This is a genomic window from Streptomyces sp. NPDC087859 (assembly GCF_044742595.1).
In the GTDB taxonomy this organism is placed as follows: Bacteria; Actinomycetota; Actinomycetes; order Streptomycetales; family Streptomycetaceae; genus Streptomyces; species Streptomyces canus_F.
Map to the genome: position 1 here is coordinate 621,742 of NZ_JBIUUU010000002.1, position 109,354 is coordinate 731,095.

The following is a 109,354-nucleotide window of genomic DNA, read 5'->3' on the forward strand; positions in this document are numbered from 1 at the left end:
CCTCGCCCACGACCATCCGGGTCGCCACCACCCGGTCCGCGCCGAGCAGTTCACCGATCGGCTCGACCACCTCCGCGCCCGACGTGGACACGATCACGACGTCGCGGCCGGCGGTGTGGTGCTCCTCGATGAGGGAGGCGGCCTCGTCGTAGATGATCGGGTCGATCAGGTCGTGAAGGGTCTCGGCCACGATCTCCTTCACCTGTTGGACGTTCCAGCCGCGCACGAGTGCCGAGAGGTACTCGCGGGTCCGTTCCATCTGGTCGTGGTCCATACCGCCCACGAGGAAGACGAACTGGGCATACGCGGTACGCAAGGCGGCCCTGCGGTTGATCAGTCCGCCTTGGTAGAACGACTTGCTGAAGGTGAGCGTGCTCGACTTCGCAATGACCGTCTTGTCCAGGTCAAAGAAGGCCGCTGTGCGGGGCAAGGAGTGGTTTTCCACGACCCTGAGCATAGGCGCAGCCCATTCGGCGTAAGGTGGGGCGCGTGGGTTTGCCTGAGAAGGCTCTCGGGTACACCATGGAAGTCACGGATCGTTCGCGACCGTGCTAACCCGGCCCGGCTCCTCCCCCCCCGAGTCGGCCGTGGAGACGACCCCCACTCTCCCCCCCGGTGGGGGTCGTCGCACGTCCGGGTGCGTTTTCTCCCCTCTTTCTGTGTCCCTGTACGGCTCTACGGCCGTGTCGAGGCGGCTGCGGCCGCCTCTTTCGCATGCCCATGATCCGTCACCGTGCGTAGTCGTCGCACTGCGCTGCGGAAGTCGCACACATGGCAGTGCGGGGAGCATCGGTATGGGTGACGGCGATATTCACAACGACTGAGTTGTCCACAGTTATCGACCAAGATCCACAAGATTTCCGGCATCGCTGCACCGTGATTCCAGCGCGGCCCGCCGACACCGACTCGATGGCTGGTTCCGGTTAGTCGGCCGCGTTTGGCCGGTTCGTATCGGCCGTTCATATGAAGGCCGGTCGCCGGTTCTTCACACGTTTGGGAATCGCGGGGCCCTGGAGGCTCTCGCGAGATGCAGCGAAGGGGGATGAATAACGTGGCCGCAGCCGTCACACACGATCCGCCGCCCACCGCCGGAGGGCGACAGGGCGGACCGTTGATCGTCACCGAGGACCCGGTGCTCCTCGACGACCTGCTGCGCCTGTGCGCGGCGGCCGGCGCCACACCCGAGGTGCACCCGGGGGTGCCGGAACCGAGAGGGCGCTGGGAGGCCGCACCGCTCGTCCTGGTGGGCGACGACGCCGCGCGGCGCGTGCGCGGAGCCGCCCGCAGAGGCGGAGTGGTCCTCGTCGGACGGGACCAGGACGACTCCGGCGTCTGGCGCCGGGCCGTCGAGATCGGCGCCGACCACGTCCTGATGCTGCCCGACGGGGAGCAGTGGCTGGTCGACCGGATCGCCGACGTCGCCGAGGGAGTCGGCCGGCCCGCCCTCACCGTCGGCGTCATCGGCGGCCGAGGCGGGTCCGGGGCATCCACGCTCGCGTGCGCGCTCGCCGTCACCTCCGCGCGGGAGGGACTGCGGACCCTGCTCGTGGACGCCGATCCGCTGGGCGGCGGACTCGACGTACTCCTCGGCGGCGAGACCGCCGAGGGGCTGCGCTGGCCCGCGTTCGTGGCCTCGCGCGGCCGGGTCGGCGGCGGTGCCCTGGAGGAGTCGCTGCCTCAGCTGCACTCCCTGCGGGTCCTCAGCTGGGACCGCGGCGACTGCGTCGCCGTCCCTCCGCAGGCCGTCCGCGCGGTGCTCGGCGCGGCCCGCCGCCGGGGCGGCACGGTCGTCGTCGATCTGCCGCGCCGCGTCGACGACGGCATCGCCGAGACCCTCGCCCAGCTCGACCTCGGCATCCTCGTGGTCCCCGCCGAACTCCGCGCCGTCGCGGCGGCCGGACGGGTGGCCTCCGCCGTCGGGATGGTCGTACGCGATCTGCGCGTGGCGGTCCGCGGGCCCCACGCGCCCGGGCTCGACGACCGGGAGGTGGCGCGACTACTCGGACTGCCGCTGGTGGGCGAGGTGCCCCTGGAGGCGGGGCTGCTGCGGCCCCACGAGAGCAGGACACCGCCGGGAGCCGGACGGGGGCCGCTGGCGCGGTTCTGCAAGGAGTTCTGGGAGCGGGCGTTGGTGGAGGCGGCATGAGTACCTACTCCGACGAGAGGGGCCGGGCGTCGTTCGGCCCCGGGCGGGCCGAGGGCTCGCGTGTGGCCACGGCCGGTGCGGCGCCCCCGGTGGGGCGGTCGGGTGGGGCGGACATGTCCCCGCGCCTGCTCGACGGCGTACGGCAGTGGCTCGCCGAGAGCGGGGCAGAACCGACGCCCGCGCGGGTGGCACAGGCGCTGCGGGAACAGGGGCGGGTGCTCGGTGACGCCGAAGTCCTCGGGGCGGCCGAGCGGTTGCGCTCGGAGCTGGTCGGCAGCGGCCCGCTGGAACCGCTGCTCGCCGACCCCCGGGTGACCGATGTGCTGGTGTCGGCACCGGACCGGGTCTGGGTGGACCGGGGCGGCGGACTCGAACTCACCACGGTCGCCTTCCCCGACGCCGCCGCCGTACGACGGCTCGCGCAGCGCCTGGCCGCGGTGGCCGGACGTCGGCTGGACGACGCGCGGCCCTGGGCCGACGCCCGGCTGCCCGACGGGACGCGGCTGCACGCGGTGCTGCCGCCGGTGGCCGTCGGCTGCACCTGTCTGTCGCTGCGGGTCGTACGGCCGCGCGCGTTCACCCTCGACGAGCTGATGGCGGCGGGCACCGTGCCGCCGGACGGGGACCGGGTACTGCGGGCGCTGATCGAAGCACGGCTGTCGTTCCTGATCAGCGGTGGGACCGGCAGTGGCAAGACAACGCTGCTGAGCGCCCTGTTGGGGCTCGTCGGGCCGGGCGAACGGATCGTGCTGGCCGAGGACTCCGCGGAACTGCGGCCGGACCACCCGCACGTCGTACGCCTGGAGAGCAGACCCGCCAACCAGGAGGGCGCGGGCCTGGTCTCGCTCGAGGACCTGGTGCGGCAGGCACTGCGGATGCGCCCGGACCGGCTGGTGGTGGGCGAGGTGCGCGGGCCTGAAGTGGTGCATCTGCTGGCCGCGTTGAACACGGGCCATGAGGGCGGCTGCGGAACGGTCCATGCCAACGCGGCGGCCGATGTCCCGGCCCGCCTCGAGGCGCTCGGCACGGCGGCCGGGCTCGACCGGGCCGCGCTCCACAGCCAGTTGGCGGCCGCGCTCTCCGTCGTCCTGCACCTCGCCCGCGACCGGAACGGGCGGCGCCGGATCGCCGAGGTGCATGTGCTGGAGCGGGATCCGTCGGGGCTGGTGCGGACGGTGCCGGCGCTGCGGTGGGGCGCGGAGGCGTTCGTGTACGAGCGGGGGTGGGAGCGGCTGCGGGGGCTGCTCGGCACCGCGGGGGCCGACAGGGGGCGTGGCGATGAGTGAGGTGTCGACGGGGGCGGCGCTGGTGTGTGCCGGAGCGGCGGTCTGGCTGTCGGCCGGGTGGCGCTCCGGGGCGCGGCGGGCGGAGTTGCTGCTCGCGGGGGCCGGTGGGGCGGTCGGGACCGGGCCGCCGGTCTGGCGGCGCCTGGCCGGTGGAGTACGGCGGCTGGGGAGCGAGTGGTGGTCGGTGGCGGCCGGACTGGTGCCGGCCGTGCTGGGGGCCTCGGTGCTGCCGCTGGTCGTGGGGGTGGCCGGGGTGCCGTTGCTGCGGCGGCTGCGGTTGGCGCGCGAGGCGCGGCGGGCCCGGGATCGCCGAGGGGACGCGGTCATCGCCTTGTGCGGGGCGCTCGCCGGAGAGGTGCGGGCCGGACGGCAGCCGGGTGAGGCCCTGTTGTGTGCCGCGCGCGACTGCGAGGGGCTGGGCGAGGCGCAGCCGGCGGTGCTGGCGGCCGCGCGGTTCGGCGGGGACGTGCCGGGTGCGCTCGCGGGCGCCGCACGGCAGCCGGGTGCCGAGGGGCTGCTGGGCCTCGCGGCGTGCTGGCGGGTCGCGGTGGACCGGGGGGCGGGGCTCGCGGCCGGACTCGAACGGCTCGAAGCGGCGTTGCGCGCGGAGCGGGACCAACGCGCCGACCTGCGTGCGCAGTTGGCGGGCGCCCGCTCCACGACGGTGATGCTCGCCGGGCTCCCCGCCCTCGGACTGCTCCTCGGCACGGCCCTCGGCTCCGACCCGCTGCACGTCCTGCTGCACACCGGGCCCGGCCTGGGCTGCCTGGTGATCGGCGGCCTGCTGGAGGGGGCGGGGATGTGGTGGGCGGCGCGGATCGTGCGGGGAGCGGAAGCGGTGTGAGGGCGGAATCGGCGTGGGGCTCGGAAAGGCGGGCGCGGTGAGTGCGGACGTTGTCCACAGGCTGGGGGTGATCGCGGGAGCCGTGACGGTGCTCGCGTGGCTCGCCCGGTGGGCGGAGGGGACGCGGCGGGAGCGGAGGCTTCGGCGGCGGCTGACCCGGCTGGTGGCCCGGGAGACAGTGCCGGTCGGGCCTCGGGGGGAGGCGCGGAAGGTCGTGCGGCGCTGGTTGCCCTCGCTGGGCGCGGTGGCCGGCGGGTGGGTGCTGGTCGGCGGGGCCGCCGGTGTCGTGGTGGGGCTGGTCGTCGCGGTGGGGCTGTGGTGGTGGCGGGGCCGACAGGGCGCCGAGGACACGGGGGAGGCGTACGACGTGGCAGAGGCGGCACGGCAACTCCCGCTCGCCGCCGATCTGCTGGCGGCCTGTATCGCGGCCGGCGCGGGTCCGGTGATCGCGGCACGGGCGGTGGGCGAGGCGCTGGGCGGGCCGGTCGGGGAAGGGCTCGCGCGGGGCGCGGCGGAGGTACGGCTGGGAGGCCCGCCGGGGGAGGCCTGGCGTCGGCTGGCGTCGATGCCGGGTGCCGGTCCGCTGGCGCGGTTGCTGGAACGGGCCGATGTGTCCGGGCTCCCGGCTGCCGTACCGGTCGCACGGCTCGCGGCGGAGGCCCGCGCCGAGTGGGCGCGCACCGCGACGGCACGGGCCCGGCGGGCGGCGGTCATGGTGACCGCGCCGGTGGGGCTGTGCTTCCTGCCCGCGTTCATCGCGGTCGGTGTGCTGCCCGTGGTGATCGGCCTGGCCGACGGGGTGCTGGGAGGGGGTGGTCGATGACGGGGCGGGCCCGGAACGACGGCAAGTGATCGAGCGACAGCAGTCAACAGAAGCGACCTGTACGGGGGTTGAGATGTACAAGGCGGTGCGGGCACGGATGCGTGCCCTGGTGTGCGGGGCGCGTGCGGCGCGGCGGGATGCGGGGATGGTCACGTCCGAGTACGCGATGGGGATCATCGCGGCGGTGGCGTTCGCGGCCGTCCTCTACAAGGTGGTGACCAGCGGAGCGGTCAGCGCGGAGCTGCAGGGCATCGTGAAGCAGGCACTCGATGCGCGGATGTGAACGAGGTCGCGCGGACCGGGGGTTCGTGACGGCGGAGTCGGCCGTGGTCCTGCCCGTGTTGGTGATGTTCGCGACGGCGCTGGTGTGGGGGCTGCTCGTGGTGGCCGCGCAGATCCAGTGCGTGGACGCGGCGCGTACGGGGGCCCGGGCGGCGGCGCGGCAGGACCCGGCCGACGCGGTCGTCGAGGTGGCCCGCGAGGCGGCGCCGCGCGGTGCGCGGGTCACGGTCAGCCGGGAGGAGGAGCAGGTCCGGGTGGTGGTCGTGGCGAGGCCGCCGATGCTGGGACGGCTGCCCTTCGACGTGCGGGAGGAGGCGGTGGCGTCGGTGGAGGGAGCGGGCCCATGAGAAGGGGCTTCCCGCGGTGCCGGAGGTCTGCCTCGTGGCCGGTGACCTGGGCGGAGGGGCTCGCGCGGCGACGGGGCCCCGCCCGCGACCGCGGCTCCGCCACCGTCTGGAGCGTCGGTGCGATCGCCGTGCTGTGCGTGGTGTTCGGGGTCGTGCTCGCCCTGGGGCAGGCCGTCGTGGTCCGGCACCGGGCGGCCGGGGGCGCGGATCTCGCCGCGCTCGCGGCGGCGGACCACTGGGCGGAGGGCGGCGAGGGGGCCTGCGCCCGGGCGGAGCGGGTGGCCCGGGCCCAGGGCGCCCGGCTCGTGCGGTGCGTGATCGTGGGCGAGACCTCGGACGTGACGGCGACGGCGGGCCGGGGGCCGTTCGCGGCGGAGGTCAGGGCACGGGCGGGACCGGCGGACCTGTCCCTTCCGGTATCGGCGGAGCCGTCGTCACCTGCGGAGCTGCCTCCTTCGGGACCGGCTGAGCCGCCCCCTCCGGCACCGGATCCTGTCGAGCCGGTTCCGGCGGCTCCCCCGCCGCCCCGGGCTTCTCCTCCGGCGCCCCCCGCAACAGCACCGTGAGCAACCGCACAGCCCCCCTCTTGTGCAGCGGATCGTTCCCGTTGCCGCATTTGGGGGACTGGATGCAGGACGGGCAGCCGGCGTCGCACTCGCAGGCGGCGATGGCCTGGCGGGTGGCGGTGAGCCAGGCGCGGGCGGTGTGGAAGGCCCGCTCGGCGAATCCCGCGCCGCCGGGGTGGCCGTCGTAGACGAAGACCGTGGGGAGCAAGGTGTCGGGGTGCAGCGGGATCGAGACGCCGCCGATGTCCCAGCGGTCGCACGTCGCGAACAGCGGCAGCATGCCGATCGAGGCGTGTTCCGCGGCGTGCAGGGCGCCGCCGAGGATCTCCGGGTTGATGCGGGCCTCGTCCAACTGGTCCTCGGTGACCGTCCACCACACCGCGCGTGTGCGGAGCGTACGAGGAGGGAGGTCGAGTTTGGTCTCGCCGAGGACCTCGCCGGTGATGAGACGTCTGCGGAGGAAGGACACGACCTGGTTGGTGACCTCGACCGAGCCGTAGCACAACCGGCCCTCGCCCCAGGGGACTTCGACATCCGTCTCCAGGACGGAGACGGCCGTCGTGTCGCGGGCCACCGTCGAGTACGTCGGGTTCGCCTCCTCGACCAGGGCGACCGAGTCCTCCAGGTCCAGGGACCGGACGAGGTAGGTGCGGCCCTGGTGGAGGTGGACCGCGCCCTCGTGGACGGTCGTGTGCGCGGCGCCCGCGTCGACCGTGCCCAGGAGGCGGCCCGTGCCGGACTCCACGATCTGGACCGGGTTGCCGCCCCCGCCGCGGATGTCGGTGAGGTCGGCGGCCCGTTCCCGGCGGGTCCAGTGCCAGGCCTTCGTACGGCGACGCAGGAGTTTCGCGGCCTCCAACTGCGGCAGCAGGGCCGCGGTCTCCGGGCCGAACAGCGCCAAGTCGTCCTCGGTCAGCGGCATTTCCGCGGCCGCCGCGCACAAGTGCGGTGCCAGGACGTACGGGTTGTCGGGGTCCAGAACCGTCGACTCCACCGGCTGGTCGAACAGGGCCTCGGGGTGGTGGACGAGGAAGGTGTCCAGGGGGTCGTCGCGGGCGACCAGGACGGCGAGGGCGCCCTGACCGGAACGGCCCGCGCGGCCGGCCTGCTGCCACAGGGACGCGCGCGTGCCGGGGTAACCGGCGATGATCACGGCGTCCAGGCCGGAGACGTCGATGCCGAGTTCGAGCGCGGTCGTCGCGGCCAGGCCCAGCAACTCTCCCGAGTGGAGGGCCTGTTCCAGGGCGCGGCGCTCCTCGGGGAGATAGCCGCCGCGGTAGGCCGCCACGCGTCGGGCCAGGGAGCGGTCGATCTCGGCCAGCCGCTCCTGGGCGATGACCGCGATGAGCTCGGCGCCGCGCCGGGAGCGTACGAAGGCGACCGAGCGGACGCCCTGCACGGTCAGATCCGTGAGCAGGTCGGCCGTTTCGGCGGTGGCGGTACGGCGGACCGGGGCGCCCTTCTCGCCCTGCATCTCGGTGAGCGGGGGCTCCCAGAGGGCGAACACCAGTTCACCGCGCGGCGAGGCGTCGTCGGCCACCTCGACCACCGGGAGGCCGGTGAGGCGGCGGGCGGCGACCGAGGGCTCGGCGGCGGTCGCGGAGGCCAGCAGGAAGACGGGAGAGGCGCCGTAGCGGGCGCAGAGACGGCGCAGCCGGCGCAGCACCTGGGCGACGTGGGAGCCGAAGACGCCGCGGTAGGTGTGGACCTCGTCGATGACGACGTACTTGAGCGACTTCAGGAAGGAGGACCAGCGGGGGTGGGACGGGAGGATGCCGCGGTGCAGCATGTCCGGGTTGGTCAGCACGTAGTTGGCGTACTGGCGGATCCACTCGCGTTCCTCGAACGGGGTGTCACCGTCGTAGACCGCGGGTCGAACTGAATTGCCCAGCGGTTGTGAAAGTTCCTTCACAGAACGCCACTGGTCCGCCGCCAGCGCCTTCGTGGGAGCGAGGTACAGCGCCGTGGCCCCGCGGCCGTTCGGGGCCTCCGAGCCGTCCAGGAGGGCCGTCAGGACGGGCGTGAGGTAGGCCAGGGACTTGCCGGAGGCGGTGCCGGTCGCGACCACCACCGACTCGCCGTCGAGGGCGTGCTCGGCCGCCTGTGCCTGGTGGGCCCAGGGGTGTTCGACACCGGCGGCCTGCACCGCGGCGATGACCTCCGAACGAATCCGGTCAGGCCAGACGGCATGGCGACCCTCGCGCGGGGGCAAGTGCTCCGTATGAGTGATGCGCGCAGCCCGACTCGGCCCGGAGGCGAGCCGGTGCAGGACCGTGCCCGGTTCCGGCCGGGAGACGGGTTCCGCCGAGGGTCGATCGGTTCGGTGATTCTTGGCCATCGGCACCGAGTGTGTCACTGGCGTGACGGACAATGGGACCAAGGCGTCGTGCACGCCTGCCGTAAGTGATTGAATGCCATCGCGGCTGGCGAACCGTCCTGGGGGCTTCAAGCCGAGGTGTCCCGCGGGACGACCGCTCGAGTAGCAAGGTGCTGGAGGATCCGTGGACCTGTCCCTGTCGACCCGTACCGTCGGCGATCGCACGGTCGTCGAGGTCGGTGGCGAAATCGACGTATATACCGCGCCCAAGCTGCGCGAGCAGCTGGTCGAGCTGGTGAACGACGGGAGTTTCCACCTCGTCGTCGACATGGAGGGCGTGGACTTCCTCGACTCCACCGGGCTCGGCGTACTGGTCGGCGGACTGAAGCGGGTGCGTGCCCATGAGGGCTCGCTGCGCCTGGTCTGCAACCAGGAGCGCATTCTCAAGATCTTCCGCATCACCGGTCTGACCAAGGTGTTCCCGATCCACACCTCGGTCGACGAAGCGGTGGCGGCCACCGACTGAACCACCGGCCCGGGGCGCGGAAAAAGGACCGCTCCCGGGACGGCAGTAGTACATGGGGGTCCCGGCTTTCGGCAGCCCGGTCCCCCGACAGCACGCCCGTAGTTCCGAGGGGGATGCATGGCCACCGTTGAACTCCGCTTCAGCGCGCTGCCCGAGCACGTCCGCACCGCCCGTCTGGTGGCGGCGGCGGTGGCGCGCAGGGCCGGGGTGGACGAGGCCGTTCTCGACGAGGTCAGGCTCGCCGTCGGCGAGGCCTGCTCCCGTGCCGTCGGACTGCACCACAACAGCGGCATCACCGAACCGGTGAAGGTGCTGCTCATCGAGGAGGAGAAGCAGTTCTCCATCGAGGTGGGCGACGAGGCGCCGCGCTCGGCCCCGGGTGACCGGGCGCCCGGCGGGGCCGCCGAGGACGTGGACGTGGAGACCGATGAGGACGAGATGGGCCTCGCGGTCATCAGCGGCCTCGTGGACGACGTGGAGGTCACCGCAGGGGAGCACGGCGGGTCGATCCGTATGACTTGGCCGACCACTCCGCCGGCCGCGACGCTTCCCTGATCTCACCGTCGTAGAAGACCTCGAGGGCCCTGCTCAGCAGGGCCCTTTCTTCTTTTCTCCGAATTCGTGAAAGAATTCACGATCAATCGCCCGATAATTCGATCAAGCGTCAATGCCTTTGGGGCATTAGCTCGTTCGGGTTCTGTGTGGTGACTCGATCATTTGCTGAAGAGCGTGTGAAGGCTAATTCCGTTTACCGCGCACTGTTTTGATCAGGTTCCGCTACCTACAATCCGTCCACATCTTGAGCTCAGCACAGGCGTCAAGGAGGACGAATGGCGGGGCTTTCTACCCCTCATCAGTTGGACCATCCCACTTCCCTCGCAGCCGCGGTCCTGACCGACGACAACCGGATCATCATCTGGGTGATCGCCGCCGTCGCACTGGCCGCGCTCGTGGTCGCGGGCATCCTGGTACGCCAGGTGCTCGCGGCGGGCGAGGGCACCGACAGCATGAAAGAGATCGCGAAAGCGATCCAGGAAGGTGCGAACGCCTATCTGGCCCGGCAGATGCGCACGCTCGGCGTTTTCGCCGTGGTCGTGTTCTTCCTGCTCATGCTGCTGCCCGCGGACGACTGGAATCAGCGCGCCGGTCGATCCGTGTTCTTCTTGATCGGCGCGGCGTTCTCGGCGGCCACCGGCTATATCGGCATGTGGCTCGCCGTGCGCAGCAATGTGCGCGTCGCCGCGGCGGCACGGGAAGCGACCCCTGCGGAAGGTGAGCCGGAAAAGGATCTCACCGCCGTCTCGCACAAGGCAATGAAGATCGCTTTCCGCACGGGCGGCGTCGTCGGCATGTTCACGGTGGGGCTCGGTCTGCTGGGCGCCTCCTGTGTCGTGCTGGTGTACGCGGCCGACGCACCGAAGGTGCTCGAGGGCTTCGGCCTCGGGGCCGCGCTGATCGCCATGTTCATGCGTGTCGGCGGCGGCATCTTCACCAAGGCCGCCGACGTCGGCGCCGACCTGGTCGGCAAGGTCGAGCAGGGCATTCCGGAGGACGACCCGCGCAATGCCGCGACCATCGCCGACAACGTGGGCGACAACGTCGGCGACTGCGCGGGCATGGCGGCCGACCTCTTCGAGTCGTACGCCGTGACCCTGGTCGCCGCGCTGATCCTCGGTTCGGCGGCCTTCGGCGACGCCGGGCTCGCCTTCCCGCTGATCGTGCCCGCGATCGGTGTGATCACCGCGATGATCGGCATCTTCGCGGTCGCCCCGCGCAGTTCCGACCGCAGCGGGATGTCCGCGATCAACCGCGGGTTCTTCATCTCCGCGGTGATCTCGCTCGTACTGGTGGCGGTCGCCGTCTTCGTCTATCTGCCGTCGTCGTACGCCGACTTCAGGGGCGAGGGCGTCACCGACAGCGGCATCCTCGGCAAGGACGGCGACCCGCGGGTCCTCGCCCTCGTCGCGGTGGCGATCGGCATCGTGCTCGCCGCCGTCATCCAGCAGCTGACCGGCTACTTCACCGAGACCACCCGGCGTCCCGTCCGGGACATCGGGAAGTCCTCGCTCACCGGCCCGGCCACCGTCGTCCTCGCCGGTATCTCGATCGGTCTCGAATCGGCCGTCTACACCGCCCTGTTGATCGGCCTCGGCGTCTACGGGGCCTTCCTGCTCGGCGGTACGTCGATCATGCTGGCGCTGTTCGCGGTGGCACTGGCCGGCACCGGTCTGCTCACCACGGTCGGTGTGATCGTCGCCATGGACACCTTCGGGCCGGTCTCCGACAACGCGCAGGGCATCGCCGAGATGTCGGGTGACGTCGAGGGCGCGGGCGCGCAGGTGCTCACCGACCTGGACGCGGTCGGCAACACCACCAAGGCCATCACCAAGGGCATCGCCATCGCCACCGCCGTCCTGGCGGCGTCGGCGCTCTTCGGGTCCTACCGTGACGCGATCACGACCGGCGCGCAGGACGTCGGCGAGAAGCTGTCCGGCGAGGGTGCGCCCATGAGCCTGATGATGGACATCTCGCAGCCCAACAACCTCGTCGGTCTCATCGCGGGCGCGGCGGTCGTCTTCCTCTTCTCGGGGCTCGCGATCAACGCCGTGTCGCGGTCGGCGGGCTCCGTGGTCTACGAGGTGCGGCGGCAGTTCCGCGAGCATCCCGGGATCATGGACTACAGCGAGAAGCCGGAGTACGGCAAGGTCGTCGACATCTGCACCAGGGACGCCTTGCGGGAGCTCACCACGCCCGGACTGCTCGCGGTGCTGGCGCCCATCTTCATCGGGTTCACGCTCGGTGTCGGGGCCCTGGGCTCGTTCCTGGCGGGCGCGATCGGGGCCGGCACGCTCATGGCGGTGTTCCTCGCCAACTCCGGCGGCGCCTGGGACAACGCCAAGAAGCTCGTCGAGGACGGTCACCACGGCGGCAAGGGCAGCGAGGCCCACGCCGCGACGGTGATCGGTGACACCGTCGGCGACCCCTTCAAGGACACCGCCGGTCCCGCGATCAACCCCCTGCTGAAGGTGATGAACCTCGTGGCGCTGCTCATCGCGCCGGCGGTCATCAAGTTCAGCTACGGCGAGGACAAGAGCATCGGCGTACGGATCACCATCGCCGTCCTCTCGTTCCTCGTGATCGTCGGCGCCGTCTACGTCTCCAAGCGGCGCGGGATCGCCGTAGGGGACGACGAGGGTGCCAAGAGGTCGGTCAAGTCGGCCGATCCCGCGGTGGTTTCGTAGGCGGTCATACGGGACGCCTGCTCAAGGGGCGGGCGGGGGGCGCGTACGGCCGCGCCCCCCGCCCGTTCTGTGTGTTCACGCCCTCCTCGTGAGCCTTCTCTCACTTGGTGCAAATGGCTTTAATGCATCACTTAACGGACACCCCATCTGTGGATGTCCTCCAGATGCCGTGTATGTTCCGGGGCCGAGGAGCCATGGAAGGGACCGATCCGGTGAACAAGAAGCTCGCGGCCGCGTTGTCCGGCGGTGCGGTACTGGCGATGGCGCTGTCGGCATGCAGCAGCGGTGACGACAACAGCGAGAAGCTGGACGCCTGGGCCAAGGAGGTCTGCAGCGCGGTGCAGCCGCAGGCCAAGAAGATCGAGGCCGCCAATACGGCGATCCAGAAGCAGACCTCGGACAACAGCACTCCGGAGGACGTCCAGAAGACGGACTCCCAGGCCTTCCAGGACATGGCCGAGGCCTACAAGGCGATCGGGGCCGCCGTGCAGAAGGCCGGCGCGCCGGACACCGGGGACGCCAAGAACGCCGAGAAGAAGCAGCAGGACGCCGTCAAGGAGCTCAACAGCCTCGGCGCGTCCTACGCCTCCCTGCAGAAGCAGGTCGACGACCTCAACACCAAGGACCAGGCGAAGTTCGCCGACGGCCTCAAGGACATCGCGACCGCGCTCGACAAGCTGAGCACCAGCGGCAACGACGCCCTCAGGACGCTCGAGGAGGGCGACGTCGGCAAGGCCATGGCGCAGCAGGAGAGCTGCAAGAGCGCGTCGGCCGCACCTTCGGCCGCGCCGTCGGCCACCACCGGCTGACATCCACCCGTGCGTGACCCCGGCGCCGTAGGCATCGCCCGCGGCGCCGGTTCACAATGGGGTGGTGAGTAACGCCAGCCTTGCCCCTCTGCCCTCCGTCGACCGCCCCGACGTCGCCGCGCGTCTGCGGGACGCCCTTCTGGGCGCCTCCTTCACCGCCGACGGGCTGCTCGAACTGCTCGGTGGCCCCGCGTACGCGGCGCTCGCCCGCAGCGAGACCGTGCCCGCCCTGCGGGCGACCCGTGGGGACACGCCGCTGGAGGTGCTCGTACGGCTCTTCCTGTTGCAGCAGCCAGTGCTCCACGCGCGCGTGGCGGGCGTGCTGCCCGTGGACGCGTGTCTGGAGAGCGGGTGGCTGGTGCGCGCCGGCTCGGACGAGGTCGCCGCGGCCGTCGACGTACGGCCGTACGGCGGACCCGACGGCGAGGACTGGTTCATCGTGTCCGACCTGGGGTGCGCCGTCGGCGGGGCCGGAGGCATCGGCAGCCGGGCCGAGGGCGTCGTCCTGGGCGTCGGCGGCGCCTCCACGACCCTCGCGGGCATCACCGTCCGCAGGACCGTCTCCGCCGCTCTCGACCTCGGCACCGGCTCCGGTATCCAGGCACTGCACGCCGCACGGCACGCCACGCGCGTGACGGCGACCGATCTGAACCCGCGCGCGCTGCACATCACCGGGCTCACGCTGGCGCTGTCCGGCGCCCCGGCGGCCGAGCTGCGGGAGGGCTCGCTGTTCGAGCCGGTGAAGGACGGGGAGACGTACGACCTGATCGTCTCGAACCCGCCGTTCGTGATCTCGCCGGGTGCGCGGCTGACGTACCGGGACGGCGGGATGGGCGGGGACGATCTGTGCCGGTCGCTCGTTCAGCAGGCGGGGGAGCGGCTGAACGAGGGCGGGTTCGCGCAGTTCCTCGCCAACTGGCAGCACGTGGAGGGGGAGGACTGGCAGGACCGGCTGCGGTCGTGGGTGCCGCGCGGGTGCGACGCGTGGATCGTGCAGCGCGAGGTGCAGGACGTCACGCAGTACGCCGAGCTGTGGCTCAGGGACGCCGGTGACCATCGGGGCGACCCGGCCGAGTACCAGGCCCTGTACGACGCCTGGTTGGACGAGTTCGAGGCGCGCAAGGTGAAGTCCGTCGGGTTCGGCTGGATCACCCTGCGCAGGACGGGGGCCGCCGTGCCCTCGGTCGTCGCCGAGGAGTGGCCGCACCCCGTCGAGCAGCCGCTCGGCGACACGGTCAGGGCGCACTTCGAGCGCCTCGACTACCTGCGGGACCATGATGACGCCGCCCTGCTGGAGGGCCACTTCAGGCTCGCCTCCGAGATCGTCCAGGAGCAGGTCGGGCTGCCCGGTGCCGAGGACCCGGAGCATGTCGTGCTGCGGCAGAACCGCGGGATGCGCCGGGCCACCAAGGTGGACACGGTCGGCGCGGGCTTCGCCGGAGTGTGCGACGGCTCGCTGAGCGCGGGGCGGATCCTGGACGCCATCGCGCAACTGGTGGGCGAGGACCCGGTGTTGCTGCGGGACCGTACGCCGGCGCAGATCCGGCTGCTGGTGGAGCAGGGGTTCCTGGAGCCGGCGTGAGGCTCGATCCGTGTGACCTCTGAGGCGGGCGGGTACCCCTGAGGCCCATGTGTCTGATCTGGTGGGATTGCTCCTGAAAAGGTCTCCTGTCAGTGGCAGGTGCGAAGCTACCTTCGAGAGACAGAGTGCACGCGTCCTCGGGGGAGGCGCGCTGTCTCGGGTCTCGGGGGGAGGCGTGATGGCGGGGGATACGCCGGATCAAGGCGAAGGCAGGGTCATCAACGGGCGGTACCGGCTGCTGCGGTCGCTCGGCGCGGGCGGCATGGGCCGGGTCTGGCTCGCGTACGACGAGGAGTTGGCCTGCGAAGTCGCGATGAAGGAGATCGCGCTTCCGGAGGTGCCGATGGACGCGGCCGAGCCCGCCCAGCGCATCGCGCGGGCCCGCAGCGAGGCCCGGCACGCGGCGCGGCTGCGCGGCCATCCGCACGTGGCGACGGTGCACGACGTCGTGGTCCACGAGGGACTGCCGTGGATCGTCATGGAGTACGTGCCGGACGCGGTCGACCTCCAGGCGGTGGTACGGCGTTCAGGGCCGCTGCTGCCCGCCCAGGCGGCCCGCGTCGGGCTCGCCGTGCTCGACGCGCTGACCGCGGGGCACCGGATCGGCATCCTCCACAGGGATGTGAAACCGGCCAACATCCTGCTGGCGTCGGACGCTTCGGGCGACCCGTTCGCGCGCGTGCTGCTCACCGACTACGGCATCGCGCTGCAACCCGAGTCCCGCGAACCCCGGCTCACCGCCACGGCGGGCATCCTCGGCACACCGGGCTACCTCGCTCCGGAACGCGCGCGTGGAGAGCCGCCGACGCCGGCCGCGGATCTTTTCTCGCTGGGCGCGACGCTGTACTCGGCCGTGGAGGGACGCGGCCCCTTCGACCGGCACGGTGACTACGCCACCCTCACGGCACTGCTGGGGGAGGAGCCGACGCCCGCGGTGCGGGCCGGTGAACTGGCGCCTGTGCTCCAGGGGTTGCTCGTCAAGGACCCGGTGCGCAGGTCGTCGCCGGAGACGGTGGCGCGGGGGCTGGAGCGGGTGGTGCAGGGGGCCTCGCCCGCGTGGCCCGCGGCGACCGGTGCGGCGCCGGGGGGATTCGGGCCGCCACCCGCCGGGTTCGGGGCGGCGACACCCCAGACACCGGGTGCGTCACCGACGCCGAGCACTCCGCAGACACCGCACACCCCGGGCGGCGTACCCCAGGGGGTGGGCGGTGCGGCGGGGGCGGTGACCCCGGGAGCCGGGGGCTTCGGTCCCGGCGCACCGGCCACGCCTGCCGGGGCGCCCCCTTCGCAGTACGACCCGTGGCGGCAGCCCTCCGTATCGCAGCAGTCGCCCGAGGCCGGCAACCCCTACACGCAAGGGCCCTACGCGAGCGGCGGCGCGCAGTCGCCCTCCGCGGGCGGTGGCGGTCCCGCACCCTACGGCCCGTACACCGGCGGCGGTTCGACGCCGTACGGCGGTCCCACCCCGCCGTACGCGGGCGGCACCCACGGCGCCGGCTGGGGCGCGGGCGGGCCGGGTGCGCCTGGCGGCGGACCACCGCCCCCGCCTTCCAAGAAGCGGCTCGCCGTCGTCGCGCTCGTCGTGGCCGCCGTGCTCGTCGTCGCCGGCGGCACCTGGCTGACCGTCTCGCTGACCGGCGACGACGGCGACGACACCGCCACCCCGAAGAAGCCGCCCACCTCCAGCGTGCCCAAGTCCTCGGCACCGCCCACCGGACCGGTGCTGCCGTACGGCGATGTCGTCGGACTCAGCCAGCCGCTGGAGACCGGCGACTGTGTGCAGGCGGTCTGGTCGGGGACGCCGTTCAAGTCCGTGCCGAACCTGGGCAAGGTGAGCTGCTCCGAGGACTGGCCCGACGGTCAGGTCGTGGCGGTCGACACGGCCACCGACGCCGCGGACGCGGCCGCCGAGGGCGCCGAGCGCTGTGCGAACCAGACGCGCGCGGTCGTCGACGCCCTGCCGGACGCGGCCGGCTACGCCGTCGTACCGACGAAGGAGGGCTTCACGGTGGCCAACAGCGGTACGGCATGTCTCGTACTCGGACGCCATGCCGCGATAGGCGGTGAGGTCGGCCGGTTCCGCGACGAGGGCGCCAACCTGTGGGTCGGTCAGATGAGTGTCGGCGACTGCTGGATCTACGAGGAAGGCGACGACGGCTACAACGCGCCGCTCACCGATTGCGTGCAACCCCACACCGACCAGGTCGTGGGCGTCGTCCAGGCGCCCGACGGCATGAACTACGAGAAGGGCGCCGACAACGCCACCAAGCTCTGCGGCAACAAATTCGAGTCGACCTGGGCGCCGGGATCGGAACGGGCCGTGTTCGGCTGGGTGGCCGACGAGGACGACTGGAACCAGGGCTTCAAGAAGGCCGTGTGCACCGTGGGACGGACCGACAACGAGAAGACGACCGGAAAGATACCCGCGCCCGGATCGGTCTGAGCACCCGGCCGTGAACGGGGGCGCCGGGGCGGCCCCCGGCGGCGTCGGTCCCGCGTTCACCTCAGGTTCGCCTGGCCGCCGCCCGCGCGTGTCAACCTCCCGGGGCTGGACACACGCAGCCGGGGCAAAAGGGGGCAGGGGCGTCATGGAGAGGGGACCGGCGATCTTCGCCGGGGCGGTGTTCGCCCTGTTCGGGGGCGGGCTGCTGATGTGGACCGCGGCCCGGGTACGACAGCGCGAACCCGTCGCACACGGTGTGAACCCGGTCGCATCGGCGACCCTCGCGAGCCTCGCCGCTCTGGTGGCGCTGGGCCTGGGCGCGTGGTGCCTCACCCATATCTGAGGATCATGGAAAAGCCGAGGTCCCGGTAATTGGGAGGTCTCCCTCCGGTAAGGCTCGAAATAGCCGGTGGGCACTCCGGGCGGCAGGAATGGCGGTAGTCGGGTTACCGTTCGAGTGGCCGTTGCGGGCTTTTCCCGTTTGACACGGGGGCGGGATGTACCGTCACACTCCGCAGCGTCACCATGACCCGACCCCGGGATGAAGGCGCCTGGGGAGGCCCCAAGCGTCGACCGGAGAGAAGAGCGAAGTTGTCCCCGACCAGCGAGACCGCAAAGGGCGGCCGCCGACTCGTCATCGTCGAGTCGCCTGCCAAGGCGAAGACGATCAAGGGCTATCTCGGCCCTGGATATGTCGTCGAGGCGAGCGTCGGGCACATCCGCGACCTCCCCAACGGCGCCGCGGAGGTGCCGGAGCAGTACACCGGCGAGGTCCGCCGGCTCGGCGTGGACGTCGAGCACGACTTCGAGCCGATCTATGTCGTCAACGCCGACAAGAGGGCTCAGGTCAAGAAGCTCAAGGATCTGCTGAAGGACTCCGACGAGCTCTTCCTCGCCACCGATGAGGACCGCGAGGGCGAGGCCATCGCGTGGCACCTCCAGGAAGTGCTCAAACCCAAGGTCCCGGTCAAGCGGATGGTCTTCCACGAGATCACCAAGGCCGCGATCCAGGCCGCCGTGGCCAACCCGCGCGAGCTCAACCAGAAGCTGGTCGACGCCCAGGAGACCCGCCGCATCCTCGACCGCCTCTACGGCTACGAGGTCTCGCCGGTCCTGTGGAAGAAGGTCATGCCCCGTCTGTCGGCGGGCCGTGTCCAGTCCGTCGCCACCCGGCTCGTGGTGGAGCGGGAGCGCGAGCGCATCGCGTTCCGGTCCGCCGAGTACTGGGACCTGACGGGCACCTTCGCGACCGGCCGCGCGGGGGACTCGAGCGACCCGTCGACCCTCGTCGCCCGCCTCCAGAGCGTCGACGGCAAGCGCGTCGCCCAGGGCCGTGACTTCGACTCCCTGGGACAGCTCAAGGGCGCCAACACGCTCCACCTCGACGAGGCCAACGCCCGTGCGCTGGCCGCCGCCCTGGAGCAGACGCAGTTCGCCGTCCGGTCCGTCGAGTCCAAGCCGTACCGCCGCTCGCCGTACGCCCCGTTCCGTACGACGACGCTCCAGCAGGAGGCTTCGCGCAAGCTCGGCTTCGGAGCGAAGGCGACCATGCAGGTCGCGCAGAAGCTGTACGAGAACGGCTTCATCACCTATATGCGTACGGACTCCACGACGCTCAGCGAGACCGCCGTCACCGCGGCCCGTGCGCAGGTCACCCAGCTGTACGGCGCCGACTACCTGCCGTCGGCCCCGCGGACGTACGCCGGAAAGGTCAAGAACGCGCAGGAGGCGCACGAGGCGATCCGCCCCTCGGGTGATCGTTTCCGCACGCCTGCCGAGACCGGACTGACCGGCGACCAGTTCAAGCTCTACGAGCTGATCTGGAAGCGGACCGTCGCCTCGCAGATGAAGGACGCGGTCGGCAACTCCGTGACCGTGAAGATCGCCGGCACCGCCGCCGACGGCCGGGACGTCGAGTTCAGCGCCTCCGGCAAGACGATCACCTTCCACGGCTTCCTGAAGGCGTACGTCGAGGGCGCGGACGACCCGAACGCCGAGCTGGACGACCGCGAGCGCCGGCTGCCCCAGGTCAGCGAGGGCGACCGGCTCAGCGCCGAGGAGATCACGGTCGACGGGCATGCCACCAAGCCCCCGGCCCGCTACACCGAGGCCAGCCTGGTCAAGGAACTCGAAGAGCGCGAGATCGGCCGTCCGTCGACGTACGCCTCGATCATCGGCACGATCCTCGACCGCGGCTATGTCTTCAAGAAGGGCACGGCACTCGTCCCGTCCTTCCTCTCCTTCGCCGTCGTCAACCTCCTGGAGAAGCACTTCGGGCGGCTCGTCGACTACGACTTCACCGCCAAGATGGAGGACGACCTCGACCGCATCGCGCGGGGCGAGGCCCAGTCCGTGCCGTGGCTGAAGCGGTTCTACTTCGGCGAGGGCACCGAAGGCGGCGCGGCCGTCGCCGGCAACGGTGACGGGGATCACCTCGGCGGTCTCAAGGAGCTCGTGACCGACCTCGGCGCGATCGACGCACGCGAGGTGTCGTCGTTCCCGGTGGGCGACGGCATCGTGCTGCGGGTCGGCCGCTACGGCCCGTACATCGAGCGCGGCGAGAAGGACTCCGAGGGCCACCAGCGCGCGGACGTGCCGGAGGACCTCGCCCCGGACGAGCTGTCCGTCGAGCTCGCGGAGGAGCTGCTCGCCAAGCCGAGCGGTGACTTCGAGCTCGGCGCCGACCCGGAGTCGGGCCACCAGATCATCGCGCGGGACGGCCGCTACGGCCCGTACGTCACCGAGGTGCTCCCCGAGGGCACTCCGAAGACCGGCAAGAACGCCGTGAAGCCGCGTACGGCCTCGCTGTTCAAGTCGATGTCGCTGGACACGGTGACGCTCGCCGACGCCCTGAAGCTGATGTCGCTGCCGCGGGTCGTCGGCAAGGACGCCGAGGGCGTGGAGATCACCGCGCAGAACGGCCGCTACGGCCCGTACCTGAAGAAGGGCACGGACTCGCGGTCCCTCACCGCCGAGGACCAGCTCTTCACGATCACCCTCGACGAGGCGCTGGCGATCTACGCCCAGCCCAAGCAGCGTGGCCGGGCCGCCGCCAAGCCGCCGCTGAAGGAGCTGGGCGCGGACCCGGTCAGCGAGAAGCCGGTCGTGGTCAAGGACGGCCGTTTCGGGCCGTACGTGACCGACGGGGAGACCAACGCGACCCTGCGCTCCGGCGACAGCGTCGAGGAGATCACCCCGGAGCGCGGCTTCGAGCTGCTCGCCGAGAAGCGTGCGAAGGCTCCCGCCAAGAAGACGGCGAAGAAGGCGCCCGCGAAGAAGGCCCCGGCCAAGAAGGCGACGGCCGCCAAGACCGCGGCCAAGAAGACGACCACGGCCGCCAAGAAGACGACGGCGAAGAAGACCACCACCAAGAAGGCGGCGGCTTCGAAGGCCGCGTCGGAAGACTGAGTCGCGCCGCGGACCTTCACCTCGGGTTCGCAAAACGAACGCCCCGGCATCGGTTTGGTGTCGGGGCGTGCGCACGTTCGGACGGGCGCCGCAGGCTGTCGGTGCTGCCCGATAGGCTGAAAGCATGACGCGAGCCGAGCAGCCAACGGCCCACCACCCGGCCCCCGACGACGCCCTTGCCGCGGACTCCCGCGAGCGCGCCGTCCGCGCCCTGTTGCGCCGACCGCAGCTCAGGAGGCTGTGGAGCGCGCAGCTTGTGGGGGGTGTCGGCGACGTACTCGCCCTCCTGGTGCTGGTCGTCCTGGCCCTCCAGGCGGCGATCGCCGAGGGTTCCTTCGGTGGCGGCTACCGGGGCGTGGCGTTCGCAGTGGCGACCGTCTTCGGGGTGCGCATTCTGGCCACGCTGCTCTTCGGGGCGGTGCTGCTCGGCCCGTTGACGTCGCTCACCTCACCGGAGGGGCCGCTCGACCGCCGCTGGACGATGGTCGGCGCGGACGCCGTGCGCACGCTGGCGCTGATCGTCGCGCCCCTGTGGATCGACTGGACGCCGGACAACGCACTGGCGGTCCTCCTGGTGACCGCCTTCGTGACCGGAGTCGCCGAGCGCTTCTGGACGGTGTGCCGCGAGAGCGCGGCGCCCGCCCTGCTGCCGGCCCCGCCGCCGGAGGGTGCGACCGTACGGCCGCTGCCGGACCACATGGACGCGCTGCGGCGCCTGTCGCTGCGTACGGGCTTCGTGGCGATCCCGCTCGCCGCCGCCGCACTCGTCGCGGCCTCGCTGGTCAACAACCTTCTGGGCGCCGGGATCGACTGGTTCGCCCAGCACCAGGCGGCCCTCGCCTCGTATGTCGCGGCCGGTCTGTTCGCCGCGTCCCTGTCCGTGCTGACCTTCCTCGAACTGCCCGGCACCCGCACGCCACGCGCGCGTTCCCCGCTGGAGGGCATGCGCCGCCCCAAGACGGGCTCCGGCGTCGACAAGGGCCGCACCGGCGTGCTTCCGCTGCTGGTGCTGGCCTCCGCGGCCGTCGCCGGGGCGGTCGCCGCCGCCGTCGCCGTGGCCGTGCTGCACGCCAAGGACCTGGGCGGCGGCCCGGTGACGTACGGCCTGCTGGTCCTGGCCCTGACCGGCGGGGTCGTCGTCGGCATCCGTACGGCGCCCAAGGTGCTGGTCTCGCTCTCGCGGCGCCGGCTGCTCGCGCTGGCGATCGCCTTCACCGGCGTCGCGCTGCTGGCCGCCGGCCTCGTCCCCGACGTCACCACCGTCATCCTGATCGTCGCGCTGGCCGGGGCCGGCGCGGGCGTGGCCGCCAACACCGGGCACACGCTCATCGACCAGGAGGCCGAGGACTACCGGCGCGGGCGCACGACCGAGCATCTGCACGCGGTCGTACGGGTCTTCGTCGCGCTCGGCGCGGTGATCGCCCCGCTGGTGGCCGCACTGATCGGGCCGCACCGGCTGGAGAGCGGCAAGTTCGTCTTCGCGCACGGCGGCGCCGCGTTCACGCTGATGCTGATCGGCGCCCTGCTGCTGCCGGTGGCCGCGCTGGTGCTCGCCAAGGTCGACGACCGTTCCGGTGTGCCGCTGCGGCACGATCTGCGGGACGCGCTGCTCGGCGGCGACGACCCCGTGACGGCGCCCGCGGCCTCCGGTTTCTTCATCGCCCTGGAGGGCGGCGACGGAGCCGGCAAGTCCACCCAGGCCGAGGCGCTCGCCGACTGGATAAGGGCCAAGGGCCACGAGGTGGTGGTGACGCGCGAACCGGGGGCGACACCGGTCGGCAAGCGGCTGCGGTCGATCCTGCTCGACGTGTCCAGCGCCGGACTCTCGCACCGCGCGGAGGCGCTGCTGTACGCGGCCGACCGCGCGGAGCACGTGGACACCGTGGTGCGGCCCGCGCTGGAGCGGGGCGCGGTCGTGATCTCGGACCGGTACGTCGACTCGTCCGTCGCCTACCAGGGGGCGGGCCGCGACCTGTCGCCGACGGAGGTCGCCCGCATCAACCGCTGGGCGACCGACGGACTGGTGCCGAACCTGACCGTGCTCCTCGACGTGTCCCCGGAGATCGCCCGCGAGCGGTTCACCGAGGCGCCGGACCGGCTGGAGTCGGAGCCGGCGGAGTTCCACGCGCGCGTGCGCTCCGGGTTCCTGACACTGGCCGCCGCCGACCCCGGGCGCTATCTCGTCGTCGACGCGGGCCAGGAGCCCGAGGCCGTCACGACCGTCGTACGCCATCGGCTCGACCAGCTTCTGCCGCTCTCCGAGCAGGAGATCCGCGAGCAGGAGGAGGCCCGGCGCAAGGCCGAGGAGGAAGCGCGCCGCAAGGCCGAGGAAGAGGCCGCGCGCAAGGCCGAGGAGGAGCGCCTGGAGCGCGAGCGCCAGGAGCAGCTGGAGCGGCTGCGCGCCGAGGAGGAGGAGCGCAAGCGGCGCGAGCTGGAGGAGGCGCAGCGCCGCGAGGCCGAACGGCAGGCGGAGGAGGCCCGGTTGCGGGCCGAGGAAGCGCGCAAGCGTGCCGAGGAGGAGCGGGCTCGGCTCCTCGCCGAGGAGAAGGCGCGGGCCGAGGAGGAGGCGCGGCGCAAGGTCGAGGAGGACCGGCGTCGCAGGCAGGCCGAGGAAGAGGCGCGGCTGCGGGCCGAGGCCGAGGCGCGGCGTGTGGAGAAGCAGCGCAAGGCCGAGGAGGCGCTGCTGCGGGCGGAGGAGGCACGACGGCTCGCCGAGCAGGCCGCGGCCGCCGCCGAGGCGGGACCGAAGAAGCCGGCACCGCCCGCGGTCGCCCCTCCGGAGGCGGTGACCGTGCCCACGCCGGTGGTGACGCCGACGAACGCGTCGGGCGGGCCGGTGGAGGAGACGGCCGTGCTGCGGCCGGTGCGCGACGAGAAGGCCGAAGGGGCCGCCGACAACGAGGTGACGGCCGAGCTGCCGAAGCCTCCGGCCGGCGCCGCGGACGAGACGGCTGTGCTGCCTCCCGTCGTGCCGGGTGCGGCCGACGAGACGGCTGTGCTGCCGCCGGTGGTGCCGGGTGCCGCGGACGAGACCGCCGTGCTGCCGCCGGTGCCGGGTGAGGCTCCTGAGCATCGGGTGCCGCCGGGGTACTTCCGGGAGGACCAGGCGGGGCCGGACGGGACCGAGGACCGTACGCGGGAGATGCCTCAGGTCGACGAGACCGGGGCGCCGCGACGGCGGGCCCGGTCGGACTGGGCCGAGGAGACACCGCTGGACGACCTGCCGTCGCTGGCGGACGAGCTGCTGGGCCCGCGTGAGGACGACGAGTTCGGCGACGAGCGTGGGGGCCGGGGCAGGGGACGCCGGGGCTGAGGCAGCTCCCTCGGTCACCTGACGGAGCCCTGTTGTCAGTGCCGGCCCGCACAATGGACCCAGCACCCCCGACCGTGACGAAAGGGCGGCACCACCCATGACCGTCTGGGACGACCTCGTCGGCCAGGAGAAGGTGAGCGAGCAGCTCGGAGCCGCCGCTCGGGACGCCGACGCGCTCGTCACCGCGGCCACCACGGGCACCCCGCCGCCCGAGGCGTCGAAGATGACGCACGCGTGGTTGTTCACGGGCCCGCCCGGAGCCGGCCGGACGCAGACCGCGCGGGCCTTCGCCGCCGCGCTGCAGTGCGTGAGCCCCGACCGCGCGCTCGGCGGGATCCCCGGGTGCGGGTTCTGCGACGGATGTCATACGGCCCTCATCGGCACGCACGCGGACGTCACCACCGTCGCCGCCGTCGGCACGCAGATCCTCGCCGACGACATGCGGGACACCGTCCGCAAGTCGTACACCTCACCGGCGACCGGCCGCTGGCAGGTGATCCTCGTCGAGGACGCCGAGCGGCTGAACGAGAAGTCGGCCAACGCGGTGCTGAAGGCCGTCGAGGAGCCCGCCCCGCGTACCGTCTGGCTGCTGTGCGCCCCGTCCGTCGAGGACGTGCTGCCCACCATCCGCTCCCGCTGCCGCCACCTCAATCTGCGGACACCCTCCGTCGACGCGGTCGCCGACCTTCTCGTACGACGGGAAGGCATCGAGCCCTCCGTGGCCGCGACCGTCGCACGGGCCACGCAGGGGCACGTCGACCGGGCCCGCCGCCTGGCCACCGACCCCGCCGCGCGCGAGCGCAGGGCCGCCGTCCTCAAACTGCCGCTGCGCGTCGAGGACGTCGGCGGCTGCCTCAAGGCCGCCCAGGAGCTCGTGGACGCGGCCGCCGAGGACGCCAAGGCGCTCGCCGAGGAGATGGACGGCAAGGAGACCGAGGAGCTGAAGACCGCCATGGGCGCGTCCCAGGGTGGTCGGATGCCGCGCGGTACGGCGGGGGTGATGAAGGACCTGGAGGACAAGCAGAAGCGGCGCCGGACCCGTACCCAGCGCGACAGTCTCGACCTCGCCCTGACGGACCTCACCGGCTTCTACCGCGATGTCCTCGCCCTCCAGCTCGGCTCCCGGGTGGCCATCGCCAACGAGGACGCCGAGGAGGCTCTTCAGCGCCTGGCCCGCGGCAGCTCCCCGGAGGCGACGCTGCGCCGCATCGAGGCGATCGCCGGCTGCCGGGACGCCCTCGACCGCAATGTGGCGCCGCTGCTCGCCGTGGAGGCGATGACGATGGCGCTCAGAGAGGGCTGAGGCACCGCCCCGCGGTACTGCCCACGATCAACAGGAGGTTGACCAGGTACCCCGTACGAGCCGCAAGGTGCACGGAAGGCAACCGAGCGGCTGCGCAGAGTTACTCTCGGTTGATGCACATCAGGCGCAGTCCTCGCCCGGCCCACCCGATGGCCCCGCCGCGTCACCGGCGTTCGCGGACCGGCGGTGCCCTTCTCGCCGTCGCCGCGCTGGTCGTGTCGGCCTGCTCCGCGGGGAGCGGTTCCGCCGGCTCGACAGCGGAGGCGGCGGCGCTGGCCGCGCTGCCGAAGGCCACGCCGGCCGCTCTCTCGCCGTACTACGGGCAGAAGCTGAGCTGGCGCAGCTGCGGGGTGCCCGGTTTCGAGTGCGCCACGATGAAGGCACCGCTCGACTACGACAAGCCGGACGACGGTGACGTCCGCCTCGCCGTCGCCCGCAAGAAGGCGACCGGCTCCGGCAAGGCGCTCGGCTCGCTGCTGGTGAACCCGGGCGGGCCGGGCGGCTCGGCGATCGGCTACCTCCAGGCCTACGCCGGGATCGGCTACCCCGCCGAGGTCCGTGCCCGGTACGACATGGTCGCCGTCGACCCGCGCGGCGTCGCCCGCAGCGCGCCCGTCGAGTGCCTGGACGGGCGCGACATGGACGCGTACACGCAGACCGACACGACACCCGACGACGAGGAGGAGACCGAGGAACTCGTCGCCGCCTTCCAGAAGTTCGCGGAGGGCTGCGGCGCCGACTCGCCCGAGCTGTTGCGGCATGTGTCCACCGTCGAGGCGGCGCGGGACATGGACATCCTGCGGGCGGCGCTGGGCGACGAGAAACTGACGTACGTCGGGGCGTCGTACGGAACGTTCCTCGGGGCGACGTACGCGGGCCTCTTCCCGAACCGGGTGGGCCGACTGGTCCTGGACGGCGCGTTGGATCCGTCGCTGCCCGCGCGGCGTACGAGCCTCGACCAGACGGCGGGGTTCGAGACGGCGTTCCAGTCCTTCGCGCGGGACTGTGTGCAGCAGTCGGACTGTCCGCTGGGCACGAAGGCGGGCGAGGTCGGCACCAACCTCAAGGCGTTCTTCGAGAAGCTCGACGCCCGGCCGATCCCCACGGGAGACGTGGACGGCCGCAAGCTCGGTGAGTCCCTCGCCACCACCGGGGTCATCGCGGCGATGTACGACGAGGGCGCCTGGGCGCAGCTGCGCGAAGCGCTGACCTCGGCGATGGAGGAGAACGACGGCGCGGGGCTGCTGGTCCTCTCCGACAGCTACTACGAGCGGGACGCCGACGCCCGCTACTCGAACCTGATGTTCGCCAACGCGGCGGTGAACTGCCTGGACCTCCCCGCGGCGTTCAACTCACCGGACCAGGTGCGGGACGCGTTGCCGGAGTTCGAGAAGGCGTCCCCCGTCTTCGGTGAGGGTCTGGCCTGGGCCTCACTGAACTGCGCGTACTGGCCGGTCGGGGCGACGGGTGAGCCGCATCGCATCACCGCGAAGGGCGCCGCCCCGATCGTGGTCGTCGGCACCACCCGCGACCCGGCCACCCCGTACCGCTGGGCCCGCGCCCTGGCCGCCCAGCTCTCTTCCGCCCGCCTCCTCACCTACGAGGGCGACGGTCACACCGCCTACGGTCGCGGCAGCGTCTGCATCGACTCCACCATCAACGCGTACCTCCTCCGGGGGACCCCGCCGACCAAGGGAAAGCGCTGCTCATAGACCCTCCGCAGGTGAGTCCACCGGCCCCGGAACCCCCGCCTCCGGGGCGGGTACGGAGCACCCTCGGAAACTGTGTAGACTTACCGACGTTGCTGATCGCACCATGGTGTGGACGGCGCGCCGCCTTAGCTCAGATGGCCAGAGCAACGCACTCGTAATGCGTAGGTCTCGGGTTCGAATCCCGAAGGCGGCTCTTCCTGAGACCAGGTCAGATCCATTCTGACCTGGTCTTTTCTGTTGTCCTGTTGCGAACTGCCCATGCGGGGCAGCTGGTTCGTCGGCTCCCGGCAGGCATTGTTGCAGTGCCGCCCACGCCACCCAAGCCGCCCGAGACACAGGTCTCCGGTAGGCGGCCGAGGCTTTTGGGCGATATACAGTCATTTGGGTACCCGAGCTTGCCGTCAGGCCTGATTCTGTGGAGTCCTCCCGATGACGTCGATGAGCCGCCTGCCATGACACCCCACCCGGCGCGGGGGCGGATCACGGCGCTGGACGCCTACGACATCCGGTTTCCCACGTCGCGTCGGCTCGACGGGTCGGACGCGATGAACCCCGATCCGGACTATTCGGCGGCGTATGTGATCATCCGGACCGATGCCGGGGACGGGCTGGAGGGGCACGGGTTCTGCTTCACCATCGGCCGGGGCAACGAGGTCGAGGTGGCGGCGATCAAGGCGCTGCGCCCGCATGTGGTGGGGCTGCCGGTGGGGGAGGTCCTGTCCGATCTCGGGGAGTTCTCCCGCTCGCTCGTCGGTGACAGTCAGCTGCGCTGGCTGGGGCCCGAGAAGGGCGTGGTGCACATGGCCATCGGGGCCGTGGTGAACGCCGTATGGGATCTGTACGCGAAGCGGGAGCGGAAGCCGCTGTGGAAGCTGCTGGCCGACCTGGCGCCCGAGCAGGTGGTCGCGTTGATCGACTTCCGCTATCTGGAGGACGCGCTGACCTCCGATGAGGCGCTGGGGATTCTGCGGCGGGCGCGGGGCGGAATCGGGGAACGGGAGGCGCGGCTGCTCGCCGAGGGGTATCCGGCGTATGCCACGTCCCCCGGCTGGCTCGGTTATCCGGACAGCAAGGTCGCCCGGCTGGCCCGGGAGGCCGTGGACAGCGGGTTCCGGCAGATCAAGCTCAAGGTCGGCGCCGACCTGGCCGACGATGTGCGGCGGTGCCGTACGGCCCGAGCGGCGATCGGCCCCGGGGTGCGGATGGCGCTGGACGCCAATCAGCGCTGGGGGATCGAGGAGGCGGTCGGGTGGGTCCGGCGGCTGGCGGAGTTCGACCCGTACTGGATCGAGGAGCCGACCAGCCCGGACGACATCCTCGGTCTCGCGAGGATCCGCCGGGACGTGGCGCCGGTGCCGGTGGCGACCGGCGAACATGTGCACAACCGCGTGATGTTCAAGCAGCTGCTCCAGGCGGACGCGATCGACTTTCTGCAGCTGGACGCCTGCCGGGTCGGGGGAGTCAACGAGAACCTGGCGATCCTCCTGCTCGCCGCGAAGTTCGGGGTCCCCGTGTGTCCGCACGCGGGCGGGGTGGGCCTGTGCGAGCTTGTGCAGCATCTGGCGATGTTCGACTGGCTGGCGGTCTCCGGCACCGTTCAGGACCGGGTCATCGAGTACGTGGATCATCTGCACGAGCACTTCCTCGACCCGGCCGTGATCGTGCGGGGGCGGTACGCGGCCCCGACCGCCCCCGGCTTCAGCTCGGAGATGCGGCCCGAGTCGCTCGCCGCGTACGCGTTCCCCGGCGGCGCCGCCTGGCAGGTCCCGTACGGACCGCCCCCGGCCGAGGGCGGTCCCGCGTGAACACCGGGGAGGAGTTCCGGGGGCTGACCGCGGTCGTCACGGGCGGCGCGTCCGGGATCGGTCTGGCCACCGCCGAGACCCTGGCGGCGAGGGGGTGCCGGGTGGCGGTGCTCGACCGCGTTCCGGGGCCCGCGTGGCTGCACCCGGTACAGGCCGATGTCGGGGACGCCGTAGCCGTGACCGACGCGGTGCGCCGGGTTGCGGACCTGTTCGGAGGCCTGGACGTGCTGGTCAACAACGCCGGGATCGGCGCCCGGGGCACCGTAGAGGACAACCCGGACGACGAATGGCGCCACGTGCTGGACGTCAATGTGCTCGGCATCGTCCGCACCAGCCGGGCGGCACTGCCGTATCTGCGCCGGTCCCCCAGCGCGGCCATCGTCAACACCTGCTCGGTCGTGGCGCTGGCCGGGCTGCCGCAGCGGGCGCTGTACGCGGCGAGCAAGGGCGCGGTGCTCGCGCTGACCCTGGCGATGGCCGCCGACCACATCGGCGAGGGCATCCGGGTCAACTGCGTCACCCCGGGCACCGTGGACACCCCCTGGGTGCGCCGGCTGCTCGAACACTCCGATGACCCGGAGGCCGAACGCGCCGCCCTCATCGCCCGCCAGCCCGCCGGCCGCCTGGTCACCGCCCAGGAAGTCGCGGACGCCATCGCGTATCTCGCCGGGCCGCTGGCCGGCGCCACCACCGGGACGGCACTCGCCGTGGACGGAGGGATACAGGGCATCCGCCGACATCCGGACTCCTTCCACTGACATGACCCTCTACCTACTGGCACGACCCTCCACTGACACGACCTTCCACCGACCGACCGACCGACCGACTGACCGTCCGACCGGCCACTGACCACCAACTCGGAGCCGAGCACCATGAAGCGACGCATCGCCGCCGTCGGAACAGCCCTCGCACTCTGCTGCGGGCCGGCCGTCACCGCCTGCGGTGGGGGCACGAGCAGCACCACCGACACCGCTTCGGGCCAGGTGGGAGTGGTCCTGCCGCTACTTACCTCGCCGTTCTGGGAGTCGTACGACTCCTACATCCCCGAGCAGGCCGCCGCTCAGGACGTCCGGGTGCTGCAGACGGTGAACTCCGACTCCGATCCGGGCAAACAGATCACCGACATCCAGAATCTGCTCGCCCAGGACGTGAAGGGCCTGGTCGTCTCCCCGCTGGACTCCGCGGCGATCGTCGCCGGGCTGAATGCCGCGCAGCGCAAGGACGTGCCGGTGGTCGCCGTCGACGTGGCGCCGGACAAGGGCAAGGTCGCGATGGTGGTCAGGGCCGACAACCGTGCCTTCGGGGAGAAGGCCTGCCGGCAGATCGGCGACGCGGTGAAGACGGGCAAGGTCGTACAGATCCAGGGCGACCTGGCATCGGTCAACGGGCGGGACCGGTCGGAGTCGTTCAGCGCGTGCGTCAAGAAGAACTACCCGCGCATCAAGGTGCTGGACCTTCCCGCCGGCTGGAAGGCGGAGAGGGCGGCGGCCGGTCTGGAGGCGCTGTACACCGCCAACCCCGACATCAAGGGCATCTATATGCAGTCCGGCGGCGTGTACCTGGCTCCCACGCTGAGCACGCTCCGGCGGCACGACGCGCTGGTGGCGGCCGGTAGCCCGGGGCACATCGTGATCGTCTCCAACGACGGCATCTCGCAGGAGCTGGACGCGATCCGCAAGGGCCAGATCGATGCGACGGTCTCCCAGCCGGCCGACCAGTACGCCAAGTACGGCATGTACTACATCAAGCGGGCGATGGCGGGCGAGACCTTCCGCCCGGGCCCGACCGACCACGACAGCACCGTCGTCCGGCTGCCCGGCGGAATCCTGGAGGACCAGCTCCCGGCACCGCTGGTGACCAAGGAAAACGTCGACGACGCGTCCCTGTGGGGCAACCGGATCGGCAAGAGCTCCTGACCCCCGGCAGATCGGCTGCCCGGGCCCTCAGGAAAGCGAGACCGCGATGAACCGGATGCCACCGACCGACCCCCGCGCCGAGGGCACCGGCCGCCGCGCCGTGGCCGAGGCCCACGGGATCCACAAGCGCTACGGGCCCACCGTGGCCCTGGACGATGCGCGGATCACCGTCCGGACCGGTGAGTCGCACGCCCTGGTCGGCCGTAACGGGGCCGGCAAGTCGACCCTGGTGGCCATCCTGACCGGCATGCAGCGGCCGGACCGCGGCGTCGTCCTGTTCGACGGCGAACCCGCGCCCGCCCCGGCGGACCGCGAGGCGTGGCAGCGGCGGGTCGCCTGCGTCTACCAGCAGTCGACGATCATCCCGGATCTCACGGTCGCCGAGAACCTGTACGTCAACCGGCAGCCCACGGTCCGCGGCCAGGTGATCAGCTGGCGGCGGATGCGCGCGGCGGCCCGCGAGCTGCTGGGCGAGTGGGGCGTGGAGGTCGACGAGAACGTGCCGGCCGGCAGGCTCACCGTCGAGGACGCCAAGATGGTGGAGATCGCCAGGTCCATCTCCCGCGGCACCCGGTTCATCATTCTGGACGAGCCGACCGCCCAGCTGGACAGCCGGGCCATCGACCGCCTGTTCACCCATGTCCGGCGGTTGCAGCGGGCCGGGATCACCTTCCTCTACATCTCCCACCATCTGGAGGAGGTCTACGCCGTCTGCCAGGCCGTCACCGTCTTCCGCGACGCCCGCTGGATCACCACGGCGCCCGTGGGCGAGCTGGGCAGGACCGAACTCGTCGAGGCGATGACCGGAGGGCGGGGCACGGCCGTGGTCCCCGGCTCCGGCACGGTCCGGTCGCAGGCGCCGGACGCGCCCGTGGCCGTACGGGTGGACCGGCTGAGCGGCCCGCATTTCACGGACGTCAGCTTCACCGTCCGGTCCGGGGAGACGGTGGGGCTGGCCGGGCTCGCGGGCTCCGGGAGCCATCAGGTCGCCGAGGCGCTGGCCGGGCTGTACCGGCCGGACAGCGGGCGGATCGAGGTCCTCGGCCGGCCGACGCGGCCGGGCAGCGTCCCTTCGGCGCTCGCGGCGGGCGTGGGGTGTGTGCCGCGCGACCGGCACCATGAAGGGCTCGTACCGGAACTGTCGGTGGCCGAGAACGCCTCGCTGAGCATCATGGACCGGCTGGGGCGCCTCGGCGTGATCTCGCGCCCGGCCCGGGATGCCTTCGCCCGCCGGACGATCACCGGTCTCGACATCACGACGGACGGCCCGCACCAGCCGGTCAAGGACCTCTCGGGCGGCAACCAGCAGAAGGTCGTCATGGGCCGGGCGCTGGCCACCGACCCGGCGGTACTGGTGCTCATCAACCCGACCGCGGGTGTCGACGTGCAGTCCAAGCGGGCGCTGCTGGCGGTCGTCGACCGGGCCAGGGCCGCTGGACGCGCGGCACTCGTCGTCTCGGACGAGCCGGCGGACCTGCGGAGCTGCGACCGCGTCCTGGTGATGTTCAACGGCTCTCTCGCCGCCGAGTACGCCGTCGGCTGGACCGACGAAGAACTGGTGGCCTCGATCGAAGGGGTCGGCACCGGCCATGAATGACACCACGCCGGACGGCCCGACCGACGGCCCTGCGAAAGGCGGCCCGACGAAAAGCGCCCCGACGACCGGCGGCGGGCCGGACACCGCGGTCCGCCGCCCCGTCCGGACGATCGCCCTGGGCCGGATCCGCGACCTCGCGCTGCTGCCCGCGGTGCTCCTGCTGCTGGTCATCGGCGCGGTCGGCAACGAGAGCTTCCTGGAGCGGGACAACCTGCTGAACGTGCTCAGCGCCTCCTCGGCGCTCGGACTGCTGGTGCTCGCCGAGGCGATGATCCTGATCAGCGGCAAGATGGACCTCTCGCTGGAGTCGATCGCGGGACTCGCCCCGGCCCTCGGCTTCATGGCCGTGATCCCGGCCGTCTCGGCGGGGTTCGGCAGCGAACTGCCCACCTGGTGCGGCCTGCTGATCATTCCGCTCACGGGGGCGCTGATCGGGGCCGTGAACGGTCTGCTGATCGTCAAGCTCCAGCTCAACGGCTTCATCGTGACCCTGGCGATGAACATCGTGCTGCGCGGAGTCCTGGTCGGCATGGTGTCCGGCAAGACCCTGTTCGACGCCCCAGCCGCGTTCCTGGCGCTCGGCTCCGACACCTGGCTCGGCGTCCCCGTCTCCGTGTGGGTGACCGGAGCCTGTTTCGCCGGCGCCGGGTGGGTGCTGCGCCACCACCGGCTGGGACGCGCGGTGTACGCGGTGGGCGGCAACGCCCCCGCGGCGCGGGCGGCCGGTATCCGGGTCGAACGGGTGGCCTGGGGAGTCCTGGTCATCGGCGGGACCCTGGCCGCGGTGGCCGGCCTCGTGATCGCCGGGCGGGTCGGGGCGATCAACGCCAATCAGGGACAGGGCCTGATCTTCACCGTGTTCGCGGCCGCCGTCATCGGCGGCATCAGTCTGAGCGGCGGCAAGGGATCCCTGGCCGGGGCGCTGCTGGGGGTCCTGCTGCTGGGCATGCTGGAGAACCTGCTCACGCTGGCGCAGGTGTCGTCCTTCTGGATCCAGGCCATCTACGGCGCGATCATCCTGGTGGCGCTGATGATCGCCCGGCTCATCACCGGCGAGGGCCAGGAGTAGCGCGGTCCGGGAGCGGTCCGGAAGGAGCAGTGCCGGGGGCTACGCCATAGAATGGCCCATATGCCACCCTCCAGATGGGACGGCTGACATGAAGGTCCCCGAGGAGGTCACACCGGACGGAACGCATGGACCGTTCGAGATGGCGAATGTGGCTGCCGCGGTGATCGACGCGAAAGGCACGGTCATCGGCTGGACGGGGGCCGCCGAGCGGCTCCTGGGATACCGCGCGGCGGAGGTCCTCGACCGCTCCGCCGCCACTTTGCTGGCCCGGTCCGAGGACGCGTCACGAGCGGCCGAGGTCGCCGAGGAGTGCGGGAGCCGGGAGAGCTGGGTCGGCCTGGTGGGCGCCCGCCACCGTGACGGCCGCCGCCTCGAGGTCGGGCTGCGGGTGACCGCGATGTCCGACACCGACGACCGCAAGGCCTGGCTCGTATCGGCGATCGACGTGTCGAAGGCCCCGACCTGGGCGGTCAGCGGGGAGGTGCTGGAGGCCTTTCTCACCCGCTCCCCGCTCGGCATGGCCATGCTCAGCCCGGACCTGCGGTACGTGTGGATGAACGACACCCTGGAGCGCTACGGCGGTGTGCCGCGCGAGGAGCGGTTCGGGCACCGGATGTCGGACTCGCTGCCGGGGCTGAACACCGAGGCGCTCGAAGCGAAGATGCGGCAGGTGCTGGAGACCGGCGTGCCGGTCATCGACTACGAGTACCGGGGCTGGACCTGGGCGGATCCGCACCAGGAACATGCCTACTCCACGTCCTTCTTTCGGCTCGACGCCCCGGACGGCAACCCGCTGGGCGTCTGCTACATGGGCATGGACGTCACCGACCGATGGCGGGCCCGCGAACGGCTGGCCCTGCTCAGTGAGGCCAGCGCCTGCATCGGCGGCACGCTGAACGTGATGCGGACCGCCCAGGAGCTGGCCGACTTCTCGGTACCGCGGCTCGCCGACTTCGTGACCGTCGATCTGCTGGAAGCGGTGCTGCAGGGCGACGAGCCCGGTTCGGGGCCGGCCGGCAGCGCGTTTCTGGTGCGGCGTGCCGGACAGCAGTCCATCCACGAGGGCTGCCCGGAGTCGGTGGTCACCACCGGCGACTTGATCGACGCACCCGAGTCCTCGCCGTACTTCGCGACCATGGTCAGCGGCAGGGCGGTGCTGGAACCCTCCCTCGCCCCGGCCACCGCCCCGTGGATCGCGCAGGACCCGGCACGGGCCAAGAGCATCGCGGAGTTCGGGATGCACTCGGTGATGTGGGTGCCGTTGTCCGCGCGCGGCACCGTGCTGGGAGTGGCGACCTTCATCCGCACGGAGCATCCGCGGCCCTTCGAGGAGGACGATCTGCTCCTCGCCGAGGAGCTGGTCGGCCGGGCCGCGGTGTGGGTGGAGAACGCCCGCCGCTACACCCGTGAACATGCCGCGGCGCTGGCCCTCCAGCGGAGTCTGCTCCCACAGGGGCTGAACGGCGGGACCGCCATGGAGGTGGCCTCGCGCTATCTGCCGGCCGACGCCCGGGGCGGGGTGAGCGGCGACTGGTTCGATGTGATCCAGCTGTCCGGCGCCCGGGTCGCCCTGGTCGTCGGTGACGTCGTCGGGCACGGCCTCAACGCCGCGGCGACCATGGGCAGACTGCGTACCGCCGTACAGACGCTCGCCGACATGGACCTGCCGCCCGACGAGCTGCTGGCCCACCTGGACGACCTGGTGATCCGCCTGACGGAGGAGAAGGGCGGCGACGACGAGCCCATCGCCACGGCGGTACTGGGCGCCACCTGCCTCTACGCCATCTACGACCCGGTCACCCAGCTGTGCACCATGGCCCGGGCGGGGCATCCGCCGCCCGCCGTGGTCACCCCCGGCGGCAAGGTCTTCTTCCCGGATCTTCCGGCGGGCCCTCCGCTGGGTCTCGGCTCGCTGCCCTTCGAGTCCGCCGAGATCTCCCTGCCCGAGGGGAGCCTGATCGCCCTCTACACCGACGGCCTCATCGAGAGCAGCGACCAGGACATCGACGTCGGGCTGTCCCGCCTCAGCGATGTGCTGGCGCAGTCCGGCCTGCCGCTGGAGGAGCTGTGCTCGGCGGTCGTGAGCAATCTGCTGACCGGTCCGCAGACCGACGACGTGGCCCTCCTGCTGGCCCGGCCGCATGCGCTGGGCACCGACCGGGTCGCCTCGTGGGACCTGCCGACGGATCCGGCGATCGTCGCGAGCGCCAGGAAGCTGGTCGTGCGCCAGCTGCTCGGATGGCAGCTGGACGACCTGGCGATGACCACGGAACTGGTGGTCAGCGAGTTGGTCACCAACGCCATCCGGCACGGCACCGGGCCCGTCAGACTGCGGATGGTCCGGCACGACAAGTTGATCTGCGAGGTGTCCGACGCCAGCAACACCTCGCCCCGGATGGGCCATGCGCGGACGACCGACGAGGGCGGCAGGGGGCTGTTCCTGGTCGCTCAGATGACCCGGCGCTGGGGGACCCGCTACACCCGGTCCGGAAAGATCATCTGGGCGGAGCAGGACCTCCCGGGGCGGGCGGACGACCAGGGAGGGCGCTGACGGTTCACCCGCGGGAGCGGAGGTGATGTGCGTGACGAGCGGATACTCCGGTACGCCCCTCGCCCGGAAGATCGGCATCAAGGACGGACAGCGGGTGGGGCTGCGGCACGCGCCCGAGGCGTGGGACATTCCCGGGCTGCCCGAGGGGTGCGAGGTCGTGGAGGGCGGGCCGGGCGGGGTCGATGTCGGCGTCGCCTTCTACCGGGAGCGACGGGAACTGGCGGCCGAGGCGGCCCGGCTCGTGGACGACCTCGCCGACGACGCCATGCTGTGGATCGCCTGGCCCCGGAAGGCGGCCGGGCATGTCAGCGACATCGGCGAGAACGGTCTGCGGGAGATCTTCCTCCCGCTCGGTGTCGTCGACGTGAAGGTGGCGGCGCTGGGGGAGGACTGGTCGGGGCTGAAGTTCGTACGCCGGAAGGAGAACCGGCGCGCGGATCACGCTGCGAACCCGCGTACATGAGACGTCCTTACCGTGAACGGCTAGCATCGCGGCGGTACTTGCGAGCCGGGATGAGGTGAGGGCATGGGGGAGGCGCTACGCGTCGCCGTCGCCGTCGTGACCATGGGGAATCGGCCGGAGGAGGTCGACGCCCTGCTGGAGTCCGTGGCCAAGCAGGATGTGGCGCCCGCCCGGATCGTGATCGTCGGGAACGGCTGCCGGCTGCCGGAGTTCGCCGAGCGGCTGTCGCTGCCCGGTGAAGTCACCGTCGTGGAGCTGGAGGAGAACCTCGGCTGTCCCGGCGGGCGCAACGTCGGGCTCGCGCGGCTGCGGGAGTTCGGGGACGTCGACGTGGTCGTCGAGCTGGACGACGACGGGCTGCTCGTCGACGCCGATGTGCTGCGGCGCGTGCGGGAGTTGTTCGCCGCCGACGGGCAACTCGGCGTCGTGGGCTTCCGGATCGCCGACGAGCTCGGGGAGACCCAGCAGCGGCACGTGCCCCGGGTCGGCGCCTCCGATCCGCTGCGGGGCGGATATGTGACCGGCTTCCTCGGCGGCGGGCACGGCTTCCGCATGGCGATGCTCGACGAGATCGGGGACTGGCCGGCCCGGTTCTTCTTCGCGCACGAGGAGACCGACCTGGCATGGCGGGCCGCCGACGCGGGCTGGCGGATCCTCTACGCGCCCGAACTGCTGCTCCAGCACCCGAAGACCTCGCCCGCCCGGCACGCCGTCTACTACCGCGTGAACGCCCGCAACCGCGTCTGGCTGGCCCGGCGCCGGCTGCCGCTCGCGCTCATCCCGGTCCATCTCGGGGTCTGGGTGCTGCTCACGCTCGTACGGAACCGGTCGACGGCCGGGCTGCGCGCCTGGTTCGGCGGGTTCGCGGAAGGGATACGGGAGCCGGCGGGGGAGCGGCGGCCCATGCGCTGGCGCACGGTCTGGCGGCTCACACGGCTGGGACGTCCGCCCGTCATCTGAGAAGGGACGAGGGCCCCGGTCGCTCACCTCCGGCGACCGGGGCCCTCTCGCGTCCCCGGATCCGGCCACGACGGCGACACTCCCCCGAGCAACGCGTCGTACGCGCGCACCCTCGGGCCAGATCCGATGAAGTGATCACATCAGGCGGCACCAACAGATCGCTAACATGTGGCCAGTGGTCCTCTGCGGGGTCGCCGGCCGATTGGCGCGAAATCGCCCGGCGGCGGCCTCGGACGGCCGGTACGGTAGCGGATTCCGGCCGGATCGCCGGTCGGCGGTACGTGGCGGGAAACCGCCGCACAGAGGGCGGAATCCCGCCAGAAGCGGTGGGTTTTCGAGTGCGGAGCGCGGCCGGGTGCGGCGCGTGGGAAGGCAGTGGTTCGGTGTGAAGCCGTGCGAGCTGCGGTTCGGACTGCTGGGGCCGCCGGTTCTCTACGACGCCGGCACGACCCGGGTGGTGGGCAGCCCCAAGGTGCGCACGCTGCTGGCCGCGCTGCTTCTCGAGGCGGGCCGTACCGTCTCGGTCGACGCCCTCAAGGACGCGCTGTGGGGCGGGGCCCCGCCCGCCTCCGCCCACGCCTCGCTGCACAACCACGTCACCCGGCTGCGACGACTGCTCGACGACCCCGAGCGGCTGCGGGCCGTACCGCCCGGCTATCTGCTCCGGGTCGAGCAGGGCGAACTGGACGTCCATGTCTTCGACACCCACGTCGCCGAGGCGCGCGCCGCGCACGCCGGGCGGGACTGGGCGCGGACGGTGCGCGCGTGCGCCGAGGGACTCGCGCTGTGGCGCGGCTCGCCGCTCAGCGGTCTCCCGGCCGAGCTGGGCGGATACGCCTTCGCGCAGCGGCTGCGGGAGGCGCGGCTGCTGCTTCTGGAGTGGCGCTACGACGCCGAGCTCGCCGTCGGTGACCGGCTCGACGGTCTGGTCCTGGAACTGACGTCCCTGGCCGCCGAACATCCGCTGCGCGAGGCCTTCCACCGCCAGCTGATGCTGGCCCTCCATCGGACGGGGCGGCAGGCGGAGGCGCTGGCCGTCCACCGGGATCTGCGGACGCGGCTGGTCGAGGAGCTCGGCGTGGAGCCGGGGGCGGGGGTGCGGGAGGCGCATGTCGAGGTGTTGCGGGAGGCGACGGGGGCGTCCGCCGGGAGTGAGGGGAGCGACGGGAGCGGAGGGGGAGGAGGCGAGGGTGCGGCTGGTGCGGCCGGGGGCGTGCCGGTCGTCGGTGAGGACGGCGGGGCCGAGGACACGGCGACCGCATCCGGAACCGCCGACGCCGAGTCCGGAGCCGTCGACGCCGAGCCCGGGGGGATGCCCACCGGCCCGCCCCGCCCTGCCCAACTCCCGCCGCCGCCGGCCCACTTCACCGGCCGCACAGCCGTCCTCGACGCCGTACGGCAGACCCTGTCCGACGCGCCCACCGCCGTCGCCGTCATCAGCGGCATGGCCGGTGTGGGCAAGAGCGCACTCGCCCTGCACGTCGCCCACGGCCTGCGGGAACGCTTCCCCGACGGCCAGCTGTACGTCAACCTGCACGGCGCCACCCCCGGCATGACCCCCCTCACGCCGTCCCAGGCGCTCACCGCACTCCTGTGCGACCTGGGCGCCGACCCCCGTGCCATCCCCGAACACCCGGACGCGGCAGCCGCGTTGTTGCGCTCCCTGCTCGCCCCGACACGCACGCTCATGGTGCTGGACGACGCCGCGACCGCCGCGCAGGTACGGCAGTTGCTGCCGGCCGGCACCGGCTGCGCGGTGATCGTCACCAGCCGCTCCCCGCTGACCGCCCTCGACGGCGCCCGCCGATTCCCGCTCGCCCCGCTGTCGGCGGAGGACAGCGCCGCGCTGCTCCGGACGGTGTCCGGCCGCGAGGGCGACGACGGCACCGGCAGCGGCGAGGACGCCGACCGCATCGACGCCGGCCATCCCCTCGTCGAACTCACCGGCCGCCTCCCGCTCGCCCTGCGCATCGTCGCCGCCCGCCTGGCCGCGCGACGCGCCCTCACCCCCGATGTGCTGGCCGACCAACTGGCCGCCACCGAGGACAGGTTGCGGCACCTGGAGTACGACGACCTGTCCGTACGCCGCTCCCTGGCCGTCGCCCACGACGCGCTCGCCGCCTCCGGCCGGCGCACCGACCGCGACGCCGCCCTCGCGCTGCGCCGCCTCGGCGCCCTCGACCTGCCCACGTACGGCGCGCCCCTCATCGCCCGGCTCCTCGGCACCGAGACCGACCGTGCCGAGGCCGCGCTCGACCGACTCGTCGACGTGGCGCTCCTGGACGAGACGGCGTACGGCCGCTACGCCCCGCACGACCTGGTCCGCGACTTCGCCCGCGAACTGGCGGACACCCGGCACGCCCCGGACGTCGCCCGCACCGCGGTGCGCTGGTACACGGCCGTCGTCGAACGCACCCTCACCGCGATTGTCGAGCCCGGCCTCGACCAGGACGACCGCCGCCGCCCCACCGCCGCGCAGCCGCCCGAGCACACGGCACACGTGCTGTCCGTGCCCGCCTTCGCCTCCTCCGAGGAGGCCTTCGCCTGGGCCACGGCGGAGCTGGAGAACATCGTCGCCCTGGTCGAGCGGTACGCGGACGCCCCCGACGACCGCACCGCCGCCCATGTCGCCACCCTCCTGCGGCTCTTCTTCCCCTACCTCCAACGCGGCGGCCGGGTCTCCGAGATGGAGGCGCTCGGGCAGGCCGCGCTCCGGCTGGCGCGGCGCTTCGGGGACGAGGTCGCCGAGGCGTACGCGCTGATCGACCTCGCCGGCCTGTACTTCCTCACCGGCCGGCACGGCGAGTCCCTCGCCCGCACCGACGACTCCCTCGCCCTGTGGCGGCGACTCGGCGTGCTCTCCAGGATCCGGCGCTGCCTCGGCAACCGGGGCCTGCTGCTGGAGAACCTCGGCCGGTACGAGGAGTCCGGGGAGGCGCTGCGCCAGAGCCTCGAGCTGTCACGGCAGTTGGACGACCCCTGGGGCGAGGCCGTGACCTACGGCCACCTCGGCAATCTGTACGAGCACACCGACCCCCGCGCCGCCATCGAGCAGCACCGGCGCTCGCTCGCCATCGGCGCCGAGATCGGCAACGTCATCGTGCAGCACTCCGCGCACTGCAACATCGGCTACGCCCATCTCACCCTGGGCGAACCGGCCGCCGCCGTACCGCACTTCGAGGAGAGCCGGCGCATCCTCGGCGGCCACGGTGACTGGCACGGTGAGTCCCAGTCTCGGCTGGGTCTGGTGCGGGCGCTGCGGCTGCTGGGCCTCATGGACCGGGCCGAGAGCGAGTGCGCCGAGCTGCTGAGCCGTGCGGACGCCCGCGCCGACGGCTATGTGGGCGGTCTCGCCCGCCACCAGTACGGGCTGGTGCTGCGGGAGCGGGGACGCGTCGAGGAGGCGCGCGCGCAGTGGCATACGGCCCTCGCCGCACTGGACGGGACGGACAAGAAGGCGGTCGTGGACGAGCTGCACGAACTGCTCGGCGACGGCTGATCACTCGGCGTCCGCACAGCTGGCCGGTCACTTGGCGTCGGCATAGCACTCCACCACGGACGTCGAGAACGGGAACCGCACCGGCGTCTGTCCGAACGTCAGCCGGGCCGCCAGGTCCGCGGCCTCCCGGATCGCCGCCACGACCGTCTCCGTCTCCTCCTCGGGACAGTGCACGATCACCTCGTCGTGCTGGAAGAAGACCAGCTCGGCCGCCATGTCCGCACAGGTCTGCCGCAGCGCGGCGAGCAGCAGCAGGGTCCAGTCGGCGGCGCTGCCCTGGACGACGAAGTTACGGGCGAAGCGGCCCCGGGCGCGGGCGTTGCGGGAGGCGTACCCCGGTACCCAGCCGTCGTCGGAGGGGGTCTCGGGTGCGTCCTCCTGCGGGATGCCCGCCTCCTCGGCGGCGTCGCCCGCGCCCGCCGCCGGTGGGCAGGTCCGGCCCAGCCAGGTCCGCACGAGCCGCCCCTCCTCGCCCGCGCGGGCCGCGTCGTCGACGTACGCCACCGCCTTGGGGAAGCGGCGTCTGAGCGCGGCGAGGTTCTTGAGGCCGTCGCCGGAGGTCTGGCCGTAGACCGCGCCGAGGACGGCGAGCTTGGCCTGGTCGCGGTCGCCGGAGAAGGCGCGGTCGGAGACGGACTGGTAGAGGTCGGTCTCCCGGCCCGCCACCTCCATCAGCCCGGGGTCACGGGAGATCGCCGCCAGCACCCGCGGCTCCATCTGGTCGGCGTCGGCGACGACGAGCCGCCAGCCCGGGTCGGCGACGACGGCCCGGCGGATGACCTTGGGGATCTGGAGCGCGCCCCCGCCGTTGGTCACCCAGCGGCCGGTGACCGTGCCGTGGCACAGGAACTCGGGCCGGAACCGCCCCTCGCGCACCCAGTCCTGGAGCCAGGACCAGCCGTGGGCGACCCAGATCCGGTACAGCTTCTTGTACTCGATCAGGGGCTTCACGGCCGGGTGGTCGATCGACTCCAGCTCCCAGCGGCGGGTGGAGTTCACCTTGATGCCGGCCTGGGCGAACGCCTTGACGACATCGGCGGGCAGGTCGGGCCGGACCCGGCGCCCGAAGGCCGTGGACACCTCGTCGGCGAGTTCGGCGAGGCGCCGGGGCTCACCGCCGCCGGCGTACCGCTCGCCGAGCATCTCGTGCAGCACCTGACGGTGGACGTCGGCGCTCCACGGCAGCCCCGCGCGGTTCATCTCGGCGGCCACCAGCATCCCGGCCGACTCGGCGGTGATCAGCAGCCGCATCCGGTCGGGATGGGCGGTGGCGTCCTGGCGGCGCTGCTGGTCGGCGTAGACCTCCAGGAGGTCGGCGAGCGGCAGGTGGACGGCCTGCGGCTCGAAGAGGGAGGACTGCGAGCCGGGTTCGGCCGACCGCAGTGGCGGGTCGGGGGGTACGGGACCGCCGTGCAGCCGGGCCAGGGCGGCGGCGGCCGAGCGCGGCTCGCCGTACCTCCCGGCGTGGCCCAGCAGCAGGGTCTCGGCGTCCTCGATGTCGTAGCACCGCTCGACTCGCACCCCCGCGGCGAGCAGTCGCGGGTACACCTCGGCCGTGGACCGCCACACCCACCGCGCCACCTCGGGCCGCCCCCGCACGGCCCCCGCGAGGTCGCCCTCCCGCCGCACCGGTCCGGCGGGCAGCCCGTCGGACCCGAGGGGGGCGATCTCCACGCCACCGTCCTCGGCCGGAGCGAGAGCCCAGCGGTCGGTCATGGAGCGAGTCTCGCAGGAGGGTCTGACAACGGCTCTTCGCTCGCCGCCGGGCGGCGGCGCCCCGGACCAGGGGGATCAGGCCCGCTCTTCCTGGATCCTCGCCAGCGCCGTCGTCACGTTCTCCTCGGCCGCTTCCTTCGTGATGCCGAGGCCCGACAGCACGCCCTCGCCGTTCTCGAACTCCAGCAGGGCCAGCAGGATGTGCTCGGTGCCGACGTAGTTGTGGCCCAGGCGGAGGGCCTCGCGGAAGGTGAGTTCCAGGACCTTCTTGGCGTCGGAGCCGTAGGGGACGAGCTCCGGGGCCTCCTCGGCGGCCGGTGGCAGTGCGGCGGTGGCGGCCTGGCGTACGACGTCGAGGAGGACGCCCTGTGCGGTGATCGCCTTGGCGGCCAGGGCGTCCGGTTCGGCCAGCAGGCCGAGGACCAGGTGCTCGGGGCGGCCCTCGGCGTTGCGGGCGGCGACGGCCTCGTTGTGCGCGGCCATCACCGTGTTGCGGGCACGCGTGGTGAAGCGGCTGAAGTCCTGGTTGGCGCCGGGCTCGGCGCCCTCCCTCGGCACGAACCGCTTCTGCGCGGCCTGCCGCGTGACGCCCATGCTCTTGCCGATGTCCGTCCAGGAGGCGCCCGAGCGGCGGGCCTGGTCCACGAAGTGGCCGATCAGATGGTCGGCCACGTCACCGAGGTGGTCGGCTGCGATCACCGCGTCCTCGAGCTGGTCGAGTGGCTGATCGTGGACCTTCTTGATGGCCGCGATGAGGTCGTCGAGGCGTACGGATGACGTGATGTTGGGGTTCGTCGTCATGTGTCAACCGTAGGTTGACAGTTGAAGGGTGTCAACCCGCGGTTGACGATCTGGGCCGTCCACGCGTGCGTGCCCCTACTTCGGCGACGCGGCCACCAATCGCACCGCCAGCCCCGTGAACACCGTCCCGCTGAAGATGTTGAGCCCCCGCGCCACCCGGCGACTGCGCCGCAACAGCGTGGAGAGCTTCCCGGAGAGCAGCCCGATCGAGCCGTCCACCGCGAAGCCCATGACCGTGATCGTGAGCCCGAGGACCAGGAACTGCTCCCACACGTGCCCCCTCCCGGGCGCCACGAACTGGGGCAGGAACGCCACGTTGAAGAGGATCACCTTGGGGTTGAGGAGGTTGGTCACGGCCCCCTGCCAGAAGGCCCGCCGCATCCCCGGCCCGGTCACGGTCCCCTCGCCGATCGGGGAACGGTCCCGGAACGCCTTCACCGCGAGGTACAGCAGATAGGCAGCGCCCGCCCAGCGCAGCACGTGGTACAGCGTCGGCAGGGCCAGGAACAGTGCCGACAGTCCGAGCGCCGCGGCCACCGTGTGCACGAACATCGCACAGGCCACCCCGAACGCCGCCATCACCCCCGCCGCGGGGCCGCCGCGTCCGCCCATCGCCACGATGAACATCATGTCGGGGCCGGGAGTCACACAGAGCGCGAAAGCGGCCACGAGGAAGGCCGCGTAGAGAGACATGTCCACCATGGCGCCATGCTCGAAGCCCGCACGGGCGGCGGCACCCGATTTTCGGGGAGTGAGACGATCGCTCCGTGACCAGCAGCAGCACCCCCGGTACCGTCGACCGAGCCTTCGAGGCGGCCCTCTACACGGACGCCGACTCCGCCCTCGACACGGCCGCCTCCCTCCTCGCCGCCGACAAGAGCGCCGACGTCGAACTCGACCGCAGGGGCCGGGAGTTCGTGGCGGCGGCCTGGCGGCGGGGCTGGCAGCCCGCCGACGTCGTACGGATCGTGCGCCGGGAGCTGGACGACGTACACGTACGCCTGGCATCGGTGCTGATCCACGCGCAGGCGCCCGACGACCGCGCGCGCGGCCCACGCTGGCGGGCCCAGCTCGAGGAGCTGACGGCCGACGCCCCGGCACAGGACCGTTTCTCCCGCGCCACCGCGGTCCTGGAGCTGTACCGTCTGCTGCTCCGCCTGCCCGCCCTGGAGTCCCTCGACGAACCGGCCGGCCGCACCGCGCACCCCGAGTCCCGGATGCTCACCCGCATCCGCGCGCTGCTCGCGAAGGCGGAGGGGACGGACTACCCGGAGGAGGCGGAGGCGCTCAGCGCCAAGGCACAGGAGCTGATGGCCCGGCACAGCGTCGACGAGGCGCTCCTGGACGCGCAGGCGCCCACGCACGACACCCCCGGCGCCTGCCGGATCGGGGTCGAACCGCCGTACGAGCAGGCCAAGGCGGTGCTGCTGGACGCGGTGGCGACGGCGAACCACTGCCGGGCGGTGTGGAACGAACCGCTCGCCTTCTCCACGGTCGTCGGCTTCGAACCCGATCTGGAGGTCGTGGAGCTGCTCTACACCTCCCTGCTCGTCCAGGCCACGACGGCGATGACCAGGGCGGAGGCGGCCCAGCGGGCGGGCGGCCGGAAGCGCACCAAGACCTTCCGGCAGTCCTTCCTCGCGGCCTACGCCCACCGCGTGGGGGTCCGCCTGCGTGCCGCGGCCGAGACCCAGGTGAGCGACGACCTGCTCCCGGTGCTCGCCACCCGCGAGGTCGCGGTCACCGGCCGCCTCGACCGGATGTTCCCGGAGACGACCACGACCCGGCTGCGCGGTGTCAGTGACGAGGCGGGCTGGGTCGAGGGCTCGGAGGCGGCGGACCGTGCGCAGGTGAAGTCCCGCCGACGGCTCGGCTGAGGCCTAGTCGCCGGACGCCTGGAACCCGCTCACCGAGGCGTCCGGGGTCTTGCCGTCGCTCTTGACCGCGACATCGCCGTACGACCACGTGAAGTCGTACGTCTCGGAGGAGCCGGGCAGGCTGAACTTCCCCTTCGACACGGCGAGGCTCTTGCCACCGCCCGCCTCGCCCATGACGTAGGTGAGCGTGAAGGAGGTCACGGCGCCCTTCGCGAGGGTCGTCTTCGTGGCCTTGGCGGACGGGTCCGGCTCGACGGCGACCGTGCCGAGGGTGACGGAGGGCAGGCCGTCGAGGGTGCACTTGGCGCCGCTGTCGTTGGTGATCGTGACGGGCACGTTACCGGTGTCCCCGACGGCGGGGGCCTCGTTGGCGGGCCCGACCTCCACCGTCATCGCGCCGACCGCGCAGGCGGTGACGCCCTTGGGGCTGCTCGTGGCGGCCTTGTCCTTGGTGTCCCCGTCGTCGGAGCAGGCGGTCAGCGTGAGGGCCGCGGTGAGGACGGCGGCGGCGAGGGGGAGGGCGCGCATGAGGGGTCCTTGAGTGCTCGGGTGCTGCGTGAACGCGTGCGTGGATCATCACGCACGAAGCCGGGAGTCCGTGACGAGGGTCAGCCCAGGCTCGCCGTCGGCAGCCCGGACGGCAGTTGGCCGCCCTCCGACTTCGTGTACGTCTCCGTGCCCAGACCGCCCTCCCATGTCACCTTGAGGCCGGTCTTGCTCACGGAGTCGACCATGCCGGTCTGCCGGTCCTTGCTGCCGTCCGTGCACGTGAGGCGGATCATCCGCATGCCGTCCTCCTCGCCCGCGGTCCCGCTGCAGATGGTCCCGCCGGTCGCGAAGAGCCCGGCCTCCGTGCCATTGACCATCAGCACCACGGCCTTGCCCTTGGTGGTGGCGAGCCAGCTGCCCGCGAGGTCGTCCGAGGCGGAAGCGGAGGCCGACGAGGAGGCCGATCCGCCGGTCCCGCCTCCCGTGTCCGCGGTCGCCGTCGACGAGGCGCCGGAGCTCGGCGACGAGTTGTCGTCGGAGCCGCCGTCCCCGCTGCACGCGGTCAGCGCGAGTACGCCCGCCAGGGTCGCGGCGGCCGCCGCGACCCGCATCCGCCGGTGTGACGTGGTGCGCGAGAAGATCGCCGAAGTCACTGGAGGCTCCTAGCTGTAGCGGTCGACGCAACGACCGCAGCAAGCTACCAGGAGGACTTGCGGACCCCTGGCAGGTACCCGGCGTGCGCCTGCTCCCGGAGGCCGACGCGGGAGAGGCCGAAGGCGCGGTAGTAGCCGCGCGGCCGCCCGTCCACCTGGTCCCGGTTGCGTACGCGCGTGGCGCTGGCGTCCCGTGGCTGCCGGTTCAGCTCCTGCCGGGCGGCGATCCGTTCGGCGTCCGTCGAGGACGGGCGCCGGATGATCTCCTTCAGCTCGGCGCGGCGCTCGGCGTACCGGGCGACGATCTCCTGCCGCTTCTCGTTCTTCGCGATCTTGCTCTTCTTCGCCATGGCGGTTTCCCCTCAGACCCGCACCCCGCGCGCGCGGATCCGCGCCACGGCTGCCTCGATGCCGATCGTGTCGACGGTCTTGATCCCCTTCGTGCTCAGCCGCAGCCGGACGTTGCGGCCCTCGCTGGGCAGCCAGTAGCGCTTGGACTGGATGTTGGGGTCGAAGCGGCGCGAAGTGCGCCGGTGGGAGTGGGAGATGCGGTTGCCGAAGCCGGGCTGGGCGCCGGTCAGCATGCAGTGGGCGGACATGGGTGATGCACCTCTCTCGAAGCGGTTATGTAAATGGAATTCATTTTCAGTAAGATAGCAGCATGGCTCGCAACGAACTCCGCCCGGTCATCAAGCTCCGGTCCACGGCGGGGACCGGCTTCACCTATGTCACCCGCAAGAACCGCCGCAACGACCCGGACCGTATGACGCTCCGCAAGTACGACCCGGTCGCCCGCCGTCACGTCGACTTCCGAGAGGAGCGCTGACCACCGCCATGCGCAACGGAATCCACCCCTCCTACGGCCCGGTCGTCTTCCGGGACCGCGCCGCGAACCACACCTTCCTGACCCGCTCGACGATGACGAGCGAGAAGACGATCGAGTGGGAGGACGGACACACCTACCCGGTCGTCGACGTCGAGATCTCCAACGTCAGCCACCCCTTCTACACCGGCACCGCGCGCGTGCTGGACACCGCCGGACGCGTGGAGCGCTTCGAGCGCCGGTACGGAAAGAAGGGCTGATGCTCTCCGTCGTGATCGTCGGCGGGCTGCACGCCGACGCCCGCAAGGCGGCCGTCGAGCGGCTGCTCGCCGACGTGCCGGGCAGCGTCGTCCTCCACCACGACCTGGCGACGGCCGCGGCGGGCACGGTCGTACGGACCATCCGTGACACCTCCGGGATCCTCGCCGCGGGGGAGGCGCCCCTGGTCAACGACTGCGCGTGCTGTGCGCTGCGCGAGGACCTGGTGCCGGAGCTGCTTCGGCTGGCCGACGACGGTCTCACGCGGCTCGCGGTCGTCGAGCTGTGGGACTCGGTGGAGCCCAAGGCCATGGCCGAGGTCGTCACGGCCGGCGGGCTCACCGTCACCGGCGTCATCACCGCCGTCGACCCGGCGCTGGTCCTGCCGTACCTGGGCAACGGCGACGACCTCGCCGAGCGCGGCCTCGCCGCCGCCGCAACCGACCAGCGCACGGTCGCCGACACCTTCGCCCGGCAGCTGGAGTACGCCCCCGTCCTCGCCGTGGCCGACTCGGAGGAGGCCGACGACGAGGACCGCGAACTGCTCGCGCAACTGCATCCGACGGCCCGCCAGGTCCCGATCGGCCACGGCGACCCGGCGGGCCCGGAGCGCGGTGCGCGAGCCGACGCGCAGCCGTCCGCACGCTCGCCCTTGGCGGCGGCGGCCCTCGCCGGATTCGACGTGGAGGCCGCGGCCGCCGCCCAGCACCCCGCCTGTGCCCTCCTCCCCGCCGAGGCGGACGCCCACGGCGTCTCCACGCTGGTCTGGCACCGGTGCCGCCCCTTCCACCCGGAGCGGCTGTACGAGGCGCTGGAGGACATCACCTGTGCGGCCGCCCGCAGCCGCGGCCGGTTCTGGCTCGCCGACAAGCCGGATGTGCTGCTGCACTGGGACGCCGCCGGCGGAGCCCTGTGCGTGGAGAGCGCGGGCCCCTGGCTCGCCTCGCTGCCGGACGCGGCCTGGGAGATGGTCCCGCCGGTGCGCCGGGCCGCCGCGGCGATGGACTGGCACCCCGAGCACGGCGACTGCTGCCAGCACCTGGTGTTCACGTCGCCCGCCCTCGACCGCGACGGCCTCGAACGGCTGCTGGAGCACTGCCTGCTCACCGACACCGAGTACGCCGCGGGCCGCGACGCCTGGAAGCGGCTGCCGCCCGCCTTCGACACCCTCCTGGAGGTCTGACCCGCATGCCCCGCAAGCCCGAGCGCAAGCCCGCCAAGAACCGTCCCAACCCGCTGGACCAGGCGAAGATCACCTACATCGACTACAAGGACACCGATCTGCTGCGGAAGTTCATCTCCGACCGCGGCAAGATCCGCAGCCGCCGGGTCACCCGCGTCACGTCCCAGCAGCAGCGCAGGCTGGCCCGCGCCATCAAGAACGCCCGGGAGATGGCACTGTTGCCGTACGGCAACCGCTGATCGAACGCCCCCTCCGAGGCCCCGGCGTGGACACGGTTCACGCCGGGGCCGAACTTTGCCCCCGCACGATTGGGTGAAGGTTGGAACACAACAGGCGCGGTACGCGTCTATTCCTCATACACGAGGGGGTTCGGCCCAGATGCCGAGGTGCCGGGGGAACGTGACCGGCGCCCCGTACGTCACATCTGTAATCACAGGACCACCCCGCGTGCACGTGCATCTGCTCATGCATCTGCACGTGAACAGAGCTATGATCCGGACCAGTTGACCACTGCATCAATTGGCCCCAAGGCCACCGCACCACCGGGGAGCGACCTGTGGACCACGACGTGTACAACGACGTGTACAACGGCATGGCAGCCACGGAGCTGAACGGGGTGGCCTGGCAGAAGAGCCGGCACAGCAACTCGCAGGGTTCCTGCGTCGAGTTCGCGCGGCTCCCCGACGGGGGTGTGGCCGTGCGCAACTCACGGTTCCCCGACGGTCCGGCGCTCGTCTACACGCGCGCCGAGATAGAGGCGATGCTGCTCGGGGTGAAGGACGGCGAGTTCGACCACCTCGTAGTGGGCTGACGTTCCGGGGCCGACGCCTCGTCACCGTGCGGAGGACTCAGGGCGATCGCCGCCTCACGCCCCGTGACGCGCGTAGAACCTCGGCGTCGAAAAACGCCGCGGGGCCTCACTCGGCCGACTGCAGGCGGAACAGCGCCCAGACGACCTTGCCGTTGAGCGTGCCGGCGAGCGGATGCCAACCCCAGCCGTCCGCGAAGGAGTCGACGAGGAACAGGCCCCGCCCGGACTCCGCCGAGAAGTCGTCCGAGTCGCGCGCGACCGGACTGTCATGGCTGGGATCGCGCACCGCGCACACGAGCCGCTCCGTCCAGCGCATCAGATGCAGTCGCACGGGCGGAATCTGTTCGGGTGCGTGTCCGTTGCTCGTCGGCAGACCGTGTCGCAGGGCGTTGGTGACCAGTTCGGAGACCACCAGACAGACGTCGTCGAAGCGGTCGCCTATGTCCCACTGGTCCAGCGTTCTGCGGGTGAACTGCCGTGCCTCGCGCACCGCTTCGTAACGGGCGGGCAGAGCACAGGAGGCGGCGTTGGACACGGCCGCGGGATCCAGCGGCGGAAGGCCCTGCCGTAACGGCTCGAGCATGGTCGATCCATTCGTCCCCATGCGAGGCACTCCCGGAGGTTCGCGGTCGTTGCGATGCAGCGGTTGCGCGGGACCATGGTTTCGGATGAGGAGTGCAGATGCAAGGTGCAGATGCACGTGCACGTGACCGAATTGGACGTTCCCGTACCGCTTGTTGGGCATTTTTTCCGCCAACTTCCTTACTTCTCTTGCCTTCTCCTCCCCTCCTGCTGTGTGGAATCTTTGGCTTCTTTCCATCTCTGTAATCGGACGAGTACAGCTCGAAGTGTTTTAGTGGCAGACTTCGGCTCCTGAAGACGGCTGGGGAGGCTGGCGAACGTGAGCGCGGGAGAGCCCGGATCGGTGGTGCGGCGCATGCTGCTCGGCTCGCAACTCAGGCGACTGCGTGAGGCACGCGGAATCACCCGCGAGGCCGCGGGCTACTCCATCCGCGCCTCGGAGTCGAAGATCAGCCGGATGGAGTTGGGCCGGGTGAGCTTCAAGACAAGGGACGTGGAGGATCTGCTGACCTTGTACGGCATCACGGACGAGCAGGAGCGCGCCTCCCTTCTCTCCCTCGCCCGCGAGGCCAACGTCGCGGGCTGGTGGCACAGTTACTCCGACGTCCTGCCGAGCTGGTTCCCCACCTATGTCGGCCTGGAGGGCGCCGCCACCCTGATCCGGGTGTACGAGGTGCAGTTCGTGCACGGCCTGCTGCAGACCGAGGCCTACGCCCGCGCGGTCGTGCGGCGCGGCATGAAGGGTGCCAGCGAGGCCGACGTGGAGAAGCGGGTGGCGCTGCGCCTGGAACGCCAGAAGTACCTCGCCGAAGCGGGCGGCCCCGAGTTCCACATCGTCCTGGACGAGGCGGCGCTGCGCCGGCCCTACGGCGACCGCGAGGTGATGCGGGGCCAGCTCCAGCATCTGATCGAGGTCTCCACGCGCCCCAACGTACGGCTGCAGGTCATGCCGTTCGGCTTCGGCGGCCACTCCGGCGAGTCCGGCGCCTTCACCCTCCTCAGCTTCCCCGAGTCCGACCTCTCGGACGTGGTCTATCTGGAGCAGCTCACCAGCGCCCTGTACCTGGACAAGCGCGAGGACGTCGCCCAGTACGAGAAGGCGCTCAAGGAGCTCCAGCAGGACAGCCCGGGGCCGGACGAGAGCCGGGACCTTCTACGAGGTCTCCTCCAGCTCTCCTGAGATCTTCGCCGACTCTCCGAGGGTTTTCCCCAGAACCTCGCTCTGCGTCCCCAACTCGCTTGCGGCACAAGTACGATGACGCGTGATCAGACCGTGACGTCGATCGCGCGTCGCGTGTGTCTGCTAGCTAGCGATTTGGGGATCACATGTCGTCGTACTTCACTGATCTGGCCCAGCAGTACATCGACGGTGAGTGGCGCCCGGGCACCGGATCCTGGGACATCATCGACTTCAATCCGTACGACGGCGAGAAGCTGGCGTCGATCACCATAGCCACGGTCGACGAGGTCGACGAGGCGTACCAGGCGGCGGCCCGCGCCCAGAAGCAGTGGGCCGACACCAACCCCTACGCCCGCCGCGGGGTCTTCGAGAAGGCGCTCGGCCTGATCAATGAGCGCGAGCAGGAGATCACCGACGTGATCATCGCCGAGCTCGGCGGCACACGCGTCAAGGCCGGTTTCGAGCTCCACCTCGCCAAGGAGTTCCTGCGCGAGGCGATCCACCTGTCGCTGCGCCCCGAGGGCCGCATCATCCCGTCGCCTATCGACGGCAAGGAGAACCGCGTCTACCGGGTGCCGGTAGGCGTGGTGGGCGTGATCAGCCCCTTCAACTTCCCGTTCCTGCTGTCGATCAAGTCGGTGGCCCCGGCGCTGGCGCTCGGCAACGGCGTCGTGCTGAAGCCGCACCAGAACACCCCGATCACCGGCGGCACCCTGGTCGCGAAGATCTTCGAGGACGCGGGCCTGCCCAAGGGTCTCCTCAACGTCGTCGTCACCGACATCGCGGAGATCGGCGACGCCTTCATCGAGCACCCCGTCCCGAAGGTCATCTCCTTCACCGGCTCCGACAAGGTCGGCCGCCACGTCGCCACCGTCACCGCCTCGCACTTCAAGCGTTCGGTTCTCGAACTCGGCGGCAACAGCGCCATCGTGGTGCTCGACGACGCCGACATCGACTACGCCGTCGACGCCGCGGTCTTCAGCCGGTACGTCCACCAGGGCCAGGTCTGCATGGCCGCCAACCGGGTGCTCGTGGACCGCTCGATCGCCGACGAGTTCACCGAGAAGTTCGTCGCGAAGGTCAAGAGCCTCAAGGTGGGCGACCCGCGCGACCCTGAGACGGTGATCGGCCCGGTCATCAACTCCTCCCAGGCGGACGCCCTCGCGAGCACCGTCGAGCAGGCGATAGCCGAGGGCGCGACGGCCCTGGTGCGCGGTGAGGCGACCGACAACCTGGTCTCCCCGTCGGTCCTCACGGACATCCCGGCCGGCTCCGCCCTCCTCCACCAGGAGGTCTTCGGCCCGGTCGCCTTCCTCATCCCGGTCGACGGCGAGGAGGAGGCCGTCCGCGTCGTCAACGACACCCCGTACGGCCTCAGCGGCGCCGTCCACACCGCCAACATCGAGCGCGGCGTCAACTTCGCCAAGCGCATCGACACCGGCATGTTCCACGTCAACGACGGCACCGTCCACGACGAGCCGATCGTCCCCTTCGGCGGCGAGAAGAGCTCCGGTGTCGGCCGCCTCAACGGCGAGACGATGCTGGACGCCTTCACCACGTTGAAGTGGATCTCGGTGCAGCACGGGCGGAGCAGGTTCCCGTTCTGACGAACCACCCACCGAAGAGCACCGAGCCGAACCGAGCCGACGCCCGGTCCCCGCGGGGGCCGGGCGTCGGCTTCGGCATTCCGCCTTCTCCATTGAGGACAGAACCTGACCGCAAGGGTCCGTAACTTCGTAGGTGTCAGGCAGAGCCAGCTGACCCCGATGAACGACGAAAGGCGGCCGGTCATGGTCACTCACGTGCGAGCCGAGGCCCACGGCGACGAGCGCGGCGCACTGCTCTCCTTCCTCGCCGAACAGCGCGGCGGCATCCGCCGGGCCCTGCTCGGGCTCACCGACGAACAGGCGTCCGGCAGGCCCAGCGCGAGCGAACTGTCCCTGGCGGGCCTGCTCAAGCACGTGGCCGAGGTCGAGCAGGGCTGGGTGGCACGGGCCAAGGGCGAGGCGCCGGCGGTGAAGCGGGACGAGTCGAACTGGCACGAGTGTTTCGTGCTGGTCGACGGCGAGACCGTGGAGCAGCAGCTGGCGTACTGGGAAGAGGTCGCCGACGAGACGGAGGCGTTCATCCGCGCGGTGCCGAGCCTCGACGACACCTTCCCGCTCCCGAACGACCCCTGGTTCCCGCCGGACGAGTCGGTCTCCCTGCGCTGGCTGGTTCTGCACCTGATCCGCGAGACGGCCCGCCACGCGGGCCACGCCGACATCATCCGCGAGTCCCTCGACGGGAAGACGGCCTTCGAGCTGGTGGGACTGGCCCGGAGCTGAGGCCATAACCTGGACGGCATGTCAACGATCCGTCTCCTCGTGCTGGCCGCGGTGCGCCAGCACGGGCGGGCCCACGGCTATCAGGTGCGCAACGACCTGGAGTACTGGGGCGCGCACGAGTGGTCCAACGCCAAGCCCGGCTCGATTTACCACGCCCTGAAGCAGATGGCCAAGCAGGGACTGCTGTACGCGCACGAGATCGCACCGTCCACCGCGGGCGGACCGCCCCGCACGGAGTACGAGATCACCGAGGCCGGCACCGAGCAGTACCTCGGTCTGGTGCGCGAGGCGCTGACCTCGTACGACCAGAAGATGGACATGAAGTCCGCGGCCATCGGCTGCATGGTCGACCTCCCGCGCGCCGAGGCGGTGGCCCTCCTCAAGGAGCGCACCCGGAGGATCGAGGAGTGGCGCGCGGCCGTCACCGAGCACTACATCCCGGAAGAGGGCCCGGAACAGCTCGGCCACATCGGCGAGATCATGAACCTGTGGGTGCACACGGCCGACGCGGAGGCCGAGTGGACCCAGGGGCTGATCTCCCGGATCGAGGGTGGCGCCTACACCTTCGCGGAGGAGGGCGAACGGTTCGTCGGAGTGCTCGCCGAGGACCAGGAGAACCCTTACGCGACAGGGGAGCGGCATCCGGAGGACGCCCGCTAATCAAGTTTGACTAACCGATGCCGGGGTATTAACTTTGAGCTGGTAGTCAAGTTTGACTAGCGAAGGAGTCCCAGTGGCCGACGCGGCGATCACCGTCGAAGGGGCACGCAAGAAGTACGGCGGAGGCACCACCGCACAGAACGCACTGGACGGCCTCGACCTGGAGGTCGGGCGAGGCACGGTGCACGGAGTGCTCGGGCCGAACGGCGCGGGCAAGACGACCCTGGTCCGCATCCTGTCCACCCTGCTCCGGCCGGACGCGGGCCGTATCGAGGTCGCCGGCCATGACGTCGTACGGCAGGCGCACGAGGTGCGCTTCCGCATCGGCCTGCTCGGCCAGCACGCGGCGCTCGACGAGGAACTCGGCGGCCGGCAGAACCTTGAGATGTTCGGCCGCCTCTACCACCTGGGCGCCCGCCGGGCACGCGCGCGTGCCGACGAGCTCCTGGAGCGCTTCGACCTGGCCGGCACCGGCCGCAAACCGGTCCGCGCCTACAGCGGAGGCATGCGCCGCCGCCTGGACCTCGCGGCCTCCCTGATCACCGAGCCGGAGGTGCTCTTCCTGGACGAACCCACCACCGGCCTCGACCCGCGCGGCCGCGCCGAGGTGTGGTCCGCGGTCCGCACCCTGGTCGGCGGCGGTACCACGGTCCTGCTGACCACGCAGTACCTGGACGAGGCCGACCAGCTCGCCGACCGCATCTCGGTCGTCGACGCCGGCCGGGTGATCGCCGACGGCACACCGGACGAACTGAAGGCCCTGACGGGCGGCGACCGCATCGACGTCGTCCTGCGCGACGAGGGCCAACTGGGCGCGGCGGTGGCCCTGTTGCCGCTGCCCGGGGCGGGCGTCTCGGTCGACCCCGACCGCCGGCTGCTCAGCGCCCCGGTCACCGACCGTATGGCGGCGCTCTCCGGGGTCGTACGGGCGCTGGAGGAGGCCGGGATCGAGGCGGAGGACGTGGCACTGCGGCGGCCGACGCTCGACGAGGTGTTCCTGCACCTCACGGACGGGGACCGCCGAACGAAGGAGGCCGCATGAGTACGTACGCGCTGACCGATTCCTGGACCATGACCCGGCGTGAACTCGCCCACTGGGCACGGCAGCCGGTGCGGGTCCTGGTCGGGCTGGTCTTCCCCGTGATGCTGCTGCTGATGTTCGCGTATCTGGTCGGCGGCGGCCGGGGCGTGAACGGTGACTACGTCGACTACCTGGTCCCCGGCATGCTCGCGCTCACCATGGCCTTCGGCCTGGAGGGCACGATGCTCTCCGTCACCCAGGACCTCAACAAGGGCGTCATCGACCGGTTCCGTTCGATGCCCATGGCCAACGGGGCGGTGCTGGTGGGGCGTTCGGTGGCCGACATGCTCCAGTCGGCGCTGGGCCTGGCGGTGATGATCGGCGTGGCCTGCGCGCTCGGCTGGCGTGCGCACGGCGGGGTGTCCGGCTTCCTCGGCGCCGTCGGCCTCCTGCTGCTGTTCCGCTTCGCCATGCTCTGGATCGGCATCCACCTGGCGATGGTCGCGGGTAAACCGGAGATGGTGCAGGCCGTGCAGATCCTGGTCTGGCCGGTGGGCTTCCTGTCCAACGCCTTCGCCACGCCCGAGTCCATGCCGGGCTGGCTGGGCACGGTCGTGGAGTGGAACCCGATGTCCCAGACGGCCACGGCGGTACGGGAGTTGTTCGGCGGCCCCGGCGGTGAGCCGGGGCATGTGTGGGCGGCCGTGGTGTGGCCGGTGGCGCTGGTGGCGGTGTTCTTTCCGCTGGCGGTACGGCGGTTCGGGGCGCTGAGCAAGTAGTCCGGGCTGTCGGGGCCGTCGGCGGGCCGCCCGGAAAGTCGTCGTGAGGAAGTGGGAACCCCGGCGCGGCGAGCGGTGTACCAGAGATGTCGGTGCATCGCGGACCGGGATCGGGGGACGTCATGGAGCGGGTCAGGGGAAGGGCGGCGGTCGTGGTGGCCGTCGTGCTGGGCTTGCTGGCCGTCATGGCGGCATGTACCCGGACGGACCCGGGCGGGCGGGTCTCCGCCTCTCAGGCAGCGATGCCCGCCCGCATCCCGTCGGGGGCCGGACTGCCCGGAGGCGCGGTCGATGTCGGGTTCGCCGCGGACGGCAGCGGGTTCGCGCTGCTCGCCGAGTGCGGGAAGACCCGGTGCGTGCAGAGAGTCGCCGTGCTGGAGAAGGGCGCCGGGGCCTGGCGGCTGGGGACCTCGCCGCTTCCGGACGTGACGGGCGACCTCGGCATCACCGCCGGACTCGTCGTCCTCGGACCCGGCCGCGCGCTGATCACCGAGGGCAAGTGGCCGCCACCGGAGCGCACGTGGTTCACCGGTGACGCCGGGAACAGCTGGCGAGAGGCGACCAACGAGCCGACGGGCACCACGACGACGGTCCCCGAGGGCGGGGTCCTGGTCGAGAACTGCTCACGGCCCGACGAGGAGGGCAACGGATGCGCCCGGTCCCGTCTGGTGGCGGTGATGCCCGACACGGGGGAGTACCGGATTCTGGCCGACCAGCCTCCGCTGAAAGGGGTCGTGATCCCGGCGGGTCACATCGGTGCGCGGCTCTTCACCTACGGCCGCGACCCGCGCTCGGGCAACCCCGCACTTGCCGTCAGCGAGGACCGGGGCAAGAGCTGGCGTACGTCCGCGATGCCCGCCGGGCCGAAGGGTTGGAGCATGACCGTGGTGACCGACGGCTCGGTGCTCTACGCCGCCCACCACGGTCAGCTGCCCGACGAGGACGACGTGAAGAACGGCCTGCTCGCGATCGACCGCAGCACCGACGGCGGCCACACCTGGGAGCAGGTCTGGAAGCACCGCAAGGGAGCCGAGCCCCGCTCGATCCTCGGTGCCCCGATCGCCGCCGCCGACGGCGGCCTCACGGTCCACGGCGAGGACGGCGTCTGGCGCAGTACCGATGACGGCCGTTCCTTCAGCCGCAGCTCCGGAGGCCGGGGACCGCAGGGCTGGGTGACCACGACCCCGCTCGGCTATCTGTGGGGCGACAGCTTCGGCGCCGGGAGGTACCGCATATCCGCCGACGGGGTCCACTGGAGGACCTTCGACCTGGGCGACGGCACCTGACCGGCTCAGTGGTGGAACCCGGTCGCCGCCTCCTTGTCCCGGGTCAGCGGATGCGACTGGCGGCGAAGCTCCGGCAGCAGCCGGCGCAGGTCCTCCACGAACAGCTCGGCGAGATCGGCGGAGAAGCCGTTGCGGCACACCACCCGCAGCACGGACAGGTCCTCCCGGTTCGGCGGGAAGGTGTACGCCGGGACCAGCCAGCCGCTCTCCCGCAGCCGCCGGGACACGTCGAAGACGTCGTACGCCGTCACGTCCTGGCCGGTCGTGAAGGCGAAGACCGGCAGCTGGTCGCCCCGGGTCAGCAGCCGGAAGTCGCCGAGCGCCTCCACGCGTTCGGCGAGGCTCAGGGCCACGTCCCGGGTGGACTGCTGCACGGCCCGGTAGCCCTCGCGGCCCAGCCGCAGGAAGGTGTAGTACTGGGCGACGACCTGGGCGCCGGGCCGGGAGAAGTTGAGGGCGAAGGTCGGCATGTCGCCGCCCAGGTAGTTGACGCGGAAGACGAGTTCCTCGGGCAGGGCCTCCTTGTCGCGCCACAGTGCCCAGCCGACGCCCGGGTAGACGAGCCCGTACTTGTGCCCCGAGGTGTTGATGGAGGCGACCCTCGGCAGCCGGAAGTCCCAGATCAGTTCCGGGTCGAGGAAGGGGGCGACCATGGCGCCGGACGCGCCGTCGACATGCACGGGGATGTCGAGGCCGGTCCGTTCCTGGAGTTCGTCGAGGGCGGCGCAGAGCTCGGTGATCGGTTCGTAGGAGCCGTCGAAGGTGGAGCCGAGGATGCCGACGACACCGATGGTGTTCTCGTCGCACAGTGCGGCGGCGGCCTGCGGGTCGAGGTGGAAGCGGTCGCCCTCCATGGGGACGAGACGGGGCTCCACCTCCCAGAAGTTGCAGAACTTGTCCCAGCAGACCTGGACGTTGATCCCCATGACGAGATTGGGCCGGGCGCCGGGCGCGGGGTTCCGCTTGCTCCACCGCCGTTTGAGCGCCATCCCGGCGAGCATGCACGCCTCGCTGGAGCCGGTCGTCGAACAGCCCACGGCCGCCGACGGGTCGGGGGCGTTCCACAGGTCGGCGAGCATCGCCACACAGCGCCGCTCCAGTTCGGCGGTGCGCGGGTACTCATCCTTGTCGATCATGTTCTTGTCCCGGCACTCGCCCATCAGGACCCCGGCCTGCGGTTCCATCCAGGTGGTGACGAAGGTGGCGAGGTTGAGCCGGGAGTTGCCGTCCAGCATCAGTTCGTCGTGGACGAGCTGGTACGCGGTCGAGGGCGGCAGGGGAGCGTCCGGGAGCCGGTGCTTGGGCGGGGCCTCGGTCATACCGGCGACCGGGTTCGCCTCTCCGAAGAAGGGGTTGACGGACAAGGGACGCTCGTCGGGTGTTCCGGGGCCTTCGTGCAGCGGCATCGATCGACTCCTCGGGGGTGGGATTCAGCGGACCGGCGTTCCGTCTGCGCGCAGTTGCATCTGGGGGCGGCCGGTCACCAGCAGCCAGGCGGGCAGTGAGGCGATGCACAGCAGGGCGATGATCGCCGGAGAGGCCACCAGCACGGCGGCCGTGAACAGGCTCACCCAGCCCTGCCGGGTGATGGCCAGGAGCATGCCCAGCACTCCGGCGGCGACACCGAGCGCGGGAGGGACACCGGGCACCAGGGCATGGGCACACAGCCCGAAGGCGGCGCCCACGAACACGGCCGGGAAGATCCGCCCGCCGCGGAAGCCGCAGGACGCGGCGACGAGCAGCGCGGCCAGCTTCACCACCGTCATCGTGGCGAACTCCCCGGCCGACCAGCCGTCGGGGTCGGCCGCGATCTCCTCGACCTCGTCGAGCCCCTTGAAGAGGGTGAGGTGACCGCCGAGCGCCCCCAGCAGCCCGAGCACGAGCCCGCCGACGGGCAACGCGAGCATCGGATGGCGCAGCCGCGCGAAGCAGCCGTGGACGTAGGGGAAGGCGCGGACGGCGCACATGCCGAGCAGCGCGGCGGCGGACGCGATCACCAGCACCGCCAGCAGATCGCCCCAGCCGGGGTGCCCGAACGGGGGCAGATGCAGATCGAAGGTCGGATGGGCCACCAGCGTGGTCGTCACGGCTCCCGCGGCGGCGGCGACGAGCGGCGCGAAGACGTTGTCCCACAGCGCCCCCTTGAGCCGGCGTCCCGCCAGCGCCTCGGAGATGAGGAGCGCCGCCGCGACCGGGGTGCCGAAGAGCGCGCCGATCGTCGCCGCCTCCGCCAGCGCCACCCACAGCCCGCCCGGCAGCCGGGGGAGCAGTCGGCGGCCCAGCCAGAAGGCGAGCCCGACGTTCACGGCGATGATCGGGTTCTCGGGTCCGAGGCTGGGTCCGCCCGCGAGCATCAGCGCGGTCGCCAGCAGCAGCCCGGGCAGCACGGCGGGCGGCAGGACGGGAGCGTCCAGGCCCGTGGTGGCCGGGTCGGGCCCGGCGTGCCCCGGCACCTTCCAGATCACGAGGCCGACCGCCACACCGGTGGCGGTGAGCATGACGATCGTCCACAGCACGGAGTACCGGCCGATCCCCAGGGCATCGGGCAGGTTCCGCCACAGCACGTGCTGGAGCGCCTCGGCCGCGGCGCTCACTCCGAGAAGGAGCAGACTCGCGCCCACGCCCACGACGAGAGCGGGGAGGATCAAGGGCAGGAGCGCGCGGGCCGGGGTTGCCGTTGCCTGCCGCGCGGTGTCCTGGGCCACGGGCTCACGATAAACGGACAAAACCGGCATGACACCTGGAGGTCCGGCCCCGGGACCCGAGGCGGAACGGGCTTGCACCTCACGTGGCGTGAGGCCGCAGGGTGGAGGACGTACCGAGAAGGGAGCGGAAGAAGTGAGCTATTCCGTGGGACAGGTCGCCGGTTTCGCCGGAGTGACGGTGCGCACACTGCACCACTACGACGGCATCGGACTGCTCGTACCCAGCGAGCGCAGCCACGCGGGCCACCGGCGCTACAGCGACGCCGACCTCGACCGGCTGCAGCAGATCCTGTTCTACCGGGAGCTCGGCTTCCCGCTCGACGAGGTCGCCGCCCTGCTCGACGATCCGGCCGCGGACCCGCGCGCCCACCTGCGCCGCCAGCACGAGCTGCTGACCGCCCGGATCGAGAGGCTGCGGAAGATGGCGGCGGCCGTGGAGCAGGCCATGGAGGCACGGAAGATGGGCATCAACCTCACACCCGAGGAGCGGTTCGAGGTCTTCGGCGACAAGGACCCCGAGCAGTACGCCGAGGAGGCGGAGGAGCGCTGGGGCGGCACGGAGGCGTACGCCGAGTCACAGCGCCGCGCAGCGGGTTACACCAAGGACGACTGGAAACGCATGCAGGCCGAAGTGGCCGACTGGAGCGAGCGCTACAGCGGCCTGATGGCAGCCGGTGACCCGCCGGCGTCCGAGACGGCCATGGACATGGCCGAGGAGCACCGGCGGCACATCTGCGGCTGGTTCTACGAGTGCCCGTACGACATGCACCGGTCCCTGGGCGAGATGTATGTGTCCGACGAGCGCTTCAAGGCGTTCTACGACTCCATGCGCCCCGGTCTCGCCGAGCACCTGAGGGCCGCGATCGACGCGAACGCGGCCCGGCACACCTCCTGAGGTCCCGACCCGGGAGGAAGGGCCTACTCCCGGGTCAGGATCACGGCCGTCCCGTACGCGCACACCTCGGTGCCGACGTCCGCCGCCTCGGTCACGTCGAAGCGGAACGCCAGCACCCCGTTCGCACCACGCGCGCGTGCCTGCTCGACGAGGCGTTCCATGGCCTGGTTGCGGGTCTGCACGAGCGTCTTGGTGAGCCCCTTGAGCTCACCGCCGACCATCGACTTCAGTCCCGCCCCGATCTGGCTCCCGAGATGCCGGGAGCGGACCGTCAACCCGAACACCTCACCCAGTACCTCCTGCACCCGGTAGCCGGGTGCGTCGTTCGTGGTCACGACCAGCACGTCCGGCTGGGGTCCCTGACCGCCGCCGTAGTCTTCGATACCCATGCCCCACAGCTTTGTCCCAGCGGGCGCACAGTGCATCCTGGGAGACCGCATGGAACCTGGGTTGTGACGGCTGCGTTGATACTTTTGGGCAGCCAGCCCCAGCCCGTCTCCCAGTACCAGGAGCCACAGACCCGTGACCACGCTCGCGCTCGCCCCCGAGTGGCTCAGTCCGAACTATCTGATCGAGACGTTCAGCCTGCCAGGCATCCTGCTGATCGTCTTCGCCGAGTCGGGTCTGTTCGCGTTCCTGCCCGGTGACTCGCTGCTGTTCACGGCGGGTCTCTTCGTGGCCCAGGGCGAGTACATCAGCCAGCCGCTGTGGCTGGTCTGCTTCCTGATCGTGGTGGCGGCCGTCGTCGGTGACCAGGTCGGCTACATGATCGGAAAGTTCTTCGGGCCCAAGCTCTTCAACCGTCCCAACTCCAAGCTCTTCAAGCAGGAGAACCTGGACAAGGCCCACGAGTTCATGGAGAAGTACGGCCCGAAGGCGATCGTCCTGGCCCGCTTCGTGCCGATCGTGCGCACCTTCGCCCCCATCGTGGCGGGCGCCGGCCGGATGAAGTACCGCACGTTCCTCACGTACAACGTCATCGGTGGTGTCGCCTGGGGCACCGGCGTCACCCTCGCGGGTTACTGGCTCGGCCAGATCGACATCATCCACAAGAACGTCGAGGCGATCCTCGTCCTCATCGTCTTCGTCTCGGTCGTCCCGATCATCATCGAGTACCTCCGCGAGCGCTCCAAGAAGAAGAAGGCGGCAGCCGAGGCCCCGGCCCCCCAGGCCTACCAGCCCCCGCCCATGGACGACGCGACGACCCAGCTCCGCCGCATCCCGTCGGACGACGAGCAGCACCAGCAGCAGTACGGCAACCAGAACGACCAGGGCTACGGCCAGCAGGGCCAGCAGGGCCAGCAGGGCCGGCAGCAGTACGGCTACGACCAGTACTACGCCCCGCAGCCCCAGCAACAGCAGCAGCCGTACGCCCAGCAGTACCCCCAGGGATACGGCGACCAGCAGCAGTACGACGGCCGGCAGAACCAGCAGTACCCGCCCAACCAGGGCTACTGAAGCGCCCGTTCAGGGGCGCACACCCAGCTCTCGGGCGCTCAGAACCCACGCGTCCGCTTCGCCGCCCTGCGCCCCGAAGCAGCCCCACCCGGCACCCTCAGGAACAACCGCGAGATCTCCGACCCGAGGTTGACCCCGATGGCGATGGCCATGGCGAGTGACGCCGCCGTGGCCAACGACACCAGTCCCTTGTCCACCTCGTTCTGCGCGATGGCCAACAGCCCGAAGTACGTGGCGGAACCGGGCAGCAGAGGCCCGATCGCAGCGGTCGTGTAGGGCAGCGCGGAAGCAAACCGGTACCGCGACATCATCTGCCCGAACAGCCCCACCAGGCCCGCCGCCACCGCCGTGGAGGCAACCGGCGAGATGTCACCGGCGTAGCGCAGCGCGCCGTACACCGACCAGGCGACCCCGCCGTTCAGGGTCACCGCCAGCACGGTCGACCGCTCCTGCTGGAGCAGCACGGCGAAGGTCAGCGACAGCATCATCGACGCCGCGATCTGCCACAGCGGCCGCTCGGGGATGCTCACCGCGACCTCGGGATTCAGCTCGGCACCCACCTGCACCCCGAAGTACAGGACCAGCAGCACGCCCGTCACGATGCCGACGAAGAAGTACATGACCTCCAGCAGCCGCGCCGACGCGGTGATGTAGAAGCCGGTCAGCCCGTCCTGCACGCCCGCCACCAGCGCCCGCCCCGGCAGCAGCGCGAACAGCCCACCGGTGATGACCGCGGAGGCCTTCACGTCGATGTCGGCCAGCGTCAGCGCGATCCCTATGGCGGCCGGCGGCATCGCGGCCACCGTGAACTGGTAGAACTCCGGCAGCCCGCGCCCCGCGCACAGCCACGCCAGCCGGTCGCCGAGCATCGCGCCCAGCGCGGCCGCGACGAACACGATCAGATCACCGCCGACGAGCACCGAGGCCGCACCGGCGAGCAGCCCGCTCGCCCCGGTCAGCACCCAGCCCGGGTACGGGTGCCGGTTGCGGCGGATCTCGGCGAGCCGCCGGTAGGCCTCCTCCAGGGAGATCGCCGTCTCGGGGTCGCTGAGGTCGTCCACCAGGTGGAAGACGGCCGCGAGCCGCGTGTAGTCGGTGCCGCGCCGCCGTACCGTCCGGGACGCCGTGACCGGATCGTCGACCAGCGACGGCTGGTACGAGATCGACAGCAGCGTGAAGGTGACGTTCGGCTCGCAGCGGTCGAGGCCGTACGACCGGCAGACGGCGAACATCGCCGCCTCCACGTCCTCCGCGCCCTCACCGCCCGCGAGCAGCAGCTCGCCGATACGCAGCGTCATGTCGAGCACGCGCGGGACGGCCGGCCCCTCGTCCTCGGCCTTCGGCGCCGACTCCGGAGCGGGCCGCTCGGCCACCGGCATCCGCAGCATCGTGCGCATCCGGTCCTGCCAGGGCACGTCCTTGGTCAGACTGACCACCGGTATGCCGGTCGCCGGGGTGAACGCCGGCGCCTGCTTGGCGCTGTAGGTGCGCGGCGTGTTGAACGCCGACCCCTCGGGCTCGACCGAGGGCACCTGCGGGACGTCCAGACCGACGGGGACGGCGAACTCGCTCGTCGTCTCCGGTTCCGTGCCGCCTCTGGGCACCGCGAGCCCCTGGGGGATCGCGAACTCGGACGTGATCTCGGGGTCGTAGACACCCCTCGCCTCGTCCGACTGCGGTTTGCGGTCCTCCGCTTCCGTCACTCACAGCTCCTGTGTACGCACCTCCGGTTCGCACCAGTATGCGCACAGACAAACAAACGGCCGCACGGCCCCAGGGGAACCGCGCGGCCTGACACGCCATGGCGCTCGTACCGCAACCATCAATTGCGCAACCACAACGGCGAGCAACCAAGTCCGCGAGAGCGGCGCCGGTTTAGGCGCAAAAAGGGGCCTCAGTGGCCGCCGGACTCCTTGAAGCGCTTGTACGACCGCTCGATCTCGACCTCGGCGTCGACGCGGCCGACCCAGTTGGCGCCCTCGACGGACTTGCCGGGCTCCAGGTCCTTGTAGACCTCGAAGAAGTGCTGGATCTCCAGGCGGTCGAACTCGGAGACGTGGTGGATGTCACGCAGGTGCTCCTGGCGCGGATCCGTCGCCGGCACGCACAGCAGCTTGTCGTCGCCGCCGGCCTCGTCCGTCATCCGGAACATGCCGATCGCGCGGCACTTGATGAGGCAGCCCGGGAACGTCGGCTCGTCAAGAATGACCAGCGCGTCCAGCGGGTCGCCGTCCTCGCCGAGAGTGTTCTCGACGAAGCCGTAGTCGGTCGGGTAGGCGGTCGAGGTGAAGAGTCGACGGTCCAGGCGGATCCGACCGGTCTCGTGGTCCACCTCGTACTTGTTCCGCGAACCCTTCGGAATCTCGATCGTGACGTCGAACTCCACCGGTGGCTCCTCCATGATCAACACATAGTTCTGGTGGTTAAGTGTCCCTCACGCAGGTGTGTGATCGCGAAAGGGGCTGGTGGTCGTGCCTGAACTGAGGCCTTGGCGGGCCGCGAAACCGCATGTGGCGCGGTTCGCGAACGCCGTGCGACCCCGTCTGGCACAGGCCGCGACCGCCGCGAAACCACGGGTCACGCGACTCGGCCGAACCATGTCGGTGCAGGTCACAAAGGTGCGGACCTGGCAGTACACGGCCGGAGCCGCCACCGCGGGACTGGCGCTGACCGCCGTCGTGGTGACGGCCGCCGGCCCCTGGGACTCCTCCGGTCAGCGTACGGCCGAGCGGGACCGGGCCGCCGCCCTGGAGCACACGGGTGGCGCAGATCACGATCGCGATTCCGGTACGACGCAAGCGGCGCCCGAGCCCGCCCCCAGCGCCGCCTCCGTCCTCACCGGCCTCGGCGGCGCCGGCAGCACGGTGAAGTCGGCGCCGACCGGACCGGCCCTCGCGGACGTGCTGGGCCCGCTCCTGAAGGACGCGGCACTCGGCACCAGCCGTGCGGCCGAGGTCGTCGACATCGCCACCGGCAAGCGGCTCTACGGCACCGGTGGGGGCACCGCCCTCACCCCCGCCTCCACGACGAAGATCGCCACCGCGGTGGCGGCCCTGTCCTCCATGGGCGCCGACCACCGCCTCACCACGCGCGCGGACCTCGAGCCCGACACCCAGGAACTCGTCCTCGTCGGCGGCGGCGACCCCACCCTGACGGCCCGCAAGGACGCCGAGGGTTCGGCGAGCCTGCGCGACCTGGCCGCCGAGGCCGCCGAAGCGCTGAAGAAGGACGGCGTACGGAAGGTCACCCTCTCGTACGACACGACCCTGTACGCGGGCTCCGGGATCCACCCGATCGGCGCCGACAACGACAACCTCGCCCCGGTCAGCGCCCTGATGGCCGACGAGGGCCGCACGGACGACAGCACCAGCGGCACGGCGGTCCGCGTGGAGAACCCCGCGCAGGACGCGGCCCGCAAGTTCGCCGGATTCCTGGAGGAGGCCGGGATCAGGACCACGTCCCCCGGTCCCTCCAAGGCGACGGACCGCGCGAAGACGCTCGCCGAGGTCTCCTCCCCGCCCCTGTCCGCCCTGGTCGAGCGCATGCTGACCAACAGCGACAACGACATCGCGGAGGCCCTGGCCCGCCAGACGGCCGTGGCGGCGAAGGTACGCGCCGACTTCGCGGGCGGTGGCGAGGCGATCCGGGCGCAGCTGAAGAAGCTCGAACTCCCGGTCTCCGGCGCCTCCTTCAAGGACGGCAGCGGCCTGAACCGCGAGGACAGACTGACGGCGGATCTGCTGACGGCTCTCCTGGTGAAGGCGGGCGACCCGGCCCACCCCGAACTCCGCCCCGTCCTCACCGGCCTTCCGGTCGCGGGCTTCACCGGCACCCTGAGCACCCGTTACACGGGCGGCGCGGCCGGCGTCGTACGGGCCAAGACGGGCACGCTGACCGGCGTGAACACTCTCGCGGGAACCGTGGTCGACCAGGAGGGCCGCCTCCTGGCGTTCGCCTTCCTCGCGTCGGACACGACGAACAAGGACGCGGCACAGTCGGCGCTGGACCGGACCGCCACCGCGCTGGCGGCGTGCGGCTGCCGTTGACCGAGGGCGCCGCCACCGCCGTACAGCCGTCTCCGTCGGCACATCCGTCCCGGACGGCCTCAGCGTGCCCGTCGGCCGCAACCGACCGCTGTGGCCTGCCCGAAGCGGGAACGCTCACGTACGGTTGACGCATGACGAGCATCGGTGGTGCAGAGATGGTCGACTGGAATCTCGCGGTGGCGACCGCGACCCGGCTCGTGAGGCCGGGCCCGGAGGTGAGCCGCGACGAGGCCAGGGCCGTCGTCGCCGAGTTGCGCAAGCACGCCAGGGCCTCGGAGGAACACGTCCGCGGCTTCACTCGAATGGGTACCGAGGAGACCCACGACACCCCGCTCCTCGTCGTGGACCGCGCGGGCTGGGTCAAGGCGAACGTCGCCGGCTTCCGGGAACTCCTGAAGCCGCTGCTCGAGAAGATGCAGGAACGTCGCAGCGGTACACCGGGCGGCGCGGTCTTCGGCGCCGTCGGCGGCAAGGTGACCGGTGTCGAACTCGGGATGCTGCTGTCCTTCCTGGCCTCCCGCGTCCTCGGCCAGTACGAGACCTTCGCCCCGGCCACCCGCGAACTCCCCGCAGGCGCCAACGGCGGCGGCCGCCTCCTGCTGGTCGCGCCGAACATCGTGCACGTGGAGCGCGAACTCGACGTAGAGCCCCACGACTTCCGCCTGTGGGTGACCCTGCACGAGGAGACGCACCGCACGCAGTTCACCGCCGTGCCCTGGCTGCGGGACCACCTGGAGGGTGAAATCCAGTCGTTCTTGGGGGAGACCGAGGTCGACCCCATGACCGTCCTGGAACGCATCCGGGAGGCCGCCCAGTCGCTTGCCGGCGGGCGCCCCGAGGGCGAGGAGGAGGACGGCGGACGGTCGCTGGTGGAGATCGTGCAGACGCCCGCCCAGCGGGAGATCCTCGGCCGCCTCACCGCCGTGATGTCCCTCCTGGAGGGCCACGCCGACTTCGTGATGGACGGAGTGGGTCCGGAAGTCGTACCGACCGTCCAGGAGATCCGCGAGAAGTTCCAGCAGCGTCGCGCCAAGGGCGCCTCCCGCCTGGACATGGCCCTGCGCAAGCTGCTCGGTCTGGATGCCAAACTCAGGCAGTACCGCGACGGCGAACGCTTCGTGCGCGCCGTCGTCAACGAGGTCGGCATGGACGGCTTCAACCGTGTGTGGACCTCCCCCAACACCCTCCCGACGAAGACGGAGATCGCCAAACCGGCGGACTGGATCGCGCGGGTGCACCGCAAGGCCGAGTCGTGAGCCCCGCGGAAGGGTCGTGAAAGAAAACCGGCCGACGGCAGGCGAACGCCCCTTCAATCACCCGTCCGAGGGACCGTGAGCCCTGGGTAGGCGTGCAATGCTCGGGTAACGCCCCGGTTCTGTCACCATCTACACACTCTGAGTGACCGAACTCGGGCTCACCCCCGAAAACTTCATGAAGGGAACCGGACATGGGTCCCCATCCTGCGGTCGCGGCGATACGCCTGGCGGTCCGCCGCGCCCTCCACGACATCCTCAACGACCATCAGACCTCCTCCGCCGAGCAAACCCCGTATGAGCGCCCGCCGTCGCCGCTCGTGCTCGTGGCGTGCTCCGGCGGCGCCGACTCCATGGCCCTCGCCTCCGCTCTCGCGTTCGAGGCCCCCAAACTCGGCATCCGCGCGGGTGGCGTCACCGTCGACCACGGCCTCCAGCCCGGCTCCGATCTGCGCGCCGACGAAGTCGCCCTGCGCCTGCGCGAACTCGGTCTCGACCCCGTCGAGTCCGTCGCCGTGACCGTCGGCCGCGAAGGCGGACCCGAGGCAGCCGCCCGCGACGCCCGCTACGCCGCCCTCGACGCGGCCTCCGCACGCCATGGAGCCTGTGCCGTCCTGCTCGGCCACACGCGCGACGACCAGGCCGAGACCGTCCTGCTCGGCCTCGCCCGCGGCTCCGGCATCCGCTCCCTGTCCGGAATGGCCGCGGTCTCGGGGGCCGGCGGCCGTTACCGCCGCCCCTTCCTCCAGCTCGACCGGCAGACCGCCCGCAAGGCCTGTCTGGTCCAGTCGCTCCCCGTCTGGGACGACCCGCACAACGCGGACCCGGCGTACACGCGTTCCCGCCTGCGCCACGAGGGCCTGCCCGCCCTGGAGAAGGCCCTCGGCAAAGGTGTCGTGGAGGCACTCGCCCGTACGGCCCAGCTCTCCCGCGACGACGCCGACGCCCTCGACGCCTGGGCCAGCCAGGCCGAGACCGCCGTCCGCGACGCCGCCGGCCTCCTCGAGTGCGCCAAGCTCTACGCCCTGCCACCCGCCGTGCGCCGCCGCATCCTGCGCCGCGCGGCCATCGAGGCCGGCGCCCCCGCAGGCTCGCTCTTCGCCCGTCACATCGAGGAAGTCGACCGGCTGATCACCGGCTGGCGCGGCCAGGGAGTCATCAATCTCCCCGGCAAGGTCGTCGCCCAGCGCCAGGGTGGCAGACTGGTGATTCGGCAAGGCTGAATCCTTACGCCCCTCAGCGGGGCCGGACAGCTGGTGGGACGACCGAAAGTGATGCGGGTGGACGCGAAAGACATGGGCACCGACCTCAAAGAGGTGCTCATCACCAAGGAAGAGATCGACGCCAAGCTCGTAGAGCTGGCCGCGAAGATCGACGCGGAGTACGCGGGCAAGGACCTGCTCATCGTCGGCGTCCTGAAGGGCGCGGTGATGGTCATGGCCGACCTCGCGCGGGCGCTGTCCACCCCCGTCACCATGGACTGGATGGCCGTGTCGTCGTACGGCGCGGGCACCCAGTCCTCCGGTGTCGTCCGGATCCTCAAGGACCTCGACACCGACATCAAGGGCAAGCACGTCCTGATCGTCGAGGACATCATCGACTCGGGCCTGACCCTGTCGTGGCTGCTGTCCAACCTCGGCTCGCGCGAGCCGGAGACGCTCAAGGTGTGCACCCTGCTGCGCAAGCCGGACGCCGCCAAGGTCGCCATCGACGTCGAGTGGGTCGGCTTCGACATCCCCAACGAGTTCGTCGTGGGCTACGGCCTCGACTACGCCGAGAAGTACCGCAACCTGCCGTTCGTCGGTACGCTCGCGCCCCACGTCTACGGCGGCTGACCCGAAGGGCCCAGCCCCGTAGGAAGATCGGGAACCCTGGCGGGCACCGCGCCGTTGGAGCATGCAGACGGGTTCGTCAGCCGTCCTGTGCGTCTTCGGACGACAATGCTGGGGTACCGTCAGAAGAACTGTCTTATCAAACTCACTATGGCAGGAGGGACGGGGCGACACCGCTCCGTATGGATGGACGTGAAGCGATACTTCCGTGGGCCGGTCATGTGGATCGTGCTGGCCGTCCTTGCCGTGGTCGTGTTGATGCAGGTTGTCGGCTCGTCCGGCGGCTACAAGACGGTGGACACCGGCCAGGTCGTCCAGGCGATCAATGAGAACAAGGTCGAATCAGCCAAACTGACCACCGGCGACGAGCAGACCATCAAGGTCCAGCTCAAGGACGGCGAAAAGGTCGAGGGCAGCTCCAAGATCCAGGCGAGCTATATCGGCGACCAGGGTGTGGACATCGCCAACACCCTGCAGGGCAAGTTCCAGCAGAAGCAGATCCCCGACGGGTACACCGTCTCGCCGACGAAGCAGAACGCCTTCGTCGGGATCCTGCTCTCCCTGCTCCCCTTCGTCCTCATCGTGGTCGTCTTCCTGTTCCTGATGAATCAGATGCAGGGCGGCGGCTCCCGGGTCATGAACTTCGGGAAGTCCAAGGCGAAGCTCATCACCAAGGACACCCCCAAGACGACGTTCGCCGACGTCGCCGGATCCGACGAGGCCGTCGAGGAGCTCCACGAGATCAAGGAGTTCCTCCAGGAGCCGGCGAAGTTCCAGGCCGTCGGCGCCAAGATTCCCAAGGGCGTACTGCTGTACGGCCCGCCCGGCACCGGTAAGACCCTGCTCGCGCGTGCTGTCGCGGGCGAGGCAGGCGTGCCGTTCTACTCGATCTCCGGTTCCGACTTCGTCGAGATGTTCGTCGGTGTCGGTGCCTCCCGAGTCCGTGACCTCTTCGAGCAGGCCAAGGCGAACGCCCCGGCGATCGTCTTCGTCGACGAGATCGACGCGGTCGGCCGCCATCGCGGCGCCGGCCTCGGCGGTGGTCACGACGAGCGCGAGCAGACCCTGAACCAGCTGCTCGTCGAGATGGACGGCTTCGACGTGAAGGGCGGCGTCATCCTGATCGCCGCCACGAACCGGCCCGACATCCTCGACCCGGCCCTCCTGCGCCCCGGCCGCTTCGACCGCCAGATCGCGGTCGACCGCCCGGACATGCAGGGCCGTCTGGAGATCCTCAAGGTTCACCAGAAGGGCAAGCCGGTCGCACCGGACGTCGACCTGTCGGCGGTCGCCCGCCGGACGCCGGGCTTCACCGGCGCGGACCTGTCGAACGTGCTGAACGAAGCGGCGCTCCTGACGGCGCGCAGCGACAAGAAGCTGATCGACAACCACATGCTCGACGAGGCCATCGACCGCGTCGTGGCGGGCCCGCAGAAGCGGACCCGGATCATGTCGGACAAGGAAAAGAAGATCACCGCGTACCACGAGGGCGGACACGCCCTGGTCGCGGCGGCCTCCCCGAACTCCGACCCCGTCCACAAGATCACCATCCTGTCCCGAGGCCGTGCCCTGGGCTACACGATGGTGCTCCCGGACGAGGACAAGTACTCGACCACGCGCAACGAGATGCTCGACCAGCTCGCCTACATGCTGGGCGGCCGCGCGGCCGAGGAACTGGTCTTCCACGACCCGACCACGGGCGCCGCGAACGACATCGAGAAGGCCACGGCGACGGCCCGCGCGATGGTCACGCAGTACGGCATGACCGAGCGTCTCGGCGCCATCAAGTTCGGTGGCGACAACACCGAGCCGTTCCTGGGCCGGGAGATGTCGCACCCGCGTGACTACTCGGAAGAGGTCGCCGCGCTGGTCGACGAGGAGGTCAAGAAGCTCATCGAGACGGCGCACAACGAGGCCTGGGAGATCCTGGTCGAGAACCGTGACGTCCTCGACGCGCTCGTGCTCCAGCTGCTGGAGAAGGAGACGCTGAACAAGGAGCAGATCGCCGAGGTCTTCGCTCCCATCGTCAAGCGTCCCCCGCGGCCGGCCTGGACCGGCTCCTCCCGTCGCACGCCGTCCACCCGTCCGCCGGTGCTCTCCCCCAAGGAGCTCGCACTGACGAACGGCGCCAACGGTGCGACGCCGGCGATCACCACCGCCAAGTCCACGGCGGCGGACTCCTCCCCGGCGGCCGAGCCGGTCACCGAGGACCGTCCGGAGAACTGACACCCCGGGCCCCGGTGACCCCACCGGGCCCGGAATGGATGCCGCGCCCCCCAGGATCTAGCCTGGGGGGCGCGGCGCTTTTCGGCCGCGTCGGCAGGTACCCCCAGGAACGAGGCAGAGATGACCGACCCCGTGACGCTGGACGGCGAGGGCTCGATCGGCGAGTTCGACGAGAAGCGCGCCGAGAACGCGGTGCGCGAGCTGTTGATCGCGGTGGGGGAGGACCCTGACCGGGAGGGGCTCAGGGAGACGCCGGGGCGGGTGGCTCGGGCGTATCAGGAGATATTCGCCGGGCTGTGGCAGAAGCCCGAGGACGTGCTGACGACGACGTTCGACCTGGGGCACGACGAGATGGTGCTCGTGAAGGACATCGAGGTGTACTCCACGTGTGAGCATCACCTGGTGCCGTTCCGGGGTGTCGCACACGTCGGCTACATTCCGGCCACCAGCGGCAAGATCACCGGCCTGTCCAAGCTGGCGCGGCTGGTGGATGTCTACGCCCGTCGGCCGCAGGTGCAGGAACGACTCACCACGCAGATCGCGGACTCCCTGATGGAGATCCTGGAGCCGCGCGGTGTGATCGTCGTCGTCGAGTGCGAGCACATGTGCATGTCGATGCGCGGTATCCGCAAGCCGGGCGCGAAGACCATAACGTCGGCGGTGCGGGGGCAGCTGCGGGACGCGGCGACACGCAATGAGGCGATGAGCCTCATCATGGCCCGCTGACGCACCGGACAGGGCGTCTGGGGGCTGGGGCGCGGGCCGGTACGGGGCTTTTCGGCGCTATGCCGGCGACGCCGCCCCCGTGTTCCGGTCGTCGTCCTCCGGGAGTTTGCAGACCCGCTCCAGGAAGATCGCGGCCACTATGACCGCGATACCCGCCAGGACCGAGAAGCCGGCGTAGATGGCCTGGTCGCGGCGGGCGGGGATGTCGAGGGACTCCAGAAGGAAGACGCCCGTGCCGCCGTACATGCCGGCGACCAGGGCGGCCACGAGGGCGCTGGCCTGGCCGAAGACGACCGCGCGGGCCGCCATCAGGGGGTCGACGCCCTTGGCCTCGGGGCGGCGCTCACGCTGGGCCTTGAGGCGGGAGCGGATCGAGAGCGCCGTGGCGACCAGCACCACGGCGATCAGCGCGAGGACGATGGGGGCGGCCAGGGGGACGCTGGGCAGGGTCCCGATCGAGTTCCACAGGCGGGCGCCCGCCCAGGACAGGATTGCGGCGATGACGAAGACGCCGGCCAGCAGCCTGATGCGCAGCTCTCTCACGGTGCCCCTTCAGCTCCCCCGGATCCCACGAACAGTGGTTGCTTTGACCTTAACGACTACTCGGGCAGCCGGAGTTCCAGGTCCGGGCGGGCTTCGACGCCGATTCGGGTGACGGTGGCCAGCAGGCCGGACACCGGGCCGCGGCCGGGGAGCTGTGCCTGCGGTTCCACGTCGTTCCACGGCACCAGGACGAAGGCGCGTTCATGGGCGCGCGGGTGGGGGAGCGTGAGCGTCGGGTCGTCGGAGACGACGTCGGCGTAGGCCACGATGTCGACGTCGAGGGTGCGCGCGCCCCAGCGCTCGTCCCGTACGCGGTGGAAAGCCTCCTCGACCGCGTGGGCCCGCTCCAGGAGCGAGGACGGGGGCAGCGTCGTCTTCACCACGACGACCGCGTTGAAGTACGACGGCTGGCTGCCGGGCTCGACGCCCCACGGCTCCGTCTCGTAGACCGGCGACACCGCCTTCACACGGACGCCCGGGGTGTCCTCGAGGGCGTCGATGGCCCCTTGGAGGGTCTCCAGGCGGTTGCCCAGGTTGGCGCCGAGGGAGATCACGGCCCGTTGCGGGTTGTGCAGGGTGGTGTCGGCGGCGTCGACCTGCTGTACGACGGCGGCGGGCACCGGCTGTACGGTCGGGTCGCTGTGACCCTCGGTGAACGAGGCAGTCATACTCGGCTCCGGGTGATGGTGATCGTCACGTCGTCGAAGGGGACCGTGATCGGCGCGTCCGGTTTGTGGACGCAGACCTCGACCTCCTGGACCTCTTCGTGCTTCAGACAGGCCTGCGCGATGCGCTCGGCGAGCGTTTCGATGAGGTTGACGGGCTCGCCCTGGACGACGGCCACCACCTCCTCCGCCACGATTCCGTAGTGCGCGGTCTTCGACAGGTCGTCGTCGGCGGCGGCCGGCCGGGTGTCCAGTCCCAGGACGAGGTCCACGACGAAGGTCTGACCCTCCTCGCGTTCCTCGGGGAACACACCGTGGTGCCCGCGGGCCTTCAGGCCGCGCAGCGCGACACGATCCACGCGAATCACTCCTGCAATCGTCGGTGACGGCCGGTTCGTGTCGTGTGCGGACGGCACACCGGCCTCGAACGAATCTACCTGCGGGCACTGACAGGGCCGGGCCACGGGGGCGCGGGTCCGAGCCGGGGCCAGAGGTTTCATCGGGTGTTTCCCCTGGGGAACCCGGTGGCTCACGGGTTGGTAGCCGCCCCTACCCCGGGGTCCGTGATTCCAACCACTTCTTGGTCCCTGCGGGGCGCCTACCCACTCAGGAGGGTGTGCTGTCCGGTTCGTCCTCGTCGTTTTCGGCCAGAACGGGGGAGGCGTGGTGGGACCAGAGTTTCCAGCCGGACGGGGTGCGGCGGAACACGTTGGTCGCGACCACCAACTGGCCGACGAGCGGGCCGAGCTCCTCGCCGCCCTCGGGGGCGGGGCCGCCGCTGAGGATGTTCTCGGTGCAGTTGACGAGGGCAGTGTCGCCGGTGACGGAGACGTGCACGTCGGTGAGGAAGAACTGGATGTAGTCGGTGTTCGCCATGATCAGCGCGTACGACCTGAGGACCTCACCGCGGCCGGTGAGCACGGGCCAGCCGGGGTGCACGCAGGAGATCACGCCGGTGTCGGCCGGATCGTGGTACTCCTCGTCGACGCCGAGGTCGGCCGGGGTGAGCCAGAGGGAGGACAGCTCTTCGAAGTCGCCGCGCTCCATCGCCTCGTAATAGGTGGTGTTGGCGGCTTCCACCTGCTCGACGTCGGTGTGTGGGGCGCTCACTGGTCGCCTTCGGGGGAGTGGGCGCCCGGGGTGCTCGTCGCGGCGGTGCGCGCTTCGCTCGCGTGAGTTGTCCCCCGCGCACGGTCCGATGTGCGCGCGCCCTCCACGGCGCGTGCGACCCGTACGGCGTCCGCCGTCGCGCGCACCTCGTGCACGCGCACCGCCCACGCGCCGGCCTGCGCCGCGAGAGCGGAGACGGCGGCCGTCGCGGCGTCGCGCTCGCGGGCCGGGGGCGGGGCGCTCGCGGGGCCGGCGAGGACGCGGCCGAGGAAGCGCTTGCGGGAGGCGGCGACGAGGAGGGGGTGGCCGAGGGAGAGCAGGCGGTCGAGGTGGGCGAGGAGGACGAGGTCGTGCTCGGCGTCCTTGGAGAAGCCGAGGCCGGGGTCGACGACGACGCGGTCGGGGGCGATGCCGCCGGCGAGGACGGCGTCCACGCGCGCGTGGAGTTCGTCGACGACTTCCGCGACGACGTCGGCGTAGACGCCCTTGACGTTGCCGCCTTCCAGGAAGCCGCGCCAGTGCATGACGACGAAGGGGGCGCCGGAGTCGGCGACGACGGGAATCATCGCCGGGTCGGCGAGGCCGCCGCTGACGTCGTTGACGAGACAGGCGCCGGCGGCGAGGGCCTGGGCGGCGACCGAGGCGCGCATGGTGTCCACGGAGATGGTGACGCCCTCGGCGGCGAGGCCGCGCACCACGGGGATGACGCGCTTGAGCTCCTCGGCCTCGTCGACGCGGGTGGCGCCGGGGCGGGTGGACTCACCGCCGACGTCGACGAGGTCGGCGCCCTCCTCGACCAGGGCGAGGCCGTGCTTGACGGCGGCCGTCGTGTCGAACCAGCGGCCGCCGTCGGAGAAGGAGTCGGGGGTGACGTTGACGACTCCCATGACCGCGCAGCGGTCCCATTCCGGCAGTCCGACGACGCGCCCGCGTCCGCTCTGCTTGCTCATACGTTCAGCCTAGGCCCAGGGGGGAGCCACGAGGCCGCCCGGCCCGCGGAGCGGTGGTCGCCCGCCGCGTCCCGGGCCGTCCGAGGTCACGCCGCGCGGACGTCTCGTTCCGCGACGGCGTGGGCACACGCGCGTGCGGTGATCCGGCGGCGGCGAAGGAAGCGCGGCAGGGGGAGGCCGAGGTTGACGAATCCCTCGGCCTGCATGGCGGCGAAGCCGATGCGGGGAAGGTCGCCGGAGGCGCGGTAGACGACGAAGCGGGGCTCCCAGCGGGGCTGGAACTTCGCGTTGAACTTGTACAGGGACTCGATCTGGAACCAGCGGGACAGGAAGACCAGCAGCCCGCGCCAGGCGCGCAGCACCGGGCCCGCGCCGATCTTCTCGCCGCGCGCGAGGGCGGCGCGGAACATGGCGAAGTTCAGCGACACGCGCGCGATGCCGAGCTTCGGCGCGGCCTGGAGCGCGGCCACGATGAGCAGTTCGTTCATGCCGGGGTCGGCGGAGCGGTCGCGGCGCATCAGGTCCAGGGAGACGCCGTCGGTGCCCCAGGGGACGAAGTGCAGGATCGCCTTCAGGTCGCCGTACTCACCCGGCGCGGCGTCCGCCTTGTGGGCGGTGGCGATCAGGCAGTCCCCGTCGGTGGGGTCGCCGATGCGGCCCAGCGCCATGGAGAAGCCGCGCTCGGTGTCGGTGCCGCGCCAGTCGTCGGCGGCGCGGCGGATGCGCTCGAGTTCGGCGTCGCCGAGGTCACGGACGCGCCGTACGCGAGTCTCGTAACCTGCGCGTTCGATGCGCTTGACCATCTGGCGCACGTTGCGCATCGCGCGCCCGGCGAGGGAGAAATCCGCGACGTCCACCACCGCCTCGTCGCCCAGTTCCAGGGCGTCCAGGCCGGTCTCGCGGGTCCAGACCTCGCCGCCTGTCTCCGAGCAGCCCATGACGGCGGGCGTCCAGGAGTGGGCCTTCGCCTCGTCCATGAAGCGCTCGATGGCGCCCGGCCAGGCCTCGACGTCGCCGATGGGGTCGCCGCTGGCGAGCATCACGCCGGAGACGACGCGGTAGGTCACCGCGGCCTTGCCGCTGGGGGAGAAGACGACGGCCTTGTCGCGGCGCAGGGCGAAGTGGCCGAGGGAGTCGCGGCCGCCGTGCCTGTCCAGTAGGACCCTGAGGCGGGCCTCGTCGTCCTCGGTGAGCCGCGCGGCGGGGTGTTCGGGGCGGAAGGCCAGGTAGATCGTCGTGATCGCGGTGAGCAGGCCGAGGGCGCCGAGGGAGAAGGCGACCGTCCAGGAGGTGTTGCCCTGGTAGTCGACGGGGCCTTCGAAGCCGAACAGGCCGTACAGGACGTGGGTGATGCGGTCGGCCAGGCTCGGGTCGCCGACGAGCGTCTTCGGGTGGACGCTGACGATGACCAGCCCGAGTGCGAGCGAACCGGCGCCCATGAGGACGAAGTTGGCGAGCGCGCGCCACCGGCTGCGCGGGTCGGGCAGCGCCCTGAACTGGTCGCGGTGGATCAGCAGCGGAGCGAGCAGGGCGAGCGAGATGAGCGCGCCCACCGGGGAGTGGCGGTACGTGAACTGTGCGACCGCGCCGGCCGGCAGCAGGGCCACGGCGGCCCGCCAGGCCCGCCGCTTGCGGCGCCTGAGGCCGTGGGCGAGCAGGAGCAGCAGCACGCCCGTGCTCAGGGAGAGCGCCGCGGCGAACGGGCCGAGCGCGCCGGGGAGCACCTCGGCCATGGTGTGCATACGGCTGTGCCGGAAGCGCGGGAAGACGCCCGCGGCGATGTCCAGCAGGCCCACGATCGCGCAGGCTCTGGCGACCAGGACGGGGACGGCCTCGGGGCGCGGGCCGCGCAGCGCGTGCCGTGCCCACAGTGATCGGTTCGGAACCCCGCCCGACATTTCCACATCTGTCCTGACAGACATCGCATCCCGTAGTTCTGCGAGAAAGCTTGGATCCGGGCCCGCATCGGGCATCCGGCGACATTGCGCCCTCTAGGACGGTGTCTTCGAGGGAGAGGTTCACTCGCTTCCTCAAAGCCGGTTCAAAGGCCGGGAAAAGGGCCGGACAAGCCTTCGCGAAGATCCGCGGGGCACGCCGGCACGGGGAGAAAGCGCAGGCAGGAAACCAACCATGGGTCTCACGGGGAACAACGTGCTGGTGCTGGCGGTCGGGTCGGCGGTGCTGCTCTTCGTCGGCACGGTGTGGCTGTGGCCACGGCTGTCGCGGCGGAGCTGGCGGGCCGTCGGCGGGCGGGTGGGTCTGCTGCTCGCGACCCAGCTGGCGCTCTTCGCGGCGGTCGGGCTCGCCGCCAACCAGGCCTTCGGGTTCTACGCCAGCTGGGCCGACCTGTTCGGGCAGGAGGACGAGCAGGGGGTGGTCGTCGATCACACGGCGAACGGCGGCTCGGGCGGCCCGCTCCAGGTGACGGACGTACGGCGGGTCAAGGAGGCGGGCAGCGCGCGGCCGCAGAACGGCGGCCAGATCCAGAAGGTCGCCATTGTCGGCCGTACGACGCACATCGCCACGTCCGCCTTCGTCTATCTGCCGCCGGAGTACTTCCAGCCGCAGTACCGCGCGCGGACGTTTCCCGCCGCCGTGGTTCTCACCGGATATCCGGGCACCGCGCAGGCGCTGGTCGACAAACTCCACTATCCGAGCACGGCCTTGGACCTTGCCAAGGACGGCCGTATGCAGCCGATGATCCTGGTGATGATGCGGCCGACGGTGGCGCCGCCACGGGACACGGAGTGCGTCGACATTCCGGACGGACCCCAGACGGAGTCGTTCTTCGCCAAGGACCTGCCCGACGCCGTTCTCGCGCACTACAGGGTGGGGAGGAAACCGGGCAGCTGGGGCGTCATCGGCGACTCCACGGGTGGCTATTGCGCGCTGAAGCTCGCCATGCACCACCCCGAGGTGTACGCCGCCGGCGCGGGCCTCTCGCCGTACTACAACGCGCCGAGCGACCCCACCACCGGCGATCTCTTCCAGGGCGACAAGGGGCTGCGTGATCGCGCGAACCTGTTCTGGTACCTCAAGCACATGCCGGCGCCCGACACTTCACTGCTCGTCAGCAGCAGCAAGATCGGTGAGGCGAACTACAAGGACACGCTGAAGTTCATAGACCGCGTGAAGGCGACGAACCGGACGCGCGTCTCGTCGATCATCCTCGAAAGCGGCGGGCACAACTTCAACACCTGGCGGCGGGAGATTCCGGCGACGTTGCAGTGGATCAGCGGTCGGTTGAGCGATCGATGACAAATGATCTTGCGGTGGGGCCGGTGGATCGCGTCCCTGTTGTCGAATTCGGTGGCGGGTCTGATTCCTGATGTCGTGTGAAGGCTGCGGGATGGCGGTGTTTTTACGGGCCGGGGCACCACGATTCGCCTACGCGCGGTAAGTTTCTGGCCATGCCACGTGGACGTCACCGCCATTCCCCGCCCTTGCACAGGCTGCTTCCCCCGTCGGCGATCGCAGGCGTCTCCGTCGTCTGCGCCTTCGGCCCCTGGGCGTTCTCGCAGCCGGCCGTGCTGCGTGTCGTCGCCGCGGCCGCCGCGGCGACGGCGGTCGTCGGTGCGGCCGTCATGCGCCGCTGGGACACGCAGGCCGGCAAGCAGGTAGCCGACCTCATACGCGCGCGTGCGGGCGACGAGTGGCGCTTCGAGGAACGGGTCGCCGAACTGGAGACCGACCTCGAGGAGTCGCGCGAACTGCGCGGCAAGCTGGAGCAGCGGCTGCGGTCCAAGCGCACGGAACTGGCGGGCCTGCGCAACGAGCACGCGGCGCTGCTGCGCCGGTACGCCACGGCGGAGACCGAGCGGGCGAGCGCCCTGGAGGGCCGCCGGCTGCTCGAGATAGAGGCCACGGCACCGGTGCCGGCGCGCGCGCTGCCGCCCGTGCCGGTCGCCGTCGAAGAGGCCGGCGCTGTGGCTGCCCCGGCCGAGGACGAAGCGGTGGAGACCGAGGACGAGGCGGTGGAGAGCGCCGAGGCCGCTGAGGGCGCCGAGGCCGTCGACGACGAGCCGGACGCGCCCCCGATCTTCTCGCCGGAGGGCTCCCAGCTGTTCCTGCGGGCGAAGGCGGCGCTGTCCCGGTTCGACGGCGCCGAGGGTGCCACGAAGGACGACGCTCCCGAGGCCCCGGCCCAGGAGGGCTCGACGAAGGACAGCTCTCCCAAGGACGGCTCCGCCAAGGACGACGGTTCCCCCAAGGACGACGGCTCCCCGGACGGCGACGGCGGTCCGAAGGGCGAGGGCCCCGCGAAGGACGTTCCGGCGCAGACCGGTCCCGTCGCCGCACAGGTGGTCACCTCCGGTGACCCCGGAGCGGAGGCCGCGCAGGAGGACGAGGCGCAGGGGCAGCCCGCGGCGGTCGACGGGCATACGCGCGCGGCCGCCGTCACCACCACGCCGGCCAAGCCGGCCCAGCCCGCGCAGCAGTCCTCCGGGCACTTCGTCGCACCGACCGCGGTGGCCGTCGCGCCGGCCGCGCCCGTGCGGCGTGCCGCCGTCGAGGGCGGCTTCGACTTCTTCGGCATGCAGAAGGCCTCCGCCGAGCTGGAGTCCGTGCAGAACGAGGACCTCGCCGACGTGGTCGGCCAGGAGGCGCTCGCCCTCCACAAGGCCGAGTCCGAGGCGGAGTTCAAGCCCGCGGACGAGGCGTCCCGGGGCATCGGCCAGGTCATCGACCTGACGGCGCACGACGAGACCGAGCAGATCGATGTGCAGGGGCTGCGGAGCGCGGTTTCCTGAACGACGTGTCGACCGGAACCGCGCGGACTCCCCAGGGGGCCGCGCGGTTCTTGTTCTCCGTCGGGCCCGATCAGGCGCCCGACAGCCCGCTCAGGCCATCCACCGGTCGGGCCGGGCGTCCCGCCGCCCCGTCCGTGACCTCTCCGCCTGCGCCCGCAGCAGCTCCGCGGCCTCCTCCACGTCCCGCAGACGCGCTGTGACGGTCTTGTTGGCCCCCGTGTCCACATGGACGGCGGCGAGCCGCCACAGACGCTGCCAGGGCCCCTGGGCCAGCCGTACGCTCTGGACCTTCGCGTGCGGGACCAGGGCGAGGCTGCGGCGCAGCAGGCCCTGCCGGGACGCGAACACCGCGTCGGTGACGGCGAGTCCGTAGCCCCGCCACCACACGGGCACACAACGCCCGGCGCGCCGCGGGGGCCGGGACAGCGCCGACGGGGGCGGTACGACCACGCCGGGCAGCACGCGCGCGACGATCGCCTCGGCGACCTCGCGCGGAGCGACGGGCACCAGTACGGAGTTGGACGACCCGGCCACGTCCAGCTCGACCCGCACCCAGCCGCGCCGCCGCCACAGCAGCGGCTCCACGATCCGTACGGTCTGCACGCGCCCCGGCGGCACCGTCTCGTGGGTGCGGTCCAGGAGCCCGTGGTCGATCCGCAGCCCGTCGGGCGACTCGCCCACGGTCCAGTCGTACTCGCCGACGAACCGCCCCACGCTGCTCGCGCCCGCCGCGCCGAGCAGCGGCACGCCGGTCGCGAGGACCGTCCACAGGCTGTGGGTGGCGAACCACAGCACGGGCGGCACGACGAGGGCGGCGGCCAGCGTGGCCCAGGTGGCGCCCGTCAGGACGAGGGCGATCGCGAGGTCGCGCGGGGGCGTGCGCAGCAGCTCGCGCGCCGGAGCCTCGCCGACTTCGTGCGCCGTCTCGGGCGCGAACCCGGCGGCGCGGGCGAGGAGTTCCGCGCGGAGCGCCCGCGCCTCGCGCTCCCCCAGGAAGGCCAGTTCGTCCTTCTTGTCGGTGCCTATGACGTCGAGTTTGAGTTTCGCGACGCCCGCCACGCGTGCGAGGAGCGGCTGGGTGACGTCGATCGCCTGGATGCGTTCCAGCCGAATGTGCGCGGTGCGCCGGAACACCAGGCCGGTACGGATGCGCAGTTCGGCCTCGGTCACCGCGAAGTGCGTGTACCACCAGGTGAGGAAGCCGTAGAGGGCGGCGGCGGGGACGAAGAGGGCGAGGACGATCAGCAGGACCGTGGGCGTCAGCCGGGTCAGCTGGCGCTGTGTCTGGTCGGGGTCGTGCACCGCCCACCCGATGAGCACCGCGACAGGCGCCCACGCCCGCCTGAGCGGGGTCACGGGATGCAGCCGCCGCTCGGTCACGGGCGGCTTCTGCCGTACGGCGTCGTCGATGCCCGGCGTCGTCACAAGCCCGCCGATCGTGCCTGGCCGAGCTCGGTGAGCCGGTCGCGCAGCCGTTCCGCCTCGGCCGGCTCCAGGCCCGGGATGGTCGCGTCGGTCGCCGCGGCCGCCGTGTGCAACTGCACGCTGGACAGCCCGAAGTGCCGCTCCACGGGCCCTGAGGTGACCTCGACCAGCTGCATCCGGCCGTACGGCACGACGGTCTCCTCGCGCCACAGCACACCCCGGCTGATCAGCAGGTCGTCGGCGCGCTCGGCGTACCGCCAGGAGGCCCAGTTGCGGCCCAGCATCACCCAGCCCCACGCCATCAGGGCGAGCGGCAGCAGTGCGAACGCGGCCCAGCCGGGGCCCGCGAGCAGGTTCAGCAGCACACCGACCGCCACGGCCAGCAGCCCCAGCCACACCACCAGCAACAGCCGTCGCATCCGCAGCAGCCCCGGAGGCAGGCCGATCCACACCGGCTCGCCCTCGGCCGTCTCCGCGCCCTGCCCGTTCCCGGTCTCCATGAGGTCAGCGTACGTAGGACAGACTGTGTCCATGACTCCCACGACGGAGACCACGGTCGGTATCGGCGGCGCCGCGGAGAGCACCGACATGGTGCTCAACATCGGGCCCCAGCACCCGTCGACGCACGGTGTGCTGCGCCTCAGGCTCGTCCTGGACGGCGAGCGGATCCAGCACGCCGAGCCGGTGATCGGCTATATGCACCGGGGCGCGGAGAAGCTCTTCGAGGCGCGCGACTACCGTCAGATCATCATGCTCGCCAACCGCCACGACTGGCTGTCGGCCTTCTCCAACGAGCTGGGCGTGGTCCTCGCCGTGGAGCGCATGCTGGGCATGGAGGTCCCTCCGCGCGCGGTGTGGACGCGCACCTTGCTCGCGGAGCTCAACCGGGTGCTCAACCATCTGATGTTCCTGGGCTCCTACCCGCTGGAACTCGGCGGCATCACGCCGGTCTTCTACGCGTTCCGGGAGCGCGAGGTGCTCCAGAACGTCATGGAGGAGGTCTCCGGCGGACGTATGCACTACATGTTCAACCGCGTCGGCGGCCTGAAGGAGGACCTGCCGGCCGGGTGGGCCACGCGCGCGCGTACCGCCGTCGCCGCCGTGCGCTCGCGGATGGACGTGTACGACGACCTGGTGCTCGGCAACGAGATCTTCCGGGGGCGCACGCGGGGCGTGGGCGTGCTCACGCCGGAGGCCGTGCACGCGTACGGCGTGAGCGGGCCGATCGCGCGTGCCTGCGGGGTCGACTTCGATCTGCGCCGGGACGAGCCGTACCTCGCGTACGAGGAGCTCAAGGACACCCTGAGGGTGGTGACCCGCGAGGAGGGCGACTGTCTGTCCCGCTTCGAGGTCCTCCTGGAGCAGACCCACAACGCCCTCGACCTCGCCGACGCCTGCCTCGACCGCCTGGCCGAGCTCGCGCCCGGCCCGATCAACCAGCGGCTCCCGAAGGTCCTGAAGGCGCCCGAGGGCCACACGTACGCGTGGACCGAGAACCCGCTCGGCATCAACGGCTACTACCTCGTCAGCAAGGGCGAGAAGACCCCGTACCGCCTCAAGCTCCGCTCGGCCTCGTACAACAACATCCAGGCGCTCGTGGAGCTGCTTCCGGGCACGCTGGTCGCGGACATGGTCGCGATCCTCGGGTCACTGTTCTTCGTGGTCGGGGACATCGACAAGTAGCGCCCCGAGCGGTGTGTCCGGGGCGTCCGGGACCGCGACCGGCTGGAGCAGCCAGCCGAAGTCACCGAGGCCGCCGGGGGCGGTGAGTTCGGCGGCCTCGCCGGCGCTCGCGAGGGCGCGTACGTAGGCCGCGGGCTGTGTGGAGGCCAGTGCGAGCGGGGGGCGTGCGCCTGCGATCCCCAAGGCGCGCAGGGCGGCGCGTTGTGTCAGTACGCGCCCCCCGGGCAGCGCGCACGCGTCCAGTGCGACATGCGCCGTGATGTCGCACGACCCGTCCGGTACGGGCGCCGTCTCGCGCCCCGCGCGGAAACCGGTGAGCGTCCCGAAGAGGGGGCGCGCGCCGACCGCGTGCGCGTAGTCGACCGCGACCGCGAGCCCCCGTCCGACCGTCGCGACCGCTGAGGCCCACGCCTCGTCCCGGGGCAGCCCCACCTCCGCCCGCAGCCCCTCCTCGGGCGGCAGCGGCCACCACCGCGCCAGCCACCGCGCCTCCGCGCCGGAGAACGGCTCCCCGAGCCGCTCGGTCCCGTCGGACCGTACGAGCACCCGGCGGGCCACGCCCGCGGCATCCGTCTCGGCGATCTCCACGGGCACGTTGTCCAGCCACTCGTTGGCGAACAGCAGCCCGGTGATCCCGCGCGGGAGGTCGGTCAGCCACTCGATCCGGTGGTCGAGGCCGGCCGGGCGGTCGGCGCGTTCGACGGCGTACGCGCGCGTGCGGAGGGCCAGGTCGGCGGGCAGCGCGGCGAGCACCCCGGTGACCAGCTCGCCGCGGCCGGCGGCCATGTCGACGAAGTCGAGCGTCGCGGGCCGGCCCAGGGCCTCGTCGACCCGGCCCAGCAGCCGCGCCACGGCCTCGGCGAACAACGGCGACGCGTGCACCGACGTACGGAAGTGCCCGGCCGGCCCCTCGGGCCGGTGATAGAAGCCCCCGGGTCCGTACAGGGCGGTCTCCGCGGCCGCCCGCCAGCCGCGCCATTCACCCGCCGTGTCGTCCGTCACGCCGCCAGATTAGGCGTACAGAGGAACGGGGCCTCCACCTTGGGGAGTACGCGGGCCGGGCATGGATCGGTCCTCCGGTTGACCCCTGCACGCTTCACGCTTCCCTACGCTGGGTTACGTGCAGCGCCTCTATGACTTCCTCCGCAGAAACCCGACAGGGGTCGACACCTTCTGGGCCGTCTTCCTGTTCGGGATCTCGCTGCTGAGCGGGACCGCCAGTTCGGCGGTGCGGGGCAACGACTCCCCGGCGCTGATCGTTCCGATCGCGTTTCTGCTGTGCCTGGTGATCGCGCTGCGCCGGCGTATGCCGGAGCAGATGCTGGTGCTGTCGGTCGGGATCGGTCTGACGCAGCTGGTGCTGAACGTCCAGACGATGGCCGCCGACTTCGCGATGCTGGTGATCGTCTACACGGTGGCCGCGACGGGCTCCCGATGGGCCTCCCGGCTCGCACTGGCCGTGGGGCTGTGTGCGGCGCCGATGGCCCAGGCGCGCTGGCCGCTGGACGGGAGCGCGCTGGGCAATGTCGCGAAGGCGATCTTCCTGACGGTGCCGTTCGCCCTCGCCTGGGTGCTCGGCGACTCGATCCGCACCCGGCGGGCCTACTTCGCGCAGCTCGAGGAGCGCGCGAGCCGGCTGGAGAAGGAGCGCGAGGCGCAGGCGAAGGTCGCGGTGGCCGCCGAACGCGCCCGGATCGCGCGCGAGCTCCACGACGTGGTCGCGCACAACGTCTCGGTGATGGTGGTGCAGGCCGACGGCGCCGCCTATGTCCTCGACGCCGCACCCGACCAGGCGAAGAAGGCCCTGGAGACGATCTCCTCCACCGGCCGTCAGGCGCTGGCCGAGATGCGCCGCCTGCTGGGCGTGCTGCGCACCGGCGAGCACCAGGAGGTCGGCGAGTACGTCCCGCAGCCCGACGTCGAGCAGATCGACGACCTCGTCGAACAGTGCCGCACCTCCGGTCTGCCGGTCGACTTCAAGGTGGAGGGCACACCACGCCCGCTGCCGAGCGGCGTCGAGCTCACGGCGTACCGCATCGTGCAGGAGGCGCTCACCAACACTCGCAAGCACGGCGGGCCGAACGCGGGCGCCAGCGTGCGCCTGGTGTACTTCGACGACGGGCTCGGCCTGCTCGTCGAGGACGACGGCAAGGGCGCCCCGCACGAGCTGTACGAAGAGGGCGGCACCGACGGACAGGGCCATGGCCTGATCGGCATGCGCGAGCGGGTCGGGATGGTCGGCGGCACTCTGGACGCCGGGCCCCGTCCCGGCGGAGGGTTCCGTATCAGCGCGCTGCTCCCGCTCAAACCGGCGCATTGACGCCGACGCACGCCCTGTGTTGACACCTGTAACAACCCCGCTCTACCAGCCCCGCCACGGCAATCAGCAGAGTCACAAGAACCTGAAAGAGACGGAAGAGGACCCGATGACGATCCGCGTGATGCTCGTCGACGACCAGGTGCTGCTGCGCACCGGGTTCCGGATGGTGCTCGCCGCCCAGCCGGACATGGAGGTCGTCGCCGAGGCGGGCGACGGCGTCGAGGCCCTCGAGGTGCTGCGCGCGACCACCGTCGACGTGGTCCTGATGGACGTCCGGATGCCGAAGCTCGACGGGGTGGAGACCACCCGCCGCATCTGCCAGGGGGACAACCCGCCGAAGGTGCTGATCCTGACCACCTTCGACCTCGACGAGTACGCCTTCTCCGGGCTGAAGGCGGGCGCGTCCGGTTTCATGCTCAAGGACGTGCCGCCCGGCGAACTCCTCACCGCCATCCGCTCGGTGCACAGCGGCGACGCGGTGGTGGCCCCCTCGACCACGCGCCGCCTCCTGGACCGGTTCGCGCCGATGCTGCCGAGCACCGGCAAGGAGCCCCGGCACAAGGAGCTGGAGCGGCTCACCGACCGTGAGCGCGAGGTCATGATGCTGGTCGCCCAGGGTCTGTCCAACGGCGAGATCGCGGCCCGGCTCGTCCTGTCCGAGGCGACGGTGAAGACCCACGTGGGCCGCATCCTCACCAAGCTCGGCCTGAGGGACCGGGTGCAGGTGGTGGTCCTGGCCTACGAGACGGGACTGGTGCGGGCCGGCGGGCACGGCTGAGACGGCGGGCACGTGACTCCCGCGTAACCGGTGCCCACTAGGGTCTGCGCATGCTCCTCTGGATCAACGGCCCCTTCGGGGGCGGGAAGACACAGACGGCGTACGAGATCCAGCGGCGGCTGCCCGGCAGCGTCGTCTGCGACCCCGAGCACGCCGGCTTCGGTCTGCGCCGCATGCTGCCACCCGAACTGCGCGGGGACTTCCAGGACTTGAAGACCTGGCGGCAGGGCGTCGTCGAGGTGCTCGACCTCGCCCTCACCAAGCACGACGGCGTGGTGATCGCCCCCATGACGGTCACGGACTCCGGCTACTTCGCGGAGACCGTGGGCCGGCTGGGCGAACTCGGCCACGACGTACGCCACTTCACCCTCCTCGCCCGGCGCGAGACCGTCATGAAGCGGCTGCGCGAGCGCGGTTTCGGGCACCTCCTTCAGTACGTCGGCGGGAAGAACGCCGGTCTGGGACGCGAGACCTGGGCCGTGCAGCAGCTCGACCACTGTCTCGAGCGGCTGCGGGAGCCCGAGTTCGCCGAGCACCTGTGGACGGACGAATCGACCGTGCCGAAGACGGCCGACCGCATCGCCGTCCTGGCCGGGCTGACGCTGCGGCCGAACAACGAGGGCGCGCTGCGGACGCGGCTGAGGCAGGTACGGGTCGGGGTGAAGCACATCCGGTTCGACTGACCGGCTACCTGAGGATCCCCTCCAGGAAGTCGCTGCCCAGCCGGGCCACGACCGCGATGTCCAGCTGGTGCTGGACGTACCGGCCGCGACGGCGCGTGGTGATCAGGCCCGCCTTCTTCAGGACGCTCAGGTGCCGGGATATCTCGGGGGCCGTCATCCCGTGCGCCTGTGCCAGCTCGCTCGTGGTCCAGGCGCTGCGGGCCAGGTGGCGGCAGATCCGCATCCGGACGGGGTGGGACAGGGCGGTCATGCGCAGGGCGAGCTGCTCGACGGAGGGCGGCGCCGCGAGTTCGGGGGAGCCGACCGGATAGTGCACCACGGGCTGCCAGCCGGGCCGGTACAGAACGGCCAGGTGGGGCCAGCCGAGACTGGTCGGCACGAGGATGAGGGGGCCGTCCCCCGTGGTCGTACGGCCCACGCTCAGCTTGTCGACCGTGATCTCGGCGGCGCCCTCGTCGAGAGCGATCGCCGGGGACGCGGCGGCCAGCGCCTCGGCGAGGCCCTTGCGGCGCACGAGGTCGGTCTTGTGGCGGGCGTCCGCCGCGAGCTGGTGGCGCAGCCGGGACCAGGTCTCCGCGAAGAACGCCTCGTCGCAGTCCTGGAGGAACTGGCGCAGCCAGGCCCGGATCTTCGGCGGGTCGGTCAGCAGCAGCTCGGTGAACCGCTCCTGCCGCGGCCCCCGCGCGGCGGCCAGCTCCAGGGCGCGTCGGCCCTGCTCGGCGTCGACGAGCCAGCCGCTCCCGACGTCGTAGCAGGTCGCACAGCTGAACTCCAGCGCCGCGTTGACGAACTGCTCGTCCGTGAGCTTGTCCAGCAGGTCCAGTTCCTCGGCGAGCGTGGCTCCGGGGAGGGCGGCGCCGCCCGGGATGCCCGCGTACGGCAGGAACAGGTCCGCGAACGTCGTCGTCCACAGGAAGTCCGCGTCGCACATCCGGTCGGCCAGATGCGGGTCGAGGCGGGCCAGTACGCCCGTCACCCAGCCCTGGAGCCCCGGATGGTGGCCCGGCTCCGACAGCGCGTGCAGCGCCATGCCGAGCTCGGCCAGGGGCGAGGGGACGACGGCGACCCTCTCCGGCCGCAGCCCCGCGATGTCGATGCGCACGCTCATGACCTCATGGTGCACCCCGCCACTGACAGCGCCGCCCCCGATTGACGGCCGCCGTCAATCGACGCGACTTCGCCGCCGTACCGGCGCAACCTGGGAGCACGGGGCAGCCGCGGAGCCCGACCCATCGGACAGCGTCCCGAGAAGGCGATACGCCATGAGCCTCACCCAGCAGTACCTCCTCGACACCTACCGCGCCCAGCGCCTCGGACAGCCCGCCCCGCCCGCGCCCGGTACGCACGACTGGCAGGTCGTGCGCGAACTGCGTGACCACCGGCGGTTCCGGGCGGTGCTCGCCGAGCGGCCGGCCCGCGGGCGGATACGGCAGGCCCTGACCCGGTGGCCGCACCGGCGGCCGCGGCCTAGCCGCTGAGCCGGGCCACGAAGTCCGCCACCGCCGCCTTCACGTCGTCGGCCGTCCATTCCAGGCCGGCGGCGCCGACGGTCACCTCGGCGAGGGCCAGACCCGGACCGCCGCGGTCCCAGTAGCCGGCGAACAGATACGTCCCCGTCTCCTCCGCCTGCCGCACCGCCGCCTCCAGCAGCACGTCGGCGTCGTACGGCAGCCAGACCTGGAACTGGTGGGTGTGCGGCTCCTCGGGATGCACGCGCGCCCAGGCCACTCCCGCCTCGGCGAACCCCTCCCGCAGCGCTGCCGCCACCACGCGCGCGTGGCGGACGTACTCCGGCAGCCTCGGCAGCTCCCGTTCCAGGCCGACGAGCGCCGACAGCGCGGTGGGGAACTGCTGGAAGGCCATCCCGCCGTACCGGTGGCGCCAGGTCTTCGCCTCCTCCACCAGCGTCTTCGGGCCGGCGAGCGCCGCGCCGGCGAAACCGTCGAGGGACTTGTAGAACGACACGTAGACGCTGTCCGCCAGGCCCGCGATCTCGTCCAGGGGGCGGCCGAAGTGGACGGTGGTCTCCCACAGGCGGGCGCCGTCGAAGTGCACCACCGCGTCCCGCTCGCGCGCCGCCTCCACGACCTCGGTGAGCTCCTCCCAGGTCGGCAGGACGAACCCGGCGTCCCTGAGAGGCAACTCGAGCATCAGCGCGCCGTAAGGCTCCTCGAAGTCGCGTACCTCCTCGGCGGTGGGCAGCCGCGGCTCGCCGGTCAGGCGCACCGGGCGCAACCCGCTGACCTGGGCGAGGGCATGCCGTTCGTGGACCTCGGGGTGGGCCAGGGCGTGCAGGGCGACCATCGGGTTGCCGGTGCGGCCCGCCCAGCAGCGCAGGGCGACCTGCTGGGCCATCGTGCCCGTGGGGAAGAACGCGGCGGCCTCCTTGCCCAGCACGGTCGCGACCCGCTCCTCCAGGGCCGCCACGACCCCGTTCCCGTAGATGTCCGCGGACTCGTCCACGTCGTACACCTCGGGTGCGGCCTCCGCGAGCGACGCGAGCCGCTGCCGGATCGTGCCGCTGAGCCCTCCGCGCCACAGGACACGCCGCGCCGCTCGCAGGGCCTCCCGGCGCCGCTCCCGCAACCGCTCCTCCGCCGACCGCTCTTCAACCTGCTCCGCAGCATCGCTCATGCCCTGGATCATCCCGCGCGTCCCTCCCCGCGGGCACACCCTTTTCGTGCGGGCGCGGCCCGCGGAAACCCACAGCCTGTGGACAACCGAACGCCCCTCGAACCAATCGCGTTAACATGACGAGAAATCGTCCGGTACCCGGAGCGGACTGGAACGGGAAGGCCGCCGTCGCGTGAGTACAAGCCAACTGCCAGATCCCAAGGACCGCCCCGCGCGGCTCACCGTCGGTGTCGTCGGCGCCGGGCGGGTGGGACCCGCGCTGGCCGCTTCCCTCCAGCTCGCCGGGCACCGTCCGGTGGCCGTCTCCGGGGTCTCCGACGCCTCCCGCAGGCGAGCCGCGCAGCTGCTCCCGGACGTGCCGCTCGTGCCGCCCGCCGAAGTCCTGCAGCGCGCCGACCTGGTCCTGCTGACGGTCCCCGACGACACCCTGCCCGGCCTCGTGGAGGGCCTCGTCGAGACCGGGTCCGTACGGCCGGGACAGCTTCTGGTGCACACCTCCGGGCGGTACGGCACGAAGGTCCTCGACCCCGCCCTGCGCGCGGGCGCGCTGCCGCTGGCCCTGCACCCCGCGATGACCTTCACCGGCACCCCGGTCGACGTCCAGCGCCTCGCCGGCTGCTCCTTCGGGGTCACCGCGCCCGACCAGCTGCGGCTGGCCGCCGAGGCCCTCGTCATCGAGATGGGCGGCGAGCCCGAGTGGATCGCCGAGGAGCGGCGCCCGCTCTACCACGCGGCCCTCGCGCTCGGCGCCAACCACCTCGTCACGCTGGTGGCCCAGTCCATGGAGCTGCTGCGCGAGGCGGGCGTCGATGCCCCGGACCGGATGCTCGGCCCGCTGCTCGGCGCCGCCCTCGACAACGCCCTGCGTTCCGGCGACGCGGCCCTCACCGGCCCCGTCGCGCGCGGGGACGCCGGCACGGTCGCGGCGCACGTCGCCGAGCTGCGCAAGCACGCCCCGCAGACCGTCGCCGGCTACCTGGCGATGGCCCGCGCGACCGCCGACCGGGCGCTCGCCCACGGACTGCTGAAGCCCGAACTCGCCGAGGACCTTCTCGGGGTACTCGCCAACGGGACCGACGGCACCAAGGGAGATGCCGGATGACCACCACCCTGCTGCGCACCGCCGATGAGCTCCACGCACGCGTACGCCACGGCCGTCGTGCCGTCGTGATGACCATGGGCGCCCTGCACGAGGGTCACGCGACCCTGATCCGCACCGCGCGCGAGATCGCCGGCCCCGAGGGCGAGGTGGTCGTCACCGTCTTCGTGAACCCCCTTCAGTTCGGCGAGGGCGAGGACCTCGACCGCTACCCGCGCACCCTCGACGCCGACATCAAGATCGCCGAACAGGCGGGCGCGGACGCCGTGTTCGCCCCCTCCGCCGACGAGGTCTACCCCGGCGGCGAGCCCCAGGTCCGCATCAGCGCGGGCCCCATGGGAGAGCGCCTGGAAGGGTCCTCGCGACCCGGGCACTTCGACGGCATGCTCACCGTCGTCGCCAAGCTGCTGCATCTCACCCGGCCCGACGTCGCCCTGTACGGCCAGAAGGACGCCCAGCAGCTCGCCCTGATCCGGCGCATGGTGCGGGACCTGAACTTCGGCGTCGAGATCGTCGGCGTACCGACCGTCCGCGAGGACGACGGCCTGGCCCTGTCCAGCCGCAACCGCTACCTCTCCGCCAAGGAGCGGCGCACCGCGCTCGCGCTGTCCCAGGCGCTGTTCGCGGGCCGCGACCGGCACGCGGCCCAGGAGGCGCTGCGCGCGAGGGCACGCGAAGTGCCCGCCACGCACGCGCGTGCCGAGGCGCTCAGCGCCATAGGGGAGTCCCGCGCGGCCGCCGACGCGCACGCCGTCGCGAAGGCGCTTCCGGGCGCCCCCTCCGCCGTCCGCGCGGCCGCGCGCCTGGTCCTGGACGAGGCCGCCCGCCTGGACCCGCCGATCGCCCTGGACTACCTCGCGCTCGTCGACCCTGCCGACTTCTCGGAGATCGACGACGACTTCGACGGCGAGGCCGTCCTCGCCGTCGCCGCCCGGGTCGGGACCACCCGGCTGATCGACAACCTCCCCCTCACCTTCGGAACCCTCGGAGCCGCCTCGTGACCAGCACAGGCATACGACTGCACGCGCCCGCGCCCGGATGGTCGATCGACGCGGACGTCGTGGTCGTGGGCTCCGGCGTCGCGGGCCTCACCGCGGCCCTGCGCTGCGAGGCCGCCGGCCTGCGGACGGTCGTCGTCACCAAGGCCCGCCTCGACGACGGCTCCACCCGCTGGGCGCAGGGCGGCATCGCCGCGGCGCTCGGCGAGGGCGACACCCCCGAACAGCATCTCGACGACACCCTGGTCGCGGGCGCGGGCCTGTGCGACGAGGAGGCGGTCCGGATCCTCGTCACCGAGGGCCCGGACGCCGTGCACCGGCTCATCGAGACCGGCGCGCACTTCGACGAGTCCGAGGAAGGCGGCCTGGAGCTCACCCGCGAGGGCGGCCACCACCGCCGCCGCATCGCGCACGCCGGCGGCGACGCGACCGGCGCGGAGATCTCCCGGGCGCTCGTGGAGGCGGTACGCGCGCGTGGGCTGCGCACGATCGAGAACGCGCTCGTCCTGGACCTCCTGACGGACGCCGACGGCCGTACGGCGGGCGTCTCGCTGCACGTCATGGGCGAGGGCCAGCACGACGGAGTGGGCGCCGTGCACGCCCCCGCGGTCGTTCTCGCGACCGGCGGCATGGGCCAGGTCTTCTCCGCGACCACCAACCCGTCCGTGTCCACGGGCGACGGTGTGGCGCTCGCCCTGCGCGCGGGCGCGGAAGTGAGCGACCTGGAGTTCGTCCAGTTCCACCCCACCGTGCTCTTCCTCGGCCCGGACGCCGAGGGCCAGCAGCCCCTCGTCTCCGAGGCGGTACGCGGCGAGGGCGCCCACCTGGTCGACGCCGGCGGCGTGCGCTTCATGGTCGGGCAGCACGAGCTGGCCGAGCTCGCGCCCCGGGACATCGTCGCCAAGGGCATCATGCGCCGCATGCAGGAACAGGACGTCGAGCACATGTTCCTCGACGCCCGGCACTTCGGCGCCGCCATGTGGGAACACCGCTTCCCGACGATCCTCGCCGCCTGCCGCGCCCACGGCATCGACCCGGTCACCGAGCCCATCCCGGTGGCCCCGGCCGCCCACTACGCCTCCGGCGGCGTGCGCACCGACTCCCAGGGCCGTACGACCGTCCCGGGCCTGTACGCGTGCGGCGAGGTCGCCTGCACCGGCGTGCACGGCGCGAACCGCCTCGCCTCCAACTCCCTCCTGGAGGGCCTCGTCTACGCCGAGCGGATCGTGGAGGACATCGCCGCCGTCCACGCGGCGAACGGCCTCCACGCGCGGGTGCCCGCACCGGTCGAGCGCCCCCAGACCCCCGCGCACCCCCTGCAGTCGCCGGAGGCCAGGTTCGCCATCCAGCGGGCCATGACCAACGGCGCCGGCGTCCTGCGCTCGGCGGACTCCCTGGAGAAGGCCGCAGAACAGCTTCAGCGACTGCACACCGACGCCCGCGACGCCCTCACCGAGAACGGCAAGACGGCCGAGCCCGGCGTCGACACCTGGGAGGCCACCAACCTCCTGTGCGTGGCCCGGGTCCTGGTCGCCGCCGCGCGCGTGCGTGAAGAGACGCGCGGCTGCCACTGGCGCGAGGACCGGTCCGACCGCGACGACACCGCATGGCGTCGCCACATCGTCGTACGGCTGAATCCGGACCGCACCCTCGCCGTACACACCACCGATACCGCAGACTTCCCCCCGACCCGGCAGCCCCTTCAGGAGCAGTGACAGACGTGAGCACCCCCGACCTTCCCCTCGCTGAGACCGGCGGCTGCGGCGACGGCTGCGCCTGTGGCGCAGACGGCGGCGAGGAGTACCTGGAGTGCGGGCTCGACCCCGCGCTCGCCCAGCTCCTGGCCGACGCGGGGCTCGACCCCGTGGAGGTCGAGGACATCGCCAACGTGGCCATCCAGGAGGACCTCGACCACGGCGTGGACGTGACGACGGTCGCGACCATCCCCGAGGACGCCGTCGCCACGGCCGACTTCGTCGCGCGCGAGGCGGGCGTCGTGGCCGGCCTCCGCGTCGCCGAGGCGGTCGTCTCGGTGGTCTGCGAGGACGAGTTCGAGGTCGAGCGGCACGTCGAGGACGGCGACCGGGTGGAGGCCGGGCAGAAGCTCCTGTCGGTCACCACGCGCACGCGTGACCTGCTCACCGCCGAGCGCAGCGCGCTGAACCTGCTGTGCCGGCTGTCCGGCATCGCGACCGCCACGCGTGCGTGGGCGGACGCGCTGGAGGGCACCAAGGCACGCGTGCGTGACACGCGGAAGACGACGCCCGGCCTCAGGTCGCTGGAGAAGTTCGCGGTGCGCTGCGGCGGCGGGGTCAACCACCGCATGTCGCTCTCCGACGCGGCGCTCGTCAAGGACAACCACGTGGTGGCCGCCGGCGGCGTCGCGCAGGCCTTCAAGGCCGTCCGCGAGACCTTCCCGGACGTGCCGATCGAGGTCGAGGTCGACACCCTGCACCAGCTGCGCGAGGTCGTGGACGCGGGCGCGGACCTGATCCTGCTGGACAACTTCACGCCGGCGGAGTGCCTGGAGGCGGTGGAGCTGGTGGACGGCCGGGCGGCACTGGAGGCGTCGGGCCGGCTGACGCTGGACAACGCGCGCGTGTACGCCGACACCGGCGTCGACTACCTGGCGGTGGGCGCGCTCACGCACTCCTCGCCGATCCTGGACATCGGCCTCGACCTGCGTGAGGCGGAGTAGTCGCGATGCTGCTCACGATCGACGTAGGAAACACGCACACCGTCCTCGGCCTGTTCGACGGCGAGGAGATCGTCGAGCACTGGCGCATCTCCACGGACGCGCGCCGCACGGCCGACGAGCTGGCCGTCCTGCTGCAGGGCCTCATGGGCATGCACCCGCTGCTCGGCGAGGAACTGGGCGACGGCATCGACGGCATCGCCATCTGCGCGACGGTGCCCTCGGTGCTGCACGAGCTGCGCGAGGTGACGCGGCGGTACTACGGCGACGTGCCCGCGGTGCTGGTGGAACCGGGCGTCAAGACGGGCGTGCCGATCCTCACCGACAACCCCAAGGAGGTCGGCGCGGACCGCATCATCAACGCGGTCGCGGCGGTCGAGCTGTACGGCGGTCCGGCGATCGTCGTCGACTTCGGCACGGCGACGACGTTCGACGCGGTGTCCGCGCGCGGGGAGTACGTCGGCGGCGTCATCGCGCCCGGTATCGAGATCTCCGTGGAGGCGCTCGGGGTGCGGGGCGCGCAGCTGCGGAAGATCGAGGTGGCCCGGCCGCGGAGCGTGATCGGCAAGAACACCGTCGAGGCGATGCAGTCCGGGATCATCTACGGGTTCGCCGGGCAGGTCGACGGGGTCGTCGAGCGCATGGCCCGCGAGCTCGCGGAGAACCCGGACGACGTGACGGTCATCGCCACGGGCGGCCTGGCCCCGATGGTGCTGGGCGAGTCCTCGGTGATCGACGAGCACGAGCCGTGGCTGACGCTGGTGGGACTGCGGCTGGTGTACGAGCGGAACGTGTCGCGCATGTGAGACGGGGCGGGACGCGCGTCCGGCCGGGTGGCGCCGCGCGCCACACCCGCCCGCCCTATGTCGAATTTGTCTGATTAGCGCGTACTGTCGCCGCATGCCCACGCCATACGGATCCCGCGGCGGCATGGCGTTCGGTGTGGAGGAGCTGCGTGTGCTCCGCCGCGCTCTCGCTCTTGCCCTTCACCCCCGAACCGCCTCGGCCGAGGACGTTCAGGACTGTCTCCGCCTAGCCGACTCCCTCGACGAGGCGATGCGCGAGGGCGCCCGGCTGCGTGCCTTCCTGGTGGCCGACCTCGCCCGGTACCGCGCCGCCCTGCCCGGCACCGCCGCCGGCTACCTCGCCCTCCTGGAGGAGGCGCTGAGCGCCGGGTACCGCCCGGAGGTCGACGACCTCGCCGCCCTGCGGGCCCTGCGCGGCAACCCCGTCGCGGCGGCCCTGCTCGACCGCTGTCTGGTCCTCGCCGAACAGGGCGTACGCGCCCGCCTCGCGCGCGGGACGGCCCGGCGGACCACCCCGGCCGTCCCGGCCTCCCGTACCCGCCTCCTGGCCCTTCCCGGGGGCCTTTCGGACCGCTTCCCGGGCGCCGACGAGGACCTTGCCGCGGAGTCCGCCGAGAAGCCCGAGCAGCCGGAGAAGAAGCCCATGGACAAACCGGCCACCCCCAAGCCGGCCCCCGCGCGCCCCATCCCCACCCCCGGCGAGGTCTTCCCCCGCCGCAAGCCGGCCCCGCCGCCCTCGAACCCGCCGCAGCAGCTCGCCGCGGGCTGAGCCGCGTGCGGGCCGTCCCCCGGGCCCGCACGCACCCCCGGCCCCGCCCGCGTCCGGCCCGTGGCTACCCTGGACGCATGGACTACGTCTCCGCGCTCGTGCCCCCGGTCGTCATGGCCGTGTTCTTCATCGGCGTGATCAGGGTGATCGTGAAGACCCAGGGCGGGGCCAACAAGGCCAAGGAGGACGCGGCCGTCGACGCCGCCCTCGCGCGCGTGGAGGGCACCCAGCAGGCCTCCGCGCGCGGCGACGTCTGAGCCTCACGGCCGACGCGCCCTCACCGGCGTACGACTCTCTCTTTTTCCGAGTCGTACGCCCTTTTTGTTGCTGTTTGCCGGTCAACCGCACGTCCGGCACGCCAATGACGGTTTCTCCCACTATTGTGCTGAGCTGTGCCTCGCCCATTGGGAGAACTCGAAGACGCGGTCATGACGCGGGTGTGGAAGTGGAACCGCCCGGTGACCGTTCGAGAAGTCCTGGAAGACCTTCAACAGGAACGGTCCATCGCCTACACCACGGTGATGACCGTTTTGGACAATCTCCATCAGAAGGGTTGGGTGCGACGGGAGGCCGAAGGCCGTGCCTATCGATATGAAGCCGTCTCCACCCGGGCCGCCTACGCCGCGGCGCTGATGAACGACGCCTGGTCGCAGAGTGACAACCCCGCCGCCGCTCTCGTCGCGTTCTTCGGCATGATGAGCGAGGAACAGCGGCTGTCGCTGCGGGACGCCGTACACATCGTCCAAGGACCGGAAACCGTCGAAGCCCCCCGGGATACCGCTGCCGAAACCGGCGGTGAGAACCCCGGCTCGGCACCGGAGGGCGACGGGCGATAGCGTCCGCACATGTCAGCAGAGAGCTCGCCCGCCCGGAGTACCGAAGTCAGCGCAAAAGCCATCACGGTCCGGCGGGCCCGCACCAGCGATGTCCCGGCCGTACGCAGTCTCCTCGACGAGTACGTCCGCGCCCGCATCCTGCTCGACAAAGCCACCGTGACGCTTTACGAGGACATCCAGGAGTTCTGGGTCGCCGAACGCGATGACAACGGCGAGGTGGTCGGCTGCGGCGCACTGCACGTCATGTGGGAAGACCTCGCTGAAGTGCGCACACTCGCCGTGAAGCTCGGACTGAAGGGCGCCGGCGTCGGTCATCAGTTGCTGGAGAAGTTGCTGCACACCGCGCGCTGGCTCGGTGTTCGCCGGGTTTTCTGTCTGACCTTCGAAGTGGACTTCTTCGGCAAGCACGGCTTCGTCGAGATCGGCGAGACTCCGGTCGACACCGATGTCTACGCGGAGCTGCTGCGTTCCTATGACGAGGGTGTCGCGGAGTTCCTCGGTCTCGAACGAGTGAAACCGAACACCTTGGGCAACAGTCGGATGCTTCTGCATCTGTGATCGTCTTGCCCTATTCCATGTGACGGCCCTGCCCAGGTTCCCTATGTCCGAAACGCGCATGTTTCCGGACCGGAGGTGGCCAGTCCGTCTCTCCCAGGGGTTTGTGTTTTCCCAGCAAAAGCGGTTTGCTTTCCGACGTACTGCAGTACTGCATATAACAGGGGGCGGCGAAACGGCGGACGCCGCAGACCCCAGTCCCTCAAGTTATCGATGAAAGGAAATCCGGTGGCACAGAAGGTTCAGGTCCTTCTTGTCGACGACCTCGACGGCGGCGAGGCGGACGAGACCGTGACGTTCGCGCTGGACGGCAAGACGTACGAGATCGATCTCACGACTGCCAATGCGGACAAGCTCCGTGGCCTTCTCGAGGCTTACGTGAAGGGCGGTCGTCGTACCGGAGGCCGCGCCGCGGGAGGCCGCGGAAAGGCGCGCGCCACTTCCGGCGGCAGCCAGGACACCGCGCAGATCCGCGCGTGGGCCAAGGAGAACGGTCTCGAGGTCAATGACCGCGGCCGTGTTCCCGCGTCCATCCGTGAGGCCTACGAGAAGGCCAACGCCTGAGCGCGACGTCTATGAACGGGCGGGTGGCTGAGCACACGCGCGCAGCCGCAGACGGTGGCAGCACGTCGCCACCGTGGCCAGCAGCCTTACGAGATCGGGGGCGCCCCCACCGCCCCCCAAGGCCGACAGCGTCGGCAGCGAGGTCTCGGCCTCGCACCCCGGCACGGGGGGCCGCAGCCACACGGCGGCCCCCTGCAAGGCACCGGAGAGACCGGCGGGAAGCGGTCGCGGTCCGGTAGGGCCCGGCTCGGGAAGACACCGCGCGGCGCCCCACCCGGGCGCGCGAGGGCGTCGTACGACGTCGCCGGACCCCTGCCCGGGAAGCAGCCGTACGACTTCGGCGGGTGCCCCCGGTCCGGGAGGCAGCGGTGCGTCCATCACCCCGCCCTCGCCGATCGCCGCCAGATCGAGCGGCAGCGAGCCCCACTCCAGCCAGTCCAGCACCCCGGGCACCTCGTCCGCGCTGCCCGCGGCCAGCAGCAGCCGCATCCGGTCGCCCTGCACGGCCACCGGGGAGCCCGGTGCCAGATGGCGCAGACCGGCCCGGCCCGCCTCGAGCGGCACGTCCAGGACGTCGAAGCGCGGGCCCACGGAAAGTCGCAGCGGAGATCCCGGGGTCCCGGGCACCGTCGGCCACCCCAGTTCGTTCTCGTACCACCGGCGGACCTGATCGCTCGACTCGAGCGGCCGCCGGGGGAAGGGGACCGTGGTGACCGGAGGGACTGTGCCAACCATGCCAAGTGAAACCTCCGGAAGGACGCCCGAGTTACGCTGGGTATCACCGCAGTAGCGCAGAGTTCCGAAAGAAGGGGCGTTCGGAGGTGTGGCGCGGCGCAAGGTTGTTCGCCCGTAGCGGAGGGAACCGGTGCGCTCGGCATGGAGTGTCAGTCCCAGCGGGTAAGACATCCCTAGTGGGAGGGGGCGACACGCAGGACAGGACGTCTCACGTTCGCCATCGGCGTACTGGAGGTAGGGGTAACTGCCTGGCCTGCGGGAACATCGTCTCGCACCATCGGGTTGGAGCAGATGTCGGCGTTCGGGGTCAGGAGGCCATCGACGGTGTCGGCAGTTGGAATGAGCGGTCCCCGCTTGCGGGACTAAGCTGCGGAAGGACAGGGAGGGGAAGTTCCCCCCACTGCCTGACCGCTCTGAGGAGCGATTAACGATGTTCGAGAGGTTCACCGACCGCGCGCGGCGGGTTGTCGTCCTGGCTCAGGAAGAAGCCCGGATGCTCAACCACAACTACATCGGCACCGAGCACATCCTCCTGGGCCTGATCCACGAGGGTGAGGGTGTCGCCGCCAAGGCCCTTGAGAGCCTCGGGATTTCGCTCGAGGCGGTCCGCCAGCAGGTGGAGGAGATCATCGGGCAGGGGCAGCAGGCCCCGTCCGGGCACATCCCCTTCACCCCCCGTGCCAAGAAGGTCCTGGAGCTGTCGCTCCGCGAGGCTCTTCAGCTGGGCCACAACTACATCGGCACGGAGCACATCCTGCTCGGCCTGATCCGCGAGGGCGAGGGCGTCGCCGCCCAGGTCCTCGTCAAGCTGGGCGCTGATCTCAACCGCGTGCGGCAGCAGGTCATCCAGCTGCTCTCCGGTTACCAGGGCAAGGAGACCGCCACCGCCGGCGGGCCTGCCGAGGGCACCCCCTCGACGTCCCTGGTCCTCGACCAGTTCGGCCGGAACCTCACCCAGGCCGCTCGTGAATCCAAGCTCGACCCGGTCATCGGGCGCGAGAAGGAGATCGAGCGGGTCATGCAGGTGCTGTCCCGCCGTACCAAGAACAACCCGGTCCTGATCGGTGAGCCCGGCGTCGGCAAGACCGCCGTCGTCGAGGGCCTCGCCCAGGCCATCGTCAAGGGCGAGGTGCCCGAGACCCTCAAGGACAAGCACCTCTACACCCTCGACCTCGGCGCGCTGGTCGCCGGCTCCCGCTACCGCGGTGACTTCGAGGAGCGCCTGAAGAAGGTGCTCAAGGAGATCCGCACCCGCGGCGACATCATCCTGTTCATCGACGAGCTGCACACGCTCGTGGGTGCGGGTGCCGCCGAGGGCGCCATCGACGCGGCTTCGATCCTGAAGCCGATGCTGGCCCGCGGCGAGCTGCAGACCATCGGTGCCACCACGCTGGACGAGTACCGCAAGCACCTGGAGAAGGACGCGGCCCTCGAGCGCCGCTTCCAGCCCATCCAGGTCGCCGAGCCCTCGCTCCCGCACACCATCGAGATCCTCAAGGGTCTGCGTGACCGGTACGAGGCCCACCACCGCGTGTCCATCACGGACGAGGCGCTGGTCCAGGCCGCGACGCTGGCCGACCGGTACATCTCGGACCGCTTCCTCCCGGACAAGGCGATCGACCTGATCGACGAGGCCGGCTCCCGGATGCGCATCCGCCGGATGACCGCGCCGCCGGACCTCCGCGAGTTCGACGAGAAGATCGCCGGTGTCCGCCGGGACAAGGAGTCCGCGATCGACTCGCAGGACTTCGAGAAGGCCGCGTCCCTGCGCGACAAGGAGAAGCAGCTCCTCGCCGCGAAGGCCAAGCGCGAGAAGGAGTGGAAGGCCGGCGACATGGACGTCGTCGCCGAGGTCGACGGCGAGCTCATCGCCGAGGTCCTCGCGACCGCCACCGGCATCCCGGTCTTCAAGCTGACCGAGGAGGAGTCCTCGCGTCTGCTGCGCATGGAGGACGAGCTCCACAAGCGGGTCATCGGCCAGGTCGACGCCGTCAAGGCGCTGTCGAAGGCGATCCGTCGTACGCGTGCGGGCCTCAAGGACCCGAAGCGTCCCGGTGGTTCGTTCATCTTCGCCGGCCCGTCCGGTGTCGGTAAGACCGAGCTGTCCAAGGCGCTCGCCGAGTTCCTCTTCGGTGACGAGGACGCGCTGATCTCCCTCGACATGTCGGAGTTCAGCGAGAAGCACACGGTCTCGCGTCTCTTCGGTTCGCCCCCCGGCTACGTGGGCTACGAAGAGGGCGGCCAGCTGACGGAGAAGGTGCGGCGCAAGCCGTTCTCGGTGGTTCTCTTCGACGAGGTCGAGAAGGCCCACCCGGACATCTTCAACTCGCTGCTCCAGATCCTGGAGGACGGTCGTCTGACCGACTCCCAGGGCCGGGTCGTGGACTTCAAGAACACGGTCATCATCATGACGACCAACCTCGGCACCCGGGACATCTCCAAGGGCTTCAACCTGGGCTTCGCGGCCTCGGGCGACAAGAAGTCCAACTACGAGCGCATGAAGAACAAGGTCTCGGACGAGCTCAAGCAGCACTTCCGGCCCGAGTTCCTCAACCGTGTCGACGACGTGGTCGTCTTCCCGCAGCTGACGCAGGAGGACATCCTGCGGATCGTCGACCTGATGATCGGCAAGGTCGACGAGCGCCTCAAGGACCGGGACATGGGCATCGAGCTCTCCCAGTCCGCCAAGGAGCTGCTGTCCAAGAAGGGTTACGACCCCGTCCTGGGCGCGCGGCCGCTGCGCCGCACGATCCAGCGCGAGGTCGAGGACACGCTCTCGGAGAAGATCCTCTTCGGCGAGCTGCGCCCCGGTCACATCGTCGTCGTGGACACGGAGGGCGAGGGCGAGACCCAGACCTTCACGTTCCGTGGCGAGGAGAAGTCGGCGCTGCCGGATGTTCCGCCTATTGAGCAGGCGGCCGGTGGGGCTGGGCCGAATCTGAGCAAGGACGCGTAGCCCTTCGGGGATTGCGCGGAAGAGGGGCCGCCCCGGGACTTCGGTTCCGGGGCGGTTCCTTTTTTGGCCTTTCAGTTCAGCTTGATCTCGGCGCCGGGGAAGAACGCGGCGAAACGGGAGGACTCCCTGGGGTGGATCTGGAGGCTCACCGTGCGCAGACCCGGTAGTCGGGGCGCCAGGAGGGACAGGTCCTCGTCGCCGTATATATGGGTGATCCGCAGAACCTCGATGCCGGGTAGCTCGGGCATGATCTCGAACGAGTAGGGAAAGTCGCGGACCAGCGCCGCGTTCAGATGGAGTTGGTCCAGCTCGGTCAGTTCGGCGACGGCTTCCCAGTCGGTGTGGGTCAGTTCAGTGGTGAGCGAGCCGAGGCTGAGCGAGCGGAGGCCGGACCAGTGCTGCAACCCGCGCAGGCCTGTGGTGTCGGTGGTGCTCCAGCCCAGGAAGAGCGTCTCCAGGGGTGCGTCGAGCGGCAGGATCTCGGTGAGATCGGTGCCCGGCAGCTCCTGTGTCAGGGAGAGGCGGCGCAGCGAACGAAGCGAGCGGAGCCCGGTCACGTCGGCGACCTGGTTGCAGCTGAGGCGGACGAGCGGCAACTCGGAGAGCCGGTCCAGCTGTGCGGTCGGGCACTCGGTGAGCCATACCTCGCGGAGGGAGCGGAACGGCAGCAGGGCGCCCGCGTCGACGAGGTGGGGATTGCTCTGCAGCTCGATTCCCGTCACGGCCTCCGGGCGCGGCACAGCGTCCGACAACCGCTCGATCCGGTGTGGGCCCCGGAAGGACAGGCTGTGCCAAGGTCGCATCGTGGCGATGGCCGAGCGTTCCTCGGCCGACTCGCAGTTGAGGAAGAGATCCGTCCGATCCAGATGATCCAGGACCTCGGCGGCGTATTCCACGGTGTCGAACCGATGCCAGGTGCCCACGAGCTGACGCCGTACGTCGAGGTCGGGGTGATCCCGGAACCGTCGCAGCACCGCCAACGCTCCCTCGGGCTCGTCCCGGCCGAGGACCGAGGCGGTGACCACGACGTTCTTGGCCTGTTCGGGGGTGAGATCCGCCGGACCCGGCAACAGCTCCAACACCAGCGGGCCGCCCGCCTCTGCCAGCGTCCTCGCGTCCTCCGTCGTCCACGGCGGGATCAGCTCGACCGCCTGCGAGTCGACTGCCAGCCGCACATCCGGTGCCAGGGCCGTCGCGTGTTCCAGACACGCCAGCGCCAGCAGGGTCAGCCGGGGAGTTTCCCGGGACAGCAACTGCCTCAACAGAAACGCTCGTTCCCGCGGTCGCGCATGCGCCACCGCCAGCCGGATCACGTCTTCCCACTGCGTGTCGTCCGCGTGGCTGACCAGGACGTCGAGGTGGCCCTCCTCCACCGCGTACCGCGCTCCCAGATAGTCCTGGAACGTGCGGTGCACGAAGTCCACGACGCCCTCGGCGGGCCGGCGGAGCACTCCGCTGCGCAGCAGCAGCGCCCGCAGTACCGATGCCGCGTCCGCCGGGACCGCGATCGACGGCAGGCACCGCTCCACGATGCCCTCGGCCGTCTCGGCGTCCATCTCCGTACGACCGCTCAGCACCAGCGCGTAGGCCAGCCGCTGCAACACCTCCAGCTGTGCCTCCTCGCCGAGTTCCGCCTCCATGCCCCGCTCGCGGTCCCGGCGGGTGAGCAGCATCGTGAGGGCGGCGTCGTACAGCTCCTTGCGGCCGGTGGGGAGGTAGCCGCGCCGTTCCCGGTGCAGGGCGCAGATCAGGCCGCACATCAGCGGGTTCGTGGCGAGGCGGGCGAGGTCGCGTTTCGTGCGCAGGGAGTCCAGAAGCGGGCCCTCGTACTCCGGGGCCTGTGCGGCCCTGTGCCAGCGCCGTACGAATGTCGCGACCTCGGAGCGGCGCATCGGAGCGAGTGACAGTTCGCGGAAGCCCTCGCCCGTCAGCCAGTCGGCGCGGACCGCCGTGGGGCGGGAGGTCAGCAGCCAGCGGTTGCCGGGATAGGCCGTGAGCAGGGCGCGCAGCCAGTCGCGGGTGCGGTGGCGGTCGGCGTCCGGGATCTCGTCCAGGCCGTCGACCAGGATCAGGCCGCGGCCCGCCATGAGGACGCGTTCGGCCCAGCCTTCCGGCGGACTCAGCGGGCAGCTCACGGCGGCGAGGAAGCCCTCGGGCGTGGGGAGGGCGCCCGCGCGGATCAACGTCCGTAAGGGGAGCACGTACGGGATGCAGGTCCCGTCCTGCGCCGCCGTCACCGCCAGCCACTGCACCAGCGTCGTCTTGCCGGACCCTGCGTCGCCGCGCAGGAGGGCCCGGTCGTGGGCCAGGAGGGCTTCTTCCGCCGGGAGTTGGACCGTCACGGGGCCGCCGGGGTGTTCCTCGGGGAGGGCACGCTCCTCCGTACCCGTCGCCTCCAGGCTCAGGTACGCCACTTCCAGGGGCCAGCGGTCGGGGGAGTCGCGCAGGTCGATGCCGTAGATGGTGATGTGGTTGTGGTGGGCGGCGATGTGCGAGAGGTAGCGGCGTTCGAAGGCACGGTCCCGGGCGCCGGGGCGGGGTGTGCGGGCCGTCAACTCGTCGACCTTCGCGATCAGTTCGGCCTGACGGCGGGTCTGCTCGACGAGCGTGCGGGCTACGAAGTGGGACCGGCGGGTGAAGAAGTCCAGGATGTGGAGGCAGGCCCACTCGGTCGCGGAGTCCAGGAAATAGCCGGCGTCGGTGGAGAGGCCGACGGGCGGGGGTGCCTGGTCGCGGAGTTCCCGGGCGAGTTCGCGGTGGCCGAGGCGTACGGCCTGGACGTCGTCCATGTGCAGGTCGCCGAGGGCGAGAAGGCGGGCGGTCACGGCGTCGGTGACCGCGGGTTCCTCGTCGGCGGGGAAGGGGGGTTCGCCGGGGGAGTCCGTCGCCGCGCCGACCAGCCGGCGGGCCAGTGCGCGGACCTCCTTCTCGCCCAGCGTCCGCTTCTCGCCGCGGAAGGAGACCAGGGCGGTCAGGCGTACTGGCTTGTCGACGAGGCCTGCTCCCGGGGCGTCCGCCACGAAGAGTTTCCGTACGAGGGAGGCCACCAGACCGGACGCGAGCTTGCTGCCGAGTACCGCCGGATCCATCCGCCCCACCCCCGTGATCACGCGAACGAGGGTGAGGCTACCCGGAGTCGAGCGGGACGACTCAGGACAGCTGACCGTCGTAGTCCGGGAGCTTGTACGTCTTCTCGGCGTGGCCGCCCGACAGGTCGGTGGCGCTGTTGCCGATGTTCGCGATGATCGTGTAGCCCTTGTTCTCGATGGCGACGCGCTGGGCGGTCTTGTAGGCGGCGACGTCCTTGAAGAGGTCGATGAAGCTGCGGACGTAGAGGCCGGAGACGTCGTAGCCGACGTGATCGAGGTTGTAGTCGGTGAACGAGTAGATGATGCCGGGGCGGGCCGTCACGAAGAAGAGGGATACGCCGTGGTCCTGGGCGTACTCCGCCACGTCCAGAACCGGCTCGTTGGCCGGCTGGGGGTAGCTGAAGCCGAAGTCGGTCTCCAGGCTGGTGTTGTCGATGTCGAGGACGATGGCCTGCTTCTCGCCCGGCTTGGCGGCGGCGATCCGCTGCTTCAGGTACGGCAGCGCCTGGTCCATGACCGTCCGGCAGTCCTGCTGCCAGGTGGTGTAGTCGACGTCTTCGGTGGTCGCGGCCTCGGCCGGGGCGGCCAGTGACACGAGGGCCGCCGTGGAGACGGCGGTGACGGCCATACGGCGCACCAAGGGGCGTCGGTTCGTCATCTGTGGGGGGTCCTCTCACGTCAGTAGCGCTGCCGTTGTCGGGTGCATGCTCGTCGGAGTGGGTGGCGCGAGGGGAACCGTAGGGTTACTGGAGGGTAAGTGCCAAGAGGTGTGCGTCACATGATTTCCGGGCCGGGGGTGCGAGGGCCTCGGTGGCCGGTGACATGACGCACAGGCGATTTGTCCGTTACTAGGGCGAATAGTGGATAGCCAGGATTGGACAAAAAGGACTTTCGTCCCTGAACTCCTAGGAGGATTCTGCCGTCATGGGTGGATTCATTCCAGATAGGAGCTCTGTCAAGAAGCGGGAAGTTTTGGGATGAAGTACTAGCTTCCGTCGTAGATCGGCGGTTTGGGGCTTCCGGGGCCTCGGGGTTACCAAGGGATGCCCCATCCGGCGACGGCTTGTGCGCCGGGTGGCTTTTCTGTCCCCGTCCCCATGAGGTTTCGATGTCCCAGCGCGTTTCGTCCCGTTCTTCCCGTACGTCCCTGCTCCGCACCCGTGCCGCCGTGATGGCCGTCGGTCTGGGGGCCGCGGCCGTGCTGGGGACCGGGGTCGCGGCGGCCGCGGAGACCGGCAAGACCGTCTCCTGGGTCGACCCGGTGAAGAAGTACAAGCTCAGCGCGAGCTTCGCGCAGTCCGGCGCCCTGTGGCAGTCCACCCACAGCGGGCAGGACTTCGCCGTGGCCAGCGGGACCAAGGTCTTCGCCGCGCACGGCGGGACCGTCGTCAAGGCCGGCGGCAACGGGGCCGGTGACGGATCGGCGTACGGCAACGCCATCGTCATCAAGCACGCCAACAAGACCTACTCGCAGTACGCCCACCTCTCGCGCATCGACGTGAAGGTCGGCCAGGTCGTCAAGACCGGTCAGCGCATCGCCCTGTCCGGGAACACGGGCAACTCCAGTGGCCCGCACCTGCACTTCGAGATCCGCACGACGGCCAACTACGGCTCGGCGATCGACCCCGTCGCCTTCCTGCGCGCCAAGGGCGTGACCGTCTGAGGCCGGACAGGACCGTCTAGGGCTTCTTGCGGGTGCCTTCGTGGGCCTGGGTCACCAGGTCCGACGCCACCTCCAGGACCGCTCTGCGCTTGTCCTCGGGGTCGCCCGCGAGGTCCTGGAGGAAGAACATCCCGGCGTGCAGGGTGAAGATCGCGCTGGTGTAGCGGACCTGGTCGACCAGGTCCGCCTCCGGGTCGATCATGATGTCGCGCAGCCCCTGCATGCGCTCCTTGAAGGTCTCGCCGACCCGCAGCTCCCGTACGGCCGCCTGGTTCTCCTGCATGAAGCGGAACAGGGGGGTGGCGTTGGCGAGGATGCCGCTGTAGCGCCGTACGATCTCCTGCTTCGTCTCCAGGGTGTGCGGCTGCTGCCTGCCCCACTCGATCAGGTCGAGGATCGGCTGGGTCAGATCGTCGAAGATGCTGACCAGGATCTCTTCCTTGGTCTTGAAGTGGTAGTAGAGCGCCGCCTTGGTGACGTCGAGGCTCTCGGCGATCTCGCGCAGAGAGGTCTTCTCGTAGCCCTGCTCGGCGAAGAGGTCGAGCGCCACGTCCTGGATGCGCTGGCGGGTGTCCCCGCGGCGCCGCTGCTTGGTGCCGTCCATGGTGCCGCCCATTCTCCGTGAAGCCATCGGCTTTGAACAAAACTTACTTGACGCCCGGCTAGTTACGGGGCTACCTTCCCCAGTGTAGTCAACTTGCCGGGCGGCAAGTAAGTAGCTGGGGGAGTGGGAGTGATGGCGGACACACAGACAGTGGTCGAGCCGGAAGACGACAAGCAACCGAAGAGCGTGCGGGTCGTCCTGCTCGCACTGATGATCACGATGATGCTGGCGATGCTCGACAACATGATCGTGGGCACCGCGATGCCGACGATCGTCGGTGAGCTGGGCGGGCTCGAGCATCTCTCCTGGGTCGTGACGGCGTACACGCTGGCGACCGCGGCCTCCACCCCGCTGTGGGGGAAGATCGGCGACATGTACGGGCGCAAGGGCGTCTTCATGTCGTCGATCGTGCTCTTCCTGATCGGGTCGGCGCTCAGCGGCATGGCCCAGGACATGGGACAGCTCATCGGGTTCCGGGCCGTTCAGGGCCTTGGCGCCGGTGGTCTGATGGTCGGTGTCATGGCGATCATCGGTGACCTCATTCCGCCGCGGGAGCGTGGCAAGTACCAGGGCATGATGGCCGGCGTCATGGCGCTCGCCATGATCGGCGGACCGCTGGTCGGCGGCACCATCACCGACCACTGGGGCTGGCGCTGGGCCTTCTACATCAACCTGCCGCTCGGTGTCGTCGCGCTCGTCGCGATCAGCGCCGTACTGCATCTGCCGAAGAAGCGGGCCGAGGCACGCATCGACTACCTCGGTGCCGGGCTGCTGACCGTGGGCATCACCGCGATCGTGCTGGTCACCACGTGGGGCGGTACGGAGTACGCCTGGTCCTCCGCGCGGATCATGGAGCTCATCGGCATCGGTGTCGCCGCGCTGATCGGGTTCGTGTTCTGGCAGACCAAGGCCGCCGAGCCGGTCGTGCCGCTGCACATCTTCCGCAGCCGCAACTTCACGCTGATGTCCCTCATCGGCTTCATCACCGGGTTCGTGATGTTCGGTGCGACGCTGTTCCTGCCGCTGTACCAGCAGTCCGTGCAGGGTGCGTCCGCGACCAACTCCGGGCTGCTGCTCCTTCCGATGCTCGGTGCGATGCTCGTGACGTCGATGGTGGCGGGGCGGGTGACCACGAACACCGGGCGGTACAAGGTGTTCCCGGTCGTCGGCGGTGCGCTGATGGTCGTCGGGCTGTACCTGTTGTCGCTGATGGACACGGACACCTCGCGGTTGACGTCCGGGGTGTACATGGCCGTCGTCGGGCTCGGCATGGGCTGTCTGATGCAGATCACCATGCTGGTCGCGCAGAACAGCGTCGAGATGAAGGACATGGGCGTCGCGTCCTCGTCCACGACTCTCTTCCGTACCCTCGGTTCCTCCTTCGGTGTGGCGATCATGGGCGCGCTGTTCAACAACCGGGTCCAGGACGTCATGGCCGAGCGGGGCGGGGGGATCGGGGCGAAGGTGACCGAGTCGTCCGCGCAGCTGGATGCGGCGAGTCTGGCGAAGCTGCCGGATGCGGCGCGTGAGGCGTATCAGCATGCGGTGTCGGCCGGTACGCACTCGGCGTTCCTGCTGGGGGCCGTGGTGGCGGTGCTGGCGCTGGTCGCTGCGGTGTTCGTGAAGGAGGTTCCGCTGAAGGGGGCGGGGCCCAAGGAGGAGACGGAGGAGGCGGCGCCGATGCAGGTCGTCGAGGCCGTCTGATCCTTGCCTGAGCTGAAGGCCCCCCGGCTGGTGTCCGCCCCGGGGGGTCTTCGCGTTTTTCCTCGCCCCCGCCGCCCCTACCCGTCCCATCCACCAGGGGCGCTGCCCCTTCGACCCCGGCCCCCGGCCCCTGGGGGCTCCGCCCCCAGACCCCCGTCGGCCCTCAAGGGGCCTCGTCCTCAAACGCCGGACGGGCTGAAAGACGTGCGGGTGGGTGGGGATCGGGATGGCGAAGCCTTGTACGCCGGACGCCGGACGCCGGACGCCGGACGCCGGACGCCGGACGCCGGACGCCGGACGCCGGACGCCGGACGCCGGACGCCGGACGCCGGACGCCGGACGC

97 protein-coding genes, 1 tRNA gene and 1 pseudogene (1 of these 99 cut by a window edge) are annotated in these 109,354 nt (G+C 71.2%); 69 read left to right on the plus strand and 30 right to left on the minus strand.

Annotated elements, in window-relative coordinates:
- Positions 1 to 457: the 5' portion of an HAD family hydrolase gene (locus ACIOHP_RS06790; protein WP_361484442.1), read on the minus strand. The gene continues 377 nt to the left of window position 1, outside the view; the window shows 457 of its 834 coding nt (coding positions 1-457); its start codon is at positions 455 to 457; the stop codon falls past the left edge of the window.
- Between the two features lie 585 nt (positions 458 to 1,042).
- Between ACIOHP_RS06790 and ssd the strand changes: the two genes are divergently transcribed.
- The 7 genes and pseudogenes from ssd to ACIOHP_RS06825 form a co-directional block, all read left to right on the plus strand.
- Complete coding sequence (ssd, locus tag ACIOHP_RS06795; RefSeq protein ID WP_401883966.1) at positions 1,043 to 2,146, plus strand: septum site-determining protein Ssd; 1,104 nt, start codon at positions 1,043 to 1,045, stop codon at positions 2,144 to 2,146.
- Between the two features lie 113 nt (positions 2,147 to 2,259).
- The gene (locus ACIOHP_RS06800) at positions 2,260 to 3,432 is read left to right on the plus strand and encodes a TadA family conjugal transfer-associated ATPase (RefSeq protein WP_401884141.1); all 1,173 of its coding nucleotides are present in this window, start codon (positions 2,260 to 2,262) and stop codon (positions 3,430 to 3,432) included.
- Positions 3,425 to 4,276 carry a type II secretion system F family protein gene (locus ACIOHP_RS06805; RefSeq protein ID WP_401883968.1) on the plus strand — a complete coding sequence of 284 codons (852 nt, stop codon included), beginning with the start codon at positions 3,425 to 3,427 and terminating at the stop codon, positions 4,274 to 4,276. The genes ACIOHP_RS06800 and ACIOHP_RS06805 overlap by 8 nt, the downstream gene beginning before the upstream one ends.
- A 37-nt stretch (positions 4,277 to 4,313) precedes the next feature.
- A complete protein-coding gene (locus ACIOHP_RS06810; RefSeq protein WP_401883970.1) occupies positions 4,314 to 5,099 on the plus strand; it encodes a type II secretion system F family protein in 786 nt (261 codons plus the stop codon).
- A 73-nt stretch (positions 5,100 to 5,172) separates the two neighbouring features.
- A complete protein-coding gene (locus tag ACIOHP_RS06815; RefSeq protein ID WP_266899418.1) occupies positions 5,173 to 5,382 on the plus strand; it encodes a DUF4244 domain-containing protein in 210 nt (69 codons plus the stop codon).
- A complete protein-coding gene (locus ACIOHP_RS06820; protein ID WP_361552892.1) occupies positions 5,369 to 5,728 on the plus strand; it encodes a TadE family type IV pilus minor pilin in 360 nt (119 codons plus the stop codon). The genes ACIOHP_RS06815 and ACIOHP_RS06820 overlap by 14 nt, the downstream gene beginning before the upstream one ends.
- Positions 5,725 to 6,066: pseudogene (locus ACIOHP_RS06825) on the plus strand (Rv3654c family TadE-like protein); the annotation flags it as partial. The gene ACIOHP_RS06820 and the pseudogene ACIOHP_RS06825, both read left to right, overlap by 4 nt.
- A 40-nt stretch (positions 6,067 to 6,106) precedes the next feature.
- Here ACIOHP_RS06825 and ACIOHP_RS06830 read toward each other — a convergent pair.
- Complete coding sequence (locus ACIOHP_RS06830; protein WP_401883972.1) at positions 6,107 to 8,632, minus strand: DEAD/DEAH box helicase; 2,526 nt, start codon at positions 8,630 to 8,632, stop codon at positions 6,107 to 6,109.
- A gap of 163 nt (positions 8,633 to 8,795) precedes the next feature.
- Here ACIOHP_RS06830 and bldG point away from each other — a divergent pair, with 163 nt between their 5' ends.
- The 21 genes from bldG to ACIOHP_RS06935 all read left to right on the plus strand — a co-directional run bounded on the left by bldG (position 8,796) and on the right by ACIOHP_RS06935 (position 40,809).
- Complete coding sequence (gene bldG, locus ACIOHP_RS06835) at positions 8,796 to 9,137, plus strand: anti-sigma factor antagonist BldG (protein WP_005475923.1); 342 nt, start codon at positions 8,796 to 8,798, stop codon at positions 9,135 to 9,137.
- 117 nt (positions 9,138 to 9,254) lie between these two features.
- Complete coding sequence (locus ACIOHP_RS06840) at positions 9,255 to 9,692, plus strand: ATP-binding protein (RefSeq protein ID WP_401883974.1); 438 nt, start codon at positions 9,255 to 9,257, stop codon at positions 9,690 to 9,692.
- Between the two features lie 275 nt (positions 9,693 to 9,967).
- Positions 9,968 to 12,379, plus strand: a complete 2,412-nt coding sequence (locus tag ACIOHP_RS06845; RefSeq protein WP_361552883.1) for a sodium-translocating pyrophosphatase — start codon at positions 9,968 to 9,970, stop codon at positions 12,377 to 12,379.
- A gap of 194 nt (positions 12,380 to 12,573) precedes the next feature.
- Entirely contained in the window at positions 12,574 to 13,188 is a 615-nt protein-coding gene (locus tag ACIOHP_RS06850; protein WP_401883976.1) for a small secreted protein, read from the plus strand.
- A 64-nt stretch (positions 13,189 to 13,252) separates the two neighbouring features.
- Positions 13,253 to 14,770, plus strand: coding sequence for a class I SAM-dependent methyltransferase (locus ACIOHP_RS06855; protein ID WP_361552877.1), 1,518 nt, complete (start codon positions 13,253 to 13,255; stop codon positions 14,768 to 14,770).
- A gap of 178 nt (positions 14,771 to 14,948) precedes the next feature.
- Positions 14,949 to 17,213 carry a serine/threonine-protein kinase gene (locus ACIOHP_RS06860; RefSeq protein WP_401883978.1) on the plus strand — a complete coding sequence of 755 codons (2,265 nt, stop codon included), beginning with the start codon at positions 14,949 to 14,951 and terminating at the stop codon, positions 17,211 to 17,213.
- A 145-nt stretch (positions 17,214 to 17,358) separates the two neighbouring features.
- On the plus strand, positions 17,359 to 17,556 hold the full coding sequence (locus ACIOHP_RS06865; protein WP_401883980.1) for a hypothetical protein: 198 nt from the start codon (positions 17,359 to 17,361) through the stop codon (positions 17,554 to 17,556).
- 248 nt (positions 17,557 to 17,804) lie between these two features.
- Entirely contained in the window at positions 17,805 to 20,621 is a 2,817-nt protein-coding gene (gene topA / locus ACIOHP_RS06870; protein ID WP_401883982.1) for a type I DNA topoisomerase, read from the plus strand.
- A 124-nt stretch (positions 20,622 to 20,745) separates the two neighbouring features.
- Positions 20,746 to 23,934, plus strand: a complete 3,189-nt coding sequence (gene tmk, locus ACIOHP_RS06875; protein ID WP_401883984.1) for a dTMP kinase — start codon at positions 20,746 to 20,748, stop codon at positions 23,932 to 23,934.
- Between the two features lie 97 nt (positions 23,935 to 24,031).
- A complete protein-coding gene (locus ACIOHP_RS06880) occupies positions 24,032 to 25,237 on the plus strand; it encodes a DNA polymerase III subunit delta' (RefSeq protein WP_361484471.1) in 1,206 nt (401 codons plus the stop codon).
- A gap of 113 nt (positions 25,238 to 25,350) precedes the next feature.
- Positions 25,351 to 26,949 (plus strand): alpha/beta hydrolase, encoded by a 1,599-nt coding sequence (locus ACIOHP_RS06885; protein ID WP_401883986.1) that lies wholly within the window; start codon positions 25,351 to 25,353, stop codon positions 26,947 to 26,949.
- Between the two features lie 119 nt (positions 26,950 to 27,068).
- A tRNA-Thr gene (locus ACIOHP_RS06890) sits at positions 27,069 to 27,142 on the plus strand.
- A 259-nt stretch (positions 27,143 to 27,401) separates the two neighbouring features.
- Positions 27,402 to 28,754 carry an L-fuconate dehydratase gene (locus ACIOHP_RS06895; protein WP_401883988.1) on the plus strand — a complete coding sequence of 451 codons (1,353 nt, stop codon included), beginning with the start codon at positions 27,402 to 27,404 and terminating at the stop codon, positions 28,752 to 28,754.
- Positions 28,751 to 29,512 (plus strand): SDR family NAD(P)-dependent oxidoreductase, encoded by a 762-nt coding sequence (locus ACIOHP_RS06900; RefSeq protein ID WP_401883990.1) that lies wholly within the window; start codon positions 28,751 to 28,753, stop codon positions 29,510 to 29,512. The genes ACIOHP_RS06895 and ACIOHP_RS06900 overlap by 4 nt, the downstream gene beginning before the upstream one ends.
- 114 nt (positions 29,513 to 29,626) lie before the next feature.
- On the plus strand, positions 29,627 to 30,670 hold the full coding sequence (locus tag ACIOHP_RS06905; protein WP_401883992.1) for a sugar ABC transporter substrate-binding protein: 1,044 nt from the start codon (positions 29,627 to 29,629) through the stop codon (positions 30,668 to 30,670).
- 46 nt (positions 30,671 to 30,716) lie between these two features.
- Positions 30,717 to 32,267, plus strand: a complete 1,551-nt coding sequence (locus ACIOHP_RS06910; RefSeq protein WP_401883994.1) for a sugar ABC transporter ATP-binding protein — start codon at positions 30,717 to 30,719, stop codon at positions 32,265 to 32,267.
- Positions 32,260 to 33,336, plus strand: a complete 1,077-nt coding sequence (locus tag ACIOHP_RS06915; RefSeq protein ID WP_401883996.1) for an ABC transporter permease — start codon at positions 32,260 to 32,262, stop codon at positions 33,334 to 33,336. The genes ACIOHP_RS06910 and ACIOHP_RS06915 overlap by 8 nt, the downstream gene beginning before the upstream one ends.
- A gap of 88 nt (positions 33,337 to 33,424) precedes the next feature.
- A complete protein-coding gene (locus ACIOHP_RS06920) occupies positions 33,425 to 35,887 on the plus strand; it encodes a SpoIIE family protein phosphatase (protein ID WP_401883998.1) in 2,463 nt (820 codons plus the stop codon).
- Positions 35,888 to 35,912: 25 nt separating this feature from the next.
- Positions 35,913 to 36,350 (plus strand): DUF3052 domain-containing protein, encoded by a 438-nt coding sequence (locus ACIOHP_RS06925; RefSeq protein ID WP_401884000.1) that lies wholly within the window; start codon positions 35,913 to 35,915, stop codon positions 36,348 to 36,350.
- A 63-nt stretch (positions 36,351 to 36,413) separates the two neighbouring features.
- A complete protein-coding gene (locus tag ACIOHP_RS06930) occupies positions 36,414 to 37,310 on the plus strand; it encodes a glycosyltransferase family 2 protein (RefSeq protein WP_401884002.1) in 897 nt (298 codons plus the stop codon).
- Positions 37,311 to 37,695: 385 nt separating this feature from the next.
- A complete protein-coding gene (locus ACIOHP_RS06935; protein WP_401884143.1) occupies positions 37,696 to 40,809 on the plus strand; it encodes a BTAD domain-containing putative transcriptional regulator in 3,114 nt (1,037 codons plus the stop codon).
- Positions 40,810 to 40,836: 27 nt separating this feature from the next.
- On the opposite strand, the gene ACIOHP_RS06940 is transcribed toward ACIOHP_RS06935, so the two are convergent.
- The 3 genes from ACIOHP_RS06940 to ACIOHP_RS06950 all read right to left on the minus strand — a co-directional run bounded on the left by ACIOHP_RS06940 (position 40,837) and on the right by ACIOHP_RS06950 (position 44,028).
- The gene (locus ACIOHP_RS06940) at positions 40,837 to 42,525 is read right to left on the minus strand and encodes a bifunctional 3'-5' exonuclease/DNA polymerase (RefSeq protein ID WP_401884004.1); all 1,689 of its coding nucleotides are present in this window, start codon (positions 42,523 to 42,525) and stop codon (positions 40,837 to 40,839) included.
- Between the two features lie 75 nt (positions 42,526 to 42,600).
- Positions 42,601 to 43,326 (minus strand): Clp protease N-terminal domain-containing protein, encoded by a 726-nt coding sequence (locus tag ACIOHP_RS06945; protein WP_401884006.1) that lies wholly within the window; start codon positions 43,324 to 43,326, stop codon positions 42,601 to 42,603.
- A 75-nt stretch (positions 43,327 to 43,401) separates the two neighbouring features.
- The gene (locus ACIOHP_RS06950; protein WP_401884008.1) at positions 43,402 to 44,028 is read right to left on the minus strand and encodes a LysE family translocator; all 627 of its coding nucleotides are present in this window, start codon (positions 44,026 to 44,028) and stop codon (positions 43,402 to 43,404) included.
- Between the two features lie 65 nt (positions 44,029 to 44,093).
- Between ACIOHP_RS06950 and ACIOHP_RS06955 the strand changes: the two genes are divergently transcribed.
- Positions 44,094 to 45,203, plus strand: a complete 1,110-nt coding sequence (locus tag ACIOHP_RS06955) for a DUF2786 domain-containing protein (protein WP_401884010.1) — start codon at positions 44,094 to 44,096, stop codon at positions 45,201 to 45,203.
- 3 nt (positions 45,204 to 45,206) lie between these two features.
- Here the strand turns inward: ACIOHP_RS06955 and ACIOHP_RS06960 are convergent, their stop codons facing one another.
- The 4 genes from ACIOHP_RS06960 to rpmB all read right to left on the minus strand — a co-directional run bounded on the left by ACIOHP_RS06960 (position 45,207) and on the right by rpmB (position 46,944).
- The gene (locus ACIOHP_RS06960) at positions 45,207 to 45,731 is read right to left on the minus strand and encodes a DUF4232 domain-containing protein (protein WP_401884012.1); all 525 of its coding nucleotides are present in this window, start codon (positions 45,729 to 45,731) and stop codon (positions 45,207 to 45,209) included.
- A gap of 80 nt (positions 45,732 to 45,811) precedes the next feature.
- On the minus strand, positions 45,812 to 46,345 hold the full coding sequence (locus tag ACIOHP_RS06965) for a hypothetical protein (protein WP_361552817.1): 534 nt from the start codon (positions 46,343 to 46,345) through the stop codon (positions 45,812 to 45,814).
- A 44-nt stretch (positions 46,346 to 46,389) separates the two neighbouring features.
- Positions 46,390 to 46,695: a 30S ribosomal protein S14 gene (gene rpsN / locus ACIOHP_RS06970; protein ID WP_361552814.1), complete on the minus strand. Its 306-nt coding sequence runs from the start codon at positions 46,693 to 46,695 to the stop codon at positions 46,390 to 46,392.
- Between the two features lie 12 nt (positions 46,696 to 46,707).
- Entirely contained in the window at positions 46,708 to 46,944 is a 237-nt protein-coding gene (gene rpmB, locus ACIOHP_RS06975; protein ID WP_046260351.1) for a 50S ribosomal protein L28, read from the minus strand.
- A 62-nt stretch (positions 46,945 to 47,006) separates the two neighbouring features.
- Here rpmB and rpmG point away from each other — a divergent pair, with 62 nt between their 5' ends.
- The 5 genes from rpmG to ACIOHP_RS07000 all read left to right on the plus strand — a co-directional run bounded on the left by rpmG (position 47,007) and on the right by ACIOHP_RS07000 (position 49,420).
- On the plus strand, positions 47,007 to 47,171 hold the full coding sequence (gene rpmG / locus ACIOHP_RS06980; protein WP_046260352.1) for a 50S ribosomal protein L33: 165 nt from the start codon (positions 47,007 to 47,009) through the stop codon (positions 47,169 to 47,171).
- 8 nt (positions 47,172 to 47,179) lie between these two features.
- Complete coding sequence (locus ACIOHP_RS06985; RefSeq protein WP_361484509.1) at positions 47,180 to 47,428, plus strand: type B 50S ribosomal protein L31; 249 nt, start codon at positions 47,180 to 47,182, stop codon at positions 47,426 to 47,428.
- Complete coding sequence (locus tag ACIOHP_RS06990) at positions 47,428 to 48,609, plus strand: CobW family GTP-binding protein (protein WP_401884015.1); 1,182 nt, start codon at positions 47,428 to 47,430, stop codon at positions 48,607 to 48,609. Before ACIOHP_RS06985 ends, ACIOHP_RS06990 begins: the two co-directional genes overlap by 1 nt.
- Before the next feature lie 5 nt (positions 48,610 to 48,614).
- Entirely contained in the window at positions 48,615 to 48,848 is a 234-nt protein-coding gene (gene rpsR / locus ACIOHP_RS06995) for a 30S ribosomal protein S18 (RefSeq protein ID WP_046260355.1), read from the plus strand.
- 317 nt (positions 48,849 to 49,165) lie between these two features.
- The gene (locus tag ACIOHP_RS07000) at positions 49,166 to 49,420 is read left to right on the plus strand and encodes a DUF397 domain-containing protein (RefSeq protein WP_266823915.1); all 255 of its coding nucleotides are present in this window, start codon (positions 49,166 to 49,168) and stop codon (positions 49,418 to 49,420) included.
- A 106-nt stretch (positions 49,421 to 49,526) separates the two neighbouring features.
- Here the strand turns inward: ACIOHP_RS07000 and ACIOHP_RS07005 are convergent, their stop codons facing one another.
- Positions 49,527 to 50,024 carry an ATP-binding protein gene (locus ACIOHP_RS07005; RefSeq protein WP_171142472.1) on the minus strand — a complete coding sequence of 166 codons (498 nt, stop codon included), beginning with the start codon at positions 50,022 to 50,024 and terminating at the stop codon, positions 49,527 to 49,529.
- 333 nt (positions 50,025 to 50,357) lie between these two features.
- Here ACIOHP_RS07005 and ACIOHP_RS07010 point away from each other — a divergent pair, with 333 nt between their 5' ends.
- The 7 genes from ACIOHP_RS07010 to ACIOHP_RS07040 all read left to right on the plus strand — a co-directional run bounded on the left by ACIOHP_RS07010 (position 50,358) and on the right by ACIOHP_RS07040 (position 57,255).
- On the plus strand, positions 50,358 to 51,182 hold the full coding sequence (locus tag ACIOHP_RS07010; protein WP_046260358.1) for a helix-turn-helix transcriptional regulator: 825 nt from the start codon (positions 50,358 to 50,360) through the stop codon (positions 51,180 to 51,182).
- A gap of 146 nt (positions 51,183 to 51,328) precedes the next feature.
- Entirely contained in the window at positions 51,329 to 52,789 is a 1,461-nt protein-coding gene (locus ACIOHP_RS07015) for an aldehyde dehydrogenase family protein (protein ID WP_361552802.1), read from the plus strand.
- Between the two features lie 183 nt (positions 52,790 to 52,972).
- On the plus strand, positions 52,973 to 53,509 hold the full coding sequence (locus tag ACIOHP_RS07020; protein WP_361552799.1) for a DinB family protein: 537 nt from the start codon (positions 52,973 to 52,975) through the stop codon (positions 53,507 to 53,509).
- Between the two features lie 18 nt (positions 53,510 to 53,527).
- Positions 53,528 to 54,169, plus strand: coding sequence for a PadR family transcriptional regulator (locus ACIOHP_RS07025; RefSeq protein ID WP_401884019.1), 642 nt, complete (start codon positions 53,528 to 53,530; stop codon positions 54,167 to 54,169).
- A gap of 73 nt (positions 54,170 to 54,242) precedes the next feature.
- Positions 54,243 to 55,211, plus strand: coding sequence for an ATP-binding cassette domain-containing protein (locus ACIOHP_RS07030; protein ID WP_401884021.1), 969 nt, complete (start codon positions 54,243 to 54,245; stop codon positions 55,209 to 55,211).
- Complete coding sequence (locus ACIOHP_RS07035; protein WP_401884023.1) at positions 55,208 to 55,969, plus strand: ABC transporter permease; 762 nt, start codon at positions 55,208 to 55,210, stop codon at positions 55,967 to 55,969. The genes ACIOHP_RS07030 and ACIOHP_RS07035 overlap by 4 nt, the downstream gene beginning before the upstream one ends.
- A gap of 122 nt (positions 55,970 to 56,091) precedes the next feature.
- The gene (locus ACIOHP_RS07040) at positions 56,092 to 57,255 is read left to right on the plus strand and encodes a WD40/YVTN/BNR-like repeat-containing protein (RefSeq protein ID WP_401884025.1); all 1,164 of its coding nucleotides are present in this window, start codon (positions 56,092 to 56,094) and stop codon (positions 57,253 to 57,255) included.
- Between the two features lie 5 nt (positions 57,256 to 57,260).
- Here the strand turns inward: ACIOHP_RS07040 and ACIOHP_RS07045 are convergent, their stop codons facing one another.
- Together ACIOHP_RS07045 and ACIOHP_RS07050 are read right to left on the minus strand one after the other, a co-directional pair.
- Entirely contained in the window at positions 57,261 to 58,661 is a 1,401-nt protein-coding gene (locus ACIOHP_RS07045; protein WP_401884027.1) for a glutamate decarboxylase, read from the minus strand.
- A 24-nt stretch (positions 58,662 to 58,685) separates the two neighbouring features.
- Entirely contained in the window at positions 58,686 to 59,960 is a 1,275-nt protein-coding gene (locus ACIOHP_RS07050) for an ion channel protein (RefSeq protein ID WP_401884029.1), read from the minus strand.
- Positions 59,961 to 60,093: 133 nt separating this feature from the next.
- Between ACIOHP_RS07050 and ACIOHP_RS07055 the strand changes: the two genes are divergently transcribed.
- A complete protein-coding gene (locus tag ACIOHP_RS07055) occupies positions 60,094 to 60,855 on the plus strand; it encodes a MerR family transcriptional regulator (protein ID WP_401884031.1) in 762 nt (253 codons plus the stop codon).
- Between the two features lie 23 nt (positions 60,856 to 60,878).
- Here ACIOHP_RS07055 and ACIOHP_RS07060 read toward each other — a convergent pair whose 3' ends face one another.
- Entirely contained in the window at positions 60,879 to 61,244 is a 366-nt protein-coding gene (locus ACIOHP_RS07060) for a YbjQ family protein (RefSeq protein ID WP_327718506.1), read from the minus strand.
- A 133-nt stretch (positions 61,245 to 61,377) separates the two neighbouring features.
- On the opposite strand from ACIOHP_RS07060, the gene ACIOHP_RS07065 reads away from it, so the two are divergent.
- Positions 61,378 to 62,313: a DedA family protein gene (locus tag ACIOHP_RS07065; protein WP_401884033.1), complete on the plus strand. Its 936-nt coding sequence runs from the start codon at positions 61,378 to 61,380 to the stop codon at positions 62,311 to 62,313.
- 38 nt (positions 62,314 to 62,351) lie between these two features.
- On the opposite strand, the gene ACIOHP_RS07070 is transcribed toward ACIOHP_RS07065, so the two are convergent.
- A complete protein-coding gene (locus ACIOHP_RS07070) occupies positions 62,352 to 64,016 on the minus strand; it encodes a threonine/serine exporter ThrE family protein (RefSeq protein WP_401884035.1) in 1,665 nt (554 codons plus the stop codon).
- Positions 64,017 to 64,207: 191 nt separating this feature from the next.
- Complete coding sequence (locus ACIOHP_RS07075) at positions 64,208 to 64,699, minus strand: inorganic diphosphatase (protein ID WP_046260371.1); 492 nt, start codon at positions 64,697 to 64,699, stop codon at positions 64,208 to 64,210.
- 211 nt (positions 64,700 to 64,910) lie between these two features.
- On the opposite strand from ACIOHP_RS07075, the gene dacB reads away from it, so the two are divergent.
- The 6 genes from dacB to folE all read left to right on the plus strand — a co-directional run bounded on the left by dacB (position 64,911) and on the right by folE (position 72,396).
- On the plus strand, positions 64,911 to 66,359 hold the full coding sequence (gene dacB, locus ACIOHP_RS07080) for a D-alanyl-D-alanine carboxypeptidase/D-alanyl-D-alanine-endopeptidase (RefSeq protein ID WP_401884037.1): 1,449 nt from the start codon (positions 64,911 to 64,913) through the stop codon (positions 66,357 to 66,359).
- Between the two features lie 131 nt (positions 66,360 to 66,490).
- A complete protein-coding gene (locus tag ACIOHP_RS07085) occupies positions 66,491 to 67,615 on the plus strand; it encodes a zinc-dependent metalloprotease (protein WP_401884039.1) in 1,125 nt (374 codons plus the stop codon).
- A 191-nt stretch (positions 67,616 to 67,806) separates the two neighbouring features.
- Positions 67,807 to 68,835 carry a tRNA lysidine(34) synthetase TilS gene (gene tilS / locus ACIOHP_RS07090; protein WP_361552768.1) on the plus strand — a complete coding sequence of 343 codons (1,029 nt, stop codon included), beginning with the start codon at positions 67,807 to 67,809 and terminating at the stop codon, positions 68,833 to 68,835.
- Positions 68,836 to 68,886: 51 nt separating this feature from the next.
- Positions 68,887 to 69,447 carry a hypoxanthine phosphoribosyltransferase gene (gene hpt, locus ACIOHP_RS07095; protein WP_046260375.1) on the plus strand — a complete coding sequence of 187 codons (561 nt, stop codon included), beginning with the start codon at positions 68,887 to 68,889 and terminating at the stop codon, positions 69,445 to 69,447.
- 183 nt (positions 69,448 to 69,630) lie between these two features.
- Positions 69,631 to 71,670 (plus strand): ATP-dependent zinc metalloprotease FtsH, encoded by a 2,040-nt coding sequence (gene ftsH / locus ACIOHP_RS07100; RefSeq protein WP_361552765.1) that lies wholly within the window; start codon positions 69,631 to 69,633, stop codon positions 71,668 to 71,670.
- A 120-nt stretch (positions 71,671 to 71,790) separates the two neighbouring features.
- On the plus strand, positions 71,791 to 72,396 hold the full coding sequence (gene folE / locus ACIOHP_RS07105) for a GTP cyclohydrolase I FolE (RefSeq protein ID WP_266889305.1): 606 nt from the start codon (positions 71,791 to 71,793) through the stop codon (positions 72,394 to 72,396).
- 57 nt (positions 72,397 to 72,453) lie between these two features.
- Here the strand turns inward: folE and ACIOHP_RS07110 are convergent, their stop codons facing one another.
- The 6 genes from ACIOHP_RS07110 to ACIOHP_RS07135 all read right to left on the minus strand — a co-directional run bounded on the left by ACIOHP_RS07110 (position 72,454) and on the right by ACIOHP_RS07135 (position 77,562).
- Positions 72,454 to 72,939, minus strand: coding sequence for a DUF3180 domain-containing protein (locus tag ACIOHP_RS07110; RefSeq protein WP_361552762.1), 486 nt, complete (start codon positions 72,937 to 72,939; stop codon positions 72,454 to 72,456).
- A 56-nt stretch (positions 72,940 to 72,995) separates the two neighbouring features.
- A complete protein-coding gene (folK, locus tag ACIOHP_RS07115; RefSeq protein ID WP_361552759.1) occupies positions 72,996 to 73,607 on the minus strand; it encodes a 2-amino-4-hydroxy-6-hydroxymethyldihydropteridine diphosphokinase in 612 nt (203 codons plus the stop codon).
- Positions 73,604 to 73,963: a dihydroneopterin aldolase gene (folB, locus tag ACIOHP_RS07120; protein ID WP_307027670.1), complete on the minus strand. Its 360-nt coding sequence runs from the start codon at positions 73,961 to 73,963 to the stop codon at positions 73,604 to 73,606. The genes folK and folB overlap by 4 nt, the downstream gene beginning before the upstream one ends.
- A 247-nt stretch (positions 73,964 to 74,210) precedes the next feature.
- Positions 74,211 to 74,714 carry a nuclear transport factor 2 family protein gene (locus tag ACIOHP_RS07125; protein ID WP_361552755.1) on the minus strand — a complete coding sequence of 168 codons (504 nt, stop codon included), beginning with the start codon at positions 74,712 to 74,714 and terminating at the stop codon, positions 74,211 to 74,213.
- Positions 74,711 to 75,664 (minus strand): dihydropteroate synthase, encoded by a 954-nt coding sequence (gene folP / locus ACIOHP_RS07130; RefSeq protein ID WP_401884043.1) that lies wholly within the window; start codon positions 75,662 to 75,664, stop codon positions 74,711 to 74,713. Before folP ends, ACIOHP_RS07125 begins: the two co-directional genes overlap by 4 nt.
- An 86-nt stretch (positions 75,665 to 75,750) precedes the next feature.
- Positions 75,751 to 77,562, minus strand: a complete 1,812-nt coding sequence (locus ACIOHP_RS07135) for a phosphatidylglycerol lysyltransferase domain-containing protein (protein ID WP_401884045.1) — start codon at positions 77,560 to 77,562, stop codon at positions 75,751 to 75,753.
- 232 nt (positions 77,563 to 77,794) lie between these two features.
- Between ACIOHP_RS07135 and ACIOHP_RS07140 the strand changes: the two genes are divergently transcribed.
- Together ACIOHP_RS07140 and ACIOHP_RS07145 are read left to right on the plus strand one after the other, a co-directional pair.
- Complete coding sequence (locus tag ACIOHP_RS07140) at positions 77,795 to 78,922, plus strand: alpha/beta hydrolase (protein WP_401884047.1); 1,128 nt, start codon at positions 77,795 to 77,797, stop codon at positions 78,920 to 78,922.
- Positions 78,923 to 79,074: 152 nt separating this feature from the next.
- Positions 79,075 to 80,415, plus strand: a complete 1,341-nt coding sequence (locus ACIOHP_RS07145; protein ID WP_401884049.1) for a hypothetical protein — start codon at positions 79,075 to 79,077, stop codon at positions 80,413 to 80,415.
- Positions 80,416 to 80,505: 90 nt separating this feature from the next.
- On the opposite strand, the gene ACIOHP_RS07150 is transcribed toward ACIOHP_RS07145, so the two are convergent.
- Together ACIOHP_RS07150 and ACIOHP_RS07155 are read right to left on the minus strand one after the other, a co-directional pair.
- Positions 80,506 to 81,840: a PH domain-containing protein gene (locus tag ACIOHP_RS07150; protein WP_361552740.1), complete on the minus strand. Its 1,335-nt coding sequence runs from the start codon at positions 81,838 to 81,840 to the stop codon at positions 80,506 to 80,508.
- The gene (locus ACIOHP_RS07155; RefSeq protein WP_361552737.1) at positions 81,837 to 82,340 is read right to left on the minus strand and encodes a PH domain-containing protein; all 504 of its coding nucleotides are present in this window, start codon (positions 82,338 to 82,340) and stop codon (positions 81,837 to 81,839) included. Before ACIOHP_RS07155 ends, ACIOHP_RS07150 begins: the two co-directional genes overlap by 4 nt.
- A gap of 31 nt (positions 82,341 to 82,371) precedes the next feature.
- Between ACIOHP_RS07155 and ACIOHP_RS07160 the strand changes: the two genes are divergently transcribed.
- Positions 82,372 to 83,523, plus strand: a complete 1,152-nt coding sequence (locus ACIOHP_RS07160) for an NADH-quinone oxidoreductase subunit D (protein WP_401884051.1) — start codon at positions 82,372 to 82,374, stop codon at positions 83,521 to 83,523.
- Here the strand turns inward: ACIOHP_RS07160 and ACIOHP_RS07165 are convergent.
- Positions 83,488 to 84,525, minus strand: coding sequence for an SAM-dependent methyltransferase (locus tag ACIOHP_RS07165; protein WP_401884053.1), 1,038 nt, complete (start codon positions 84,523 to 84,525; stop codon positions 83,488 to 83,490). The two genes, ACIOHP_RS07160 and ACIOHP_RS07165, sit on opposite strands and share 36 nt — an antisense overlap.
- 118 nt (positions 84,526 to 84,643) lie before the next feature.
- Here ACIOHP_RS07165 and ACIOHP_RS07170 point away from each other — a divergent pair, with 118 nt between their 5' ends.
- From ACIOHP_RS07170 to ACIOHP_RS07180, 3 genes are all read left to right on the plus strand, one after another.
- The gene (locus ACIOHP_RS07170; RefSeq protein WP_361552728.1) at positions 84,644 to 85,843 is read left to right on the plus strand and encodes a sensor histidine kinase; all 1,200 of its coding nucleotides are present in this window, start codon (positions 84,644 to 84,646) and stop codon (positions 85,841 to 85,843) included.
- A 106-nt stretch (positions 85,844 to 85,949) separates the two neighbouring features.
- The gene (locus ACIOHP_RS07175) at positions 85,950 to 86,621 is read left to right on the plus strand and encodes a response regulator transcription factor (protein ID WP_361552725.1); all 672 of its coding nucleotides are present in this window, start codon (positions 85,950 to 85,952) and stop codon (positions 86,619 to 86,621) included.
- A 50-nt stretch (positions 86,622 to 86,671) separates the two neighbouring features.
- Positions 86,672 to 87,304, plus strand: coding sequence for an AAA family ATPase (locus ACIOHP_RS07180; protein WP_361496618.1), 633 nt, complete (start codon positions 86,672 to 86,674; stop codon positions 87,302 to 87,304).
- 4 nt (positions 87,305 to 87,308) lie between these two features.
- Here the strand turns inward: ACIOHP_RS07180 and ACIOHP_RS07185 are convergent, their stop codons facing one another.
- Positions 87,309 to 88,412, minus strand: coding sequence for a DUF5937 family protein (locus ACIOHP_RS07185; RefSeq protein ID WP_401884056.1), 1,104 nt, complete (start codon positions 88,410 to 88,412; stop codon positions 87,309 to 87,311).
- 154 nt (positions 88,413 to 88,566) lie between these two features.
- Here ACIOHP_RS07185 and ACIOHP_RS07190 point away from each other — a divergent pair, with 154 nt between their 5' ends.
- Positions 88,567 to 88,782 carry a hypothetical protein gene (locus ACIOHP_RS07190; RefSeq protein WP_401884058.1) on the plus strand — a complete coding sequence of 72 codons (216 nt, stop codon included), beginning with the start codon at positions 88,567 to 88,569 and terminating at the stop codon, positions 88,780 to 88,782.
- On the opposite strand, the gene ACIOHP_RS07195 is transcribed toward ACIOHP_RS07190, so the two are convergent.
- Positions 88,772 to 89,938 (minus strand): threonine aldolase family protein, encoded by a 1,167-nt coding sequence (locus tag ACIOHP_RS07195; RefSeq protein WP_401884060.1) that lies wholly within the window; start codon positions 89,936 to 89,938, stop codon positions 88,772 to 88,774. The genes ACIOHP_RS07190 and ACIOHP_RS07195 overlap by 11 nt on opposite strands.
- A gap of 172 nt (positions 89,939 to 90,110) precedes the next feature.
- Between ACIOHP_RS07195 and ACIOHP_RS07200 the strand changes: the two genes are divergently transcribed.
- From ACIOHP_RS07200 to ACIOHP_RS07245, 10 genes are all read left to right on the plus strand, one after another.
- Positions 90,111 to 91,040 (plus strand): Rossmann-like and DUF2520 domain-containing protein, encoded by a 930-nt coding sequence (locus tag ACIOHP_RS07200; RefSeq protein WP_401884062.1) that lies wholly within the window; start codon positions 90,111 to 90,113, stop codon positions 91,038 to 91,040.
- Complete coding sequence (panC, locus tag ACIOHP_RS07205; RefSeq protein WP_361552713.1) at positions 91,037 to 92,038, plus strand: pantoate--beta-alanine ligase; 1,002 nt, start codon at positions 91,037 to 91,039, stop codon at positions 92,036 to 92,038. Before ACIOHP_RS07200 ends, panC begins: the two co-directional genes overlap by 4 nt.
- On the plus strand, positions 92,035 to 93,750 hold the full coding sequence (locus ACIOHP_RS07210; RefSeq protein WP_401884064.1) for an L-aspartate oxidase: 1,716 nt from the start codon (positions 92,035 to 92,037) through the stop codon (positions 93,748 to 93,750). The genes panC and ACIOHP_RS07210 overlap by 4 nt, the downstream gene beginning before the upstream one ends.
- 5 nt (positions 93,751 to 93,755) lie before the next feature.
- The gene (gene nadC / locus ACIOHP_RS07215; RefSeq protein WP_401884066.1) at positions 93,756 to 94,733 is read left to right on the plus strand and encodes a carboxylating nicotinate-nucleotide diphosphorylase; all 978 of its coding nucleotides are present in this window, start codon (positions 93,756 to 93,758) and stop codon (positions 94,731 to 94,733) included.
- A gap of 5 nt (positions 94,734 to 94,738) precedes the next feature.
- Positions 94,739 to 95,536: a type III pantothenate kinase gene (locus ACIOHP_RS07220; RefSeq protein WP_046260399.1), complete on the plus strand. Its 798-nt coding sequence runs from the start codon at positions 94,739 to 94,741 to the stop codon at positions 95,534 to 95,536.
- A gap of 124 nt (positions 95,537 to 95,660) precedes the next feature.
- A complete protein-coding gene (locus ACIOHP_RS07225; protein WP_401884146.1) occupies positions 95,661 to 96,305 on the plus strand; it encodes a hypothetical protein in 645 nt (214 codons plus the stop codon).
- Between the two features lie 77 nt (positions 96,306 to 96,382).
- Complete coding sequence (locus ACIOHP_RS07230; protein ID WP_361496602.1) at positions 96,383 to 96,562, plus strand: hypothetical protein; 180 nt, start codon at positions 96,383 to 96,385, stop codon at positions 96,560 to 96,562.
- A gap of 147 nt (positions 96,563 to 96,709) precedes the next feature.
- Positions 96,710 to 97,141 (plus strand): BlaI/MecI/CopY family transcriptional regulator, encoded by a 432-nt coding sequence (locus ACIOHP_RS07235; RefSeq protein WP_307027630.1) that lies wholly within the window; start codon positions 96,710 to 96,712, stop codon positions 97,139 to 97,141.
- Positions 97,142 to 97,150: 9 nt separating this feature from the next.
- Positions 97,151 to 97,699, plus strand: coding sequence for an amino-acid N-acetyltransferase (locus ACIOHP_RS07240; RefSeq protein ID WP_361496599.1), 549 nt, complete (start codon positions 97,151 to 97,153; stop codon positions 97,697 to 97,699).
- Between the two features lie 225 nt (positions 97,700 to 97,924).
- Positions 97,925 to 98,260, plus strand: coding sequence for an Lsr2 family protein (locus tag ACIOHP_RS07245; RefSeq protein ID WP_266823828.1), 336 nt, complete (start codon positions 97,925 to 97,927; stop codon positions 98,258 to 98,260).
- Between the two features lie 9 nt (positions 98,261 to 98,269).
- Here the strand turns inward: ACIOHP_RS07245 and ACIOHP_RS07250 are convergent, their stop codons facing one another.
- Positions 98,270 to 98,995 (minus strand): SCO3374 family protein, encoded by a 726-nt coding sequence (locus tag ACIOHP_RS07250; RefSeq protein WP_401884070.1) that lies wholly within the window; start codon positions 98,993 to 98,995, stop codon positions 98,270 to 98,272.
- Positions 98,996 to 99,425: 430 nt separating this feature from the next.
- Here ACIOHP_RS07250 and ACIOHP_RS07255 point away from each other — a divergent pair, with 430 nt between their 5' ends.
- The gene (locus ACIOHP_RS07255) at positions 99,426 to 101,951 is read left to right on the plus strand and encodes an ATP-dependent Clp protease ATP-binding subunit (RefSeq protein ID WP_327718541.1); all 2,526 of its coding nucleotides are present in this window, start codon (positions 99,426 to 99,428) and stop codon (positions 101,949 to 101,951) included.
- A gap of 71 nt (positions 101,952 to 102,022) precedes the next feature.
- Here ACIOHP_RS07255 and ACIOHP_RS07260 read toward each other — a convergent pair whose 3' ends face one another.
- A complete protein-coding gene (locus tag ACIOHP_RS07260; RefSeq protein ID WP_401884148.1) occupies positions 102,023 to 105,040 on the minus strand; it encodes an NACHT domain-containing protein in 3,018 nt (1,005 codons plus the stop codon).
- A gap of 61 nt (positions 105,041 to 105,101) precedes the next feature.
- On the minus strand, positions 105,102 to 105,698 hold the full coding sequence (locus ACIOHP_RS07265) for an HAD family acid phosphatase (protein WP_361552698.1): 597 nt from the start codon (positions 105,696 to 105,698) through the stop codon (positions 105,102 to 105,104).
- 450 nt (positions 105,699 to 106,148) lie between these two features.
- Here ACIOHP_RS07265 and ACIOHP_RS07270 point away from each other — a divergent pair, with 450 nt between their 5' ends.
- Positions 106,149 to 106,703: a M23 family metallopeptidase gene (locus ACIOHP_RS07270; RefSeq protein ID WP_361552695.1), complete on the plus strand. Its 555-nt coding sequence runs from the start codon at positions 106,149 to 106,151 to the stop codon at positions 106,701 to 106,703.
- 16 nt (positions 106,704 to 106,719) lie between these two features.
- On the opposite strand, the gene ACIOHP_RS07275 is transcribed toward ACIOHP_RS07270, so the two are convergent.
- Entirely contained in the window at positions 106,720 to 107,319 is a 600-nt protein-coding gene (locus ACIOHP_RS07275) for a TetR/AcrR family transcriptional regulator (protein WP_384169609.1), read from the minus strand.
- Positions 107,320 to 107,439: 120 nt separating this feature from the next.
- Between ACIOHP_RS07275 and ACIOHP_RS07280 the strand changes: the two genes are divergently transcribed.
- Positions 107,440 to 109,011, plus strand: a complete 1,572-nt coding sequence (locus ACIOHP_RS07280) for an MDR family MFS transporter (RefSeq protein ID WP_401884073.1) — start codon at positions 107,440 to 107,442, stop codon at positions 109,009 to 109,011.
- Positions 109,012 to 109,354 lie beyond the last annotated feature (343 nt).

What these genes read in the sequence shown, in the direction of transcription:
- ACIOHP_RS06850 (WP_401883976.1), top strand. Translation starts at nt 12,574, where the DNA reads ATGGAAGGGACCGATCCGGTGAACAAGAAGCTCGCGGCCGCGTTGTCC.
- ACIOHP_RS06840 (WP_401883974.1), top strand. Translation starts at nt 9,255, where the DNA reads ATGGCCACCGTTGAACTCCGCTTCAGCGCGCTGCCCGAGCACGTCCGC.
- ACIOHP_RS06860 (WP_401883978.1), top strand. Translation starts at nt 14,949, where the DNA reads ATGGCGGGGGATACGCCGGATCAAGGCGAAGGCAGGGTCATCAACGGG.
- ACIOHP_RS07175 (WP_361552725.1), top strand. Translation starts at nt 85,950, where the DNA reads ATGACGATCCGCGTGATGCTCGTCGACGACCAGGTGCTGCTGCGCACC.
- ACIOHP_RS07270 (WP_361552695.1), top strand. Translation starts at nt 106,149, where the DNA reads ATGTCCCAGCGCGTTTCGTCCCGTTCTTCCCGTACGTCCCTGCTCCGC.
- ACIOHP_RS07045 (WP_401884027.1), bottom strand. Translation starts at nt 58,661, where the DNA reads ATGCCGCTGCACGAAGGCCCCGGAACACCCGACGAGCGTCCCTTGTCC.
- ACIOHP_RS07020 (WP_361552799.1), top strand. Translation starts at nt 52,973, where the DNA reads ATGGTCACTCACGTGCGAGCCGAGGCCCACGGCGACGAGCGCGGCGCA.
- ACIOHP_RS07060 (WP_327718506.1), bottom strand. Translation starts at nt 61,244, where the DNA reads ATGGGTATCGAAGACTACGGCGGCGGTCAGGGACCCCAGCCGGACGTG.
- ACIOHP_RS06800 (WP_401884141.1), top strand. Translation starts at nt 2,260, where the DNA reads ATGTCCCCGCGCCTGCTCGACGGCGTACGGCAGTGGCTCGCCGAGAGC.
- folK (WP_361552759.1), bottom strand. Translation starts at nt 73,607, where the DNA reads ATGACTGCCTCGTTCACCGAGGGTCACAGCGACCCGACCGTACAGCCG.
- ACIOHP_RS06830 (WP_401883972.1), bottom strand. Translation starts at nt 8,632, where the DNA reads ATGGCCAAGAATCACCGAACCGATCGACCCTCGGCGGAACCCGTCTCC.
- ACIOHP_RS06950 (WP_401884008.1), bottom strand. Translation starts at nt 44,028, where the DNA reads ATGGTGGACATGTCTCTCTACGCGGCCTTCCTCGTGGCCGCTTTCGCG.
- rpmG (WP_046260352.1), top strand. Translation starts at nt 47,007, where the DNA reads ATGGCTCGCAACGAACTCCGCCCGGTCATCAAGCTCCGGTCCACGGCG.
- rpsR (WP_046260355.1), top strand. Translation starts at nt 48,615, where the DNA reads ATGCCCCGCAAGCCCGAGCGCAAGCCCGCCAAGAACCGTCCCAACCCG.
- ACIOHP_RS06930 (WP_401884002.1), top strand. Translation starts at nt 36,414, where the DNA reads ATGGGGGAGGCGCTACGCGTCGCCGTCGCCGTCGTGACCATGGGGAAT.
- ACIOHP_RS06880 (WP_361484471.1), top strand. Translation starts at nt 24,032, where the DNA reads ATGACCGTCTGGGACGACCTCGTCGGCCAGGAGAAGGTGAGCGAGCAG.
- ssd (WP_401883966.1), top strand. Translation starts at nt 1,043, where the DNA reads ATGAATAACGTGGCCGCAGCCGTCACACACGATCCGCCGCCCACCGCC.
- ACIOHP_RS06895 (WP_401883988.1), top strand. Translation starts at nt 27,402, where the DNA reads ATGACACCCCACCCGGCGCGGGGGCGGATCACGGCGCTGGACGCCTAC.
- ACIOHP_RS06920 (WP_401883998.1), top strand. Translation starts at nt 33,425, where the DNA reads ATGAAGGTCCCCGAGGAGGTCACACCGGACGGAACGCATGGACCGTTC.
- ACIOHP_RS07255 (WP_327718541.1), top strand. Translation starts at nt 99,426, where the DNA reads ATGTTCGAGAGGTTCACCGACCGCGCGCGGCGGGTTGTCGTCCTGGCT.
- ACIOHP_RS07145 (WP_401884049.1), top strand. Translation starts at nt 79,075, where the DNA reads ATGCCACGTGGACGTCACCGCCATTCCCCGCCCTTGCACAGGCTGCTT.
- tilS (WP_361552768.1), top strand. Translation starts at nt 67,807, where the DNA reads ATGGGTCCCCATCCTGCGGTCGCGGCGATACGCCTGGCGGTCCGCCGC.
- ACIOHP_RS07035 (WP_401884023.1), top strand. Translation starts at nt 55,208, where the DNA reads ATGAGTACGTACGCGCTGACCGATTCCTGGACCATGACCCGGCGTGAA.
- folE (WP_266889305.1), top strand. Translation starts at nt 71,791, where the DNA reads ATGACCGACCCCGTGACGCTGGACGGCGAGGGCTCGATCGGCGAGTTC.
- ACIOHP_RS06925 (WP_401884000.1), top strand. Translation starts at nt 35,913, where the DNA reads ATGTGCGTGACGAGCGGATACTCCGGTACGCCCCTCGCCCGGAAGATC.
- ACIOHP_RS06905 (WP_401883992.1), top strand. Translation starts at nt 29,627, where the DNA reads ATGAAGCGACGCATCGCCGCCGTCGGAACAGCCCTCGCACTCTGCTGC.
- ACIOHP_RS07230 (WP_361496602.1), top strand. Translation starts at nt 96,383, where the DNA reads ATGGACTACGTCTCCGCGCTCGTGCCCCCGGTCGTCATGGCCGTGTTC.
- ACIOHP_RS06865 (WP_401883980.1), top strand. Translation starts at nt 17,359, where the DNA reads ATGGAGAGGGGACCGGCGATCTTCGCCGGGGCGGTGTTCGCCCTGTTC.
- ACIOHP_RS06915 (WP_401883996.1), top strand. Translation starts at nt 32,260, where the DNA reads ATGAATGACACCACGCCGGACGGCCCGACCGACGGCCCTGCGAAAGGC.
- ACIOHP_RS06985 (WP_361484509.1), top strand. Translation starts at nt 47,180, where the DNA reads ATGCGCAACGGAATCCACCCCTCCTACGGCCCGGTCGTCTTCCGGGAC.
- ACIOHP_RS07025 (WP_401884019.1), top strand. Translation starts at nt 53,528, where the DNA reads ATGTCAACGATCCGTCTCCTCGTGCTGGCCGCGGTGCGCCAGCACGGG.
- ACIOHP_RS07275 (WP_384169609.1), bottom strand. Translation starts at nt 107,319, where the DNA reads ATGGGCGGCACCATGGACGGCACCAAGCAGCGGCGCCGCGGGGACACC.
- ACIOHP_RS07195 (WP_401884060.1), bottom strand. Translation starts at nt 89,938, where the DNA reads ATGAGCGATGCTGCGGAGCAGGTTGAAGAGCGGTCGGCGGAGGAGCGG.
- ACIOHP_RS06885 (WP_401883986.1), top strand. Translation starts at nt 25,351, where the DNA reads ATGCACATCAGGCGCAGTCCTCGCCCGGCCCACCCGATGGCCCCGCCG.
- ACIOHP_RS07155 (WP_361552737.1), bottom strand. Translation starts at nt 82,340, where the DNA reads ATGGAGACCGGGAACGGGCAGGGCGCGGAGACGGCCGAGGGCGAGCCG.
- ACIOHP_RS06945 (WP_401884006.1), bottom strand. Translation starts at nt 43,326, where the DNA reads ATGACGACGAACCCCAACATCACGTCATCCGTACGCCTCGACGACCTC.
- tmk (WP_401883984.1), top strand. Translation starts at nt 20,746, where the DNA reads ATGACGCGAGCCGAGCAGCCAACGGCCCACCACCCGGCCCCCGACGAC.
- hpt (WP_046260375.1), top strand. Translation starts at nt 68,887, where the DNA reads ATGCGGGTGGACGCGAAAGACATGGGCACCGACCTCAAAGAGGTGCTC.
- ftsH (WP_361552765.1), top strand. Translation starts at nt 69,631, where the DNA reads ATGGACGTGAAGCGATACTTCCGTGGGCCGGTCATGTGGATCGTGCTG.
- ACIOHP_RS07010 (WP_046260358.1), top strand. Translation starts at nt 50,358, where the DNA reads ATGCTGCTCGGCTCGCAACTCAGGCGACTGCGTGAGGCACGCGGAATC.
- ACIOHP_RS07190 (WP_401884058.1), top strand. Translation starts at nt 88,567, where the DNA reads ATGAGCCTCACCCAGCAGTACCTCCTCGACACCTACCGCGCCCAGCGC.
- ACIOHP_RS07240 (WP_361496599.1), top strand. Translation starts at nt 97,151, where the DNA reads ATGTCAGCAGAGAGCTCGCCCGCCCGGAGTACCGAAGTCAGCGCAAAA.
- ACIOHP_RS07265 (WP_361552698.1), bottom strand. Translation starts at nt 105,698, where the DNA reads ATGACGAACCGACGCCCCTTGGTGCGCCGTATGGCCGTCACCGCCGTC.
- ACIOHP_RS07015 (WP_361552802.1), top strand. Translation starts at nt 51,329, where the DNA reads ATGTCGTCGTACTTCACTGATCTGGCCCAGCAGTACATCGACGGTGAG.
- ACIOHP_RS07040 (WP_401884025.1), top strand. Translation starts at nt 56,092, where the DNA reads ATGGAGCGGGTCAGGGGAAGGGCGGCGGTCGTGGTGGCCGTCGTGCTG.
- ACIOHP_RS06960 (WP_401884012.1), bottom strand. Translation starts at nt 45,731, where the DNA reads ATGCGCGCCCTCCCCCTCGCCGCCGCCGTCCTCACCGCGGCCCTCACG.
- folP (WP_401884043.1), bottom strand. Translation starts at nt 75,664, where the DNA reads ATGAGCAAGCAGAGCGGACGCGGGCGCGTCGTCGGACTGCCGGAATGG.
- ACIOHP_RS07225 (WP_401884146.1), top strand. Translation starts at nt 95,661, where the DNA reads ATGGCGTTCGGTGTGGAGGAGCTGCGTGTGCTCCGCCGCGCTCTCGCT.
- ACIOHP_RS07280 (WP_401884073.1), top strand. Translation starts at nt 107,440, where the DNA reads ATGGCGGACACACAGACAGTGGTCGAGCCGGAAGACGACAAGCAACCG.
- rpsN (WP_361552814.1), bottom strand. Translation starts at nt 46,695, where the DNA reads ATGGCGAAGAAGAGCAAGATCGCGAAGAACGAGAAGCGGCAGGAGATC.
- ACIOHP_RS07160 (WP_401884051.1), top strand. Translation starts at nt 82,372, where the DNA reads ATGACTCCCACGACGGAGACCACGGTCGGTATCGGCGGCGCCGCGGAG.
- ACIOHP_RS07185 (WP_401884056.1), bottom strand. Translation starts at nt 88,412, where the DNA reads ATGAGCGTGCGCATCGACATCGCGGGGCTGCGGCCGGAGAGGGTCGCC.
- ACIOHP_RS07250 (WP_401884070.1), bottom strand. Translation starts at nt 98,995, where the DNA reads ATGGTTGGCACAGTCCCTCCGGTCACCACGGTCCCCTTCCCCCGGCGG.
- ACIOHP_RS07135 (WP_401884045.1), bottom strand. Translation starts at nt 77,562, where the DNA reads ATGTCGGGCGGGGTTCCGAACCGATCACTGTGGGCACGGCACGCGCTG.
- ACIOHP_RS07085 (WP_401884039.1), top strand. Translation starts at nt 66,491, where the DNA reads ATGACGAGCATCGGTGGTGCAGAGATGGTCGACTGGAATCTCGCGGTG.
- rpmB (WP_046260351.1), bottom strand. Translation starts at nt 46,944, where the DNA reads ATGTCCGCCCACTGCATGCTGACCGGCGCCCAGCCCGGCTTCGGCAAC.
- ACIOHP_RS07180 (WP_361496618.1), top strand. Translation starts at nt 86,672, where the DNA reads ATGCTCCTCTGGATCAACGGCCCCTTCGGGGGCGGGAAGACACAGACG.
- ACIOHP_RS06940 (WP_401884004.1), bottom strand. Translation starts at nt 42,525, where the DNA reads ATGACCGACCGCTGGGCTCTCGCTCCGGCCGAGGACGGTGGCGTGGAG.
- ACIOHP_RS06820 (WP_361552892.1), top strand. Translation starts at nt 5,369, where the DNA reads ATGCGCGGATGTGAACGAGGTCGCGCGGACCGGGGGTTCGTGACGGCG.
- ACIOHP_RS06845 (WP_361552883.1), top strand. Translation starts at nt 9,968, where the DNA reads ATGGCGGGGCTTTCTACCCCTCATCAGTTGGACCATCCCACTTCCCTC.
- ACIOHP_RS06805 (WP_401883968.1), top strand. Translation starts at nt 3,425, where the DNA reads ATGAGTGAGGTGTCGACGGGGGCGGCGCTGGTGTGTGCCGGAGCGGCG.
- ACIOHP_RS07140 (WP_401884047.1), top strand. Translation starts at nt 77,795, where the DNA reads ATGGGTCTCACGGGGAACAACGTGCTGGTGCTGGCGGTCGGGTCGGCG.
- dacB (WP_401884037.1), top strand. Translation starts at nt 64,911, where the DNA reads ATGTCGGTGCAGGTCACAAAGGTGCGGACCTGGCAGTACACGGCCGGA.
- ACIOHP_RS07220 (WP_046260399.1), top strand. Translation starts at nt 94,739, where the DNA reads ATGCTGCTCACGATCGACGTAGGAAACACGCACACCGTCCTCGGCCTG.
- ACIOHP_RS07005 (WP_171142472.1), bottom strand. Translation starts at nt 50,024, where the DNA reads ATGGGGACGAATGGATCGACCATGCTCGAGCCGTTACGGCAGGGCCTT.
- ACIOHP_RS07260 (WP_401884148.1), bottom strand. Translation starts at nt 105,040, where the DNA reads ATGGATCCGGCGGTACTCGGCAGCAAGCTCGCGTCCGGTCTGGTGGCC.
- ACIOHP_RS06910 (WP_401883994.1), top strand. Translation starts at nt 30,717, where the DNA reads ATGAACCGGATGCCACCGACCGACCCCCGCGCCGAGGGCACCGGCCGC.
- panC (WP_361552713.1), top strand. Translation starts at nt 91,037, where the DNA reads ATGACCACCACCCTGCTGCGCACCGCCGATGAGCTCCACGCACGCGTA.
- ACIOHP_RS06990 (WP_401884015.1), top strand. Translation starts at nt 47,428, where the DNA reads ATGCTCTCCGTCGTGATCGTCGGCGGGCTGCACGCCGACGCCCGCAAG.
- ACIOHP_RS06815 (WP_266899418.1), top strand. Translation starts at nt 5,173, where the DNA reads ATGTACAAGGCGGTGCGGGCACGGATGCGTGCCCTGGTGTGCGGGGCG.